The organism is Paracoccus sp. MKU1, from assembly GCF_001447385.1.
In the GTDB taxonomy this organism is placed as follows: Bacteria; Pseudomonadota; Alphaproteobacteria; order Rhodobacterales; family Rhodobacteraceae; genus Paracoccus.
This window is the reverse complement of the sequence record NZ_LLWQ01000193.1, coordinates 1-110,515: the sequence shown is the minus strand read 5'-3', so window position 1 is coordinate 110,515 and position 110,515 is coordinate 1. Positions and strand designations below refer to the sequence as shown.

Here is a 110,515-nt window from a genome sequence, read left to right as displayed (position 1 = left end):
TGCCGCATCGCCGCCGCCCTTCATCAGCAGCGTGGCGAAGGCGGGCTTGGCGGGGTCGCGATATTCGGGATTGGCGGCGAAGGAGATCACGTCGTTGGTGCGGAACTCCTTGACCACGAAGGGGCCGGTGCCGACGGGGTTGAAGTTCTGCTCGGTGCAGGTCGGCGCCGCCTCGCCCAGGCAGTTCTGGAACTGCGCCTTTTGCAGGATCGGCGATTGCGCGCCCACGAAGGCCGAGAAGGGATCGGGCCGGGGCGAGACGAAGGTGACCCGCACGGTCAGCTCATCGACCGCCTCGACCTTTTCGACGCCCTCGAACTTGGCAAGCTGGGCGCAGCCGCCTTGCGGGCTCATGCAATATTCCGCGGTAAAGGCCACGTCCCCGGCGGTGAAGGGCGTGCCGTCCGACCATTTGATGCCCGGCTGCAATTTCCAGGTGACCGTCCTCAGATCCTCGGAGATGCCGCCGTTTTCGACCGAGGGGATCTCGGCGGCCAGGCGCGGCACCACCTCGCCCTCGGGGGTGAAGCTGGCCAGCGGCTCCAGCGTGACGCTGCTGGCGATGATGTCCTTGGTGCCGGCCGACAGATAGGGGTTCATCGTCGAGGGCGCCTGCCACATGATGACATTGACCTGCCCGTCGCTGCCCCGCTCGGCGAATGCGGCCGGGGCCATGGCGGCGGCAAGGGCGGTCGCGGCCGCCGCGCCCAGCATCAGGGATTTCAGTTTCATCGCTCTCTCCTGTTGGTGGATCTGCGCGGGACTGCCGGGCTGCCGGTTCGGGTGGTGTTTTGTCTCTGCCTTGTCCCCGGCCTTGCTGTCCCTCGGATGCGGCGAGTTTCGGACAGGTCCCGGATAAAAAGCAAGAATCAAGTTCCGATCCGGGTTTGCGGTTGCAATGTGGCCTTGCCGTATTAGCCTGATTGCCGAAGCGATGGTCAGGGGGCACGGATGCTGGACGAAAAGCCGCTGGTCCGGGTCGAAGGGTTGCGGGTCGAGTTCCAGACCCATGACGGCCCGGTCACCGGTGTCGAGGACCTGTCCTTCGACATCCGGCCCGGCGAATGCCTCTGCGTGGTGGGCGAATCCGGCTCGGGCAAGTCGGTCAGTTCGCTGTCGCTGATGCGCCTGGTCGAATTCGGCGGCGGCACCATCGCCGGCGGCCGGCTGCTGTTCCAGCGCGAGCGGGGCGAAGTGGACCTCGCCAAGGCTCCGCCCGCCGCCATGCGCGACATCCGCGGCAACGAGATCGCGATGATCTTCCAGGAGCCGATGACGGCGCTGAACCCGGTCTTTACCGTGGGCGAACAGCTTGCCGAGGGGCTGGTCGTGCATCGCGGCCTGACGCGCGCCCAGGCCCGCGCCCGCGCGCTGGAGCTTCTGGCCGAGGTGCGCATCCCCGAGCCCGAGCGGCGGCTGCGGCAATATCCGCACGAGCTTTCGGGCGGGATGCGTCAGCGCGTCGTCATCGCCATGGCCATGGCCTGCCGCCCGCGCCTGCTGATCTGCGACGAGCCGACCACGGCGCTGGACGTGACCATCCAGGCCGAGATCTTGGCGCTGATCGACCGGCTGAAGCGCGAGACCGGCATGGCGGTGCTGTTCATCACCCATGACATGGCGGTGGTGGCGCAGATGGCCGACCGCGTCGTGGTCATGTTCCGCGGCAACAAGGTCGAGGAAGGCACGGTCCAGCAGATCTTCAAATCGCCGCGCGAGCCCTATACCCGGGCGCTGCTTGCCGCCGTGCCGCGGCTGGGCGAGATGACCGGGCGCGACGCGCCCGAGCCGATGCGGCTGATGCGCGAGGGGCAGGTGGCGCGGCCCGAGCCCGTGATCCCGCCTGCTCCCGAGCCGCTGCTGGTGGTCCGGAACCTTTGCACCCGCTTTGCGGTCAAGGGCGGCATCCTGCGCCGCACCGTGGCGCGGGTGCATGCGGTCGAAGACGTCTCCTTCACCGTCAATGCCGGCGAGACGCTGTCGCTGGTGGGCGAATCGGGCTGCGGCAAGTCCACCACCGGCCGCTCGATCCTGCGGCTGGTCGAGCCGACATCGGGGCAGGTCAGCCTTGCCGGGCGCGACATCCTGGCTCTGGGTCCATCTGATCTGCGCAAGGCGCGGCGCGACATGCAGATGATCTTCCAGGACCCTTTCGCCAGCCTCGATCCGCAGATGCGCCTGCTCGATCAGATCGAGGAGCCGATGCTGAACTACGGCATCGGCAACCGTGCCGAGCGCCGCGACCGCATCGCCCAGCTTTTCGACCGGGTGGAACTGCCGCGCGGCTTCATGCGCCGCTATCCGCATGAGCTGTCGGGCGGCCAGCGCCAGCGCATCGCCATCGCCCGGGCCCTGGCGTTGAACCCGAAGCTCATCATCGCCGACGAGGCGGTCTCGGCGCTGGACGTCTCGGTGCAGGCGCAGGTGCTGAACCTGCTGATGGAATTGCAGCGCGACCTGGGCATCTCGATGCTGTTCATCAGCCATGACATGGCGGTGGTCGAGCGCGTCAGCCATCATGTCGGCGTCATGTATCTGGGCCGCATCGTCGAAATCGGCACCCGCAGGCAGGTCTTCGAGAATCCCCAGCACGGCTATACCCGCCAGTTGATGGCCGCGGTGCCGGTCGCCGATCCGCGCCGCAGGAAGATCGGCGAGGAGCTGCGCTTCCGCCCCATCCCCTCGCCGATCCATCCCGTCGGCCATGCGCCTGCGCCCTCGGTCTATCGCGAGGTGGCGCCCGGCCATCTGGTGCTGGCCGAGCCGGCGACGCATGGATAAAGCGCGGGCCCCTGCGCCACGCAATGCCCTGCGCCCGGCTGCGCGGCCTTGCGGTGCGGTGCGAAAGGCGTAACCTGCCGGGCGAAGGAGATCGTCACATGCCCGTCAAGAACCGCTTTGCCGAATTGCTGCCCGAGATCACCGCCTGGCGCCGCGACTTCCACGAAAATCCCGAGCTTGACTATCAGGTCCACCGCACCGCCGGCCGGGTGGCCGAACTGCTGCGCGGCTTCGGCGTGGACGAGGTGACCGAGGGTGTCGGCCGCACCGGCGTGGTGGGCGTCATCAGGGGCCGCAGCAACAGCAGCGGCCGGGTGATCGGGCTGCGCGCCGACATGGACGCGCTGCCGATCCACGAGCGGACCGGGGCGGAATATGCCTCGAAGACGCCGGGGGTCATGCATGCCTGCGGCCATGACGGCCATACCGCCATGCTGCTGGGCGCGGCGAAATACCTGGCCGAGACGCGCAATTTCGACGGCACCGCCGTGGTGATCTTCCAGCCCGCCGAGGAGGGCGGCGCGGGCGGTCTCGCCATGGTCCGCGACGGGCTGGTCGAGCGCTGGGGCATCCAGGAATTCTATGGCATGCATAACATGCCCGGCTATCCGGTGGGCAGCTTCGCCATCCGCGAGGGCGCGATGATGGCCGCCGCCGACCAGTTCGACATCGTGGTGACCGGCAAGGGCGGCCATGCCGCCAAGCCGCATGAGGCGATCGACACCACGCTGGTCGCGGCGCAGATCATCGTGGCGCTGCAATCCATCGTCGCGCGCAATGTCGATCCGCTGAAAAGCGGCGTCGTCTCGGTCTGCGTGGTGCAGACCGATTCCACCGCGCATAACGTCATCCCGCAGGTGGTGAAGCTGAAGGGGACGGCCCGCAGCCTTGCCCCCGAGGTGCGCGACCAGCTGGAGGAGGGCATCAGGCGCGTCGCCACCCACACCGCCGCCGCCTTCGGCGCCGTGGCCGAGGTCACCTATGACCGCGGCTATCCGGTGACGATGAACCATTCCGAGGCTACGGGCTTCGCGGCGGAGGTCGCGCGGCAGGTGGCGGGCGATGTGGACATGGAGATGGAGCCGCTGATGGCGGGCGAGGATTTCAGTTATATGCTGAACGAACGTCCCGGCGCCTATATCTTCGTCGGCAATGGCGATACCGCCATGGTGCATCATCCGGCCTATGACTTCGACGACAATGCCATCCCGGCCGGCGCGAGCTGGTATGCCGGCATGGTCGAGGCGCGGATGCCGCTGCCGGCGTGACGGCCGGGCCGGGGGTTTCACACCCCCGGACCCCCGTGGGGTATTTGCGCAACAAAGAAGAGGGGCCGCGAGGCCCCTTTCGTCGTTCAGAAGTGGATGGCGCGGCCATAGGCCGAGAGCGTGGCCTCGTGCAGCATTTCCGACAGCGTCGGGTGCGGGAACACCGTCTCCATCAGCTCGGCCTCGGTGGTCTCCAGTGTGCGGCCGACGACATAGCCCTGGATCAGTTCGGTGACTTCCGCGCCGACCATGTGGGCGCCCAGGAGCTCGCCGGTCTTGGCGTCGAAGACGGTCTTGATCAGCCCCTCGGGCTCGCCGAGCGCGATGGCCTTGCCGTTGCCGATGAAGGGGAAGCGGCCGACCTTGACCTCGTAGCCGGCGGCCTTGGCCTTTTCCTCGGTCAGGCCGACCGAGGCGACCTGCGGATTGCAATAGGTGCAGCCGGGGATCGAGTTCGGCTTGATCGGATGCGGGTGCTGGCCGGCGATCAGTTCCGCGACCATGACGCCTTCGTGGCTGGCCTTGTGCGCCAGCCAGGGGGCGCCGGCCACGTCGCCGATGGCATAGAGCCCCTCGACGCCGGTGCGGCAATATTCGTCGGTGACGACATGGGTGCGGTCGATCTTGGCGCCCAGCTTTTCCAGGCCGAGGTTTTCCACGTTGCCGACGATGCCGACGGCCGAGATCACCGTGTCGAACTCATGCGTTTCGGTCTTGCCGCCGGTCTCGATATGGGCGGTGACCTTGCCTTTGGCGCGGTCGAGTTTCTTGACCGCCGCCTTTTCGAGGATCTTCATGCCTTGCTTGACGAATTGCTTCTTGGCCAGGGCCGAGATCTCGGCATCCTCGACCGGCAGGACGCGGTCCATGACCTCGACCACCGTGGTGTCGGCGCCCAGCGTGTTGAAGAAGCTGGCGAATTCGATGCCGATGGCGCCCGAGCCGATGACCAGCAGCTTTTTCGGCATGCGCGGCGGTTGCAGGGCGTGCTTGTAGTTCCAGACCAGATCGCCGTCCGGTTCCAGTCCCAGCAGTTCGCGGGCGCGGGCGCCGGTGGCGAGCACGATGGCCTTGCCCGTGACCTCCTCGCTGCCCTTGTCGGTCTTGACGCTGATCTTGCCGGGGGCGGTCAGGCTGGCCTCGCCCATGATGACGGTGACCTTGTTCTTTTTCAGCAGGTGGCCGACGCCGCCGGCGAGCTGCTTGGCCACGCCGCGCGAGCGTTGCACCACGGCGCCGAGGTCGTAGCCGATCTTGTCGGCCGAGAGGCCGAATTCCTTGGCGCGGTGCATGAGATGGAAGACCTCGGCCGAGCGCAGCAGCGCCTTGGTCGGGATGCAGCCCCAGTTCAGGCAGATGCCGCCCAGATGCTCGCGCTCGATGCAGGCCACCTTCAGCCCCAGCTGCGCGCCGCGGATGGCGCAGACATAGCCGCCAGGGCCGGAACCGATCACCACCATGTCAAAGCTCTGCGCCATGGATGTCCCCCTATCAGAAAAGATAGTTCAGCGTTAAACCAATTTTCAGACGTCAGCAAGCGACAGCTTGCCCGAGACCAGCGCACCATAGCCGCCGGCCTCCATGACGCGGATTTCCGCCGGCGTGGGCACGCGGTTCAGCGCCGCATTGCGCCAGGGGAAGCGGCCGAATTTGGCGATGGCGTCGCGGTGCAATTCGGCATGGCGCAGGTTCTCGCCGGGCATGAATTCGGCGAACAGGCTGACCGCGCGCTCCTGGTCGGCCAGGTCCTCGGAATGCTCGAAGGGCAGATAGACGAATTGCCGGGCGGGCGGTTCGATGCGCAGGTGAAGGCCGCTCTCGACGGCCTCGCGGGCGAGGCTGCGCGCCAGGGGGTCGGTGGCGAAGGCACGGGCATCCTCGCGGAACATGTTGCGGGGGAACTGGTCGGTGAGGATCAGCCCGGCCAGCATCCCCTCGGGCGTGGTGGCCCAGCCGGGCACCAGATCGGCGGCGCGCTCCCAACTGGGCTGGAAGCGCCGGCGGATGGTTTCGTCCACCGCATCCGAGCGGATATACCAGCCCTTCTCGCCGATCTCGTCGAGCCAGAAGCGGTTGATCTCCTCGGGTGTCGCGGCGTCGGTCATGGCTTTGTCCTCCGTTTTCCCGGATGGTTGCAGAGCCGGCCGCCAGCCGCAAGCCGTCAGGCGGGCTTGTCCTCGTCGTCGGAGCTGGCGGTCTCCAGCGCTGCCTCGACCGCGACCGGCGTGGCCGAGGGGGCGATGATGGCGAAGCTCTGGTCCAGAACCGGGGTCGGGCGGCGGGTGCGGCGCCAGCCGGCATAGAAGGCCAGCACCGCCAGCAGCAGGCCGATATAGACCCAGAACCCGTCCGGACCCAGCAGCGACATCAACCAGCCGGTGATGAGCGGCCCGGCCATGGCGCCGACGCCGTTGATGAACAAGAGCCCGGCCGAGGCGGCGGCCATGTCGCTGCTGTCCAGAAAGTCGTTGGTATAGGCCAAGAGCAGCGAATAGACCGGATTGGCCACGCCGCCGATCAGCGCCGCCGCCAGGATCAGGCCCCAGATGCCGGGTTGCAGCGTTACCGTGGCCAGGCTGACCACCGCGCCCAGCACCGACAACCCTAGCACGATGACGCGCCGGTCGCCATGGTCGGAAAGCCAGCCGATCGGATATTGCAGGAGCAGCCCGCCGGCATAGATCGCAGCGACGAAGGCCGAGATCTCGCGCACCGAGAGCCCCTTGGTCGAGCCCCAGACCGAGGCCATACCGAACAGCGCCGAGAATACCCCGCCCATCAGGAAGATGCCGATGCAGCCCAGCGGCGAGACGCGGAACAGGCTGCCGAAGCTCATGCGCTTCAGGGTGGAGAATTGCGGCGCGGGCTGGGTCGAGAGCAGGATCGGCAGGAAGGACAGGCTGACCAGGACCGAGGGAATCACGAACAGCAGGTAGCCGGCCGGGTCCGCCGTGTTGATCAGCAGCTGCGCCGAGATGATGCCCAGCATCTGCATGATCATATAGGCCGACATGGCCTGGCCGCGGGTCTCGTTGGTGGTGCCGGCGTTCAGCCAGCTTTCCGCGGTGATGTAGACGCCCGAGAAGCAGAAGCCGATCAGCAGCCGCATCAGTGACCAGGAGATCCAATGCGGCGCCGCCGCATAGAGGATCAGCACCGAGGAGATCAGCGATCCCAACGCGGCAAAGACCCGGACATGGCCGACCTTGCGGATCAGTTCCGGCACCACGCGCGAGCCCAGCAGGAAGCCGCCGAAATAGGCCGCCATCACCACCGACATCTGGCCGGTCGAAATATCCTCGATCTTGCCGCGGATGCCCAGAAGCGTGCCCTGCATGCCGTTCCCGACCATCAAGAGCAGAATGCCCAGAAGCAACGGCCAGGTGGTGCGCAGCACGGTCAGCATCACGGATCCTTCGGTATCAGCAGGGAGGCATCGCCATAGCTGAAGAAGCGATAGCCCGATTCCACCGCATGGCGATAGATGCTGCGGATGCGGTCCTGGCCCATCAGGGCGCTGACCAGCATCAGCAGAGTCGATTTCGGCAGGTGGAAATTGGTCATCAGGGCATCCGTCACGCGAAAGCGATAGCTCGGATAGATGAAGATCTCGGTAACGCCCTGGAAGGGATGCACGGTGCCGTCCTCGGCCGCCGCCGATTCGATCAGCCGCAGCGCCGTGGTGCCGACCGGGATCACCCGTCCGCCGGCGGCGCGGGTGGCGTTGATCGCTGCGGCGGCCTCGGGCGTGACCTCGCCCCATTCGCCGTGCATCTTGTGAGTGGTCACGTCCTGAACCTTGACCGGCAGGAAGGTGCCGGCGCCGACATGCAGGGTGACATGGGCGAAGCGCACGCCCCTGGCCGCCAGCCGCTCCAGCAGGGCGTCGTCGAAATGCAGGCTGGCGGTCGGGGCGGCGACGGCGCCCGAGCGCCGCGCCCAGACGGTCTGGTAGTCCTGGCGGTCGGCCTCGTCCGGGGCGCGCAGCGCGGCGATATAGGGCGGCAGCGGCATGGCGCCGACCTGCGCCAGCGCGGCGTCGAACGCCTCGCCCGTGGCGTCGAAGCGCAGGGTCAGCTCGCCCCCGGCGATCTCGGCCACCTCGGCGGACAGCGCCGTGCCGAAGCGGATCACCTCGCCCGGCTTCAGCTTGCGCAGCGGCTTGGCCAGCGCCTTCCAGCCATCGGCCACGGGCTCCAGCAGCGTAACCTCGACCTTCGCCACCGCCTCGCCCTGCGGGGTCTGGCGCGCGCGCGTGCCGTTCAGCCGCGCCGGGATGACCTTGGTGTCGTTCAGCACCAGCAGATCGCCCGACCCCAGCAGATCGGTCAGGTCGCGCACATGCAGGTCGCGAATCGAATCGCCCTGGGCCAGCAGCAGCCGCGCCGAGGAGCGCGGCCGTGCCGGGCGGGTCGCGATCAGCGTCTCGGGCAGGTGAAAGTCGAAATCGTCCAGCTTCATGGGCTTAGGTTGTGTCCGGGCTGCCGGGGGGCGTCAAGGCGGGCGGTCATCACAAAGTGAAAAACTCAGGCTTTACTTATCCGAGGAAATGGGTAAGTTTTGGCCAACCGAAGGTGAGTAAATGATCGTCTGCCACTGCACCCAGATCTCGGACTACGACATCAAGGCCGCCATTGACTGGATGCGTGCTGCGGACCCCGAGACGATCATCACCCCCGGCAAGATCTATCACGCACTCGGCAAACGCGCCGACTGCGGGGGCTGTATGCCTTTGTTTCTGGACACCATGCGCGGATGCGATAATCTGGCTGTGCCCCCCATCCTGCGGGGGCTGAAAGCCAACCGCACAGGGGTAAGCCATGAAGGGCGACGCAAAGGTCATCGAGTATCTCAACGCAGCGCTACGGTCTGAACTCACCGCGGTCAGCCAGTATTGGTTGCATTATCGCCTGCAAGAGGATTGGGGCTACGGCAAGATCGCCGACAAATCCCGCGGCGAATCCATTGAGGAAATGCATCACGCGGATCGGCTGATCCAGCGAATCATCTTCCTGGAGGGGCATCCGAACCTGCAAAAGCTGGATCCGCTGCGGATCGGCCAGAACCTCAAGGAAACGCTGGAATCCGACCTGGCGGCCGAATACGACGCCCGCACCCTTTACATCGAGGCGCGGGAATATTGCGACAAGGTCGGCGATTACGTCAGCAAGAACCTGTTCGATTCGCTGCTGACCGACGAGGAGGGGCATATCGACTTCCTCGAAACCCAGCTGGGCCTTTACGAAGAGATCGGGGCGCAGAATTACGGCCAGCTCAACGCCAAATCCGCCGACGAGGCCGAATAGGGCCGGACAAGCCTGTGGCAAACGCACGCATCAGGGGGCCCTTGGCGGCCCCCTTTAATTTTGGCCCAGCCGTTCAGGCCAGCCAGTCGGCGGCCAGTTCCGGCAGGTCGTCGAAATGCGCCAGCATCGCCTCGGGCGCAAGGCGGCGCAGCGCCTCGCCCTCGGGGCCGAAGGCTACCAGCGCGACCTTGACACCGGCCGCGGCGGCGGTCCTGCGGTCGGTCTCGGTATCGCCGACCAGGAAGGATTGCGCCACCTTGCCGCCCGCCGTTTCGACCGCGGCCTGATAGGGGCGGGGATCGGGCTTGCGCACCGGCAGCGTGTCGGCGCCGATCATGGCCGCGAACCGGTCGCGGATGCCCAGTTCGCGCAGCAGCGTCTCGGCCAGCGCGGCGGGCTTGTTGGTGCAGACCGCCAGCCGGTGGCCGGCCTCGGCCAGCCGGTCCAGCGCCGCCTGGGCCCCGGGATAGAGCCGGGTGTGGATGGCGATCGCCTCGCCGTAATGACCCAGCAGGCGCGGATAATCCTCGTCCTCGGCGCCGGGCGGCAGCAGCCTGTCGCCGGGCAGCCGCGCATAGCCCGCGCGCAGCATGGCGCGGCCGCCGTGAAAGGCGATCAGCGCGTCCTCGATGGGGTCCAGCAATGCGCCCAGGCCGCGGGCATGGAAGCAGGCATTGGCCGCCGCGATCAGGTCGCCGGATGTATCGGCCAGCGTGCCGTCCAGATCGAAGACCACCGTTCCCGCCATGCTGTAACCTTCCGTCAAGATGTTTGATCCGCCGGGGCCTTTCCCGACCGCCGCCCTCTAGGTAGAACGCCCGGCAAGGATAAGGAACAGGCAAGAGGGCAGAGATGACCGAGAAACCCGTCGCGCTGATCGTGCTGGCCGCCGGACAGGGCAGCCGCATGCAGTCGGACCTGCCCAAGGTGCTGCACCGGCTGGGCGGCGTGCCGCTGGTCGGGCACGCGCTGGCCACCGGCCGCCTGCTGGAACCCGAAGAGGTGATCGTGGTCGCCGGCCATGGCGCCGAGGCGGTAGCCAAGGCGGTGGCGAAGCTGGACCCCGAGGCGCGCCTCGCCCTGCAGGAAGAGCAGCTCGGCACCGCCCATGCCGTGCGCCAGGCCATGCCGCTGCTGAAAGGGTTCGAGGGTCGGGTGATCGTGCTTTACGGCGACACCCCCTTCATCGGCGAGGAGACGCTGGCCAATCTTGCCAGCCATGCCGCCGACGTGGTGGTGCTGGGCTTCGAGGCCGCCGATCCCGGCCGCTACGGCCGGCTGGTCACCGGCCCCGAGGGGCTGGAGCGCATCGTCGAATACAAGGACGCCGACGAGGCGACGCGCGCCATCCGCCTGGTCAATTCCGGCGTGCTGGCGGCGGATGCGGCGCTGTTGCGCGAATTTCTGCCCCGGATCGGCAACCGCAACGCGGCGGGCGAATACTACCTGACCGACATTCCCGAACTGGCCCGCGCCGCCGGCCACCGGGTCGAGGTGGTGACCTGCGACGAATCCGAGACGCTGGGCATCAACACCCGCGCCGAACTGGCGCAGGCCGAGGCCGCTTTCCAGGCCCGCGCCCGCGCCCGGGCGCTGGAGGACGGCGTGACGCTGAGCGATCCGGCGACGGTCTGGTTCGCGCTCGACACCTGCATCGGCCGCGACGCGGTGATCGGGCAGAACGTGGTCTTCGGCCCCGGCGTGACCGTCGAAAGCGGCGCCGAGATCCTGCCCTTCTGCCATCTGGAAGGTTGCCATGTCAGCGCCGGCGCCACGGTTGGCCCTTTCGCCCGGCTGCGTCCCGGCGCTGAGCTGGGCGGCGACGTGCATGTCGGCAATTTCGTCGAGATCAAGAACGCCGTGCTGGACGAGGGCGTCAAGGTCGGCCACCTGACCTATCTGGGCGACGCCCATATCGGCGAGGCCACGAATATCGGCGCCGGCACCATCACCTGCAATTACGACGGCGTCGGCAAGCACCGGACCGAGATCGGCGCCCATGCCTTCATCGGCTCGGACACCATGCTGGTCGCGCCGGTGCGGGTGGGGGCGCGGGCGATGACCGGCTCGGGCTCGGTCATCACCGAGGACGTGCCGGACGATGCGCTGGCGCTGGGACGCGCGCGCCAGGTCACCAAGCCCGGGCTTGCCACGCGGCTGATGCAGGCCCTGCGCCAGAAGAAGGGGAACTGACCCATGTGCGGCATCATCGGAATCCTCGGCAATCACGAGGTCTCGCCCCAGCTGGTCGAGGCGCTGAAGCGGCTGGAATATCGCGGCTATGACAGCGCCGGGGTGGCGACGGTGGATGCCTCGGGGCGTCTGGACCGCCGCCGCGCGGTGGGCAAGCTGGTGAACCTGTCCGACCGGCTGGTGCATGATCCGCTGACCGGCCATGCCGGCATCGGCCATACCCGCTGGGCCACCCACGGCGCGGCGACCGAGGCCAACGCGCATCCGCATCGCCGCGGGCCGGTTGCCGTCGTTCATAACGGCATCATCGAGAATTTTCGCGAATTGCGCGACGAGGTGGTGGCGCTGGGCTTGCAGCCGGAATCGCAGACCGATACCGAGACCGTGGCGCTGCTGGCCGCCTGGCACATGGGGCAGGGCATGGATCCGGTGACGGCGGCGCGGGCGGTGCTGGCGCGGCTGGACGGCGCCTTTGCGCTGGCCTTCCTGTTCGAGGGCGAGCCCGACCTGATGATCGCCGCCCGCAAGGGCAGCCCGCTGGCCGTGGGCCATGGCGAGGGCGAGATGTTCCTGGGTTCGGACGCCATCGCGCTGGCGCCCTTTACCGACCGGATCACCTATCTGGAGGATGGCGACCACGCCATCCTCCGCCGCGCGGGCGCCGAGATCTTCGACGCCGAGGGCCGCCCCGCCAATCGCGAGATCCAGCAAATCGACGTCGGCGCGACCCAGATCGACAAGGGCGGCTACCGGCATTTCATGGCCAAGGAAATCGCCGAGCAGCCGGTGGTGCTGGGCGATGCGCTGAACCATTACATCAAGGGCGACCGGATCGTGCTGCCCGAGGCGCTGGACTTCCGCGAGGTGGACCGGCTGACGCTGGTCGGCTGCGGCACCGCCTTTTATGCCGCGCATGTCGCGCGCTATTGGTTCGAATCGCTGGCGGGGCTGCCTTGCGACCTGGATGTGGCGTCCGAGTTCCGCTATCGCGAGCCGCCGCTCTCGCCGCAAAGCTGGGCGCTCTTCGTGAGCCAGTCGGGCGAGACGGCGGATACGCTGGCGGCGCTGCACTATGCCCGCAGCAAGGTGGCGCGCACGGTGGGGGTGGTGAACGTCGGCACCTCGGCCATCGCGCGCGACGCCGACATCGCCCTGCCGACGCTGGCCGGGATCGAGGTGGGCGTGGCCTCGTCCAAGGCCTTTACCTGCCAGCTTGCGGTGCTGGCGGTGCTGGCGCTGAAGGCGGCGCGGGATCGCGGCCGGCTGACGGATGCCGAACTGGCGGCGCATCTGGCCGATCTGCGCGCGCTGCCGGGGCTGCTGAACCAGGCGCTCGCGGTCAGCGACGAATGCCGCCGCCTGGCCGGCTGGCTTTCCGAGGCGCAGGACGTGCTGTATCTGGGCCGGGGTCCGCTTTATCCGGTGGCGCTGGAAGGCGCGCTGAAGCTCAAGGAACTCAGCTATATCCATGCCGAGGGCTATGCCTCGGGCGAGTTGAAGCACGGGCCCATCGCGCTAATCGACCGCAACGTGCCGGTGGTGGTGCTGGCGCCGCGCGACGCGCTGTTCGAAAAGACCGTCTCGAACATGCAGGAGGTCATGGCGCGGCATGGGCAGGTGCTGCTGATCTCGGATGCCGAGGGGCTGGAGGCCGGCGGCCACGGCATGCGCGCCGGGCTGGCCATGCCCTCGGGCGGCGGGCTGTTCCAGCCGATCCTTTACGCCGTGCCGATGCAGTATCTGGCCTATCACACGGCGGTCGCCAAGGGCACGGATGTGGACCAGCCGCGCAACCTGGCGAAATCGGTGACGGTGGAATAGGGCCTAGCCCTCGCGCCAGCAGGGTTGCAGGTCGCCCGGCCGCGGGCTTGCCGCATGGACGCCGCGCGCAATGGCGCGGGCCAGCGTGCAGGCCGCGGCATGGCCCAGTTGGAACGGTGTCAGCGCCGGATCGGGCAGGGGCTTCGCGCCGGTCGAGACGGCAAAGACCAGGTCGCCGTCGAAAGGCGTGTGGCTAGGCACGATGGCGCGGGCCATGCCGTCCTGCGCCGCCGTGGCCAGCCGGGTCAGCCCGGCCTTGTCCAGCGCCGCGTCGGTGGCGACGATGGCGATGGTCGTCGCTTCGCCCAGCCGCTTCATGGGACTCGGCTCATGCGCGGCGGGGTAGGGACCGGAGAGGCCCAGCCCGCCGAACTCGCCCCCAAGCTCCCACGGCGCGGCCCAGAACTGCCGGGTCTCGCCCGCCGTCACCGATCCCAGCGCATTCACCACCACCAGCGCGCCGACGGTGATGCCGCCCTCCAGCACCGCCGAGGCCGAGCCGAGTCCGCCCTTCCAGCGATGCGTCATCGCGCCGGTGCCCGCCCCTTCGCTGCCAAGTGCGAAATCGGCGCCGGCCGCCGCCAGCGCCGCCCGGCCGAGCGCGGGATAGGGGTTGGCGTCCCAATCCTTGTCACCGCCGTTCAGCAGGTCGAAGACGATGGCGCCGGGCACGATGGGCACGCGCACCGGGCCGATCTGGAAGCCCCGGCCCATGGCGCGCAGCCCGTCGGACACGCCGTCGCAGGCGGCAAGCCCGAAGGCCGAGCCGCCCGACAGCACCAGCGCATCGACTCCGCCGACCAGCTTGTCGGGGGCCAGCAGCTCGGTCTCGCGCGTGCCGGGCGCGCCGCCCATGACGTTGACGCCGCAGGCGAAGGGCGCCTCGCCCAGCAGCACCGTGCTGCCCGAGCGCAGCGCGTCGTCGCGGGCATTGCCGACCCGCAGGCCGGCGACATCGGTAATCAGGTTTCGCGGTCCGGGACGCATCGCGGCCTCCTGCAAGGGGGATCGGCCCGCAATCTGCACGACGCGCCCCGCCGGCTGCAACCCGCGCCCGCATTCCGGCGTTGCACGGTCGGGCCGCCGCGCCTACCTAATGCGGCAGGACATGCGAAAGGACGCGACCATGAGTGCCCCCATTCACAGGATTTTCGGCCGGCCGCTGGATGCCGAGATGCCGAAAGGCTACGATCAGGCGATCTTCGGCATGGGCTGTTACTGGGGCGTCGAGCGGCTGTTCTGGCAGCAGGAGGGCGTCTGGCTGACCGAGGTCGGCTTTGCCGGCGGTACGGTCGAGAATCCCAGCTACAAGCAGGTCTGCGCCGGCGGCACCGGCCATGCCGAGGTGGTGCGCGTGGTCTATGACAGTTCGCGCGTCAGCTATGAGCGGCTGTTGCAGATCTTCTGGGAAAACCACGACCCGACCCAGGGCAACCGGCAGGGCAATGATGTGGGCTCGCAATACCGCTCGCTCATCATGGTGTTCAACGACAGCCAGAAGGCGGCGGCGGAACTCAGCAAGGCCGACTACGGCAACCGGCTGGCGGTGCAGGGCTATCCCGACATCACCACGCAGATCATTCCCGCCGGGCCGTTCTGGCGGGCCGAGGACGACCACCAGCAATATCTCGACCGTTATCCCGATGGCTATTGCGGCTTGCGCGGCACGGGTGTCAAAGCCCCCCTGACCGATATAGCCGAGGGATATTGAATGCCGACCTGGACCGCACTGACCCATGCCAAAGGCCGCGAGGCGGCCGAGGCGCTTGCCGAGGCGGGCGAGGATCTGACCCCCGAGCCCGTCGGCAGCGGCGTTTTCGAGATCGAGGACGGCTCGGACCGCTGGGAGGTGGGGCTTTACTTCACCGAGGCCCCCGACGATGTGGGGCTGGCGCTGCTGGCCGCGGCCTGGGACGCACCGCCCTTCGCGGTCTCCGAACTGCCCGAGGTGGACTGGGTCGCCCATGTCCGGCGCGAGCTTTCGCCGGTCGAGGCCGGGCGCTTTTTCGTCCATGGCGGCCATGACGCCGACAAGGTGCCCGAGGGGGCCGAGGCGCTGCTGATCGAGGCGGCCATGGCCTTCGGCACCGGCCATCACGCCACGACCAAGGGCTGCCTGCTGGCGCTGGACCGCATGATCGCCGAGGGTGCCGAGCCGCAGCGCATCGTCGATATCGGCTGCGGCACGGCGGTTCTGGCCATGGCGGCGGCGCGGTCCTTCCCGGTGATCGTGCTGGCCGGCGATATCGACCCGCAGGCGGTGGACGTGGCCCGCGCCAATGTCATCGCCAACGGGCTGGACGGGCGCGTCGAATGCGTCGAGGCGGTGGGCTTCGACCATCCGCTGATCGAGAGCGCGGCGCCCTTCGACCTGGTTTTCGCCAATATCCTGAAGCAGCCGCTGATCGACCTGGTGCCGGACATGGCGCGCCAGCTTGCGCCGGGCGGCAGGGCGATCCTGTCGGGCATCCTCGTCACCCAGGCCGAGGAGGTGATCGCGGCCTATGCGGCGGGCGGGCTGGCGCTGGAGCGGCGCGACGATCTGGGCGAATGGTCCACCCTGGTCGTCAGGCGCGGCTGATCGCCGAAAATACTAAAGGCGGCCTTGCGAGGCCGCCTGTTCGTCTTGCCCATCCGGGCCGGAAAAGGTCTGTCGCGGTTTCCCTGCGCAGCCGTTTTCGCGTCTTCAACCGCTGCTTAGCGGGCGCGCGCAATCCGTTCGATATCGCCGCGGCACAGACCGATATCGTCCAGCTCGCGATCCGAAAGACGGCTCAGCGCGTTCTTCGTCACGCGCGCATCGTTCCAAGCGGACAGGGCCGCCCAGATTTTCGAGCCAATACCGAGAGAGCCCGCCCCGCTATGGATGCGGTTCGTGTCAATCGCCGACATAGTTTTCACCTTGAGATCATTGCCCGCTTATCGGGCGCTTCGTTGATGCATCAGCATATAGGCCGGGCAATTCACGAAAACCACGGACAAACCGGCATCTCTGCCATGCAGCGCGTGCATAAGGCGCCAGAATTCCTAACTTTTTGCGGAATGCGGCCGGAAATGATGCTGCATCGCAAAATTCTCTCGCCAAGGACCGGTTTTCTGCGGGAAGATTGCGCGATCCAGACCGAACCGTTCAGCGCCAGTCGCCCAGGCTGGCCTGCCACAGCGCCAGTGACGCCACGGCAGCCGTGTCGGCGCGCAGGATTCGCGGCCCGAGCGCGATGCGCGTGACGCAATCCATGGCCGAAAGCCGCTTGCGCTCCGATTCGGACCAGCCGCCCTCGGGGCCGATCAGAATCGCCCAGGGGCCGCGCGGCAGGCCGGAAAGCACCTGCGCCGGCCCGGCCAGCGCCTCGTCCGCCCAGAGGATGCGCCGGCCGGCATCCCAGCCGTCCAGCAGCCGCGGCAGCGGCACCAGCGCGCCGACCTCGGGGACGAAGGTGCCGCCGCATTGCTCGGCCGCTTCGACGGCATGGGCCTGCAAGCGGTCCTGGCGGATGCGCTCGGAATTGGTGTGGTCGGTCTGCACCGGCAGGATGCGGGCGGCGCCCATTTCGGCCGCCTTTTCCACGATGAAATCGGTGCGCGCCTTCTTGATCGGGGCAAAGACCAGCCACAGGTCGGGCGGGTTGAGTTGCGGTGCGGTCTGGCGCAGCGCCGCCAGCGCGCCGCCCCGCTTGGCGATGCGCTCGATCCGCGCCAGCCACTCGCCGTCGCGGCCGTTGAAGACCAGGATCTCGTCCCCGGCACCCTGCCGCATGACCGAGGAAAGGTAATGCGCCTGGTCGGGATTCAGCTCGATGCCTTGTCCCTCGGCCAGCGGGTGATCTATGAACAGTCTGATTTTCGCCATGATGGGGCGCAGCCTAATGCAGACCGACCGTCCGACGCCAGAGGGGCCGACGCCAGAGGGCCACAGCACCGTCGCCGATGCGCCGCCCGACAATTGGGTGGACCGCTACGCGCCATCCGACTGGAGGCCGTGGCTGCGCCTGTCCCGCGCCGACCGGCCGATCGGCACCTGGCTTCTGCTGCTGCCCTGCTGGTGGGGCATCGGGCTGGCGATGATCGCCGACCGGCCGGAATGGCGGGACCTGTGGATCGCGGTGGCCTGCGGCGTGGGTGCGGTGCTGATGCGCGGCGCCGGCTGCACCTGGAACGACATCACCGACCGCGACATCGACGACAAGGTGGCGCGCACCCGCTCGCGCCCCATCCCCTCGGGGCAGGTGACGGTCCGGGGGGCGCTGGTCTGGCTGGCGGCGCAGGCGCTGGCCGGTTTCGCCATCCTGCTGACGCTGGGCGGCGCGGCCATCGGGCTGGGCGTGGCCTCGCTGGCGCTGGTGGCGATCTATCCCTTTGCCAAGCGCTTCACCTGGTGGCCGCAGGTCTTCCTGGGCCTTGCCTTCAACTGGGGCGTGCTGCTGGCCTGGGCCGCGCATACCGGCAACCTGGCCCCGGCGCCGGTGCTGGCCTATCTCTCGGGCATCGCCTGGACGATCTTCTACGACACCATCTATGCCCACCAGGATGCCGAGGACGACGCGCTGATCGGCGTCAAGTCCACCGCCCGGCTGTTCGGCCGCGACACGCCGCGCTGGCTGGCGGGCTTCGGCACCACCTCGGTGCTGCTTCTGGGGCTGGCGGTGATGGCGGCGGCGCCGCAGGGGCTGGGCCTGACGCTGGGCCTGCTGGGCGTGGTGGGTTTCGCCGCGCACCTGGCCTGGCAATTGCGGCAATTCGACATGACGGACAGCGCCGGCTGCCTGCGGCTGTTTCGCAGCAACCGCGATGCCGGGCTGGTGGTTGCGCTGTTTCTTGCCTTGGCCGGGCTGGTCTGATTGCGAAAATCCGGCGCAGGCATTACATGCGGCGGGTCGGAAACAGCCCTAAGGTCCCCCTGATGGCCAATCCCCAGCGATCCGCACGCCGTGGTCCCGCCTTTGCCGCCAGCCTGATTGCCCTTGCGGCGGCGGCCGGCCTGTCCTTTCTGGGCGCGCGCGCGGCCGCGGATTTCATCGAGACCCGCTCGGCCCAGGATCTGCGCGCGGCGCTGGCCGATTACGATTGGGTGCAGGTCCGGACTGACGGCTTGCAGGTCCAGCTGGAGGGCATCGCCCCCGACGAGGTGCAGCGTTTCCGCGCCCGTGTCCGGGCCGAAACCGTGGTCGATTCGGGCCGGGTGATCGACAAGATGCAGGTCGCCGCCAGCGCCGAACTGGTCACCCCGGCCTTCGAGGTCGAGCTTTTGCGCAACGACCAGGGCATTTCGATCATCGGCCTGGTGCCCGCCGGCCTGGACCGCGCGGCGCTGGTCGAGCGGCTGAAGCGCCAGACCGGCGCCGCCCGGGTCTCGGACCTGATGGAGGGCGCCGATTACCCGGTTCCCGAAGGCTGGGAGGACGCCTTTGCCTTCGGCCTGAAGGCCGCGCAACTGGCCAGGCAGGCCAAGGTCTCGATCGCCGCGGGCGAGGTCTCGGTCCGCGCCATCGCCGGAAGCCCGCGCGAGAAACGCGATCTGGAAACCGCGCTGGAGCGCGCCAAACCGGCGGGGGTCACGCTGACGGCCGATATCACCGCGCCGCGGCCGGTGATCGCGCCCTTTACCCTGCGCTTCGTCAAGGATGCGACCGGCACCCGTTTCGATGCCTGCGCCGCCGATACCGAGAGCGCGCGCGACCGCATCCTGGAGGCCGGGCGCGCGGCCGGCGTGCCGGGCGAGCCGCAATGCACGCTGGGCCTCGGCGCGCCCTCGCCCCGCTGGGCCGATGCTGCCGTTCCGGCCATCCGCGCCGTCGAGGCGCTGGGGGCGGGGTCGGTGACGATCTCGGATACCGATGTGGCGCTGTTCGCGCCCGCCGATGTCGAGGCGGCGAGATTCGACGAGGCGGCGGGCCGGTTGGAAGCGGCACTGCCCCCGGCCTTCACGCTGGCCGCCCGGCATGAAAAGCCCGGCGAGGCCGAGGCGGGACCGGCCGAGTTCTCGGCCCTGGTCGATCCGGGCGGCGTCAGCCTGCGCGGCCGCATCACCGACGAGCGCATGCGCGACGCGGTGGAAAGCCTGGCGCGGGCGCGGTTCGGCCAGGTGGACAGCGCGCTGCGCAGCGATGCCTCGGTTCCCGAGGGCTGGACATTGCGCGCCATCGCCGCGCTGGAGGCGCTGGACGGGCTGGCGCGGGGCGAGGCCCGGGTGACGCGGGATCTGGTGCGGATCAGCGGCGTTTCGGGCAGCCAGACCGCCTCGGACGTGGCGGCGGCGCGGCTGGCGCAGCGGCTGGGCGCCGGGGCGCGCTATGAGCTGGCGATCCGCTACGACCGGCGCATGGACCCGCTTCTGGGCCTGCCCTCGGGCATCGAATGCGTGGACCGGCTGAACGCGGCGATGCAGGAATCCGAGATCGGCTTCGAGCCGAACAAATCCGTCATCGCCGGCGATCCGGGCCCGACGCTGGCCCGGCTGGCCGAGACGATGAAGCTGTGCGCGGATTTCCGCATCGAGATCGGCGGCCATACCGATTCGCAGGGCTCGGAAGGATTCAACGCCGAACTTTCGCGCGCCCGGGCGCAGGCGGTGCTGGCGGTGATGACGGCGGCCGGCATCGACACCGCCAATATGACCGCCAAGGGCTATGGCGAAAGCCGGCCCATCGCCGAGAACGATACCGATGCCGGGCGCGAGGCCAACCGCCGCATCGAGTTCCTGTTGCTGGCCGACGATCCGGTCGTGACCGAGGTGCCGGCCCCCGCCGAACTGGTCAAGGGCGTCACCGATAGCCCCGAAGCGGTGGCGGCACGGGTTGCCGCGGCGGCGCTGCATGCCGCGACCGCCGCCATTGGCCCGGCGCTCGGCGTGCCCACCGACCCAGAGGCGGCGCTGTCCGCCGCGACCGAGCCCGTCCGGCTGCTGCTGTCCGGGGTCGATCCCTCGCGCATGGCCAGCCGGCCGGCGCAAGAGGCGGCGTTGCCGGAACTGCCGGCGCTGTGGGCCGCGACCTTGCCGGCCGCGAGCCTGCTGCCGGAGGCCGCGGAAGTGGTCGAGCCCGCCGAGGCCGCCACCCGCCCGGTCCAGGAGGCGCTGGTCGGTGCCGCCATCGAGGCGGCGACCATCCCCGCCCGCGACGCGTTGCATGTGAACCGCCCGCTGCCGCGTCCCGAGCCGGCCTCGGCGCCGTGATCCGCAACCCCTTGCCCTGAAGCCCTTCGCATGAACCGCACCGAATTCATCATCGCCACCGCGATCATCCTGTTCGCCGCCTTCATGCTGGGCTGGTTCGCAAGCTGGCTGATCCACCGCCTGTCGCGCGTCACCCGCGCCGAGATGGGCGAGCTGGAAAGCATGGCCCAGCAGTTGCACGAGGCCGAGGAAGCCCGCGACCGTGCGGTGGACGAGCTGGAGACGCGCGAGGCCGATCTGGTCGCCCGGCTCTCGACCACCGAGGCCGAGCTGCGCGCCGCAGAGGGTCAGCTGCGCGAAAGCCTGACCGAGATCGAGGAATTGCGGGACTATATCGACCGCAAGCTGGGCCGGAAGGGCTGAGCGGGCGCCTGGCGGCGCTGCCGGACCGGGGCTCTGCCCCGGACCCCGGAGTATTTGGAAAACGGAGAAGGACGGGGCGTTCGGCGAGGGACCGGAAATGCGGAACCGCCGCGGCGGGGCGGCGGTTCCGGGTTCCGGGCGGTGGGGTCAGACCCCCGCCTCGATGATGGCGCGGGCCAGGATCGGGATGGTGTCCTGGTTCAGCCCGGCGATGTTGATGCGCGAATCGCCGACCATGTAGATGCCGAACTCGTCCTTGATGCGCTTGACCTGCTCGGGCGTGGCGCCGAGGCGCGAGAACATGCCGCGATGCTGGGCCACGAAGCCGAAGCGGTCCGAGCCGCTGAGGTCGCGGAGTTCTGCCGCCAGTTGCTCGCGCAGTTTGAGCATGCCGCCGCGCACCGCCTCCAGCTCGGCCATCCAGTCGGCGCGGAGGTCCGGCGTGGTCAGCACGGTCGAGACGATCCTGGCGCCGTGGAAGGGCGGGAAGGAATAGGTCTGGCGGTTCAGGAAGGCCATGGCGCCCTGTGCCAGTTCCCTGGTCGCGGCATCGGGGCAGAGCGCCAGCAGGATGCCGGTGCGCTCGCGGTAGATGCCGAAATTCTTGCTGCACGAGGCGGCGATCAGCACCTCGGGGATGCGCGCGGCGATCAGCCGGGTGCCGGCCGCATCCTCCTCCAGCCCGTCGCCGAAGCCCTGATAGGCCAGGTCGATCAGCGGCAGCGCGCCGGTCTTTTCCAGGATCGCGGCGACCTCGGCCCATTGCTCCAGCGTCAGGTTGGCGCCGGTCGGGTTGTGGCAGCAGCCATGCAGCAGCACCACGTCGCCTTTTTGCGCCGTGGCGATGTCGGCCTTCATGCCTTCGAAATCGACGCCGCGGGTCTCGGCGTCGAAATAGCGGTAGGTCTGCACCGGCAGGCCCATGAAATTCATGATCGAAACATGGTTCGGCCAGGTCGGGTCGGAGACGAAGACCCGCAGCTCCGGGTTCGCCATGCGCGCCAGTTCCAGCGCCTGGCGGATGGCGCCGGTGCCGCCGACCGTGGCCAGCGCCGCCGTGGTCTCGGGCTTGTGGGCGTCGCCCAGGATCAGCCCGGCCATGGCCTTGTGGAACTCGGGCTCGCCGGAGAGGCCGGCATAGGTCTTGGTGGTCTCGGTCTCGAGCATCCGCTGTTCGGCGGCGTGGACGGCGCGCATGATCGGGGTGTGGCCGGTGGCATCCTTGTAGACCCCGACGCCCAGGTCGATCTTGCCCTGGCGGGGATCGGCCTTGAATTCGCCCATCAGGGCCAGGATCTTGTCAGGGGCCTGCGGTTTCAGATTGCCCAGCATCACGCGTCTCCGGTTGCGATTTTAAGGTCGGGGAAGCTGCCCCATTCGGCCCAGCTTCCGTCATAAAGCGAATGGTCCCGGTGCCCGATCCGTTCGAGCGCCAGGAACAGCGAGGCCGCCGTCACCCCCGAGCCGCAGGTGGTGATGACGGGCTTCGACAGGTTTACCCCCGCCGCTTCGAACTCGGCGCGCAGCGCGTCGGGGGCCTTCAGCGTGCCGTCCGGGTGGTAGAGCTTGCCGAAGGGCAGGTTCTTCGAGCCGGGGATATGGCCCGAGCGCAGGCCGGGGCGCGGCTCGGCCGCCTCGCCGCGGAAGCGTTCGGCCGAGCGCGCATCGACGATCTCGTGATCGGCGAGCTTGCTGGCCGCCGCGACCTGGGTCACGTCGCGCACCAGCGCCGCCTGGCGCTGCACGGTGATGTGGCGGTCGCGCAGCATCGGCGGCATGTCCTCGGTCTCGCGACCCTCGGCCAGCCATTTGCCGAAACCGCCGTCCAGCACCGCCACGTCCTGCTTGCCCATCAGCCGGAAGGTCCACCAGACCCGCGCCGCCGAACGCACCGGCGAGTTGTCGTAGACCACGACCTGGTGGCCGTCGCCGATGCCCATGGCGCGCATGCGGCTGATGAACATCTCGGGCTGCGGTGCCATGTGCGGCAGCTCGCTGCGCTTGTCCGCGATCTCGTCGATGTCGAAGAAGCGGGCGCCGGGGATATGCGCGGCCATGTATTCGGCCCGTGCGTCGCGGCCGGGTTCCAGGAACCAGCTGGCGTCGATGATGCGCAGGTCGGGATCGTTCAGATGGGCCGCGAGCCAGCCGGTCGAGACCAGCACTTTCGGATCGTCGGAATCGGTGGACATCGGCCTTCCCCCCGCGCGCGCAGAAACGACACCGATGTAACCGCAGCCGCGCGGGGCGGCAAGGCTTAACCCTGCTTCAGCAAACGCTGTTTCTGCCGGTTCCAGTCGCGCTTGGCGGCGGTTTCGCGCTTGTCGGCGACCTTCTTGCCCTTGGCGACGCCGATCTTCAGCTTCACCATGCCGCGGTCGTTGAAATACATCACCAGTGGCACCAGCGTCATGCCCTCGCGCCCGACCGCCTGCCAGAGCCGGGACAGTTCCTTGCGCGAGACCAGCAGCTTGCGGCGCCGCCGTTCCTCGTGCCCGAAGACGCCGGCCTGCTTGTAGGCGGCGATGTAAGAGTTGATCAGCCACAGCTCGCCATCCTCGACCGAGGCATAGCTTTCGGCGATGTTGGACTGGCCGGTGCGCAGGCTTTTCACCTCGGAGCCGGTCAGCACGATGCCGACCTCGAGATCGCTTTCGATGAAATAGTCGAAGCGCGCCCGGCGGTTCTCGGCGATGATCTTGTAGTTCGGGTCGGATTTCGTGGCCATGATCGGGCAGAGATAGGGCGGGGCGCCGCGCCTGTAAAGGCCGGGCCTCAATCCTGCCGGACGATCAGCCGCAGCAGCGCCTGTGCCCCGGCGGTCACGTCGCGCCAGGTGGCGTCGAAACCCGCGGCCTCGCCGAAATAGGGATCGGCGACCGATTGCCCCGCGCGTCCCGGCACGTGGTCCAGCAGCAGCGACAGCCGTGCCCGCCCGTCCGGCGGCGCGATGCGGCGCAGATTGGCGAGGTTCTGCCGGTCCATGGCGACGATATGATCGAAGCGGCGGAAATCCTCGGCCGCGACCTGCCGGGCGCGCAGGTTCGATATGTCGATGCCGGCCAATGCCGCCACCGCCTGTGCCCGGTGATCGGGGGCATGGCCCAGATGCCAGTCGCCGGTCCCGGCCGAGTCGATCAGCAGCCGCGCGCCGGCGCGCTCGGCGGCGGCGCGCAGGGCGGCCTCGGCCAGCGGCGAACGGCAGATATTGCCCAGGCAGACGAAAAGGACCGATGGCAGCGGCATGATCGACCTCGATTGACCGGCACATCTTGCCAGTTCCGCGCAAGCTGGCCCAGACTGCCCGGAAAGAAAAGCAGGGAGGCGGCGGCGATGCGGCACGGTGGGCAAATTCTGGTCGATGCGTTGAAGGCGAACGGGGTCGGGCGGGTGTTCTCGGTTCCCGGCGAAAGCTTTCTGGCGGTGCTGGACGGGCTTTACGCCTCGGGCATCCAGAACGTCGTCTGCCGGCACGAGGGCGGCGCGGCGATGATGGCCGAGGCGCATGGCAAGCTGACCGGGCGGCCGGGCGTGGGCTTCGTCACCCGCGGCCCCGGCGCCACCAATGCCAGCGCCGGGGTGCATGTGGCTCGGCAGGATTGCACGCCGATGATCCTGTTCGTCGGCCAGATCGCCCGCGCCGACCGCGACCGCGAGGCGTTTCAGGAGGTCGATTACCGCGCCATGTTCGGCCCCTTGGCGAAATGGGTGGCCGAGATCGACCAGACCGAGCGCATCCCGGAATATGTCTCCCGCGCCTTCCATCTTGCCATGTCGGGCCGGCCCGGTCCCGTGGTGCTGGCGCTGCCCGAGGACATGCTTTCCGCCCGGGCCGAGGTGCCGGACCCGGCCCCTGCCGTGCCGCCGCTTTCCGCCGTCGCCGAGCAATCCGTCGCCGCCATCGCGCAGGCGCTGGCCGGGGCCGAGCGGCCGCTGGTCGTGCCGGGCGGCACGCTGTGGTCGCAGGCCGCCGCCGAGGATCTGGCGCGCTTCGCCGAAGGCTGGGGCCTGCCGGTCGCGGTGCCCTTCCGCCGCCAGGGCCATATGGACAACGCGCATCCGAACTATGTCGGCGATCTGAGCGTCAGCATGAACCCGGCGCTGGGGCAGGCGCTGTCGCAGGCGGATTGCCTGCTGTCACTCGGTTCGCGGCTGGGCGACACGCTGACGCGCGGCTATGAGTTGATGGACCCGGTGCGCCCGCATGCGCGGGTGATCCATGTCCACCCCTCGCCCGACGAGCTGGGGCATCTCTGGCGGCCCGATCCGGGACTGGTGGCGGACCCGCGCGCGGTGGTGGCGGCGCTGGCGGCGCTGCCCGCACCGAGGCGCTGGGACGGCTGGACCGCCGGGCTGCGCGCGGCATACGAGGCCTGGCAGCAGCCCCGGCCCACCCCCGGCGCGGTGCGGATGGAGGCGGTGGTGCGCTGGCTGTCCGACCACCTGCCGCCGGATGCGATCATCGCCAATGGCGCGGGGAACTATGCGGCCTTCATCCATCGCTATTACCGTTTCCGCCGCTTCGGCACGCAGCTGGCGCCGACCTCGGGCTCGATGGGCTACGGCCTGCCCGCCGCCATCGCCGCCAAGCTGGAGCATCCTGGCCGCACCGTGGTCTGCATGGCCGGCGACGGCTGCTTGCAGATGACGCTGAACGAGCTTTCCACCGCCGCCCAGCATGGCGCCTCGGTCATCGTCATCGTCGCCAATAACGGCCATTACGGCACCATCCGCATGCATCAGGAGCGCAGCTATCCCGGCCGCGTCTCGGGCACGGCGCTGGCCAATCCCGATTTCGCGGCGCTGGCCCGCGCCTATGGCGGCCATGGCGAGACGGTGACGCGGCAGGAGGACTTCGCCGATGCCTTCGCCCGCGCGCAGGAAGCGGGCAGGCTGGCGGTGCTGGAGCTGGTGCTGGATCCCGAGGCGCTGAGCACCGGCGCGACCCTTGCCGAAACCCGCGCGGCGGGCGAGGCGGGGCTGCGCCGGGCCTGACGGCGGCCGGTCCGGCTGCCACAGGGCCAAGGGTCCAAGGAATGTGGTGGGTCGCGTCGGCCCGTTTCGCATGGCGCCCGGGGATCGGCATCCCGGTCCTGATCTCGGTCGCGGCGGCCTTGCCGGTTCCCGGCGCCGGAACGGGCGGGCAGGCGTCCGGGTGCTGCTAGAACCCGCCGATCCAGACCAGCGCGGCGGCCAGACCGGCGGCGGCGGGCACCGTCACCAGCCAGGCGCCCAGGATCATCCGCATGTAGGAGCGGCGCACCAGATGCCGCCGCCGGCGCTCCTCGGCGGGCAGGGGGTCGTGCCCGGAGGCCAGCCGGCGGTCGCGCCATTCGCGATAGAAGCCGATCCCGAACACGCCGCCCACCGCGACATGGGTGGTCGAGACCGGCAGGCCCATCAGCGAGGCCCCCAGCACCGTCGTCGCCGTCGCCAGCGAGACGCAAAGCGCGCGCGACGAGTTCAGCCGGGTGATGCGGCTGCCGACCATATGCACCAGCCGCCGACCGAACAGCAGGATCCCCAGCGCGATGCCCAGGCCCCCCAGCAGCAGCACCAGCCGGGCGCGCAGGTCATCGTCGCCCCCCGCCGACAGGCTGTCGAGGATGATGGTCAGCGGCGCCGCCACGTTCGAGGTGTCGTTGGCGCCATGGGCAAAGCCCATGACCAGCGCCGCGGCGATCAGCGGCACCGCCAGAAGCTGCTTCATCGCCAGCCGCCCGCCGGCTTCGCCCCGCGACTGGCGGTCGATGCGCCGCCGGGTATAGACCCAGCCGAGCGCGCCGCAAACCAGCGCCAGAGCCGCGTTCACCGCCGGTCTCGAGCCGTGCCAGGCCAGTTCCGCCACCCCCGCCAGCATGGCCGAGGCCAGCCCGACCACCACCGGCATCCAGGTGCGGGCGGCGGCGATGCGGTCCTCGCGGTTCAGGACCAGGCCGCGCAGCAGCGCCATCAGCCCCGCCGCGATCAGGCCCGAGACCAGCGGCGAGACGATCCAGCCGAAGGCGATCATCGCCAGGGCCGGCCAGTTCACCGCCCCGAGGCCGTAGCTCGCCAGCCCGGCCCCGGCGATGGCGCCGACCACGGAATGCGTGGTGCTGACCGGCGCGTCGAGCCAGGTGGCAAGGCTGATCCAGCTGCCCGCCGCCAGCAGCGCCGCCAGCATCATCCGCGCCGTCGCCTCGCCCTCGCCCAGGGTGCTGCCGATCAGCCCTTCGGTCAGCGTGGCGGTGACGGCGCTGCCGGCGATGACCGCGCCCATGACCTCCATCACCGCGACCAGCACGAGGCCGGTGGTCATGCCGATGGCGCCGGCCCCCACTGCCGGCCCCAGCGCGTTCGCCACGTCGTTGCCGCCGATCGACAACGCCAGATAGGCCGCGACCGCCAGGCTGGCCGCCAGGATGCCGATCGCCGGCTGATCGGCCAGAAAGCCGGTGCCGACATAGCTGGCGGCGGCGATGAAGATCAGCGCCAGCCCCAGCCGCAACAGCGAGCGTCCCGAATGCAGCACCGCGCGCTCGGTATTGGTGACGCGGCGCAGATCCTTGTCGAGCGTGCGGTATTCGCGGGGTTCGCGCCTCATTCCGGGGGGGACCGGCGCTTGGCCGCGGGCAGGCCGCGCAGCAGCTGCTTCAACCCGGTCTCGGCCACCATGCGGGCGGCATCCTCGGGCGTGAACCAGCGGCGCTTGCGCTCATGCGCCTCGGGGAAGTCGCCTTCCAGCGCATCGACGTAAAGCGGAAAGACCCGCACCTCGACCGGGATGGCGAAGCCGCGGTCCTGGTCCTTGTCATAGTGATAGCGGCCGATCTCGGCCTGCCCGACCCGGCCCCTGACGCCGGCCTCCTCCCAGGCCTCCTGCCGGGCGGCATCGGCCAAGCTGCGGCCGGGCATGGGCCAGCCCTTGGGCACGATCCAGCGCCCGGTGCCGCGGCTGGTGACGAGCAGCACGTCGCCGGTCGCCTCGTTCAGGCACAGCGCCGCGACCTGCATGTCGGGCGGTCGCCGGCCGATCAGCCGCGCCAGCCTTTCGCGGAACTCGACGATCATGCCGGATCCTCCGCGTCGCGGATGCGGCCCCGCGCCGCCTTGACCTCGCCGCGCTGGGTCTTGGCGGCCAGCCGGCGGCGCTGGCTGCCCAGCGTCGGACGGGTCGGGATGCGCTTGCGCGGCGCGACCAGCGCCTGGCGGATCAGCTCGGCCAGCCGCTCGCGCGCCAGCTCGCGGTTGCGGGCCTGGCTGCGGGTTTCCTCGGCCCGGATCAGTACGGCGCCGTCCTGGGTCCAGCGCCGCCCGGCCAGCCGCTTCAGCCGTGCCTTGACCGGCGGGGCCAGATGCGGCGACCGCTCGGCCTCGAAGCGCAGCTCCACGGCGGTCTCGACCTTGTTCACGTTCTGCCCGCCCGGTCCCTGGGACCGGGTGAACTGTTCGGACAGCTCCCATTCCTGGATGGTGATCTGGTCGTTGATGCGCAGCATGGAGCGAATATGTCGCAAATCCCGGTTAAGAAAAGGTCAGGCGAATCACGAAACGCGCAAATTGCGTCAGTGCAACCGTATTGCCGCAGTCGCCGAGGCGCCATCCGCATCCACCACCGTCAACTCGGCAAAGCCCGGGCCGGGATTGGGCAGGCTGGCCATGGGTTGCGGCTGGGCGATGGCGGCGGGCGCGCCGTTCAGAAGAAAGGTCCAGGGCCCGCGCCCGCCGCGCGCCTTGGCGGTCAGCGGGCCCTGCGCGTCGATCTCGGCCCCGTCCGGCGGATAGGTCAGGCGCAGCGCATCGGGGCTGGCGGGGCGGGCCGCGATGGCGCTGGCCGCGCCCGCCGGGACAAAGCGGCGCAGGGGCAGGGGCAGGGCGCTGTTCGGCAGCGTCAGCGTCTGCGGCGGAGGCGGCGGCAGCGCGACGGGCGGGAGCGCGTCAAACAGGTCGAACAGCACCGGCGCCGCCAGCTCGCCGCCAAAGGCGCCGGGCACCGGCGTCCCGTCCGGCCGGCCCAGCCAGACCGCGCCGACCCGCGCGCCGTCGAACCCCACCGCCAGCGCGTCGCGATGCCCATAGGAGGTGCCGGTCTTGTAGGCCATCGGCCGCTGCCGCGCGCCATGCGGCGCGGGGTTCTGGCTCAGGATATGGCCGACCTGCCAGGCCGCGACCGGGCCGAACATCGCCGCCGCCCGTTCCCCGCCGCCGCCCGGCAACGGCGAGAGCGTGATCGACCGCCCGCCCCGCGCCAGCGCCGCATAACCCTCGGCCAGCCCCTCCAGCGTCACGCCCGCACCGCCCAACACGATCGCCAGCCCCGGCGCCTCGCCGGGCAGGCGCAGCTCGATTCCGCCCCGGCGCAGCGCCTGGGCGACGCGGTTCGGCCCCACCGCCTCGGCCAGCTTCACCACGGGGATGTTCAGCGACCAGATCAGCGCGTTTCGCAGGCTGACGGTGCCGCGGAAATGATGGTCGAAATTCTGCGGCTGCCAGCGGCCGAAGGCGGTGGGCCGGTCCTCGATCAGCGTCTCGGGATGCGCCAGCCCGTCGTCGAAGGCGAGGCCATAGACAAAGGGCTTCAGCGTTGATCCGGGGCTGCGCCAGGCACGCGCCATATCGACGAAGCCGCTCGATGCGCCATCCGTCCAGTCCGCGGCGCCGACCTCGGCCAGAATCTCGCCCGTCCGGTGATCGGCCAGCACCACCGCCGCCGACAGCCGCCGCCCGGCGCCGCGCACGGCGCGCGAGGCCAGTTCCTCGGCCCGGCGTTGCAGGCGCCGGTCGATGGTGGTCTCGATCCGCAGGGCCCCCGGATGCTCGCGCACCAGCCGCGCGGCCAGCAGCGGCGCCAGCGCCGGAAAGGCCCGCCGGACCCGCGGCACCGGCTCGGCCATCGCCGCCCGCGCATCGGCGCCGGAAATCAGCCCGGCCCGCGCTGCCCGGTCCAGCACCCGGTCGCGCGCGGCCCGGGCCCTCTCGGGGAAACGGTCCGGCCGCCGGGTCTCGGGCGATTGCGGCAGCGCGACCAGCAGCGCCGCCTGCGCCGGCGTCAGCCGCCGCGGCTCCTTGCCGAACCATTGCAGGCTGGCGGCGCGGATGCCCTCGACATTGGCGCCATAGGGGGCGAGGCGCAGGTAAAGCTCCAGGATCTCGCGCTTGCCCAACCGCCGTTCCAGGGCCAGGGCCAGCCGCATCTGCCGCGCCTTGCCGGCCCATTGCCCGGTCGGCCCGTCCTCGATCAGCCGGGCGACCTGCATGGTCAGGGTCGAGCCGCCCGAAACGACGCGGCCATGCCGCAGCGCCTGCCAGCCCGCGCGCAGCAGCGCCCTCGGATCGATGCCGGCATGGCGCGGAAACCGCCGGTCCTCCCACAGCATGAGCATGTCGAGAAACAGCGGATCGACCGGCCCCGCATCCAGCCGCCAGCGCCCGTCCGCGACCTGGAACGCCCGCAGAAGCGAGCCGTCCCGCGCGACGACCTCGACACCCACCGGCACCTCCAGCCGCGGCAGCACCGTCGCATCGACCCAAGCGTCAAGGCGATCCCGCGCCCCGGCCCCGATGCCCAGGACCAGAACGGCAGCCATCAGCGACAGGGCGAAGCGGCGCGATCTCATGCGCCATCAATACGCCAGACGCGGCCGGGAAAGAACCTCACCTTCTTTGTTCCCCAAATACTCATGCGACCGCGCCGCCACCCGGACGCCGCCTTTCACCGTTTCCCAAATACTCATGCGGCAGCGCAATCCGCGCCTACTTCGCCTCATCCTCGCCGAAGAGCCCCTTCAGCCCCCGCGCGATCAGGTTGCCGACCCGGGGCCGGGGCTGGTGGATGAAGGGCAGCGGCCGGCAGACCTCCATCGCCGCGATGCCGACCCGGGCGGTCAGCGCGCCGTTCACCACCCCCTCGCCGAAGCGTTTCGAGACCTTGGCAAGCAAGCCCCCGCCGGCGACGGTATGGATCAGGTCGTCGCCGGCCGCGACGGCGCCGGTGGCGATCAGATGCGTCATCACCGTGCGCGCCAGCCGCCAGCCGCCGACGGCGCCGGCGCGGCCGCCATAGATCTCGGCCATGCGGCGGATCATGCGCAGATTCGCGGCCAGCGCCGCGATCACATCGGCCAGCGCCAGCGGGATCAGCGCGGTGGCGGCGGCGACGGTGCGGGCGGCGGCCTCGATCTCGCGCCGGGCCTGCTGGTCCAGGGCCGCCAGCAATTCGGTCTCGGCCAGCGCGATCAGCGTTCCGGCATCATAGGCGTCGCCCTTGCGCTCGCGCAGCCGGGTCAGCCCCCATTCCAGCTCCGGCCGGGCGCGATACAGGCCCTCCAGCCGCCCGACCACATGCTGCGCCGCCTTCAGATCGCCCGAGGCCAGCGCCGCCCCGGCCTCGCGGTTGATGCCGTCGATGGCGGCAAAGCGTGACCAGGCGCGGTATTCGCGCCAGGCCATGCCCAGTGCCGCGATGCAGAACAGCGCCATCAACGCGATGCCGATCCAGCCGAGCAGCGGATAGCTGTTCAGCAGATCGGTCAGATAGCGCAGCGCCGCCACCGACAAAAGGAAGGTGAACAGCGCCACGCCGGTATTGATGAAGAACCGCGTCAGCCGCGACGGTCCGCGCCCGACCAGCCGCGCCACCAGCTGCATGGTGCGCGGCTGCGGCAGGGGCGTCAGCCCGTCGTCGATCATCGGCGCATCGGCGGGCGAGGGCGCCACCTCGCCCTCGCGCCACTCGGCCCGCGGCGCCTTGCGGTCGCGCTGGTCGGGGCGCGGCTCCGCCATGGGCTCGGCGCGCGGCGCATCCGGCTCCGCGCCCATCTCCATCAGCACCGGCCCGCGCCGTTTCGGAGGTTCAGCCATGGCGCTCTCCTATAGCCTGTCGCCGATCAGGAACTCGGCCGCGCGGTCCAGGCGGATATGCGGCGGCCCGTCGCCCGGCCGCAGCGTGCCGGGGGCGGGGGCGAAATCCATGATCGCATAATCGCCGTCCAGCCAGCGCGTCGCGCCCTGGCTTGCCGGCACCAGCAGCTCGGCCGGATTGGCCGGCAGCTCGCCCGGATAGAAGGCCGCCTGCCGCCCGTCCATCAGCGTGCCGCGCACGGCAGGGAGTTCCTCGCCGTCCTGCCGGATCATTTCCTCGGTGGTGGTGCGCAGCGAGGCGATGGACATGGCCTCGGTCCGCGCGCCCGAGAAATCGGCGCGGTCGCGGGCCTCGCGCAGCATGCCGGCGGTGATCGCGGTCAGGCGCGGATGCTGGATGTGGTGCAGGTGGTCGGCCTTGGTCGCGGCGAACAGGATCCGCCCCACCCGGCGCGAGCCCAGCAGCTGTGCCAGCCAGCCCGCGCGGCCGGGGCGGAAGGCGGTCAGGATGTCGGCCATGGCGCGGCGCATGTCCTCGACCGCCGGCGGGCCGGCATGGATGGCGCCCAGCACGTCCATCAGCACCACCTGCCGGTCGATGCGGGCGAAATGGTCGCGGAAGAACGGCTTCACCACCCGCGCCTTGTAGGCCCCGAAGCGGCGCGCGAATTCGCGCCCCAAGGGCGTCGCCCGCATCTCGTGCGGCAGGGGCGTGAAGGTCAGCGCCGGCGAGCCGTCCAGTTCGCCCGGCATCAGGAAACGGCCGGGGGTGCAGTCCGACCAGCCCGCCTCGCGCGCCAGATGCAGGTGCCGGGTATAGGCCGCGGCCAGCGCCTGCGCCGCGGTTTCGTCGAATTGCGCGGGATCGGTCGCGGCCAGCGCGGCACGGAAATCCCCGGCCCCCGGGCGGCCGGCCATGCGGTCCAGCACCTCCTGCGACCATTGGTCGAAATCCTTCTCCATCAGCCGCAAATCCAGAAGCCACTCGCCCGGATAGTCCACGATGTCCAGGTGCAGCACCTGCTGGCCGCGCCAGCCGGCGATCAGCCCGCGCGGCTGGATGCGCAGCGACAGGCGCAGCTGGCTGACATGGCGCGTGCCCTCGGGCCAATGCGGGTCGGGGCCGGTCATCGCGGCCAGATGCCGTTCATAGTCGAAGCGCGGCACGGTGTCGTCGGGCTGCGGCTGCAACCACGCCGCCTTCAGCGAACCGTCGGCCGCGGCCCGCAGCGCCGCCATGCGGCCGCGGTCCAGCAGATTCGCCACCAGCGAGGTGATGAACACGGTCTTGCCGGCCCGCGACAGCCCGGTCACCCCCAGCCGGATCACCGGGTCGGACATTCCCAGGCCCTGCATCAGATCGTCGGCGATACCCATTCCGTCCCTCGCTTTGGCCGGGTCAAGATAGGCAGGCCGGCGGCGGATGTGTAGGGGCCCCTCTTTTCGCCCCGACGGCGCTTTGCCATAAGGCGGCATGGACCTGCCCATCGACGCCGTATTGCCCGACCTGACCGCCGCGCTGGCCGCGCATGGCCGCGCCGTGCTGATGGCGCCGCCCGGGGCGGGCAAGACCACCCGCGTGCCCCTGGCGCTGCTGCCCGCCATCCCCGGCCGCATCACCATGCTGGAGCCGCGCCGCCTCGCCGCCCGCGCCGCGGCCGAGCGCATGGCCGAGACGCTGGGCGAGCCGCTGGGCCGCACCGTCGGCTATCGCATCCGCGGCGAGGCGGTGCCGGGCGCCCGCATCGAGGTGGTGACCGAGGGCATCCTGACCCGGATGATCCAGTCCGACCCCGAGCTTTCGGGTGTCGGCTGCGTGATCTTCGACGAATTCCACGAGCGCAGCCTGAACGCCGACCTTGGCCTGGCCCTGACATGGGAGGCGCGGCAGGCGCTGCGGCCCGACCTGGCGCTGCTGGTGATGTCGGCGACGCTGGATGCCGAGCCTGTCGCGGCGCTGATGGAGGGCGCGCCGGTCATCCGCTCGGAAGGCAGGGCCTTTCCGGTCGAGACGCGCTGGCTGGACCGCCCCTTGCCTGCGGGCACCCGGCTGGTGCCCGAGGCGGCGCGGCTGATTGCCCAGGCCGAGGCGGCGACGCGCGACACCGGCGGCACCATCCTGGCCTTCCTGCCCGGCGAGGGCGAGATCCGCCGCGTCCAGGCCATGCTGGACGTCGATGCCGAGGTGCTGCCGCTTTACGGCGCCATGGACTTCAAGGCGCAGCGCGCCGCCCTGCAACCCCCGTGCGGGCGGCGGCGGATCGTGCTGGCGACCGCGATCGCGGAAACCTCGCTGACCATTCCCGAGGTTCGGGTGGTGGTCGATGCCGGCCGGGCGCGGCGGGCGCGCTTCGATCCCGGCTCGGGCATGTCGCGGCTGGTGACCGAACGCGTCAGCCGCGCCGAGGCCGAGCAGCGCCGGGGCCGCGCCGGCCGCGTCGCGCCGGGCATCTGCTATCGCATGTGGGCGCGGGCCGAAGAAGGCGCGCTGCCCGGTTTCGCTCCGCCCGAGATCGCGGTGGCCGACCTGGCCGGGCTGGCGCTGGAACTGGCGATCTGGGGCTCGGACGGGCGCGGCCTCGCCTTCCTCACCCCGCCGCCACAGGCGGCGCTGGCCGAGGCGCGGGCGCTGCTTCGCGACCTCGGCGCGCTGGACGGGGACAACCGCATCACCCCGCATGGCCGGCGTCTGGCGCCGCTGCCGCTGCATCCGCGGCTGGCGCATATGCTGGTCAGGGCGGGGCGCGAGGCCGCCGACCTGGCGGCGCTGATGGCCGAGCGCGACCCGCTGACCGGCGCCCCCGCCGACCTGACCTTGCGGCTGGCGGCGATCCGCGACCTGCGCACCTATCAGGACCGGCACCCTTGGCCGGTCAATCCCGGCACCCTGCACCGCATCCGCGACGAGGCGAAACGCCTGCGCCGCATGGCGGGCGAGGGCGCCGGCCTCTCGCCCGGTGCGATGGCCGCGCTGGCCTATCCCGACCGCATCGGCTTGCGCCGCAAGGGGGACCAGCCGCGCTATGTGCTGTCGGGCGGCAAGGGCGCAATCCTGCCCGAAGGCGACGCGCTGGCCGCGCAGCGCCTGATCGTCGCGACCGACCTCGACGGCGATGCGCGAGAGGCCCGCATCCGCATGGCGGTGGCGGTGGATGAGGACGAGATCCGCGCCCTGTTCCCCGACCGCATCGAGACCGTCGAGGTGGTGGAATGGTCCCGCCGCGACAACCGCATCCTCGCCCGCCGGCAGGAGCGGTTCGGCGCGCTGGTGCTGGCCGACCGGGCACTGGACGATCCCGACCCGCAGGCGCTGGCCCGCGCCGCTGTCGAGGGGCTGCGGGCCAACGGGCTGAGCTGGACGCCCGGCGCCGCGCGGCTGCGGGTGCGGATCGCGCTGATTCCGGAGTTCGGCCCGGTCGATGACGAAAGCCTGCTGGCCGATCCCGACTGGCTGCGGCCTTATCTGGGCAAGGTGCGGACGCTCTCCGACCTGCGCGGGCTCGACCTGACCGAGGCGCTGAAGGCGCGCATCGGCTGGGACGGCCAGCACCGGCTGGACCAGGCGGCGCCGGCGCATTTCGTCACGCCGCTCGGCCGCAAGGTGCCCATCGACTACGACCACGAGACGCCCTCGGTCGAGCTGAAGCTGCAAGAGCTGTTCGGCCTGGCCCGGCATCCGGTCGCCGGCAACCGGCCGCTGCGCATCACCATGCTGTCGCCCGGCGGCAAGCCCATCGCGGTGACGACCGACCTGCCGGGTTTCTGGGCCGGCGGCTACGCCGAGGTCCGAAAGGACATGCGCGGCCGCTATCCGCGCCATCCCTGGCCGGAAAACCCGCTGGAGGCCGACCCGACCACCCGCGCCAAGCCGCGTGGCACCTGACCATTTCTTCGTTGCCCAAATACCCCTGCGGCCGGGCAACCTAGGTCGACTTCAGCCCCCTGAGCCGCAGGGCCAGCACGATCATCACCACGCCGATCAGCAGCGCGAACAGGCCGATCAGCCAGGCGATGCTGAGCAGACCCGCCGCCGGCACCAGCGCCAGCAGCACGCCCCAGGCCATCAGCAGAAGCCCGCTGAGCCCCAGCGCCCATTCGCCCTCGATCTCGTCCCGCAGCCGGATCGCGGCGATGATGCGGAAGACGCCGGCGACCACGCCCCAGGCGGCCATCCAGATGATGAAGGCCAGCGCCGTCGCCTCGGGCCAGAACAGCGCCATCAGGCCGATGAGGAGCGACAGCGCACCGTCCAGCGCCCAGGCCCACCAGCGGTCGTCCGAGGATTTGCGCCGGAAGGCCGTGACGATCGCCATCGCCCCGTCGAAGATCGCATAGGCGCCAAAGACCAGCAGCAGGGCATAGACGGTCAGCCCCGGCCAGATCAGCGCCAGCAGGCCGAACAGGATCGCCGCGATGCCGCGCAGCAGCGGCACCCACCAATGATCGGCCATCACACGGATCAGGTTTTCCATGATAGTCGTTTCCCTTTTCAGGATCGCCGGATCGAAAAGCCTCGAATCCGGTCTGACAGGGAAAGATTAACATGGGGTTGAACGGAACGGCCTGCGCGCCCGGCGACAACCGAAAGTTGTGGCGAATTTGCTACAATGCCGTCAATCGAGCCGGGCCATCACTCGATCCGCCCGGGCAGGGTCATGCCGCGCAGGATCTCGGCCGCGGGCATCGGGCGCTTGCCCTCGCGCTGCGCCTCCAGCACCTCGATGGCGCCCTCGCCGCAGGCGATGGTGAAGCCGGAGAGCACATGACCGGCCTGGCCCGAGCCGGCGGCGAGGCGCGAGCGCAAGAGCTTCACCCGTTCGTCCCCGATCAGGCACCAGGCGCCGGGAAAGGGCGAGAGGCCGCGGATCTGCCGGTCGATCTGCGCCGCCGGCCTGGTCCAGTCGATCCGCGCCTCGGCCTTGTCGATCTTTTGCGCATAGGTCACGCCCTCGGCCGGCTGCGCCCGGGCGGGCAGGGGCAGGCGGTGCAGCGTCTCGACGATCAGCGCCGCGCCCATTTCGGCCAGCCGGTCGTGCAGGTCGGCGGTGGTGTCCTCGGGGCCGATGAGGGTGCGCGCCTCGGCCAGCACCGGGCCGGTATCCAGCCCCGCCTCCATCTGCATGATGGCGACGCCGGTCTCGGCATCGCCGGCCATGATCGCCCGATGGATCGGCGCCGCCCCCCGCCAGCGCGGCAGCAGCGAGGCGTGGATGTTCAGGCAGCCCAGCCGCGGCGCCTCCAGCACCGGCGGCGGCAGGATCAGCCCGTAGGCCACCACCACCGCCACATCGGCGGCAAGCGCGGCGAAATCCGCCTGGTCCTGCGGCGCTTTCAGCCGCTCGGGCGTGCGGACCGGCAGGCCCAGTTCCTCGGCGGCGCGATGCACGGGCGAGGGGCGGGGCTTCTGTCCGCGCCCGGCGGCGCGGGGCGGCTGGGAATAGACCGCGACGACCTGATGCCGCGCGGCGATGGCCCGCAGCGCCGGGACCGAGAAATCGGGTGTGCCCATGAAGACGACGCGCATCTCTGCCCTCCTTGTGTCGGGACCTCATATCCCGGGCGCGGGCGCGGCAAAACCCTGCATGAAGGCGCGGATGTCGCGGGTGGCGCGCGCCCGCGCCCGCGCGTCGAATTCCAGCGGCGAGAGCGACGAGCGTTCGCGCTGGTCGAAGCCGTGATTGATGCCGGGATAGGTGATGACGGCCAGATGCGCGCCCTGGGCGACCAGATCCTCGCCCATCCTCTGGCAATCGGCTGAATCGATGATCGAATCCAGCTCGGCCAGCAGCATCAGCCCCCGCACATGGCCGGGCCAGGGGCCCTTTGCGGCGCCGTTCAAGAGGCCGCAATAGGGGTAAAGCAGCACCACCGGGCCAAGCTGTGCGGCCAGGCTGTCGCGCGGGATGGGCCATGCGGTCAGGCCGGGCGGCGGCTCGTCCTCGCCGAGAGCGCGCAGGAGTTCCATCGCCGTCCAGCCGCCATGCGAGGCGCCGAGCAGCGCCACGTCCGAGGCGTCGATGTCCGGCATCCGCCGCAGCGCCGCCAGCGCCACGGCCAAGTCTCCGGCGCGTTCGGCCCCCGGCAGCACCTGCCCGGCGCAGAGCGCGCGCCAGGCCTGCGCCTTGTCCAGCAGCCGCGGCGCATGGCTGTCGAGGATCAGCGCCGCCCGGCCCATCGCCACGAATTGCCGCGCCCAATAATCCATGTTGTCATGCACCCCGTCGCAGCCCGACAGCAGCACCGCGGCGGGGTGCGGGCCGGGACCCTCGGGCCGCAGGATGCGCCAATGCGGCTCAAGCCGGGCCAGCCGCTCGGCCGGGGTCTCGGTCGCGGGCTGCCAGCCGGCATAGTTGCGCGCCGTGTTCAGCCCCAGCGCCAGCGCCACCAGCCCCAGCATCGCCAGCGCGAGGATCAGCCGTTTGCGCATCCGAGCCTTCCGTCCCGGCCGCAGATCGCCTTGAGCCTTTCGGTATCGGCTGCCGTCCAGCCCTCGGGCGCGGTGACGGCGATCCAGCCGTCGATATAGTCGCGGGCGTGATAGGTATGGCCGAAGCCCGGCGGCGCCGAGGTCGAGACCAGCATGTCCACCGCCAGCTGCAGCTGCGTCACCACCGGGGTGAAGCGCAGCCGGGGCGAGATATCGGGCGCCGGCGCCTCGCGCATCCATTCCGGTGCCCGCCACAGCGAGGCCGGATCGTAGAACACGATCGGATCGCTGGCATATTGCAGGAACAGGATGCGCAGCCGCCCCCAGGGCCGGCCCGAACGGTCGGGCGGCGCGTATTGGCTGGCATAGCGGATGACCTCGCCCTCATCCAGTTCGGGCAGGACGAAGCGGCTGCCGGGCTGGCGCGCGCCGTTGGCCTGCCGCCACAGCGTCGAGGGGAAGGGCGGCCCGACCCAGAAGGCGCCGGCGACCGGCTCGTTCATCATCTGGAACGGGTTGAAGGCATACATGGACGACCAGGCGCCCAGCGATATGCCGTGCAGATACAGGCGCGGCCGGCGGTCCGCCGGCAGGTGGCGCCAATGTTCATAGACCGCGCGCATCAATGCCGTGGTCTGGTCGAGCCCGGCCTCGGTCTCGAAGATCAGGGCCAGCGGGCTTTGCAGATAGGAATATTGCACCGCCACCGTCGCCACGTCGCCGCCATGCATGTATTCCAGCGCGTCATAGCTGGCCGGGTCCATCCAGCCGGTGCCCGTGGGGCTGGCCAGCACCAGCACCTTGCGGTCGAAGGCGCCCACGCGCAGCATCTCGTCCAGCGCCGCCTTGGCGCGGGTGTCGGGGTCCTTGTCCTGCGCCAGCCCGACATAGATGCGCAGCGGCTCCCTGGCCGGCCGGCCGGTGAAGCCCGAGATGGCGCGGGCGCGCGGCCCGCCCAGCACGAAGTCGCGCCCCGGCTTGCCCATCAGCTCCCAGTCGATGCCGGAGGCGACCGAGCCGGCCTGCCACGGCTCGGCGGGCGGAGGGACATTCGGGTCGGTCAGGTGCTGGGCCGCGGCATAGGAGCTGTCGGCGATGCGCATCGCCCCGTTCACCACCCCGTCGCGGGTCAGCGTCACCACGATCAGCGCCGCCAGCAGCAGGCCCAGCACATTGGCGCTGCGCACCGGGATATAGCGCGCCAGCCGCAGCCGCAGCAGGTCAAACAGCGCCTGGATCGCCTTGCCGATCACGAACAGCGCCAGGAACACCGCCAGCGCCAGGGCCAGCATCTTGGCGGTGTTGTTGACCTCCAGGTCGGGCATGCCCATGCGGGCGCGGATGCTGTTCTGCCACTCGCCCGACAGGATCACCCCGCGGCCCAGCAGCACCAGCACCGGCACGGCCAGAACGGCATGGGCGATGCGCGCGGGCCGGCCCTTCATCACCGGCAGCTCCAGCGCGCGCCACAGCGCCAGCAGGAACTGGGTCATCACATAGCCCGCCGCCATCGAGACCCCGGCCAGCACCCCCTGCATCAGCCAGTCGCGCGGGATCAGCGAGGGCGTGAGCGAGGCCGCGAAGAACAGCAGGCCGGCAAGAAGGGGGAACACGGAAAACATCTCTGGCCTACCGTTCGGGCTATGCCCGCATGACAGGCGGACAGGTTTCAGCGGGAACGGGGCACCGGCCGCGGAATGCGGAGGGGCGGGGATTGCCGGAAGGCCCGTTCCCCTGCCGCCCGTTCGCGGCCGAGGTTAAGGGGGTGTCGCGGCAAAGAAAAGCGGTTCCCTTCGCGCTTCGCTGCGTCGCTCCCCCGTCTGGCCCCGGATATCGCCCGGCGCCGGCCATCTGCGGCCCGAACCCGGCCCCCGCCCGCAAGGCGCCTTCACCGTTTTCCAAATACTCATGCGGCCTTGCATCCGCCCCGGCGCTTGGAAAGGGGGCGCATGCCTTTGTGGCAGAGCCGGCCGCGGCCCGCGCGGAAGCGGCGGTGCCGCCCTGGCCCAGCCGGCGCCCGCACCCGCCCGGCGGGCGGGCGCCCGAAATCCCGGGTCAGCGGCGTGTCAGCTTGGCCGATTTCGCCACCAGCATCTTGCGGCGCAGGGGCGAGAGGTGATCGACATAGAGCCGGCCGTTCAGATGGTCGATCTGGTGCTGCACCGAGGTCGCCCAGAGCCCGACGAAATCCCGCTCCTCGATCTCGCCATCGGTGTTCAGGAAGCGCACGGTGACGGCGCGCGGCCGCTCGATCCGGGCCGAGACGCCGGGCAGGTTCGGGCTCGCCTCTTCATGGGCGCGCAGTTGCACGCTGGCATGCAGCACCTCGGGATTGGCCATGCGCACCGCCTGGCCGCGCTTTTCCGAGGCGTCCACCACCGCCAGCCGCTGCATGATGCCGATCTGCGGCGCGGCCAGGCCGACGCCCGGCATCGCCTCCATGGTGTCGATCATGTCGTCCCAGATCATCCGCACGGTCTCGGTGATCGCGGGGACCGGCTCGGCCGGCATATGCAGCCGGCGGTCGGCATAGGGCAGGAAGGGGCGGACGGTCATCGGGCGGCCTTGTCAGGAATGCCCGCCGGCTATCATGGCGGCGAATGAAGGTAAATCCGGCCCGGGCTGTCCGCCCGCCGCGAATCGCGCCGGATATGGATGCCGGTGCCCTGGCCATAGGCCAGCCAGGCGTCGCCGAAGCCCTCGCGCCGGCATTCGCGGACAGGCACCCGCCGACGGCCGAACCAGAGTCCGGCGAGAAAGCAGAGAATTTCAGGCAACAGGGCCAAGCGTCGACTCCGGCGGCAGCATCTCTGCCCCGGTCTAGCACCGAACCCCTAAGACTGGCTTAACGCGCGCCGGAATCGGCCGCGCCGTCCCGCGCATCGAGGATCAGCCGGCCGTCGAGATGGTCCGCCTCGTGCTGGGCGATGCGCGCCTCGATCCCGGCCAGGGTCAGGAGTTGCAGCGCCCCCGTCATGTCGAAGCAGCGCATCGAGACCGTGACCGGACGCGTCACCGCAACCGGCCGGCCGGGGATCGACAGGCAGGCTTCCTCCATGGTCTCGACCTCGCCGCCCAAGGGCGCGATCTCGGGGTCCATGACCACGCGGGGCAGGGGGGTGCCGTCCTTCCAGCCGTGATCCATGACGAAGATGCGCCAGCTTTCGCCGATCTGCGGCGCGGCAAGCCCGCGGCCGCCGGCATGATACATGGTCGCCAGCAGGTCGGCGGCCAATTGCGAGACCCGGTCCCAGCCCAGCCGCCCGACCGGTTCGCAGACCCGGCGCAGTGCCGGGTCGGGATGGATCAGGATCGGGCGGATGCGCCCCTGCGCGGCAAGCCCGGCGGGGTCGGGACCGCGCGGCGCCTGCGCGCCATCCTCGCCGGACAGCGGCTCAGGCACGGTTGCGCTCGCGCTTCAGCTTGACCATCTTGCGGGTGATCATCTGCCGCTTGATCGGGCCGAGATAGTCGATGAACAGCTTGCCGTCGAGGTGGTCGATCTCATGCTGGGCGCAGGTGGCCCAGAGCCCCTCGAACGCGCGCTCATGCGTCTTGCCGTCCAGGCCCAGCCAGCGCACCTTGACCTGGGCCGGCCGGGTCACGTCGGCATATTGGTCGGGGATCGACAGGCAACCCTCCTCATAGGTGTTCAGCGCCTCGGAGGTCCAGGTCACCTCGGGATTGACCATGACGACGGGGTTGCGCGGTGCCTCGGGATCCTTTTCGCAATCCATGACATAGAGCCGCGACAGCACGCCGACCTGCGGCGCGGCCAGGCCCACGCCCGGCGCGTCGTACATGGTGGCCAGCATGTCGGCGGCCAGGGTCTCGATCTCGGGGGTGATGCGGGCCACGGGCTCGCAAACCTTCTTCAGCCGCGGATCGGGATGGAGGATGATGCTGCGCAATGTCATGCCCGTGATCTAGGGCAAGCCTTGGCCTTGCGCAACAAGCCGCTATGCTGCGCCCGAACGGAAAACGAGGGGAAGCATGGCCCAGCCCGACTTCGACGAGATCATCGACCGCACCGGCACCGCCTGTTCCAAATGGGACGACATGCAGGCGATCTACGGCGTCTCGCCCCAGGACGGGATCGCGATGTGGGTCGCGGACATGGATTTCCGCCCGCCGGCCCCGGTGCAGCGCGCGGTCGAGCGGATCGCGGCGCATGGCGTCTATGGCTACCCTGGCGCCAACCCGGCCTATGTCGATTCGATCCGCTGGTGGATGGAAAACCGCCACGGCTGGCAGATCGAGCCGGACTGGATCCTGTCGGCGCATGGGCTGGTCAACGGCACGGCGATCTGCGTCGATGCCTTCACCCGGCCGGGCGACCGGGTGATCGTCATGACCCCGGTCTATCACGCCTTCGCCCGCGTTATCCGCGCGTCAGACCGCGAGGTGGCCGAGTTCCCGCTGGCCATCCGGGACGGGCAGTATCGCATGGACTGGGAGGGCTGGCAGAAGCTGCTGACCGGGCGCGAGCGGATGCTGATCCTGTGCTCGCCCCACAATCCCGGCGGAAGGGTCTGGAGCGCCGAGGAATTGCGGCAGGTCGCCGATTTCTGCGCTGCCCATGACCTGATCCTGGTCTCGGACGAGATCCACCACGACCTGGTCATGCCCGGCAGCCCGCGCCATTCCGTGCTGGCGACGGTGGCGCCCGAGGCCGCGCCGCGGCTGGTGACGCTGACCGCCGCCACCAAGACCTTCAACATCGCCGGCGCCCATATCGGTAACCTGATCGTGGCCGACGACGGGTTGCGCAAGCGCCTGCAAACCCGGCTGCTGGCCCTGGGCATCTCGCCCGGGCTGTTCGGGCCGGGCATGGTCGCCGCCGCCTATTCGCCCGAGGGCGCGGCCTGGGTCGATGCGCTGGTGGCCTATCTGGACGGCAACCGGCGGCTGTTCGACGAGGGCGTGAACGCGATTCCCGGGATCCGCTCGATGCCCCTGCAGGCGACCTACCTGGCCTGGGTCGATTTCTCGGGTACCGGGATGGAGCGGCAGGAGTTCACCGCGCGGGTCGAGCGCAGCGCCCGCATCGCCGCCAACCATGGCGGCACCTTCGGCAGCGGCGGCGAGGACTTCCTGCGCTTCAACATCGCCACGCCCCGCGCCCGGGTGGTTGAGGCCGTGGCGCGGCTGCAAGAGGCGTTCCGCGACCTGCAATGAAGCGGCTGGGCGGGATCTTCTCGGTGCTGTGCCTTGCGGCGGTGCTCTGGGGGCTGTGGCTGCTCTGGGCGCCGCAGCCCGCGCCCGTCCCGGTGCCGCAGCCGCCGGCGGCGGGCTGGCACTGGCCGCGCCTGCCCGAATTCCGGCTGCCGCGCATCACCCTGCCGCCGATCTTCCAGCGCCCGCCCATGCGTCCGCAAGCCCCCATCGCCTCGCCGGTCCAGCGCATCCTGGTCGAGAAATCCGCCCGCCGCATGACCGTCTGGCAGGAAAGCGGCCCGCCCCGGACCTTTCGCATCGCCCTGGGTTTCGCGCCCGAGGGCGACAAGAGCCGCGAGGGCGACGGCCGCACCCCCGAGGGCCTCTTCCGCATCGACCGGCTGAACCGGCAGAGCGCCTATCACCTGTCGCTGGGCATCGACTATCCGCAGCAGCGCCACCGCGAGGCGGCGCGCCGGCTGGGCCTCAGCCCCGGCGGCGACATCATGATCCACGGCCAGCCGAACCAGGTGCCCGACGGCTACCGGGTCAAGGGCGACTGGACCGCCGGCTGCATCGCCGTCGACAATGCCGAGATCGAGGAAATCTTCGCCCATGCCCGCATCGGCACCGAGGTCGAGATCCGGCCCTGAATCGCGGCCTTATCGCGGCCTTTCGGCCACACTTGCCGCGGCCTGTGCCCAAGGATAAGGCAGGGCCATGACGTTCAACCGCTATCCCCCCCATCTGCGCGCGACGCTCGCGCTCGGACTGCCGCTCGTGGGCAGCCATCTGGCGCGCATGGCCATCCATGTCGCGGATACCGTCATGGTCGGCTGGTATGGGGTCGAGGAACTGGCGGCGCTGGTCATCGCGGTGTCCTTTTTCAACATCCTGTTCTTTCTGGGCATGGGCTTCGGCATCGGCGTGATGGGGCTGATCGCCACCGCCATCGCCCGCGGCGACGAGGTCGAGGTGCGCCGCTCGGCCCGGATGGCGCTGTGGCTGTCGCTGGCCTTCGCCGTGGCGGTGATCCCGGCCATGTGGCATTCCGAGCCGATCCTGCTGGCCATCGGCCAGGAGCCGGTGGTGGCGCGGCTGGCGCAGGACTACCTGCGCATTGCCGGCTTCGGCCTGATCGCGATGCTGTGCCAGCTGACGCTCAACAGCTATCTGGCGGCGATGGAGCGGCCGCAGGTCGTGCTGTGGATCACCCTGGCCGGGCTGCCACTGGTGATCTTCCTGAACTGGATGCTGATCTTCGGCAATCTGGGCGCGCCGGCGCTGGGGGTGCGGGGCGCCGCCATCGCTGCCATCGCGGTGCAGTTCAGCCAGTTGCTGGCGATCGCCGGCTATGCGGCCTGGCTGCCCGCCGCGCGCAAATATCACCTGTTCCAGCGTTTCTGGCGCCCCGACTGGCCCGGGATGCGGGCGGTCTTCCTGCTGGGCCTGCCCATCGGCCTGACCATGGTGGCCGAGGGCGGGCTGTTCGTCGGCTCGAACGTGATGATGGGCTGGATCGGCACGCGCGAGCTGGCGGCGCATGGCATCGCGCTGCAACTCGCCTCGATCACCTTCATGCTGCATCTGGGCATGTCGAACGCCGCCACCGTGCGGGTCGGCCAGGCCAAGGGCCGGGGCGACGGCGCCTGGATGCGCGATGCCGGCGCGACGGTGACGGCGGTCTCGGTGGTCATCGCGGCGCTGGCCATGGCGGCTTTCGAGCTGTTCCCGCGCCAGCTGGTCGGGCTCTACCTGGATGCCGGGCATCCCGAGACCCCGGCCATCATCGGAATCGCGGCGGGGCTGCTGTTCTATGCCGGGCTGTTCCAGCTCATGGATGCGATGCAGGTGATCGGGCTGGGGCTGCTGCGCGGGGTGCAGGATACGCGCGTGCCGATGGTGATCGCGGCGGTCAGCTATTGGCTGGTCGGCATTCCGGTGGCCTACGGCCTGGCCTTCGTGGCCGGGATCGGCCCGGCCGGGCTGTGGCTGGGGCTGGTCGCGGGGCTGACCTGCGCCGCGGTGCTCTTGATGCGCCGCTTCTGGCGCGGGTTAGCGCGCGGGGACTGGACCCGCGAGGCGCCGGCGGTCTAGTTTGGCGGCGCAGAAGTCAGGAGGCCCGTCATGCGCCCGGTTTTCGTCCAGTTCCGTTGCTCGCCCGGCAAGACCTACGAGGTCGCCGACGCCATCTATGACCGCGAGATCGTCAGCGAGCTTTACTCGACCTCGGGCGATTACGACCTGCTGGCCAAGATCTATGTGCCCGAGGACCAGGATGTCGGGCATTACCTTTCCGAAAAGCTGTTCGACATCCCGCATATCGTGCGGACGCTGACGACGATCACCTTCAAGGCGTTCTAGGGGGCGCCGCGCCTGCGGCGCCCTGGGGCTTCGCCCCGCTCGTCGCTGAAAAAGGTCCACCGGACCTTTTTCCGGGCGCTCCTCACCCCCCAGGATATTTGTCCACGGAAGAAACCCTGGAAGCGGGCGCCCTTGCGCGCGCAGCGGCTTTGCGGTTTCTGTGGCGGCATGACTCGCTTTCGTTTCGCTCCCATCGTTGCCGCGCTGCCAGCGACGGTTCCCTTTACCGGCCCCGAGACGCTGGAGCGGCGGCGCGGCGCGCCGTTTCGCGCCCGGCTGGGCGCCAATGAGAACGGCTTCGGCCCCTCGCCCCGGGCGGTCGAGGCCATGGCGCGGGCGGCGACCGAGATCTGGAAATACGGCGATCCGGACAGCCACGACCTGCGCCATGCGCTGGCCGGGCATCATGGGGTGGCGCCGGAGAATGTCATTGTCGGCGAGGGGATCGACGGGCTGCTGGGCCTGCTGGTGCGGCTGATGCTGGCGCCGGGCGAGGTGGTGGTGACCTCGGACGGGGCCTATCCGACCTTCAACTATCATGTCGCGGGTTTCGGCGGCCGGCTGGTGAAGGTGCCCTATCGCGACGATGCCGAGGATCCGGAGGCGCTGGCCGCAGCCGCGCATCGCCATGGCGCGCGGCTGGTCTATCTGGCGAACCCGGACAACCCGATGGGCAGCTGGCATCCCGGCCGCCGCATCGAGGCCATGCTCGAGGATCTGCCGCAGGGCAGCCTGCTGGTCCTGGACGAAGCCTATGCCGAATTCGCCCCCGCCGAGGCGATCCCGGCGATCGATCCCGAGGATATGCGGGTGATCCGCTTCCGCACCTTCTCCAAGGCCCATGCCATGGCCGGCGCCCGGGTCGGCTATGCCATCGGCCCGGCCGAGCTGATCGCCGGTTTCGACCGCATCCGCAACCATTTCGGCATGAACCGCACGGCGCAGATCGGCGCGCTGGCCGCGCTCGAGGATGCGGACTGGCTGGCCCATATCCGCAGCGAGGTCGCCACTGCGCGCGACCGCATCAGTGCCATCGCCCGCTCCAACGGTCTGACCGCCCTGCCTTCGGCGACGAATTTCGTCGCCCTCGACACGCATCGCGACGGCGCCTTCGCCCATGCCCTGTTGCAGGCGCTGGCCGGGCAGGGCGTTTTCGTGCGCATGCCCGGTGTGGCGCCGCTGGATCGCTGCATCCGCGTCTCCTGCGCGCCCGAGCCGGAGCTCGCTGTCCTGGCCGAGGCGCTGCCCCGCGCACTCAAGGCGTTGGCCTGACCGCTTCTTCGTTGTCCAAATACCCATGCGGCAGCGCCGCGGGCGCAGGTCAGTCCAGCGGGAGCGCTGTGGTCGCCTTCAGCTCCTCCATCGACAGGAGCGCGGTGACGTTGTGGATCTTCACCTCCGAGATCAGCGCCTGATAGAAGCGGTCATAGGCCCGCGCGTTGCGCACCCGCACCTTGAGGATATAGTCGATGTCGCCGGCCAGCCGGTGCGCTTCGATCACCTCGGGCCGGGCGCGCACGGCGTTGAGGAACTTGCGCGCCCATTCCGGATCGTGCTCGCTGGTGCGGATCAGCACGAAGAAGCAGGCGTCGAGCCCCAGGGCATCGGGGTCCAGCAAGGCCACCTGGCCACGGATCACTCCCGCCTCGCGCAGCTTGCGAATCCGGTTCCAGACCGGGGTCTTGGAGGCGCCGACTCGGGCCGCGATGTCGTCCAGTGACAGGGTGGCGTCCTCTTGCAGCAGGGACAGGATTTTGCGGTCAGTGTCGTCCAGCCGGATGGGTGTTTGTCGGTCGTCGCTCATTCTGAAATCTCGTCCTGCTTGCTTACCCTGTTTGCAGGACATGTTTCTTATTTTTCCGCCCCACTCGTCAATATGGGGGATTTTTTTCTATAAAGGGGCCAGAGAAAACGAAAGGCAAGGCCATGTCCAAAGGCTTCACCCCATCCCCCGCGACCCCCGCCGTCATCACCGCGAATGACCTGCGCATGGGCCATTGCGTGTGGATGCGCGACGGCGGCTGGACGGCCGACCCGCGAGAGGCCGAGCTGTTCGAGGACGAGGCTATCGCCGAACTGGCCCTGCTCGACGCCATCGCCCAGGCCAATGTCGTCGTCGGTCCCTATCTGGCCGAGGCCCGCCGTGGCCCCGACGGCCGCCCGGAGCCCACGCATTTCCGCGAGGCGTTCCGCCGCCGCGGCCCCTCCAACTACTTCCATGGCAAGCAAGCCGAATTCGCCCAGTCCGAAGTCGAGGCCAGCAATGTTTGACGCGCGTCCCCAGCATAACGAATATCTCCGCCACCGCGCCCAGCAGTTCCGCCAGCAGGTCGAGCGCCGGCTGGACGGCAGCCTGACCGAGGACGAGTTCCGGCCGCTGCGGCTGATGAACGGCGTATACCTGCAATTGCATGCCTATATGCTGCGGGTGGCCATTCCCTATGGCACCATCAGCCCCGACCAGATGCGCACCCTGGCGCTTCTGGCCGAGAAATGGGACAAGGGCTATGGCCATTGGACCACGCGGCAGAACATCCAGTACAACTGGCCGAAGCTGGTCGATATCCCGGACATGCTGGACGCCCTGGCCGATGTCGGCCTGCACGCCATCCAGACCTCGGGCAACACGATCCGCAACGTGACCACCGACGCCTTCGCCGGCGCCGCCGCCGACGAGGTCGCCGATCCGCGCCCCTATGCCGAGCTGCTGCGGCAATGGTCCACCGACCATGCCGAGTTCCAGTTCCTGCCGCGCAAGTTCAAGATCGCCGTCTCGGGCGGCAAGAAGGACCGTGCCGTCATCGCCGCGCATGACATCGGCTTGCGGCTGGTCAGCAACGACAGGGGCGAGCTGGGCTATCAGGTCTGGATCGGTGGCGGCCTGGGCCGCACGCCGCTGCTGGGCAAGGTGGTGCGCGAGTATCTGCCCGAGGCCGATCTGCTGCCCTATATCGAGGCGATCATCGCCGCCTACAACCTCTCCGGCCGCCGCGACAACAAGTACAAGGCCCGCATCAAGATCACCGTGGCCGAGCGCGGCCTCGACGTGATGCGCGAGGAGATCGAGGCCGAGTTCCAGCGCCGCCGCCAGGCCTTCACCGGTGCCGACCAGGACCTGCTGGCGGCGCTGAAAAGCCTCTATGCCCCGCCGGCCTTCCGCAACGAGCCCGAAGGGGACTACGAAGAGCGCCGCGCCGCGAATCCCGCCTTCCGCAGCTGGACCGACACCAACCTGTCGGCCCACAAGCAGGAGGGCTATGCCAGCGTCACCGTGACCTTCAAGGCGCCGGGCCAGACGCCGGGCGATGCCTCGGCTGAACAGATGCGCCTGCTGGCGGACCTGGCCGAGCGTTTCGGCCATCACGACCTGCGCATCAGCCACGAGCAGAACGTGGTGCTGCCGCATGTCCACAAGTCCGACCTGTTCGCGGTCTATCAGGAGCTGAAGGCCGCCGGCCTCGCCACCGCCAATGCGGGCCTGATCAGCGATATCGTCGCTTGCCCGGGCATGGACTACTGCACGCTGGCCACCGCCCGCTCGATCCCGATCGCCCAGGACATCGCGGCGCATTTCCGCGCCCGCGGCCTCGAGGAAGAAATCGGCAAGTTCAACATCCGCATCTCGGGCTGCATCAACGCCTGCGGCCACCACCACCTGGGCCATATCGGCATCCTGGGCCTGGACCGCGCGGGGGTCGAGAACTACCAGATCACGCTGGGCGGCGACGGCTACGACATCCCGGCCATCGGCCAGCGCGCCGGCGCGGGTTTCCCGGCCGAAGAGGTGGTGCCGGCCATCGACCGGCTGATCGACGCCTATCTGGAACTGCGCGAGTCCCCCGAGGAGCGCTTCATCGACGCCTATCGCCGTCTGGGAGTGGCTCCGTTCAAGGCGGCGCTGTATCCGGCCGATGCTTGACCAGACGCTGGATGCCCGCGCGGCGCGGCTGAACGACCGCTATCGCCACCACGCCGCGACCGAGGTGCTGCGGCGCGCGTTGCGCGATCCCGACCTGGGCTCGACCACGCTGGTCTCGAGCTTCGGGGCGGAATCGGTGGTGCTTCTGCACATGGTTTCGGTGGTGGCTCCGGGGACGCCGGTGCTGTTCATCGACACGATGATGCTGTTCCAGGAGACGCTGGACTACCAGCTGGAAGTGACCCAGAAGCTGGGGCTGACCGACGTGCGGGTGATCCGCGCCACCGGACGCGAGGTGGCGCTGAACGACCCGGACGGCACGCTGCACCAGTTCAACACCGATGCCTGCTGCGATTTCCGCAAGACCATCCCCCTGGAGCGCGAGCTGTCGAAGTTCGACGCCTGGATCACCGGGCGCAAACGCTTCCAGGGCGGCGAGCGCCAGCAGCTGGAATTCTTCGAATCCGAGCCGCCTTCGCGGCTGCGCATCAATCCGCTGGCGCATTGGCGCCCCCAGGATGTCCAGGACTACATGGCCGAGAACAACCTGCCGCGCCATCCGCTGGTCGCCAAGGGCTATGCCTCGATCGGCTGCGCCCCCTGCACCTCGCCCATCAAGCCGGGCGAGGATCCGCGCGCCGGCCGCTGGCGGGGCAGCCAGAAGACCGAATGCGGCATCCATTTCATCGGCGGGCGCATGGTCCGCACAGGAGCGTAGGCATGAGCGATTTCTTCCTTGTCCGCGATGACGGTTTCCATCCCGATGACGGGGCCGAGCCGGTGACCTTGGCGCCGGATACCGATCCGGCGATCCTGGGCGACTATCTGGACCATGAGCTGATCGCCATCGAGTTCCCGGCGATGACGGACGGGCGCGGCTTTTCGCTGGCCCGCATCCTGCGCGAAAAGGGCTACAAGGGCCGGCTGCGCGCCGTGGGCGGGCTGATCTCGGACCAATATGCCATGGCCCGCCGCGTCGGCTTCGACGAGGTGCGCATCCCGGCCGCGCTGGCCGCCCGCCAGCCGCAGGAGCAATGGCTCTATCGCGCCGACTGGCAGGACTGGGACCATCGGTCGCGGCTTGCCGGCTGAAACCCGGGGTTTCGCCCCGCCTTCCCATGCATTAGATAAACCGGGACCCCGAATATGACACTGGATCTTTCCGTGGACCTTGCCGCCAAACCCGCCAAGACCTTGCCCGACGCCCAGACCGTGACCTCGGTCAGGCATTGGACGGATCGGCTGTTCTCGTTCCGCGTCACGCGCCCGGCCAGCCTGCGCTTCCGCTCGGGCGAGTTCGTGATGATCGGCCTGCCGGACGACAACGGCAAGCCGATCCTGCGCGCCTATTCCATCGCCTCGCCCAATTGGGACGAGGAGCTGGAATTCTATTCGATCAAGGTGCCGGACGGGCCGCTGACCTCGCGGTTGCAGAACATCCAGCCGGGCGACCAGATCATCCTGCGGCCCAAGCCGGTCGGCACGCTGGTGCTGGACGCGCTCCTGCCCGGCAAGCGCATGTGGTTCCTGGCCACTGGCACCGGCATCGCGCCCTTCGCTTCGCTCATGCGCGACCCCGAGACCTATGAGCGCTACGAGCAGGTCATCATGATGCATACCTGCCGCACCGCCGACGAGCTGGCCTATGGCCGCGAACTGGTCGAGAACCTGCGGCACGACCCGCTGCTGGGCGAGCTCTATGGCGAGGAATTCGCCAACCGGCTGCTGTATTATCCCACGACCACGCGGGAAGAGACGCAATACATGGGCCGCATCACCGACAACCTGACCTCGGGCAAGGTGTTCGCCGACCTGAACCTGCCGCCGATGGATGCGGCAAATGACCGCGCCATGATCTGCGGCAGCCTGGCCTTCAACACCGATGTGAAGGCGGTGCTGGAAGGGTTCGGCCTGCGCGAGGGTGCCAACAGCGATCCCAAGGAATTCGTGGTCGAGAAGGCCTTCGTCGGCGACGGCATTTGAACGTGGCGCGGGGGGCTCTGCCCCCCACGCCTTGCGCGCCCCTGGATGGGGCACGCAAGGCGTTCCCCCCGGGATATTTGGACACGAAAGAAGCCCGGCGTTGACAGTTCGCCGGGCGATGCCCATGTTCCGGCGCCGAATCAAGCGAAGGAATCTTCATGCCCGTCGTCGTCGTTGAATCACCGGCCAAGGCCAAAACGATCAACAAATACCTGGGCGACGACTATACGGTTCTGGCCTCGTTCGGGCATGTGCGCGACCTGCCGCCCAAGGACGGCAGCGTCGATCCCGAGGCGGATTTCGCCATGAAATGGGAAGTCGCCTCGGAATCGAAAAAGCACGTCAAGGCGATCAAGGACGCGTTGGCCTCGGACCCGAACCTGATCCTGGCCACCGACCCCGACCGCGAGGGCGAGGCGATTTCCTGGCACCTGCTGGAAACCCTGGCGCCGGCGCTGAAGAAGGGCGCCGAGGTCAGCCGCGTCACCTTCAACGCCATCACCAAGGCGGCGGTGACCGAGGCCATGGCCAATCCGCGCCAGATCGACCAGCCGCTGGTCGACGCCTATCTGGCGCGCCGGGCGCTGGACTATCTGGTCGGCTTCAACCTGTCGCCGGTCCTGTGGCGCAAGCTGCCCGGCGCCAAGTCCGCCGGCCGGGTGCAATCGGTCGCCCTGCGCGTCATCGTCGATCGCGAGATGGAGATCGAGGCCTTCAAGGCCCGCGAATACTGGTCGGTCCATGCCCGGCTGGCGACGCCGCGCGGCGACGAATACGACGCGACCATGACCGTCTTCGGCGGCAAGAAGCTGGAACGCTTCGACATCGCCGACGAGGAAGCTGCGAAGCTGGCCGTGGCGGCGATCGCCTCGCGCGAGTTGAAGGTCGCCAGCGTCGCTGCCAAGCCCGCCAGCCGCAATCCCTGGCCGCCCTTCATGACCTCGACCCTTCAGCAGGAGGCCAGCCGCAAGCTGGGCCTGGGCGCGCGGGCCTGCATGTCGGCGGCGCAGCGGCTCTACGAGGCGGGCCACATCACCTATATGCGCACCGACGGCATCGACATGGCGCCCGAGGCGGTGATGGCGGCGCGCGACGCGATCAAGGCGCGCTTCGGAGCGGAATACCTGCCGAAATCGCCGCGCATGTACAAGAACAAGGCCAAGAACGCGCAAGAGGCGCATGAATGCATCCGGCCGACCGACATGATGCTGTCGCCCGACCGGCTGCCGGTCTCGGACAAGGACCAGAAGGCGCTTTACGACCTGATCTGGAAGCGCACCATCGCCAGCCAGATGGAATCGGCGCGGATGGAGCGCACCACGGTCGAGATCGCCAGCCCCGACGGCCAGGTCGGCCTGCGCGCCAACGGGCAGGTGATGCTGTTCGACGGCTTCCTGCGGGTCTATGACCAGGGCCGCGACGACGAGGAGGACGAGGACAGCCGGCGCCTGCCGCTGATTCACGAGGGCGAGGCGGCCGAGAAGCGCGCCGTCACGCCCGAGCAGCATTTCACCCAGGCGCCGCCACGCTATACCGAGGCGACGCTGGTCAAGCGCATGGAAGAGCTGGGGATCGGCCGGCCCTCGACCTATGCCAGCATCGTGACCACCATTCAGGACCGCGACTATGTCCGCAAGGAGCAGAACCGCCTGATCCCAGAGGACAAGGGCCGGCTGGTCACGATCTTCCTGCTGAAATATTTCCCGCGTTATGTCAGCTACGACTTCACCGCCAACCTGGAGGGGGAACTTGACGACATCTCCTCGGGCGAGCGCGCCTATCGCGAGGTGCTGCGCCGTTTCTGGCGGGACTTCACCGCGGCGCTGGAGGGCACCTCCGAGCTGCGCATCGGCGAGGTGCTGGAGGCGATCGACGAGACCCTGGCGCCGCATCTCTACCCGCCGCGGCCCGACGGTTCGGATCCGCGCGAATGCCCGCTCTGCCACAAGGGCCGGCTGCATCTGAAGACGGCGCGTTCGGGCGGAGCCTTCATCGGCTGCTCGAACTACCCCGATTGCCGCTTTACCCGGCCGATTTCCTCGCCCGATGCCGAGGTGGTGGGCGATGCCGTGCTGGGCGTGGACAATGGCGATGAGATCAGCCTGAAGAACGGTCGCTTCGGCCCTTACGTGCAGCGCGGCGAGGCGACGGCGGAGAAACCGAAGCCGCCTCGCGCCTCGATCCCCAAGGGCTGGGACCTGGCCTCTGTGGACCTGGAGCGGGCGCTGGCCCTGCTGGCCCTGCCGCGCGAGATCGGCCCGCATCCCGAGGACGGCGTCCCGGTCGAGGCCGGCATCGGCCGCTATGGCCCCTATGTGAAGCATGGCGCGAAATACGCCAACCTGCCGGAGGTCGACGAGGTCTTCACCATCGGCATGAACCGCGCCGTCGAGGTGCTGGCCCAGAAGGTCACCCGCGGCAGGGCCGCCGCCGCGCCGCTGGCGGAACTGGGCGAGCATCCCGAGGGCGGGCCGGTGCAGGTGATGAGCGGCCGCTACGGGCCGTATGTCAAATGGGGCAAGGTCAATGCGACGCTGCCACGCGACCTGGAGCCGGACTCGGTCACGCTGGAGCGTGCGCTGGAACTGATCGCCGAGAAGGCCGCGAAATCGGGCAAGAAGCCGGCGAAGAAGGCGGCTGCGAAAAAGCCGGCCGAAAAGAAGGCCGCCGCAAAGAAGCCGGCGGCTGCCAAGGCGAAGAAGGCTGGGTAAAGCGCCCGGCTTCGCCGCCGGATTCTGAGTATTTGGAAAACGGTGAAACATGCGGTTGCGCTGAAAATCAGGTGCTGCATGTTTCACCGTTTCACAAATACTCATGACGCGGCCTGGACGCTGGCGCATCGTCGCGGGTTTCGCTTTTTGATCCGAGCCGTTCTGCTGCTAGGCTCGACCCGCAAGGGTTGAGCGGAGGATGCCATGAAGGATCGAATCGTCGGGATGGGCCGTGCGGCGGCCATGGTGGTGGCGGGCTGCATCGGGCTGCCGGCGGCGGCGCAGGACGCCGCGATCTTCGACGTGATGGACCGGATCCACCCGGTCTGGGCGGAAAACGGCATGGTTTCGGCGCAGGAGCGCCTGGCTGCCGAAATCGGCCGCGACATCATGGCCAAGGGCGGCAACGCGGTCGATGCCGGCGTGGCGGTGGCCTTTGCCCTGGCCGTTACCCTGCCGCGCGCCGGCAATATCGGCGGCGGCGGCTTCATGCTGGTGCATGATGCCGGGACTGGCCAGACCCATGCCATCGATTATCGCGAAATGGCGCCGCAGGCCGCCTCGCGCGACATGTTCCTGGACGCGGCGGGCGAGGCCAACAGCGAGAAGTCGCTTTACAGCGGTGCGGCCTCGGGCGTGCCGGGGACGGTGGCCGGGATGAAGCTGGCGCTGGACAGATACGGCAGCATAGGCTGGGCGGAGGTCATCGCCCCCGCGATCCGGCTGGCCGAGGAGGGGATCACCGTCACCCCGGAACTCGCCGACAGCATCGAGGCCGAGCGCGAGCATCTGGAGAAGTTTCCCGCCAGCGCGAAGATCTTCTTCAAGGAGGGTGGCGCGGCCTATCGGCCCGGCGACCGGCTGGTGCAGGCCGACCTGGCGGCGACGCTGAAGAAGATCGCCGCCGACGGGCCGGACGGCTTCTACAAGGGCGAGGTGGCCGAGGCCATCGCCCGCTCGGTGCAGGAGGCGGGCGGGCTGATCACCGTCGAGGACATGGCCGCCTACAAGCCCGTCGAACGCGAGCCGGTGCGCGGCAGCTATCGCGGCCACGAGGTCGTGTCGATGCCGCCACCCTCCTCGGGCGGGGTGCACCTGATCCAGATCCTGAACGCGCTGGAGGGCTATCCGGTCGGGGCGCTGGGGCAGAACTCCGGCGAGACGATCCACCTGATGGCCGAGGCGATGAAGCTGGCCTATGCCGACCGCTCGGAATATCTGGGCGACCCGGATTTCGTCGATGTGCCGGTCGCGGCGCTGACCGGCAAGGATTACGCGGCCGAGATGCGCCGCAGGATCAGCGCCGATTTCGCCACGCCCTCGGTGATGATCAAGCCGGCCGACCTCGCGCCTTACGAATCCGACCAGACCACGCATTTCTCGGTGGTGGACAAGGAGGGCAATGCGGTCTCGAACACCTATACCATCAACCTGAACTATGGCTCGGGCCTGGTGGCCGAGGGCACGGGTGTCTTGATGAACAACGAGATGGACGATTTCTCGGCCAAGCCCGGCGTGCCCAACGCCTTCGGCCTGGTCGGCGGCGACGCCAATGCGGTCGAGCCGGGCAAGCGGCCGCTCTCGTCGATGACCCCGACCATGGTGCTCAAGGACGGCAAGGTCTGGCTGGTCACCGGCTCGCCCGGCGGGGCGCGGATCATCACCACGGTCCTGCAGGTGGTGATGAACATGATCGACCACGGCATGAACGTGGCCGAGGCCTCGACCGCGCCGCGCATCCATCACCAATGGCTGCCCGACGAGCTGCGCGTGGAGGAGGGCATCAGCCTCGACACCATCCGCATTCTCCAGGCCAAGGGCCATACCGTCGCGGTCAAGGAGGCGATGGGCTCGACCCAGTCGATCATGCGCGATCCGGCGACGGGGACGCTCTACGGCGCCTCGGACCCGCGCCGGCCGGATGCGGCGACGCTGGGCTACTGAGCCAGGTAGTCGCGCAGGGCGACGGCATTGTTGTGCTCGGTGTCCCTGGCGCCATAGAGCAGCGTGACCGGGCCCTTGCGGATCAACGCGCGCAATTCGCGCAAGGCTTCGGGATTGGCGTCCAGTTCCGCCGCATAGCGCCGGCGGAACTCGGGCCATTTCTGGGGATCGTGGTCGAACCAGTGCCGCAATTCGTCCGAGGGCGCGATCTCTTTCAGCCAGAGATCCGCCCCCAACGTCTCGCGGCTGATTCCGCGCGGCCAGATGCGGTCCACCAGCACCTTGCAGCCCTCTTGCGGCAGGGGCGGATCATAGGCGCGTCGAAGGGAAATGTCGGTCATGACAAGCCTCTTTCACAGGGAAATTCCCGGGCGGGTCGTCGGGTTCCCTTCGCCTTGCCACGGATTTTCGAGACGGGCGAAACCGCGTCGGTTCACATGGGAAAGCGGAGAGCCCGATCCAGCGCGGATGCCGCCATCAGTGACCATCGCCAGCCATTGCGGCGCCGATGCGTTCGGCTTGGGCAGGGTTTCAAGCCTGCGGTGACCGAGCGGCCGCAAGGCGTCAGCGAGGACGAACGGCGGCCGCAACCGAAGCGGCCCTCATCGACTGAGAGGGAAATGCCGCAACGGCGATCCGGCCGAGGCTCCGCCCCAAGCCGCTTCCGATGCTGGAAGGGGGCAAGATCGCGCGGGATCTCGATGTGGCGGATATTGCGATCCTGCCCTCGACCGGCCCGAGGTCGTCCTTGCCAACGTGGCCGCGGACGCTGCCAGTCTGCCCTGACGACCCGCAGCAATCCGATGCAGGCGCTGAGCCTGCATCGCCCGTCCCCGGGGCGCTTTCCTCCGCCCCCGGCGCGGGCTATGGTCGCGCCATGACGCAGACCGCCCTGACCCCCGAAACCATCGCCGAGCTGTTCACCCGCGACGGGCGCTATCTTTGCGCGCGCTGGGGACGGCCGGTGGCACCGGTGATCTTCGGCCTGGCCGATGAAAGCATGCCGGTGTTTCGCGACGCCATCCGGGCGGTGCTGGCCGATGCCCGCCATCCGATCGCCGAGACCGATCCCGAGATGGGGGCGAACCTGATGACCTTTTTCCTGCGTGGCTGGCAGGAGTTGCAGGATCTGCCCGATCTCGACCGGCTGACCGGCCAGCCCGGCCTGGCGGCGCGGTTGCAGGGCAGCGATGCCGAGCAGTATCGGCTGTTGCGTTTCGACGCCGGCGGCGCCATCCGGGCCTGCATCGGGTTTGTGAACATGGGCGGGGCCCTGGCCGAGGCCCATCCCGCCCAGCTGGCCGAGACCGTGGCCATGCGCGCCATGCTGAGCTTTGCCCGCGATGTCACGCCGACGCGGGAACTGGCGGCGCTGATCCGCGCCGCCTATGACCCGGTGATGCCGGCCGTGGCGACCGATCCCTCGCATGCCTTGCGGCTCGCCGCGCGCCTGCGGCAATGACCGTTTGCATGTCTTCCGTGTCCAAATATCCTCCGGGGGAGTCGCCGCAGGCGACGGGGGTGGAAAACCCCCTTTCTTCCTTGCCGGCCGGGACCGCCATGCACCGTTTCGCGATCCGCATCTATTACGAGGACACCGATCTCGCCGGGATCGTCTATTATGCGAATTACCTGAAGTTCATCGAGCGCGCCCGCTCGGAATGGCTGCGCGAACTCGGCGTGGACCAGGCGGCCTTGCAGCGCGCCGGACTGGTCTTCGCCGTGCGCCGGGTCGAGGCCGACTACCTGTCGCCGGCCCGTTTCGAGGATCTCGTGGCGGTCGAATCGCGGCTCCACGCGCTCAGCCCGGCGCGGATCGTGCTGGACCAGGCCGTCATCCGCGACGGCCGGACGCTGTTCCAGGCCCGCGTCACCCTGGCCTGCCTGGCCGCATCCGGCCGGCCGGCACGCATCCCCGCCGAGGTGGCGGCGCGGCTCGGGGCCGGCGGTCTCGCGGGCAATTGACGCAGAATTGACGCGGCCCGGGGTTGCTCCGTTGGGCGGTTCTGCTAACTGGCCTTTCAGCAGAAGCCGCATCTTTAGCGGCCCAAAGGACAGGCCGAATTCCATGGAACAACTCGCCGGAGCCGGGCAGCCGGTCGATTTCTCGCTCATCGCGCTGTTCGCGCGCGCCTCGCTGACCGTCCAGATCGTCATGGTGATCCTGATCCTGGCCTCGTTCTGGGCCTGGGCGATCATCATCCAGAAGTTCATTGCCTTCAACGCCGCCCGGCGCGAGGCGGACCGCTTCGACCGCGCCTTCTGGTCGGGCCAGCCGCTGGACGATCTTTACGACCGCATCGGCGAGACGCCCTCGGGCCCGGCCGAGCGGATCTTTTCCTCGGGCATGGCCGAATGGCGGCGCAGCCATCGCGACGACGGCAACCTGATCGCCGGGGTGACCGCGCGCATCGACCGCGCCATGAACGTCACCATCAACCGCGAGAACGACCGCCTGACCCGCGGCCTGCCCTTCCTGGCCACGGTGGGCTCGACCGCGCCCTTCATCGGCCTGTTCGGCACCGTCTGGGGCATCAAGACCGCCTTCGAGGAGATCGCGATCTCGCAGAACACCTCGCTGGCCGTGGTGGCGCCGGGCATCGCCGAGGCGCTGGTGGCGACGGCGCTTGGCCTGCTGGCGGCGATTCCGGCGGTGATCTTCTACAACAAGCTCAGCTCGGACGCCGACCGCATCACCGGGGGATACGAGACCTTCGCCGACGAGTTCTCGACCATCCTCTCGCGCCAGCTGGACGACGAATAAGATGGGTGCCGGGGTCGTCAAACGCAGCCGCAACGGCAAGGGTCGCACCCGCAGCCAGCCGATGGCGGAAATCAACGTCACGCCTTTCGTGGACGTGATGCTGGTGCTGCTGATCATCTTCATGGTGGCGGCGCCGCTTCTGACCGGGGGCGTGCCGCTGGAACTGCCCAAGACCGCCGCCCAGGCCGTGCCCGCCGAGCCCGAGGAGCCGCTGAGCGTCTCGGTCACCCCCGAGGGGCCGATCCTGGTCATGACCAGCGAGGTGCCCGAGGATGAGCTGGTCACCCGGCTGCGCGCCGTCGCCGCCGAACGGCAGAGCGACAAGATCTACCTGCGCGCCGACGGCTCGATCCCCTATGCCCGGATCATGCAGGTCATGGGGGCGCTGAACGCGGCCGGCTTCAACAATATCGTCCTGGTGACCGAGGCCGGCGGGCCGCGGATGGACGCGGGCGCGGATGGCTGAAGCCATGGATCGGGCGGAACGCATCGGCTTCTGGATCTCGGGCATCGGTCACGCCGGGCTGCTGGGCGCGGCCCTGGTCGGCGGCGCGCTGTTCCGGCCGCAGCCGCTGGAGGCGGTGCGCATGGCCGAGGTCGCGACCATGTCCGAGGCCGAGTTCCAGTCGCTGGCCGCCGCCGCTGCCGGGCGCGGCCCGGTCTCCGATGCGGCCGCGACCACGCCGGCCCAACCGCGCCCGCCTGCCGACGAAAACCGGCTGGGCGAGGTCGAGGCGGTGAGCCCGCCCGCCCCCGATGCGCAGGCGGCGGAATTGACCACGCCCCCGTCCCGGCCCGAGGCGCGGCCGGACCTGTCGGATTTCCAGACCCCGAACCGGCCCGTCGCCGTGGCGACCGATGCGCCGCGTCCCGCCGAGCCCGAGAACACCGTCGAGTTGGCGGCGTTGCCGCAGAACTCCGACCGCCCCGATCCGGCGCGCAACCCCGCGCAGCCGCAGTCGCCGGCGCCGATCCCGCAGCGTTCGGCGCTGGCCCCGGTCGAATCGGCCCGTCCGCGCGGCCGCCCCGAAGGGCTGGCCGAGGCCGTGCAGGCCCGCCGCCAGGCGGCGGAGGCGGCACGCCAGCGCGAGCAATTGCTGGCCCGGCAAGAGGCCGAGGCCGCCGCCGAGCGTGCCGCCGCCGCCCAGGCCGAGGAAGCTGCCGCCCGCCGCGCCGCCGAGGAGCGCGCACGGGACGAGCGCCGCGAGGCCGAGCGCAGGCAGGCCGAGACCGAGGCGGCCCGCAAGGCCGAGGAGGTTGCCGAGCGCGCTCGCCGCCTTGCCGCTGCCGAAGCCGCCGAGAGGGCCGCCGCCGACGAAGCCGCCGCCGAGAAACGCGCTGCCGAGCGCAGGGCCGAGGCCGAGCGCCGCGCCGCTGCCGAAAAGGCGGCCGCCGAGAAGGCTGCGGCCGAGAAGGCCGAGGCCGAGAGGAAGGCCGCCGAGGCCCAGGCCCGCAAGGAAGCCGAGGAAAAGGCCGCCGCCGAACGCGCTGCCGCCGAGAAGAAGGCGGCCGAGAAGGCAGCCGCGGAGGCCAAGGCCCGCGAACAGGCCGAGGCAGAGCGCAAGGCCGCCGAGGCCGCCAAGCAGGCCGCGCTGGCCGAGGCGATGCAGGACCAGGGCTCGGGCGGTTCGGGTGGCGGCGGGGCCGCGGCGAACGGGCCGCCGCTGAGCCAGGGCGAAAAGGACGGCTTCCGCGTCGCGGTCGAGCAATGCTGGAACCGCGGCTCGCTGTCGACCGAGGCCAGCCGGACCACGGTTTCGGTGCAATTCGCGATGGCGCCGGACGGCACGGTGGAAAAGGGCTCGCTGCGCATGATCGGCCATGACGGCGGCTCGGACGCGGCGGCGAAGCAAGCCTACGAGGCGGCGCGCCGGGCGATCCTGATGTGCGAAAAGGGCGGCTACAAGCTGCCGCCGGAAAAATACAACCGCTGGAAGGACGTCATCATCGACTTCAACGCCAGCGGCGGCGCGCGGGTGAAGTGATATGGCATCCCACATGGCATCCCGCTGCGCGACACTCTATCCTGCAACCAAGACCTCCAGAGGGCGATTCATGTTGCGAAAATTCTTGCTGACTTCCGTCATGGCCCTTGCCGGCTTCGGTCTTGCCGCGCCGGTGTTGGCGCAGGACGGCCCCCTGCGGATCGAGATCACCGACGGGGTGATCGAGCCGATGCCCTTTGCCATCGCCCGCTTTCACGACGAGGGCGGGGCGGGCGAATACCTGGCGCAGGTGCAGAACCTGATCGCCGCCGACCTGACCGGCACCGGGCTGTTCCGCGAGATCCCGGCCAGCGCCCATATCGCGCGTCCCGAAAGCTTCGAGGCGCCGGTCTCCTACGAGGACTGGAAGGCGATCAACGCCCAGGCGCTGATCACCGGTTCGGTCAAGGTCGAGGGCGGCAAGGTCGTCGTCAAGTTCCGGCTGTTCGACGTCTTCGCCGGCCAGCCGCTGGGCGACGGCATGCAGTTCGACGCCGCGACCGGCAACTGGCGCCGGGCCGCGCACAAGGCCGCCGACCAGGTCTATTCGCGGCTGACCGGCGAGGGGCCCTATTTCGACAGCCGCGTCGCCTTCGTGCAGGAGACCGGCCCCAAGGACGCCCGCCGCAAGCGCATCGGCATCATGGATTACGACGGCGCCAACGTGAAATGGCTGACCGACGATGCGACGCTGGTGCTGAAGCCGCGCTTCTCGCCCGACGGCTCGCGCCTGCTTTACACCAGCTATGCCACGGGCTTCCCGCAAGCGATGATGATGGACGTGAACTCGCTGGCCACCCGCCAGCTTGGCGCGGGCCAGCAGGGCACGATGAGCTTTTCGCCCCGCTTTTCGCCGGACGGGCGCTGGATTCTCTATTCGCTGGAGAAGAACGGCAATACCGACATCTACCAGATGGATGCCGCGACCGGGGCGCAGCGGGCGCTGACCAACGCGCCCTCGATCGAGACCTCGCCCAGCTACAGCCCCGACGGCAAGCAGATCGTGTTCGAGAGCGACCGCTCGGGCACGCCGCAGCTTTACATCATGGGGGCGAATGGCGGCGAGCCCAGGCGGATCAGCTTTGGCGAGGGGCGCTATGGCACGCCGGTCTGGTCGCCGCGCGGCGACATGATCGCCTTTACCCGGCAGGTTGGCGGCAAGTTCCACATCGGCGTCATGCGCACCGATGGCTCGGAAGAGAAAATGCTGACGGAATCGTTCCTTGACGAGGGCCCGACTTGGGCCCCCAATGGCCGCGTCGTGATGTTCACGCGGGTGACCCCGGGCGGCGACGGCCAGCCGCGCCTGCATTCGGTGGATATCACGGGGCGCAACATGCGCCCGGTCAAGATCAACGGCGCGGCTTCGGACCCCGACTGGGGCCCGTTGCTGCCCTGAAGTGCGTGAAATGGACAGGATTATGAAAACTTTCATGAAAATTGCCGCGGTCGGCGCCATTCTCGCGCTGGCGGCCTGCGCCCGGCCGGCGCAGGACATGCAGATTCAGGACCCCTATGCCGGGGCGGGCGGCGCGTCGGGCGTCGGCTCGGCCGTGCTGCCGGGCAGCGCCGAATATTTCAAGGCCAGCGTCGGCGACACGGTCCTGTTCCCGCTGGACCAGTCCACGCTGACCCCCGAGGCGCGGGTGATCCTGGCCAACCAGGCTGGCTGGCTGAACCAGAATGCCGGTTTCGCCGCCGTGATCGAGGGCCATGCCGATGAGCAGGGCACCCGCGAATACAACCTCGCGCTGGGTGCGCGCCGTGCCAATTCGGTGCAGGAATACCTGATCTCGCAGGGCATCGCGCCGGGCCGGTTGCGCACCGTCAGCTATGGCAAGGAACGTCCGCTGGCGATCTGCTCGACCGAGGAATGCTTCACCAAGAACCGCCGTGCCGTGACGGTGGTCAGCCCAGGGGCGGGCATGTGATGGCCGGCCGGGGCTTCAGGGGGCTGCTTCTCGCGGCCGGGTTCGCGCTGGCGGCGCTGCCGGTGGCGGCGCAGGACGCGCAGACCCTGGCCGATATCCGCGCCGAGCTGAACCAGCTTTCAGCCGACCTGCAAAGCCTGCGCGCGCAGCTTGTCGCCTCGGGCCCGGCGGGCTTCGCGGCGGCGGGCGGCGACAGCGCCATCGACCGCATGAACGCCATGGAGGCGCGGCTGGCGCAGCTGACCGGCCAGACCGAGCAGTTGCAGAACCGCATCGACCGCATCGTCCGGGACGGCACCACCCGCATCGGCGATATCGAGTTCCGCCTTTGCGAGATGGAGGAGGGCTGCGACCTGGGCAGCCTGACCACGCCGACGCTGGGCGAGCAGGGCGGATCGGTGCCCCTGCCGCCCTCGGACCAGCAGGGCGCGCTGACGCAACCCAAGACCCCTTCGTCCGGGGCTGCCGCGACCGCGGCGGAAAAGGCGGATTTCGACCGGGCCCGGGAGGTGCTCGGTCAGGGTGACTTTCGTCGTGCTGCGGAGCTCTTCGCGGCCATCGCCGAAACCCATGTTGGCGGTCCGCTGACCGCCGAGGCGCTGTTCCTGCGCGGGACGGCGCTGGATTCCGCCGGCGATCTGGAAGGCGCGGGCGTGGCCTGGCTGGAAAGCTTTGCCGCCAACCCGAACGGGCCGCAGGCGGCGGATGCGCTGCTGGGCCTGTCGCGGGCCATGTCCGCCAAGGCCGGCCCGCAAGAGGGCTGCTTCTACCTTCAGGAAATCGTCGCCCGCTTCCCCGACGCGCCGCAGGCCGCCGAGGCCGAGCGGCGCATCGCCGATACCGGCTGCGATGCGCCCGTCGAGGGCTCGGCCGAGGATCTGGACCCCGAGGCGGCGGCGGATCTCGCGGATGAGGGCTGAGCCGGTCGAGGCGCGGGTCCATGCCGCGCTCGACCGTCTGGCCGCTGGCCGCCCCGCGCTCGGCATCGCCTTGTCGGGGGGCGGCGATTCCACCGCATTGCTGCATCTGGCCCATGGCTGGGGCCATGCGCGCCTGCTGGCGGCGACGGTCGATCACGGGCTGCGCCCCGGCTCGGCCGAGGAGGCGCGTCAGGCCGGGCTGACGGCGGGCGCCCTGGGCATCCCGCATGAAATCCTGCGCTGGACGCGGCGGGGTGGCGGCAACCTGATGGCCGCCGCGCGCGAGGCCCGGTTGCGCCTGCTGGCCGATTGGGCGCAGCGGCACGGGCTGTCCGCCGTGCTTCTGGGCCATACGCTGGACGATCAGGCCGAGACGCTGCTGATGCGCCTGAACCGGGGTGCGGGGGTGGACGGGCTGTCGGCCATGGCGCCGGCGCGCGAGGCTTTCGGGATGACCTGGCTGCGCCCTTTGCTGGAGGTGACCCGTGCCGATCTGCGGCGCTGGCTGGCAACGCGCGGGCTGGATTGGACCGACGATCCCTCGAACGAGAACCAGGATTTCGAGCGGGTGCGGGTGCGCAAGGCCATTGCCACGCTGGACCTGCCGATCGGGCAACTGGCGCAATCGGCTGCCAATCTTGCCATGGCGCGGGATGCGCTGCGCGAGTTCGCCGCGCGGCTGGCCGAAGGCGCGCAGAGCCGCGCCGGTTCACTGGCGCTGCCGCTGGCCGCCTTTCGCCAGGCGCCGCTGGAGATCCGGCGGCGTCTGCTCGTCGCCGGGCTGCGCTTTGTCGGCGGCGGCGATTACCCGCCCCGGCGTGCGCCGCTGCTGCATGCGCTGGCGGCGCTGGAAGGCGAGGCCAGGCTGACGCTGGACGGCGTGATCGTCGAGCCGCGCCAAGGCCTGCTGTGGCTGATCCGCGAACCCGTCGCCGCCCTGCGCAGCCCCGCTGCCGAGGGGGCCGAGGCGATCTGGGACCGGCGCTGGCGGGTCGAGGGCGTGCGGCCCGGCGAGCAGGTGCGGGCCGTGGGGCATGAGCCGCTGCCGGGGCTGGACTGGCGCGGAGCGGGGCTGATGCGGGACGAGGCCGCGGCCAGTCCCGGCATCTGGACGGGCGACCGGCTGATCGCCGCGCCGGTGCTGCGGCCGGCCCCGGGCTACGGCGCAAAGCCGCTGCGCGGGATGCAGGAATTCCGCGCCTTGCTGTATACGCATTGAACCTGACGCCGGAATCCCTATTTTCAAGCGAAAGCCTGTTTACCCGCGGAGGACATGCCTTTGGGCAACGCGCGCAATATCGCCTTTTGGGTGGTCCTGTTTCTGATGATCCTGGCGCTGTTCAACCTGTTCAGCGACGGATCGACCCAGATGAACAGCCGCCAGATCAGCTATTCCGATTTCATCCAGCGGGTGGAAAAGGATGAGATCACCGCCGTCACCATCGATGGCGAGAATGTCGGCATCACCGACAAGGACGGCAAGCAATTCGCCACCGTCCGGCCGCAGGGCGAGGAACTGGCAAACCGCCTGATCGACCGCGGCGTGGATGTCCGGGTCGAGCGTCAGCAGCAATCGGGCTTCATGTCGCTCCTGGGCGTCTGGCTACCCTTCATCCTGCTGATCGGCGTCTGGATCTTCTTCATGAACCGCATGCAGGGCGGCGGCAAGGGCGGGGCCATGGGCTTCGGCAAGTCGCGCGCCAAGCTGCTGACCGAAAAGCACGGCCGCGTGACCTTCGACGACGTGGCCGGCATCGACGAGGCCAAGGAGGAACTGGAGGAGATCGTCGAATTCCTGCGCAACCCGCAGAAATTCAGCCGCCTCGGCGGCAAGATCCCGAAAGGCGCGCTGCTGGTCGGCCCGCCCGGCACCGGCAAGACGCTGCTCGCCCGCGCCATCGCCGGCGAGGCGGGCGTGCCGTTCTTCACCATCTCGGGCTCTGATTTCGTCGAGATGTTCGTGGGCGTAGGCGCCTCGCGCGTGCGCGACATGTTCGAACAGGCCAAGAAATCCGCCCCCTGCATCGTCTTCATCGACGAGATCGACGCGGTGGGCCGTGCCCGCGGCGTCGGCATCGGCGGCGGCAATGACGAGCGCGAGCAGACCCTGAACCAGCTGCTGGTCGAGATGGACGGCTTCGACGCGAACGAAGGCGTCATCATCATCGCCGCCACCAACCGCAAGGACGTGCTGGACCCGGCGCTGCTGCGCCCCGGCCGCTTCGACCGCCAGATCTACGTGCCGAATCCCGACATCAAGGGGCGTGAAAAGATCCTTGGCGTGCATAGCCGCAAGGTGCCGGTCGGTCCCGACGTGGACCTGCGCATCATCGCCCGCGGCACGCCGGGCTTTTCCGGCGCCGACCTGATGAACCTGGTGAACGAGGCCGCGCTGATGGCCGCGCGCATCGGCCGCCGCTTCGTCACCATGGAGGACTTCGAGAACGCCAAGGACAAGGTGATGCTGGGCGTCGAGCGCCGCAGCATGGTCCTGACCCCCGAGCAGAAGGAAAAGACCGCCTATCACGAGGCCGGCCACGCCATCGTCGGCCTGAGCCTGCCGAAATGCGATCCGGTCTACAAGGCGACGATCATCCCGCGCGGCGGCGCGCTCGGCATGGTGGTGTCGCTGCCCGAGATGGACCGGCTGAACTATCACAAGGACGAGGCCAAGCAGAAGCTGGCGATGACCATGGCCGGCAAGGCGGCCGAGATCATCAAATACGGCGAGGAGGGCGTCTCGAACGGCCCGGCCGGCGACATCCAGCAGGCCAGCCAGCTGGCCCGTGCCATGGTGATGCGCTGGGGCATGTCCGACAAGGTCGGCAACATCGACTATGCCGAGGCGCATGAGGGCTATTCCGGCAATACCGGCGGTTTCTCGGTCTCGGCGGCGACCAAGGAACTGATCGAGAAAGAGGTCCATGACCTCATCGAAGAGGGTTATCGCGAAGCCTACCGCATCCTGACCGAGAAGGAGGAGGAATTCGAGCGTCTCGCCAAGGGGCTCCTCGAATACGAGACCCTCACCGGCGAGGATATCGGCCGGGTGATCCGGGGCGAGCCGCTGGGCGGCGACGACGATGCGCCCGGCTCTACGATCCCGTCGGTCAGCGCCATTCCGCGGGCAGGGGCGGCCAAGCCCGCGCCCGACGCGGCGCCGCAGCCGCAGGGCTGAGCCGACGAGCGAGACAGGAAAAACCCCCGGACTTCGTCCGGGGGTTTTGTCATTGGCGGAAGGGTCTGGCGCGGAGCGGATGGTGGCGGTCAGAGCAGCAGAAGCGCGACGGCGCCAAGCGCGAGACCCAGGCCGAAGCCCACATTGATGACAAAGCTGGCTGCCTTCATCTCATGACCTTTCAAGAACAAAGCAAGGAGCCATGCCCCTGTGTCAGTTGAGGTCAAAACGGCGATTCTCGCCATGTCGTTCCGGTTTCGGCGGAAATCCGCCGATCCACTGCGGCAATTCGGCCACAGCCGGGGCTTGCACCGGACGGCCGGGCAGGGCATGGGACGGGTATGAGCCGTCCTGAACCCGAATTGCCGCCGAATTCCGCCATGCCTGCATTGCGCGCCCGCATCGACGCGCTGGACGCGCGGCTGGTGGCGCTTCTGGCCGAGCGCTCGGCGCTGATCGACGAGGCGGCCCGGATCAAGGCCCGCGAGAACCTGCCGGCCCGGATCGACAGCCGCGTCGAGGAGGTTGCCGCCAATGCCCGGCGGCTGGCAAGCGCGCACGGGCTGGATCCCGATCTGGCCGAGCAGCTCTGGCGCGTGATGATGGAGCATTTCATCGCCCAGGAAGACCGGGTGCTTTCCGCCCCCAGGCAGGCTTAGCGGCAAGCGTGTCGGGGGCTTTGCCCCCGCGCGTTCCGCGCTCCCCCAGGATATTTTTCCACGGAAGAAAGTGGGACGAAACCGCGCTGATTTCTTTCGTGTCCAAATATCCTGCGGGGGTCCGGGGGCGCAATGCCCCCGGCCGCGACGCCGGTCAGGCTGGACAAGGGCGCAAGGTCAGACCGGGATCATCGTGCCCTGAAGCATGGCGACATGCTTGCGCGTCTCGCCCGTTTCGGCCCAGACATCGGCGGCGACCACCATGATGCGGCGGCCGGGGCGGATCACCCGGCCCTCGGCCACCAGCCGGTCGCCGGTCGCGGGGGACATCAGGTTGATCTTCATCTCGACCGTCATGACCTCGGCCGCCTCGGGCATCAGGGTCAGCGCGGCATAGCCCGCGGCCGAATCGCCGATGCTGAAGGTCAGGCCGGCATGGCCCGCGCCCTGCTGTTGCAGCGATGTCGGCAGGATCGGCGCGGTGATGGCGATGCGCCCGGGTTCGATCAGGGCAAGTCGCGCGCCCAGCGTGCGCATCATGCTCTGGCGGTCGAAACTGGTGCGGATGCGGCTTTCCAGGTCATTCATCGAACAGGCTTTCCTGATTGCGGGGGGCGTCGAGACCCAGGTGGCGCCAGCCCAGCCGCGCCAGCATGCGGCCGCGCGGGGTGCGGCTGACCAAGCCCTGCTGCATCAGATAGGGCTCGATCACTTCCTCGATGGAATCGCGGCTTTCCGACAGCGCGGCCGAAAGCGTCTCGACCCCGACCGGGCCGCCGCCGTAATGCTCGGCCATCAGCGCCAGATAGCGGCGGTCGGCCATGTCGAGCCCCAGATGATCCACGCCAAGCCGGGTCAGGGCCGAATCGGCGATCTTGCGGGTCAGCCGGCCGTCGCCCTCGACCAGCGCGAAGTCGATCACCCGGCGCAGCAGGCGGCCGGCGATGCGCGGCGTGCCGCGGGCGCGGCGGGCGATCTCGCGCGTGCCCTCGGGTTCCGAGGGGATGCCCATCAGCCGGGCGCCGCGGGTCACGATCAGGTCGAGTTCCTCGATGGTATAGAATTGCAGCCGGGTCGGGATGCCGAAGCGGTCGCGCAAGGGGGTGGTCAGCAGGCCGAGCCGGGTGGTGGCGCCGACCAGGGTAAAGGGTTGCAGCTCGATCCGCACGGTGCGGGCGGCGGGGCCCTCGCCGATCACCAGGTCCAGCTCGAAATCCTCCATCGCCGGATAGAGGATCTCCTCGACCGCCGGGTTCATGCGGTGGATCTCGTCGATAAACAGCACGTCGCGGGCTTCCAGATTGGTCAGGATCGCGGCCAGGTCACCCGCCCGCGCCAGCACCGGGCCGGAGGTCATCTTGAAGTTCACCCCCAGCTCGCGCGCCATGATCTGCGCCAGCGTGGTCTTGCCGAGGCCGGGGGGGCCGTGGAACAGCGTGTGGTCCATGGCCTTGCCGCGCATCCGCGCGCTTTCGATAAACACGCGCAGGTTCGCCCGCGCCTCGGCCTGGCCGACGAAATCCTCGAGCCGCTGCGGGCGCAGCGCGCGATCCTCGCCGTCGCTTTCCAGCGGTTCGGGGCGCAGCATGGGATCGGGCTGGCTCATCGGCCACCCCAGGGGCCGGTGCCCGCGCCCGAGGCCATGGCTTGCAGCCGGGCGATGCGCTCCTCGGTCGGCGGGTGGGTGGCGAACAGCCGGTCCATGCGCAGCGCGTGCAGCGGGTTCACGATGAACAGGCTGGCCGAGGCGGGGTTCTTTTCGGCCGGGATGTTCACAACCTGGCCCGCCGCGCGCGAGATCTTGGCCAGCGCACCGGCCAGCGCCATCGGCCGGCCGCAGATCTCGGCGCCCATGCGGTCGGCCTCGTATTCGCGGGTGCGCGAGATCGCCATCTGCACCAGCCCCGCCGCGAGCGGCGCGAAGACCATGGCGAGGATCGCCGCCAGCCCGCCGCCGCGATTGTCGTCGCGCCCGCCGAACATGGACGAAAACATCAGCATGTTGCCCAGCATGGCGATGGCGCCGGCCATGGTGGCGGTGACGGTCATGGTCAGCGTGTCGCGATGCTTGATATGCGCCAGTTCATGCGCGATCACCCCGGCCAGTTCGTCGCGGTTCAGCACCCGCATGATGCCCTGCGTCACCGCGACGGCGGCGTTTTCCGGGTTGCGGCCGGTGGCGAAGGCGTTGGGCTGTTCGGTTTCCAGCACATAGACCTTGGGCATCGGCAGGTTTGCCCGCTGCGCCAGCGCCGCCACCATATCGACCAGTTCCGGCGCCTGCTGGCGGGTGACCGGATGCGCGCCCTGCTGGCGCAGCACCATCTTGTCGCTGTTCCACCAGGCGAAGAGATTGCCCGCCCCGGCGATCACCAGCGCGATCACCGCGCCGCCCTGGCCGCCGATCAGCCCGCCCATGCCCATGACCAGCGCGGTCAAGGCGGCCATCAGGATGAAGGTGCGCAGGTTTCCGGTCATCGTCTTACTCCTTGGGCGCCAGCAGCCGCAGGGCCGCGCGGATCAACGCCGCGGTCGGTGCGGCGGGTTCCCGCGCCGCGGCCTCAGCCACGGCCGAGGCGGCCTCGGACGGAGCATAGCCCAGATTGCCCAAGGCCGAGAGCGCATCCGCCGTCGCCTGCGCCGAAGAAGGCGCCGCCTTGGCCGGAGCCGGCGCGGGGGCATTGGCCTCGACCGGCTTGACCTCGGACAGCGGACCGGGATCGACGGTCAGCGCTCCACCAAGCGCCATGATGGCCGGGGCCTTGTCCTTCAACTCCATCACCACGCGCTGTGCCAGTTTCGGACCGACGCCGGGGGCTTTGCGCAGCGCCGACCAGTCGCCGAGCGCCAGCGCGCGCGACAGCCCGTCCGGCCCCAGCGTGCCCAGAACCGCCAGCGCCACCTTGGCACCGACGCCCTGCACCGAGGTCAGAAGCCGGTGCCATTCCTTTTCCAGAAGCGTCGGAAAGCCGAAAAGCTGCAACAGGTCCTCGCGCACCAGCAATTCGGTATAAAGCGCCGTCGCCTGCCCGGCGGCGGGCAGGTTGGCGGCGGTGCGTTCGCTGACATGGACGATATAGCCCACGCCGCGCACGTCGATCAGCACATGGTCCTGCGCCCGATGCAGGATCACCCCGGCGATGCGTCCGATCATGGCCCGACCCTCATGCGCTTGCCTTGATGCGCAGGGCGCGACCCTGCAGGTGATGGGCGTGACAAATCGCCACGGCCAGCGCATCCGCCGCGTCCGGCCCGGCGAACTCGACCCCGGGCAGCATGAAGCGGACCATGTGCTGGATCTGCTCCTTGGCGGCATGGCCGACGCCGACCACGGTCTTCTTGACCGCGTTCGGGGCGTATTCGCCGATTTCCAGCCCCGCCTCGGCCGGGGCCAGCAGGGCGATGCCGCGCGCCTGCCCCAGCTTCAGCGTGCCGAGCGCGTCCTTGTTCACGAAGGTCTGCTCGACCGCGGCGGCATCGGGGGCGTGCCGGGCGATCACCGCGCAAAGCCCGCGATAAAGCGCGGCGAGGCGCGGTCCCAGATCGCCCGCCTCGGAATGGACGATGCCGTTGTCCAGATGCCGCAGGCGCGGCCCCTCGACCGCGATCACCCCCCAGCCCATGTTCCGCAGGCCGGGGTCTATGCCGATGATCTTCATGCCTGTTCCCTTGTTTTGCTCCAGCGTTAGCACGAAAGGCGAACATCGCCTAGTTGCTTTGTCATCTGCTTGACATCGCTGGCCTCCATCGCGAACAGAGGGGCGGCAAGAAGGACGAGGGACAATGTCGCCAGCACTGATCGCCGTGCTTCCGTTCATCGGGGCGCTGTTGCCCGGACTGCTGATCCGCTCGGGGCGCGATATCGCGGCGATCTCCAGCGCCACTGCGACCTTCGTCGCGCTTCTGGGGCTTTGCCTGCATATTCCGGCGATCATGGCGGGCGAGGTGGTGACGGCACGCTTCGACTGGCTGCCCTCGCTGGGGCTGAACGCGAATTTCCGCATCGACGGGCTGGGCCTGCTGTTCGGCATCCTGATCCTGGGCATCGGCCTGCTGATCATCGCCTATGCGCGCTATTACCTGTCGCGCGAGGATCCGGCGGGTGTGTTCTATACCTATTTGATGCTGTTCCAGGGTGCGATGCTGGGCATCGTGCTGTCGGACAACATCCTGCTGCTGTTGATCTTCTGGGAGCTGACCTCGCTGTCCTCCTTCCTGCTGATCGGCTATTGGAAGCACCTGCCCGAGGGGCGGCAGGGCGCCCGCATGGCGCTGACCGTGACCGGCATGGGCGGGCTTGCCATGATCGCGGGCATGCTGATCCTGGGCAATATCGCCGGCAGCTTCGACATTACCGACATCCTGGCGTCGCGCGAGGCGATCCAGACCAGCCCCTATTACCTGCCGGCGCTGCTGCTGATCCTGCTGGGCGCCTTTACCAAATCGGCGCAGTTCCCGTTCCATTTCTGGCTGCCGCATGCCATGGCGGCGCCCACCCCGGTCTCGGCCTATCTGCATTCGGCGACCATGGTGAAGGCCGGGCTGTTCCTGATGGCGCGGCTGTGGCCGGTGCTGTCGGGCACGCCGGAATGGTTCTACATCGTCGCGACGACCGGGCTCATCACCATGGTGCTGGCGGCCTGGATCGCCATCTTCCGCGACGATCTGAAATCGCTGCTGGCCTTTTCCACCGTGTCGCATCTGGGGCTGATCACCATGCTCTTGGGCTTCGGCACCGAGGCGGCGGCGGTGGCGGCCATGTTCCACATCGTCAACCATGCCACCTTCAAGGCGGCGCTGTTCATGACCGCGGGCATCATTGACCATGAGGCCGGCACCCGCTCGATCGCCCGGCTGGGCGGCTTGCGGCGGCTGATGCCGGTGACCTTCGTCATCGGCACCGTGGCCGCGCTCTCCATGGCCGGCATCCCGCCGCTGAACGGCTTTCTGTCCAAGGAAGCGATGCTGGAACAGGCGACCCATGCCGTCTGGCAGGGCAACCCGTGGCTGGTGGCTGCGATGGCGACGCTGGGGGCGCTGTTCTCGGTCTGCTATTCGCTGCGCTTCGTCTGGCAGGTGTTCTTCGGACCCGAGCGTAACGACTATCCGCACAAGCCGCATGATCCGGGCTTCGGCCTGTGGTCCGCTCCGGCGCTCTTGGCGGTGCTGGTGGTGCTGATCGGGCTGTTTCCGGGCAGCATGGCGGACTGGCTGGTCGAGGCCTCGGCCAGCGCCGTCACCGGCTCGGCCCAGCATCCGCATCTGGCGCTGTGGCATGGGCTGAACCTGCCGCTGGCGCTGTCGGCCGTTGCCCTGGCCGGCGGGGTGGGGCTGCTGGCGTTGAACCGCCCGCTGCTGGCGGCGCGCGCTGCCATCGCCTGGCCCGACGCCAAGGCCATCTTCGACGCCATCACCCGTGCCGCGACCTGTGCCGCGGGCTTCTTCACCGACCGGCTGACCAACGGCTCGATGTCGCGTGCCCTGGCCGCCTTTGCGCTGACCGTGGTGCTGTGCGGGCTCTGGGCCTTCTCGACCGGAGGCTATCAGGGCGCGACCCGGCCGATGCTGCCGGTCCAGCCGGTGCCGCTGGTCGGCTGGGCGGCGCTGATGGTGGCGACCTGCTGCATGGTCGCCTTTCACCGCCGCCGCATCCTGGCGCTGGTGCTGGTGGGGATCATCGGGCTGATGGTCTCGGTCAGCTTCATCTACCTGTCCGCCCCGGACCTGGCGCTGACGCAGATCTCGGTCGAGGTGGTCACGGTGGTTCTGCTGCTTCTGGCGCTGAACTTCCTGCCCAAGTTCACCGTGATCGAAAGCCGCGACCGCAAGCGCGGCGTGGACGCCTTCATCGCCACGCTGACCGGGCTGGGCTTCGGGGCGCTGGCCTATGCCATCATGCGCAGCGATTTCGCCTTTTCCCCGATCTCGGAATACATGCTGGCCAACAGCTACAAGCTGGGCGGCGGCGACAACGTGGTCAACGTGATCCTGGTGGATTTCCGCGGCTACGATACCTTCGGCGAGATCACCGTGCTGGGCATCGCCGCGCTGACCATCTTCGCCCTGACCGAGACGCTGCTGGCCGGCGCCAGCGGCCGGCGGCTGCGCAACTGGGTCCATGGCAGCCGCCGCGCCGGCGACCGGCATCCGCTGATGCTGGTGGTGGTGACGCGGCTGATCCTGCCGGTTTCGCTGGTGGTGGGGCTGTATATCTTCCTGCGCGGCCACAACATGCCGGGTGGCGGCTTCGTCGCCGGGCTGGTGGTCTCGGTGGCGCTGGTGTCGCAATACATGGCCTCGGGCTTTGCCTGGGCGCAGGAGCGGCAAAAGATCAACTATCACGCGCTGATCGGCGCCGGCGTCATCGCCGCCGGGCTGACCGGCATCGGCGCCTGGTTCGCCGGGCTGCCCTTCCTCAGCTCGACCTATGGCTATGTGAAGCTGCCGGGGCTCGAGGAGTTCGAGCTGGCCTCGGCCATGGGCTTCGACCTGGGCGTGTTCCTGTGCGTGATGGGGGCGGTGATGCTGGCGCTGAACTCGCTGTCGCGGATCGCGCGGCAGGCGGGCGAGACGGTGAACCTGGACCCGATGGACATCGACCCCAGCAGGGAGGCGCGGCGCTGATGGAACTTCTGCTGTCGAGCGCGATCGGGATGCTGACCGCGGCCGGGGTCTATCTGATCCTGCGGCGGCGCAGCTTTGCCGTGGTCCTGGGCATGACCATGCTCAGCTATGCCATCAACCTGTTCCTGTTCTCGACCGGGCGGCTGGTTGTGAACGCGCCGCCGATCCTTCGGGACGGGGCGACGGCCTATACCGACCCGCTGCCGCAGGCGCTGGTGCTGACCGCCATCGTCATCAGCTTCGGCATGACGGCGGTGGTGGTGATGATGGCGCTGGGGGCCTTCCTGGAAGGCGGCGACGACCGCGTGGACATGCCCCGCGCCGACCGCCTGCCCGCCGATTCCCTCTCAGGCAATCGCATGTCCGGGGACGGTGACGCATGAGCCACCTGATCATCGCCCCCGTGGTCCTGCCCGCCGTCATCGGGCCGCTCATCATCCTGTGGATGCGCAACGACCTGCTGTTGCAGCGGGTGTTCTCGATTGCCGGCACGGCGCTGCTGGCCGGGGTGGCGCTTTACCTGAACGTGCTGGCCGCGGGCGGAGAGGTGCAGGTCTATCGCCTGGGCAACTGGGCCGCGCCCTTCGGCATCGTGCTGATGCTGGACCGGCTGGCGGCGCTGATGCTGCTGCTGACCGCGGTGCTGGCGCTGGCGGTGCAGCTTTATGCGATGGGCTCGGGCTGGGACCGCAAGGGCCGGCATTTCCATGCGCTCTGGCAGTTCCAGCTGATGGGCATCTGCGGCGCTTTCCTGACCGGGGACGCCTTCAACCTGTTCGTGTTCTTCGAGATCCTGCTGATCGCCAGCTACGGCCTGATGATCCACGGCGGCGGCGAGATGCGGCTGCGCGCCGGGGTGCAGTATATCGCCTATAACCTCGCCGGCTCGACGCTGTTCCTGGCGGCGCTGGGGGTGCTCTATTCCGTCACCGGCACGCTGAACATGGCCGACATGGCGCTGCGCGTGGCGGCGATGCCGGCCGAGGACACGGCGCTCTTGCGCGTGGGTGCGGTGCTGCTGATGCTGGTCTTTGCCGTCAAGGCGGCGCTGGTGCCGCTGCATTTCTGGCTGCCCTCGACCTATGCCAATGCGCCGGGGCCGGTGGCGGCGCTGTTCGCCATCATGACCAAGGTCGGGGTCTATGGCATCATCCGCTTCTTCACGCTGGTCTTTCCGCAGGACACAGTGATCGAAAGCGTGGTGGCCGACCTGCTGCTGCCCGCCGCGCTGTTCACGCTGGCCATCGGCCAGATCGGCATTCTGGGCACTCGCCATCTGGGCCGGCTGGCCGGTTTCGCCGCCATCGGCTCGATCGGCACGCTGATGATTGCGGTGGCGCAGTTCACGCCGCAGGGCACCTCGGCCGCGGTCTATTACCTGATCCACTCGACGCTGGCGGCGGGAGCGCTGTTCCTGATCGTGGACATGATCGGCGCGCGCCGAGGCGATCTGTGGCTGCGGCTGGACCGGGCGATGCCGGGGCAGGGGCTGATCGCCGCGCTGTATTTCACCGCGGCCATCGCCGTGGTCGGCATGCCGCCGTTTTCCGGCTTCATCGGCAAGCTCTTGGTGATGCAGGCCACCGGCGCGGCCCCGGCGATGGTCTGGATCTGGGCGACGATCCTGATCACCTCGCTGATCGCGATCTATGCCCTGTCGCGCGCCGGCTCGATCATCTTCTGGAAAAGCTTCGAGGTCGAAGGGCAGGAACTGCCCTCCGCACTCGAGCTTGCGCCCGCGACGGTGCGGGGGCCGATCCCACCCAAGCTGGAGCCGGACGAGCCGATCCAGGACCTCGGCGATGCGCCGGCGAACTGGCTGGCGGTCGCCTCGGTGGCGCTGCTTCTGTCGGGCATCGTCGCGCTGACCGCCTTTGCCGGCCCGGCCATGCGGCTGGCCGAGGCGACGGCGGCGCAACTCCACAACCCCGATGCCTATGTCTCGGCGGTGCTGGAAGGGCAGGAGGGCACGAAATGATCCGCCGCCTGTTCCCGCATCCCTGGCTGTCGGTCACGCTGGTCCTGGTCTGGATGCTGCTGGTCAACCGCTGGGCGGTCGGCTCGCTGGTCTTTGCCACGATCATCGGCGTGGTGGTGCCGCTGATCACCGCGCCCTATTGGCCAGGCCCGCATGGCTACAGCAAGCCGCACAAGATCCCCGCCTATCTCGCCGTGGTGCTCTGGGACATTGCCAAGGCGAATTTCACCGTGGCGCGGATCGTGCTGTTCATGCCGCGCCGGGCGCTTCAGCCCGCCTGGATCGCGGTGCCGCTGGACCTGCGCCGCCCCGAGGCGATCACCGCCCTGGCCGCGACCATCACCCTGACCCCCGGCACCGTCAGCTGCGACCTGTCCGAGGACGGACGCGCCCTGCTGGTCCACGCCATGCACGCCCCCGAGCCGGAGGCGGTGCTGGACGAGATCAAGACCCGCTACGAGGCCCGGCTGAAGGAGATCTTCGAATGATCGCTTACGCGCTTCTCTTCGCCTATGGCTGCTTCGGGCTGGCGCTCTTGTTCTGCCTTTATCGCGTGGTCTTCGCGCCCGGCCTGTCGGATCGGGTGCTGGCGCTGGACACCATGGCGATCAACATGATCGCGCTCTTGACGCTGTTTGGCATCGACAAGGGCACGGGGATGTATTTCGAGGCCTCGCTGCTGTTCGCCATGGTCGGCTTCATCTCGACCGTGGCCTATGCGAAATTCGTCCTGCGCGGCGACATCATCGAGTAGGGGGCGGGCATGATCGCGGAAATCGTCGTCTCGGTTCTGCTGGTGCTGGGCGGGTTCTTCGGCCTCGTCGGCTCCTATGGGCTGGTCAAGCTGCCCGATCCGATGACGCGCCTGCACGCGCCGACGAAATCGGCGACGCTGGGCGTGGGGGCGGTGCTGATCGCCTCGCTGATCTGGTTCCCGGCTCGGCATGGGGTGCTGACTTGGCACGAACTGCTGATCACGCTGTTTCTGTTCCTGACCGCGCCGGTCACCGGTTATTTCATCGCCAAGGCGCATATGCATCTGGGCTGGAGCCGCGACGAACTGCCCCGCCCGGCGCCGGGCAAGGACTGGGCGACCTTCTGCGATCCGGACAAGGCCAGTCTGGTCGACCGACGGGCCGGTGATTAGCGAGGCGGCGCGGCTATTTGGGGGCTTCGCCCCCGCGCGTTCCGCGCTCCCCCAGGATATTTGGACACGCAAGAAGTTGGAGGCCGGGTGCAGGGGGGCTCCGCTTCTTTCGTGGATAAATATCCTGGGGGTCCGGGGGCAAAGCCCCCGGCTGCGGCTGTCCGGTCGAGCCCGGAGATGAAAAAAGGGGCGGAAAAACCCCCGCCCCTCTCGACCGGCCGGAGGCGCGGTTCAGATCAGCCCGGCATGGACCATGGCTGCGTCGATGCGGGCCTTGGTGGCCTCGGTCAACTCGACCAGCGGCAGGCGCACCCGGTCGCTGATGAGGCCCAGCCGCGACATGGCGTATTTCGCCCCGGCGACGCCCGGCTCGATGAAGATCGCCTCGTGCAGCGGCATCAGCTTGTCCTGGTAGTCCAGCGCCTTGGCGTAGTCGCCGGCCAGCGTCGCCTCCTGGAAGTCGGCGCAGAGCTTCGGCGCGACATTCGCCGTGACCGAGATGCAGCCCGTGCCGCCATGGGCGTTGAAGCCGAGCGCGGTCGCGTCCTCGCCCGAAAGCTGCACGAAATCCTTGCCGCAGGCGGCGCGCTGCATAGAGACGCGCTCCAACTTTCCGGTCGCGTCCTTGACGCCGATGATGCGCGGCAGCTTCGCCAACTGGCCCATGGTCTCGGGCAGCATGTCGATGACCGAGCGGCCGGGGATGTTGTAGATGATGATCGGCAGGTCGCTGGCATCGTGCAGCGCGGTGTAATGCGCGATCAGCCCGGCCTGGGTCGGCTTGTTGTAATAGGGCGTCACCACCAGCGCCGCATCGGCGCCGGCGGCCTGCGCGTGCTGGACCAGCCCGATCCCCTCATGCGTGGCGTTCGAGCCGGCGCCGGCGATGACGGGCACGCGGCCGGCGGCCATGCGCACCACTTCCTCGATGACCTTGCGGTGTTCCTCATGGCTCAGCGTCGGGCTTTCGCCGGTGGTGCCGACGGGCACCAGCCCATGGCTTCCCTGCTCGACATGCCACTCGACAAGCTTTTCCAGCGCGGGGAGATCCAGCTCCCCATCCGGGGTGAATGGCGTGACCAGCGCGGGCATCGAGCCTCTGAACATGTGGGTATCCTGAATTTGCCTCTGATCGCGGCTTACATCCGGGCGCGCGGATTGCCAAGGATGTGAGTTGCGCCGCCCGGCGGAACCTCGCAGAAAGGGGGGCATGATGTATCCTTTCCGTGACAGGATCCTGGGGCCGCTGCTGGCCCTTGCCGTAAGTCTTGCCCTGCCGGCCCGGGCCGAGGATGCCGGCCCCCTGTCGCGTGCCCTGGCGGCGGCGGCGATGCGCGACTGGACCACCGCCGCGGCCGAGGCCGAAGCCTCGGGTCCCATCGCCCGCGACCTGATCCAGTGGCAGCGGCTGCGGGCCGGGCAGGGCAGCTGGCCGGAATATCGCGACTTTGCCGCCCGCAACCGCGACTGGCCCGGCATGGCGCTGTTCTGGAAGCGCGGCGATGCGGTGCTGCGCGCCGGCCTGCCGCCGGCCGAGGTGATCCAGTGGTTCGGCACCCGCCGTCCCGATACGCTGAACGGTGCCATGGCGCTGATCGCCGCCTTGCAAGCGAGCGATCCGCCGGCCGCCAAGGCCGAGATCGCGCGCTTCTGGACCGAGCAGGCGCTGACCAAGGCCGAATCCGACGCCTTTCTCGCCGCGCATGGCGCCGAGGTCGCCGGACTGCACGATGCGCGGCTGATGCGGCTTCTGGACCTGGGCGAATGGCAGGCGGCGCAGGTGGTGCTGCCCATGGCCTCGGCCCCCGCGCAGGCCCTGGGCAAGGCGCGGCTGGCGCTGCAATCGGGGCAGGCGGGGGTGGATGCTCTGATCCTGGCCCTGCCCGACGCGCAGCGGGACGATGCGGGCCTTGCGCTCGACCGGTTCCGCTGGCGGGTCTGGGCCAAGATGCCGGAACTGGCGCGCGATCTGATGCTGGAGCGCTCGACCAGCGCAGAGGCGCTGCGGGACCCCGCCGCCTGGGCCGGCAAGCGCGCCGATTACGCGCGGCTGGCGTTGCGGCAGGGCGACTGGGCCCTGGCCGAGAGACTGGCGGCCGGGCATTTCCTGCCGCCGGGCAGCGATGCTTATTCGGATCTGGAATGGCTCGCCGGCTATGCGGCGCTGCGCGGCGGCGCACCCGACCGGGCGCTTGGGCATTTCCGGGCGCTGGAAAGGGCGGTGGCGAGCCCGATCTCGCTGTCCCGCGCGCATTACTGGCAGGGCCGGGCGCTGGAGGCCGGGGGCGACCAGGCCGGCGCCGATGCGGCCTATGCCGGTGCCGCGGAATACCAATCCGCCTGGTATGGCCAGCTCGCCGCGGAAAGGCTGGGCCTGCCGATGTTGCCCGAGCTGGCCGTCGCCGGGCGCAGCGAGGCCAGTCTGCCCGACTGGCGCGGCTCGGCCTTGCGCGACAATCCGGTCTGGCAGGCCGGCACCTGGCTGCTCGCGGCGGGTGAGCCGGATCAGGGCGCGCGCTTCTTCCTGCACCTGGCCGAGACTGCCGCGCCAGAAGATATCGGCCGCATGGCCCGGATGATGCTGGAGATGCGGCTGCCCTGGCACGCGCTGCGGCTGGCCAAGGCCGCCGCCGCCAAGGGCGCGGTCTATCCGGCCGCCTATTTCCCGCTGACCGGGCTGGAGAGCAGCCCGCTTGGCCTGCCGCCCGAGCTGGTCATGGCCATCGCCCGGCGGGAAAGCGAGTTCAACCATACCGTGTCCTCGCATGCCGGGGCGCTGGGGCTGATGCAGGTGATGCCCGATACCGCGCGATCCATGGCGCGCAAGGTGGGCGAGCCCTTCGACCAGGCGCGGCTGACCCGCGACGCCGCCTATAATGCCCGGTTGGGCGCGGCCTATCTGGCCGGGCTGCGCGAACGCTTCGGCCCCTCGATCGCGCTGGTCGCGGCGGGCTACAATGCCGGGCCGGGGCGCTCGGCCCGCTGGCTGGGCGAGTTCGGCGATCTGCGCGGCGAGGTCGATCCGGTCGATTGGGTCGAGATGATCCCCTTCGACGAGACCCGCAACTATGTCATGCGCGTGGCCGAGGCGCTGCCGATCTATCGCGCCCGCATCAAGGGCGCGCCGGTGCCGCTGGTGCCGAGCTGGGATCTGACCGGGGGCGGCGTGAAGCCCCCGCCGGCACCGCCGCCGATCCGGCTGGCACATTCCGCCCGGCCGCTGATGCCGATGCGCACGCTGGCCGGCTATGCCGCCGGCGGGGTTCTGGCCGAGGTGCTGGGCCCGGCCCCGGTCCAGGCCGCCAGCGCCGCGCCGCTCAACTCAGCCCGGCCCGCTCGCGCTGGCGAGCGCGCCACCAGGTGAACAGGCCGGCGCCGACGACGATGAGCCCGCCGATGGCGACGTTCGGCGCCAGCGTCTCGCCAAAGATCACCACGCCGAAGATGCTGACCCAGACCAGCTGCGTATAGGAGAACGGCTGCAAGGCCGAGGCTTCGGCCAGCTCATAGGCCTTGATCAGCATGAAATGCGCCACCACCGCCGTCAGGCACAGCAGCAGAAGCCAGGGAATGTCGCGCCCGGCGATGGGCTCCCAGTGCCAGACGCCGACCAGGGTGATGGCGACGGCCCCGGCGATGCCGGTCCAGAAAAAGCTGACCATGGCCGGATCGTCGCGCCCGACCAGCCGGGTCAGCAGGCCATAGACCGCGAACATGGCCGCGCCGACGAAGGGCAGCACCGCATCGGCGCTGAAGACGCCGCTGCCGGGCTTCAGCACGATCAGGATGCCGGTGAAGCCCACCGCGACCGCGGCCCAGCGGCGCCAGCCGACCTTTTCGCCCAGGAACGGCCCCGACAGCGCCGAGATCAGCAGCGGATAGCAGGAAAAGATCGCATGGGTGTTGATCAGGCCCAGCCGCACGAAGGCCTCGACCGTGACCACCACCTCGGCCACCAGAAGCACGCCGCGGAAGATCTGCGTCCAGGGACGTTTCGAGCGCACGGCGCGGGCCAGGCCGCCCGGCGCCCGGGCGCAAAGCAGGATGACGAAGGCCGCGAAGAACCAGAAGCGCAGCATGATCACGAAGATCGGCGAATAGGCGGCGCCCAGATAGCGCGAGATGCCGTCCTGCGCGGCAAAGATCAGCGCCGAGGCGCAGATCATCAGGACGGCCGTGCCCTGGCGGTCGCTGCGCGGCGCAGCAAGCGGCGGGGGAACGGCAGGCGGACGGGCTGCCGGGGCCATCAGCGGCCCCGTCTGGCGGTTGTTAGGCATGGCGCGAATCCCGGTCTTGAGACTCGCCCATGCCCTTGCCGGCGGCAAAGGTCAAGCCGGGCTCAGTCGCGCTGACGCACTATTCCTGCGAACTCGTCGAAAAGCTGCGGGTTGGCCGCGACGATCGAGCCCGATTCGACCGGGCTTTCCTCGGAACGGATCGATTCGACGAAGCCGCCGGCCTCTTTCACCAGCAGGATGCCGGCGGCCACGTCCCAGGACTTGATGCCGCGCTCCCAATAGCCCTCGTAGCGGCCGGCCGCGACATAGGCCAGGTCCAGCGAGGCCGCGCCCCAGCGCCGCACGCCGGCGGTCAGCGGCATCAGCCGGCCGAGGTCGCGCAGCGTGGCGGGCAGGGTGCCGCGCCCGGCAAAGGGCACGCCGGTCGCAAAGATCGATTCGATCATCTGGCGGCGGCCCGAGACGCGGATGCGGCGGTCGTTCAGGAAGGCGCCGTCGCCGCGCTCGGCCGTGAACAGCTCGTCCTTGGCGGCGTCGAAGACCACGGCGGCGACGATCTCGCCCTTGTGCTCCAGCGCGATGCTGACCGCCCAATGCGGCAGGCCGTGCAGAAAGTTGGTGGTGCCGTCCAGCGGATCGACGATCCAGCGCCGGGTCGGGTCTTCGCCAGCTTCCTCGCCGGTTTCCTCGCCGATCCAGCCATAGTTCGGCCGCGCGGTGCGCAGTTCCTCCTTGATGATGCGCTCGGCCTCACGGTCGGCGCGGCTGACGAAATCGCCGGCGCCCTTGACCGAGACCTGAAGGTTTTCGACCTCGCGGAAGTCCTTGACGAGGCTGCGGCCCGCCTTGCGCGCGGCCTTGATCATGATGTTGAGATTGGCGCTGGCCATGGCTTTTCCTTTTTGGGATTGGCCGCCGTCCTAGACGAAGGACCGCGCAAAGTGAAGCCGGCGCGGCGGTCAGTGCGTTGCGATCATGGTATAGCCGGGATGAAAGGCCACCCGGACCGAGGTGATGGCGCCCAGATCGTTGAAGGTGGTGCGTTGCAGGATCAGAAGCGCGCTGCCCTGCCGGGTCTCCAGCAGCCGGGCGTCGCGGGCGCTGGCGTTCTCGGCCGAGAACGCCATGTCGGCATGCAGCCAGGGAAAGTTCCTGACCAGCCATTCGTTGGCGGTGATGCGCTGGAAATCCACGGCCTCGGCGCCGGGCGCGGCGCCGGGATTGATCCAGCGGTCCTCGACCTGGAACGGCCTGTCGCCGCCGTAATGCACCGTGCGCAGGTGGATCAGCTCGCGCCCCTCGGGCAGCGCCATGCGGGCGGCGATCTCGGCCGGCAGCGGGCTGCGGCGCTGCGCGATGACCCGGTGGCTGTACTCCATCCCCGCCTGCTCGATCTGTTCGCGCACGATGGGGATGGTCAGCGTCGCCTTGCGCGCCGGGTTCACCGTCACATGGGTGCCGGCCCGGCGCTTGCGGTCCAGCAGCCCCTCCTCGGCCAGCAGTTGCAGCGCCTTGTTCACCGTGGCGCGGGCGACGCCGAACTCGACGGCCAGCTCGGCCTCGTCCGGGATGCGGTCGCCCTGCCGCCATTCGCGGTCCACGATGCGGCGGCGCACCTCGCTGACGATGGCCTGGGCCTTGGAGGAGCTTCTTTCGGTCACATGCGGTCCTGGAGTCGGGTGATGGTCGCCAGATAATCGGCGATGATGCGGTCGCGGTCCATATGCCTGCCTTCGGTCACGACATGGCGGCCCGCCGACCAGACGTCGCGGACCAGCCCGTCATGGCCGGCAAAGACCAGGCTGTCGAGCATCTGGTCGCCCTTGCGGCCGGCCATGACCGGATTGTCCAGGCCCACCGCGACCAGATCGGCCCAGAGGCCCGGCCGGATCGCCCCGGTCTCGCGCCCCGCCGCCGTGGCGCCGCCGTCGAGCCCCGCCTCGTAGATCACCCGCCCGGTCGAGCGCCCCGGCTCGGCCAGGATCGCCCGGCCGCGGTCGCGCAGGCGCTGGCTGTATTCCAGCGTCCGCAACTCCTCGACCAGCGAGATGCGGATGTTGCTGTCCGAGCCGAAGCCGATGCGGCCGCTTTCCTCGGCCCAGATCGTGCCGTTGAAGATGCCGTCGCCCAAGGACGATTCGGTGATCGGGCACAGCCCCGCCACGGCCCCGGTGGCGGCAAGGCGGCGGGTTTCGTCCTCGGTCATGTGGGTCAGGTGGATCAGGGTCCAGCGCCGGTCGGGCTGGTGGTTGTCCAGCAGCCATTCGACCGGGCGGCGGCCATAGGCGGCGCTGATTTCCTCGATCTCGGGCAGCTGCTCGGCCAGGTGCATGTGCAGCGGCCGGCCGGGGCGCAGTGCGACGCAGGCTTGCAGGCCCTCGGGGCTGACCGCGCGCAGCGAATGCGGGGCGACGCCGATGCCGGCGTCCGGGGGCAGGGCGCGCAGCGCGGCCTCGCAACCGTCCAGCAGGCGCTGGAACTCCTCGGGCGTGGTGCCGAAGCGGTTCTGGCCGGGGGCGAGCGGCCGGCGGTCCACGCCGCCGAACTGGTAATGCACGGGCAGCAGGGTCAGGCCGATGCCGGTGCGGCCGGCCGCGGCGGCGATGCGCTCGCCCATCTCGGCGATATTGTCGTAATGCCCAGCCCCGGGGCGGTGGTGCAGGTAGTGGAATTCGACATTGGTGGTATAGCCGGCCTCCAGCATCTCCATCTGCACCAGTGCGGCGATCGCCTCGACATCCTCGGGCGTCAGGTGGTCGAGGAAGCGATACATGATCTGCCGCCAGGTCCAGAAGGTATCGCGCGGCTCGGGGCCCTTGGCCTCGGACAGCCCGGCCATGGCGCGCTGGAAGGCGTGGCTGTGCAGGTTCGCCAGGGCCGGCAGAAGCAGGCCGGTACGATGGCCCTGCGGCGCCGCGTCCTTTTCCACCGCGGCGACTCGGCCCTGATCGACCGTCACGCGAACATTTTCTGCCCATCCATCGGGCAACAAGGCCCGTTCCGCCCAGATAACCGTCATCCCGTCGCCCTTCTTTGCGCCAAAATAAGTTTAGACATAGAGATGAATTAAGTTTAGACATAGAACAACCGAGAAATCAATCCGGGATGCGATCCGATGCAGCTTCTTCACAACGCCCAGCTTGTCACGATGGACGAAGAATCAGGTGGTTACGGCTTGATCGAGCAGGGGGCGCTGGTGATCGAGGCAGAGCGAATCAGCTGGATCGGCGCCGAATCGGACCTGCCTGCGCACTATGTCGATGCGACGCGCCGCGACCTGGGCGGACGGCTGGTGACGCCGGGGTTGATCGATTGCCACACCCATATCGTCTTTGGCGGCGACCGTGCCCGCGAGTTCGAGATGCGGCTGGAAGGCGCCTCCTACGAGGAGATCGCGCGGGCCGGCGGCGGCATCCTGTCCAGCGTCCGCGCCACGCGCGAGGCGGATGAGGATGCGCTGCTGGCCGCCGCCCTGCCGCGTGTCGATACGCTGCTGGCCGAGGGCGTGACGACGCTGGAGATCAAGTCGGGCTACGGGCTGGACATCGACAGCGAGCTGAAGATGTTGCGCGTCGCCCGCCGCATCGGGCAGCTGCGCAAGGTGACGGTGCGCACCACCTGGCTGGCCGCCCATGCCCTGCCGCCGGAATATAAGGACGACCGCGCCGGATACATCCGCGAGGTGGTGGTCGCCGGGATGCGGCGCGGCCAGGCCGAGGGGCTGATCGACGCGGTGGACGGGTTCTGCGAGGGCATCGCGTTTACGCGCGAGGAAATGGCCGGCATCTTCGACCATGCGGCCAAGCTGGGTCTGCCGGTCAAGCTGCATGCCGAGCAGCTTTCCGACCTGGGCGGCGCGGCCATGGCGGCGCAGCATGGCGCGCTGTCGGCGGACCATCTGGAATATCTGGGCCAGGACGGTATCGAGGCCATGGCGGCCCATGGCACCGTGGCGGTGCTGCTGCCCGGCGCCTTCTATACCCTGCGCGAGACGCAATATCCGCCGATGGGCGCCTTGCGCGATGCCGGCGTGCCGATCGCGCTGGCCACGGATTGCAACCCCGGCACCTCGCCGCTGACCTCGCTGCTCTTGACCATGAACATGGGCGCGACGCTGTTCCGCATGACCCCGGCCGAATGCCTGGCCGGCGTCACCCGCCACGCCGCCCGCGCGCTGGGTCTCAAGGATCGCGGCCGGCTGGCGCCCGGCATGCGCGCCGACCTGGCGGTCTGGGACATCCGGCATCCGGCCGAACTGACCTATCGCATCGGCTTCAACCCCCTTCATGCCCGCATCGTCGGAGGCGAACTTGTCTGAACTGATCCTTATCCCCGGTGAAACCACGCTCGCGCAGCTTGAGCGCGTCTGGCGCGAGGGGCTGGCCGTGCGCCTGGCCGACAGCGCCCGCCCCGGCATCGCCGAATCCGCCGCGCGCATCGAGGCTGCCGCGAACGGCGAGGCGCCGGTCTATGGCGTGAACACCGGCTTCGGCAAGCTCGCCTCGATCAAGATCGCGGCCAAGGACACGGCGACGCTGCAACGCAACCTGATCCTGTCGCATTGCTGCGGCGTGGGTGAGCCGGTCGAGCCGGAAACCGTGCGTCTCATCATGGTGCTGAAACTCTTGTCGCTGGGCCGCGGCGCCTCGGGCGTGCGTCCCGAGGTGATCCAGCTGATCGAGGACATGCTGGCGCGCGGCGTGCTGCCGGTGATCCCGTCGCAGGGCTCGGTCGGCGCCTCGGGCGATCTGGCGCCGCTGGCGCATATGGCCGCCGCCATGCTGGGCGAGGGCCGTGCGGTTTATCAGGGCCGCGAGATGCCGAGCGCCGAGGCGCTGGCCGCCGCCGGCCTCGCGCCCGTGGTGCTGGCCGCCAAGGAGGGGCTGGCGCTGATCAACGGTACGCAGGTCTCGACCGCTTTCGCGCTGGCGGGGCTGTTCGAGGCCTTTGCTTCGGCCCGCGCGGCGCTGGTCACGTCCTCGCTTTCGACCGATGCGATCATGGGCTCGACCGCGCCGTTCCTGGATGAGATCCACACCCTGCGCGGCCATCGCGGCCAGATCGTCGCGGCGCGGACCATCCGCGCGCTGATGGACGGCTCGGAGATCCGCGAAAGCCACCGCGAGGGCGATACCCGCGTGCAGGACCCCTATTGCATCCGCTGCCAGCCGCAGGTGACGGGCGCCTGCATCGATCTGCTCTGGCAGGCCGCCCGCACGCTGGAGATCGAATCGAACGCCGCGACCGACAACCCGCTGGTGCTGGTCGGCGCCGACCGCATCGTCTCGGGCGGCAACTTCCATGCCGAGCCGGTGGCCTTTGCCGCCGACCAGATCGCGCTGGCCATCGCCGAGATCGGCGCCATTTCCCAGCGCCGCATCGCGCTGATGGTCGATCCGGCGCTGAGCCATGACCTGCCGCCCTTCCTGACCCCCGATCCGGGCCTGAACTCCGGGCTGATGATCGCGGAAGTAACCTCGGCGGCGCTGATGAGCGAGAACAAGCACCTGGCGACGCCGTGCAGCACCGACTCGACGCCGACCTCGGCGAACCAGGAGGATCACGTGTCCATGGCCGCGCATGGCGCGCGTCGGCTGAAACGCATGAACGCGAACCTCGCACAGATCCTGGGCATCGAGGCGCTTTGCGCCAGCGCCGGCGTCGAGTTCCGCGCGCCGCTGGCGACCTCGGCGCCCTTGCAGGCGGTGATCGCCGCGCTGCGCCAGACGGTGCCGGCGCTGGAGCAGGACCGCTATCTTGCCCCCGACCTGGCCGAATCCGCCCGGCTGGTGCGCGAGGGCGTGCTGGTCGGCGCCGTCCCCGGCCACCTGCTGGACGAGGTGCGGCCGTGAATCCCGTCGAAGTGGTCCGCGGCGACAGCCCGGTCATCCTCGGCCTGCCGCATACCGGGACATGGCTGCCCGACGAGATCCGTGCCCGGCTGAACGTGCGCGGGCAGGTGCTGGCCGATACCGACTGGCATATCGAGCGGCTGTATGACGGGCTCCTGCCCGGCGCGACCACGGTGCGCGCAACCTTCCACCGCTATGTCATCGACGCCAATCGCGGGCCGGACGATGCGAGCCTCTATCCCGGCCAGAACACCACCGGCCTTGTGCCGCTGACCGATTTCGACGGCGAGCCGATCTGGACCGAGGAGCCGACGGCCGAGGAGATCGCGGACCGCAAGGCCCGTTTCCACGCCCCCTATCACGCGGCGCTGGCGGCCGAGATCGAGCGGGTGCGGGCGCGTCACGGCGTGGCGATCCTTTACGACTGTCACTCGATCCGCTCGGTGATCCCCTTCCTGTTCGAGGGCGTGCTGCCGGATTTCAACATCGGCACCAACAGCGGCGCCGCTTGCGACAAGCGCATCGAGACGGCTGTGTTCGAGGCTTGCGCCGCCACCGGCCGCAGCCATGTGCTGAACGGCCGCTTCAAGGGTGGCTGGACGACGCGGCATTACGGTCAGCCGGGGCAGGGCGTACATGCGATCCAGATGGAGCTGGCGCAGGCGACGCATCTGGCGACCGAGACCCCGCCCTTTGCCTATGACGAAGGGAAGGCCGAAACCCTGCGGGTGACGCTGAAGGCGATCCTTGAACGCCTGGCCGCGCTGGCGCCGGAGATCCGGACATGAAGCCGCTGCAAGGCATCAGGGTGCTGGACCTATCCCGCGTGCTGGCCGGGCCCTATTGCACCGCGCTTCTGGCCGATCTGGGTGCCGAGGTCATCAAGCTGGAGCCCCCGCAAGGCGACGACTATCGCCACATCGGCCCGTTCAAGGACGGCGAAAGCGCGCTCTTCACGCTGAACAACCGCGGCAAGCAGAGCCTTGTCCTGGACCTGAAAGATCCCGGGGATCTGGCGCTGGCCAAGGCCGTCGCCGCCCGCGTCGACGTGGTGGTGGAAAACTTCCGCCCCGGCGTCGCGGCCCGGCTGGGCCTTGGGGCCGAGGCGCTGCGGGCGGAAAACCCGCGGCTGGTCTATTGCTCGATCTCGGGCTTCGGCCAGCAGGGGCCGTTCCGCGACCTGCCGGCCTATGACCTGGTGGTGCAGGCCATGTCCGGGCTGATGGCCGGCACCGGTGAGGAAGGCGGCGCGCCGCTCAAGACCGGCGAAAGCGTCGCCGACCTGATCGCCGGCCTGTTCGGAAGCTGGGCGATCATGGCGGCGCTGGTCAATCGCAACGCCACCGGGCAGGGCGCCACGCTGGACGTTGCCATGTATGACGCGCTGTTTTCCATGCTGACCACCAGCCATGCGCTGCATTTCTATGCCGGCCAGTTGCCGCAGCGGGTGGGGAACCGCCATCCCCTCTCCACCCCCTTCGGCTGCTTTGCGACGCGGGACGGGCAGGTGGTGATCGCGGTGCTGAACGGCAAGCAATTCGCGGCGCTGGCCACGCTGATCGGTGCGCCCGAGGCCGCGGACGATCCGCGCTTTGCCAGCGACGAAAGCCGCACCGCGCATGAGCCCGAGCTCAAGCGCCTGATCGAAAGCTGGTCGTGCCACCGCACGACCGAGGAAGCCGTCGCCGCGCTGGCCGGTGTCGGCCTGCCCGCCGCGCCGATCTGGGACATCGCCCAGGCGGCAAGCAACGAGCACGCCCTGACGCGCGGGCTGGTCAGCCGCCTGCCGCATCCGGTGTTGGGGCTGGCGCCGACCATCGGCCAGCCGGTGCGCTTCGACGGAGAGAAACCCGTGGCCGAGACCTCGGCCCCGCGCCTTGGCGGCGACCGCGCCGCCATCCTGCGCGAATTCGGATTGGAGGAGACCGCATGAGCGACGACTGGCACATGCTGGCCGAGGAGGAACGGCTGTTCTGCGACGTGCTGGAGCGGATCTGCGCCGAGCGGATCGCGCCCAAGGCGGCGGAAACCGACGAAACCTCGGGTTTCGTCCATGACCAGCTTGCCGTGCTGGGCGAGGCGGGGATGATGGGCGCCAACCTGCCGGAGGAATACGGCGGCTCGGGCATCTCGGCGCCGGCGCTGCTGCGGGCGGTGGCGATCGTGGCGGGGGCCTGTGGGTCCACGGCCTCGGCGCTGACGGCGCATTACCTCGCCACCGACTCGATCCTGATCGGGGGGACCGAGGCGCAGAAGCAGGAATGGCTGCAAAAGGCCGCGACGGGCGAGGTGCTGGGCGCCTTTGCCCTGACCGAGCCGACCGCCGGCTCGGACCCCGCCGACATGAAGACCCGCGCCCGCCGGACCGAGAGCGGCTGGCACCTGAAGGGCACGAAATGCTTCATCTCGAACGGCGGCGTAGCGGATTTCATCGTCGTCTATGCCGTGACCGACCCGGACAAGGCGCATCGCGGCATTTCCGCCTTCATCCTGCCGAAAGGCACGCCGGGGCTGGAGCCGGGCGCACCGGAAAAGACCATGGGGCTGAAGGGCGGGCATGTGTTCACCCTGAACCTCGACTGCCAGCTGCCCGAGGACGCGCTTCTGGGCGAGGAGGGCCGGGGCTTCCGCACCGCCATGCAGGTCCTGGACAACGGCCGCATCGAGGTCGCGGCGCAATGCCTGGGGCTGGCGAAAGCGGCGATGGACGCCGCCATCGCCTATGCCAAGGACCGCGTGATCGGCGGCGAGCGGCTCACCGACCGGCAGGGCATCCGCTGGATGATCGCCGACATGGGCGTGGCCTATCGCCAGGCGCTGCTGCTGTCGCAGGACGCGGCGCGGCAGCGTCAGGCGGCGCACCATGGCGGCGGGCGCTTCTCGCTGGCCTCGAGCATGGCGAAACTGGCCGCCAGCGAGGCGGCGGGCAGGATCGCCGACACCGCGCTGCAACTGCATGGCGGCTATGGCTACACCCGCGACTTCCCCATCGAGAGGATCGCCCGCGACCTGCGCATCATGCGCATCTACGAGGGCTCCTCGGAAATCCAACGCATCATCATTTCCGGCAACATGCTGGCCTGAACGGAGAGCATAATGGACAATCCCCGTCACAATACCCGCGACATTTTCCCGCCCACCGGCACCGAGATCACCGCGAAAAGCTGGCTGACCGAGGCGCCGATGCGGATGCTGATGAACAACCTGCATCCCGACGTGGCCGAGAACCCGCATGAGCTGGTGGTCTATGGCGGCATCGGCCGCGCCGCCCGCACCTGGAAGGATTTCGACCTGATCGTCGACAGCCTGAAGAAGCTGGAAACCGACGAGACCCTGCTGGTGCAATCCGGCAAGCCGGTCGGTGTGTTCAAGACCCACAAGGACGCGCCCCGGGTGCTGATCGCCAACTCGAACCTGGTGCCGCATTGGGCGAACTGGGACCATTTCAACGAGCTGGATAAGAAGGGCCTGGCCATGTACGGCCAGATGACCGCCGGCTCGTGGATCTATATCGGCAGCCAGGGCATCGTCCAGGGCACCTACGAAACCTTTGTCGAGGCCGGGCGCCAGCATTACGGCGGCAACCTGAAGGGCAAGTGGATCCTGACCGCCGGGCTTGGCGGCATGGGTGGCGCCCAGCCTCTGGCCGCCGTCATGGCCGGGGCCTGCTGCCTTGCGGTGGAATGCGACGAGACCCGCGCCGACTTCCGCCTGCGCACCCGCTATGTCGATGAAAAGACCCACAGCCTCGACGAGGCGCTGGAGATGATCGATCGCTGGACCAAGGCCGGCGAGGCGAAGTCCGTGGCGCTGATCGGCAATGCCGCCGATGTGTTCCCGGAACTGGTCAAGCGCGGCGTGCGTCCCGACATCGTGACCGACCAGACCTCGGCCCACGACCCGGTGCATGGCTATCTGCCGCTGGGCTGGACCGTCGCCGAATGGCGTGCCCGGCAGGAGACCGATCCCAAGGCCGTCGAACGCGCCGCCCGCGCCAGCATGCGCACGCAGGTCGAGGCCATGGTGGCCTTCAGCGACCAGGGCATCCCGACCGTCGATTACGGCAACAACATCCGCCAGATGGCGCTGGAGGAGGGCTTCGAGCGCGCCTTCGCCTTCCCGGGCTTTGTGCCGGCCTATATCCGGCCGCTGTTCTGCAAGGGCATCGGGCCGTTCCGCTGGGCGGCGCTGTCGGGCGACCCCGAGGACATCTACAAGACCGACCAGAAGGTCAAGGAACTGGTCGACGACCCGCATCTGCACAACTGGCTGGACATGGCGCGCGAGCGCATCAGCTTCCAGGGCCTGCCGGCGCGGATCTGCTGGGTCGGCCTTGGCATCCGCCACAAGCTGGGCCTCGCCTTCAACGAGATGGTGCGCAACGGCGAGCTGAAGGCGCCCATCGTCATCGGCCGCGACCATCTCGATTCGGGCTCGGTCGCCTCGCCCAACCGGGAAACCGAAGCGATGCAGGACGGCTCGGACGCGGTGTCCGACTGGCCGCTGCTGAACGCGCTGCTGAATACCGCTTCGGGCGCGACCTGGGTGTCGCTGCACCATGGCGGCGGCGTCGGCATGGGCTTTTCGCAGCATTCCGGCATGGTGATCTGCTGCGACGGCAGCGAGGACGCCGATGCGCGGCTGGCCCGGGTGCTGTGGAACGACCCGGCCACCGGCGTCATGCGGCACGCCGACGCGGGCTATCAGATCGCGCTGGACTGCGCGCGGGAGCACGGGTTGAATCTGCCCGCCATTCTCTGATCCATAGGCGCGGCGCCGCAACGCACCGGGGCCGCGCCCCTTACCGTCCAACTAGGAGACAGACATGACCTTCCACACCAGCATCAAGGCTGCCCTGTTCGGCCTGACCGCGCTTGCGCTTGGCACCGCCGCGCAGGCCGACCAGCTTGCCGACATCAAGGCCGCCGGCAAGATCGTCACCGCCACCGACATGCACTATGCCCCCTTCGACATGCTGAACAACGGCCAGTATGAGGGCATGACCAAGGACCTGTTCGACGAGGTGTCGAAAGAGATCGGCGTCGAGCCGGTCTATCAGGACATCCCCTGGACCGCCGAGCTGCCGGGCCTCGAGGTCAAGAAGTTCGACATCGTCATCGCGCCCGTCACCATCACCCCCGAGCGGCTGGAGCGTTACACCTTCACCCTGCCGATCGCCGATGCCACCGTCTCGCTGGTCAAGGCCGCCTCGAACACCGAGCTGACCAAGCCCGAGGACATCAAGGGCAAAACCGTGGGCGTCCAGCAGGGCACCGCGCAGTTCCGCCAGCTTCAGGCCTATGGCGAAAGCCTGGGCGGCGTGAACGTCAAGGAATACGGCACCACGGACGAAGCCTATGCCGACCTTGCCGCCGGCCGCCTGGACGCGGTGGCGGGCTCGCTGCCGAACCTGACCTATCTGGTGAAGAACCGCCCCGAGACCTTTGCGCTGTTCGAGCCGGCCCAGTTCGGCCAGCCGAGCTATTTCGCCTGGGTGCTGCGCAAGGGCGATGACAGCGCCAGCTTTGCCCAGGCGATCAATGACGCGCTGCTGAAGATGACCGATGACGGCCGCGTCAAGGCGATCCAGGAGAAATGGCTGGGCAGCTATACCGAACTGCCCCGCGAGGTCCCGACCAACTAAATCGCTGGCGGGCGGGGCCGACCCCGCCCGTTCCCCAAGGGCCAAGGCGAGGCGCGCATGTTCTCCATCCCGGTCTTTCTTCAAAGTTTCGAACCGCTCATCTGGGCGGCGCGCTACACGCTGCTGATCTCGGGGCTCGGCATCGCGCTGGGGCTGGTGATCGGCACGCTGGTCTGCGCCGCGCGGCTGTCGCCCTATGCATCCCTGCGCGGCTTTGCCGCGATCTGGGTCAGCTTCCTGCGCGGCGTGCCGCTGCTGGTGCAGCTGCTGGTGTTCTATTACACGCTGCCGGTGATCGGCATCGACGTGCCCGCCATCTTCGCAGCCGTGGTGACCGTCGGCATCTGCGCCAGCGCCTATATCTCTGAAATCTGGCGCGGCGCCATCGCGGCGTTGCCCAAGGGCCAGGCCGAGGCCGCCGTGGCCATCGGCATGACGCCGCGTGACGTCTGGACCCGGGTGATCCTGCCGCAGGCCTTCACCATGTCGCTGCCGGCGCTGGTCAACGAATTGATCCTGCTGGTCAAGGCCAGCTCGCTGGTCTCGGTCGTGGGCATCCTCGAGCTGACCCGCGCCAGCCAGGCGCAGGCCGCGACCACCTTCCGCCCGCTGGAGGTCTATATCGCTGCCGCCTGCATCTACCTGGCGATCAACCTCTGCCTTGCCGCGCTGGGACGCTATCTCGAACACAGGACGGCCGTCTGATGGAATGGAGCATCCTTGAACAATACGGCCCCGCCCTGCTGAGGGGCTTTGGCGTCACCGTGCTGTGCTGGGTCCTCGGCACGATCTTCGGCATGGCGCTGGGGCTGGTGATCGCACTGCTGCAACGCTATGGGCCGCGCTGGCTGGGCTGGATCATCCAGGCCTATATCGAGGTGATCCGCGGCACGCCCTTCCTGGTGCAGCTTTTCGTGCTCTATTACGGCGGGCCGCTGGTCGGGCTGCGGCTCGATGCGCTGCCGGCGGGTCTGCTGGGCCTGACCATCTATGGCAGCCCCTATTTCGCCGAGATCTTCCGCTCGGGCTTCCGCGCCGTGCCGCATGGCCAGATCGAGGCCGCCCGCGCCATCGGCATGGCCGAGCCGACTATCGTGCGGCGCATCCTGCTGCCCTTGGGGCTGGTCTCGTCGCTGCCGGCGCTGGTCAATTTCTCGATCATCCTGACCAAGGAGACGGTGATCCTGTCGATCATCACCGTGCCCGAGCTGATGTATCAGGTCAGCCGCATGTCCACCGAGACCTTCCGCTACCTGGAGGCGAACCTGGTGCTGGCGCTGTTCTTCTGGGCGCTGGTCGAGACCATCTCGCGCGTCGGCCGCCGGTTCGAGGCGCGCATCACCAAACACCTGATCGAAAGGACCTGAGCCGATGCAGGCATCCGCCGTCGAGATCCGCAAGGTCAACAAATATTACGGGCCGTTCCACGCGCTGAAGGACGTGGACCTGTCCATCCCGCCGGGCAAGGTGACCTGCCTGATCGGGCCCTCGGGCTCGGGCAAGTCCACGCTGCTGCGCTGCATCAACTTCCTCGAGGAATACGATTCGGGCGAGATCCGCATCGACGGCCAGCTGATCGGCTACGAGTCGCCGGGCCGGAAGATGTCGGGGCGCAAGCTGCGCGAGATGCGCCGCTCCATCGGCATGGTGTTCCAGCAGTTCAACCTTTGGCCGCACATGACCGCCAAGGAGAACGTGGCCGAGGGGCTGATCCGCGTGCGCGGCCTGTCGAAAGCCGAGGCCGAGACCCGCGCCGCCGAGGCGCTGACCAAGGTCGGGCTGGCCGACAAGATGGGCAACCATCCCTCGCGCCTGTCGGGCGGCCAGCAGCAGCGCGTCGCCATCGCCCGGGCCATCGCCATGGAGCCGCGGCTGATGCTGTTCGACGAGCCGACCTCGGCGCTTGACCCCGAACTGGTGGGCGAGGTGCTGAACGTGATGAAGACGCTGGCCAGCGAGGGTATGACCATGGTGGTGGTCACGCATGAGATGGGCTTTGCCGCCCATGTCGCCGACCAGGTCGCCTTCATGGAAAAGGGCGAACTGGTCGGCGTGGACAGCCCCGACCGCATCCTGCATCACCCCGAGGATCCGCGCATCCAGGGCTTTCTGCGCACCTATCACGAGCGCAACAGCTTCTGAGCGGAAGGAAAGGGGGCTCTGCCCCCACGCCGGGATATTTGGACACGAAAGAAGCGCGCAGGCAGGGGTTGCGGGCGCGCTCGGGCGGTTTATCTGGAGCGGGTAACAGCCAGGACCCTGCCATGCGCCAACCGAAGCTTTTCGAGCCGATCGCCATTGGCGGTCAGACCCTTGCCAACCGGATCGTCATCGCGCCGATGTGCATGTATTCGGCCGAGGACGGGCGGATGACCGACTGGCACCTGATGCATCTGGGCGCGCTGTCGCATTCCGGCGCGGCGATCCTGACCATCGAGGCCACCGCCGTCCTGCCCGAGGGGCGCATCTCCTATGCCGATGTCGGGCTGTGGGACGACGCGACCGAGGCGGCCATGGCCCGGGTGCTGAAGGGCGTGCGGGCCTGGTCGGACATGCCCATCGCCATCCAGTTGGCCCATGCCGGGCGCAAGGGATCGACGGCGAAACCCTGGGAGAGCGAGGCGCAGATCGCCCCGGATGCGGCGCATGGCTGGCAGACGGTATCGGCATCGAGCCTGCCTTTCGCCGAGGGCGACAATCCCCCGCTGGCGCTGGACCGCGCCGGGCTGGCGCGGGTGCGCGACGGTTTTGCCGCGGCCGCGCGCCGTTCGGTGCGGCTGGGGATCGACGCGATCCAGATCCATGCCGCGCATGGTTATCTGCTGCACCAGTTCCTGTCGCCGCTGTCGAACCGGCGCGAGGACGAATATGGCGGCAGCCTGGAAAACCGCATGCGCTTTCCTCTGGAGGTCTTCGAGGCGGTGCGGGACGCGGTGCCGGCGGGCTATCCGGTCACCATGCGCATCTCGGGCACCGATTGGGTCGAGGGCGGCTGGGACATCGCGGGCAGCATCGCCCTGTCGCAGGCGCTGGAGGCGCGGGGCTGCGCCGCCATTCATGTCAGCAGCGGCGGGCTGGACCGGCGCCAGCAGATCCCGGTCGGTCCCGGCTATCAGGTGCCGCTGGCGCGGGCAGTCAAGCAGGCGGTCGGCATTCCGGTCATCGCCGTGGGCCTGATCACCGAGCCCGAGCAGGCCGAGGCCATCGTCGCCACCGGCGATGCCGACATGATCGCGCTGGCGAGGACGGTGCTTTACGATCCGCGCTGGCCCTGGCATGCGGGGGCAAAGCTGGGTGCCAGCGTTTCGGCGCCGCCGCAATTCCGGCGCAGCGCGCCCGCGCGCTTCCGGGGCCTGTTTCGCAAGTGACCGAGGCGCGGGAGCCGGCCTTGGGGGTCAGACCGCCTGCGCCTCTGGCCGGTGCGGGTCGTTCATGTCGAAGATCATCAGCCCGTCCTCGGGCACCTGCCGGTTGGTCCAGCGCGGATCGGCGAGCGAGCGTTCCGCGTCGTGCAGCCCGTCCTGCCAATGGTCCAGCATCGACAGGCGCGAGAATTCGTAATCCTTGGATGCGCTTTCATAATCGGCGTGACGATAGATCAGGTGCATCAGGCTGACCGGATGGGCGGGGCCGGCCTCGATCAGCATGGCCAGGTCCGGGTCGTCGCGGAATTCGGCCGGCAAACGGGCGTGCAGCCGGCGCGCGGCGCTGGCCAGCGCATGGCGGATGCGGAACTCGTCGGTGTTCAGCCGGGTGCGGCTGGAAAAGCGGATCTCGCGCTCGCGCTGTTCGACCTGGGCCATGGTGCGGGGCAGGATGTCGCGGGACGGGTAGAGATCGACCTGATAGATGCAGAGCGGCCGGTCGCAGGGCTTGGCCAGCACGAATTGCAGCGGCGAGTTCGAGACCAGCCCGCCGTCCCAATATTGCCGCCCGTCGATCTCGACTGCGGGAAAGCCCGGCGGCAGCGCGCCCGAGGCCATGATGTGATCGACGGTGATCCGCGTTTCGCGGCTGTCGAAACAGGTGAAATTGCCGGTTTCGACATCCACGGCGCCGACGGACAGCCGCGGGCCCTTGGCATTGAGATAGTCGAAGTCGATCAGCGCCAGCAGCGTATCGCGCAGCGGCGAGGTGTCATACCAGCTGGTCTGCCGCATCAGCCCGGGCAGGAACGAGAACAGGTCCGGGACGCGCGGGCGAAAGAAGCCCGGGGCGCCCAGGATGCTGGTCATGGTGGCGCGGCTTTCGTTGCAGACCGCGCGCATCTGTTCGTAAAGCGGCCCGCCTTCGAAGCAGGAGCCCAGCAGCCAGGGCGCGCCCGTCACGCCTTCCCAGAACTGGCGCAGCGCATCCAGCCGCTTGCCGGGGCGGTTACCGGCGATGAGCGCGCCGTTGATCGAGCCGATCGAGATGCCGGACAGCCATTCCGGTTCCTGCCCGGCGCGGCAAAGTGCCTCATAGGCGCCGGCCTGAAACGCCCCCAGGGCTCCGCCACCCTGAAGGACGAGCACGATCTTTTCGGGTGTTTCCCCGGTTCGGTCCTTCATCTGTTTCCCAAATCGCTTGGTGTGATTCTTGTCACGCTATGCGCAGGGAAGGAAAGTTTCCATAACGGCTAATCATACGAAAGAAAAAATCTTCGTTCATCCGGGACGGTGCGGCAAGTGACGTTGCGTCCGGGGCGTTTTCCGCCTCGGCGATTGCCACGGCGGCCCCAGCCGATATATTGGGGCATGACACAGCCGGAGCCAGCCGCCGACGAGCGCATGACCGACGACCTTTCCGACAGGCGCAGCCTGCTGCGCCAAGCTGTCTTCCGGTATCCCCCTGACCCGAGCGAGCCCCTTTGATGTGGATCGAAGTCCTTGTCGTCCTTGTCCTGACCCTGTTGAACGGGCTTCTGGCCATGTCGGAGCTGGCCATCGTCTCGGCCCGTCCGGCACGGCTGAAGGTGCTGGCCGAACGCGGCGACCGGGGCGCCGCCACCGCCTTGCAGCTGGGCGAGGAGCCGGGGCGGTTCCTGTCCTCGGTGCAGATCGGCATCACGCTGGTCGGCATCCTGTCGGGCGCCTTTTCCGGTGCGACGCTGGGCGCGCGGCTGGCGGCGGCGCTGCCGGGCTGGGGCGTGCCGGCCTCGTTGGCGCAACCGCTGGGCATGGGGGGCGTGGTCGTCGCCATCACCTATCTGTCGCTGATCGTGGGCGAGCTGGTGCCCAAGCAGCTGGCGCTGAAGGCGCCCGAGCGGGTCGCGGCCCGCGTGGCGCCGTTGATGCGGGCCATTTCGCGCGGGGCGGCGCCGCTGGTCTGGCTGCTCGACCGTTCGGGCAAGCTGGTGCTGGCCGCGCTGGGGCAGGCGGGCGAGGACCGGCAGACCATCAGCGACGAGGAGATCAAGCTGGTGATCTCGGAGGCCGAGACGGCCGGCGTCATGCACCGCGCCGAGACCGAGATGATCGCCGGCGTCATGCGCATCGCCGACCGCAGCGCGCGCGGGCTGATGACGCCGCGGCGCGAGATCGAAGCGGTCGATGTCGGCGACAGCTGGGAGGAGATGGCGCGCAAGTTCCGCGACAGCCGCCGCACCCGCCTGCCGGTCAGCGACGGCGATCCGAACAACCTGATCGGCGTGATCGCCAGCGTCGATCTGATGTCGCAGAGCCGGGCCGAGGCGGTGGATCTGCGCGAGGTCATGCAATCCGCGCCGATCATCCCCGAGACCATGGATGCGCCCGAGGTCATCAGCCGGCTGCGCGCCGCGCCGGGGCAGATGCTGCTGGTCTATGACGAATACGGCCATTTCGAGGGCGTGGTGACGCCGATGGACGTGCTCGAGGCGATCACCGGCGAGTTCGCCGGCTTCTCGGACGACGAGCCGAAGCTGGTCGAGCGCGAGGATGGCAGTCTGCTGGTCGCCGGCTGGATGCCGGTCGATGAGTTCGCCGACCGGCTGTCGGTGCCGGTGGACGAGGATCGCGACTATTCCACCGTCGCCGGGCTGGTGCTGGATCTGGCCGGCCGGCTGCCGCAGGCGGGCGACCGCGTGGACTGGCAGGGCTGGCGCATCGAGGTCGTGGACATGGACGACCGCCGCATCGACAAGCTGCTGGTGCAGCGCCTGCCGGCCTGACCAGCGGGTCGGCCCTGCGGCCAATACGCGCTAGGCAAGAATGGACGCTTGTGGTTTTTGCAGGACTCGATAACCTGCGGTTATGAATTTCACCCTGCGCCAGATCACCTACTTCCTGGCCGTGGCCCGGCTTGGCAATTTCGGCCGCGCCGCCGAGGCGGTGCATGTCTCGCAACCGGGCCTGTCCAGCCAGATCGCGCAGCTCGAAGCGCGGTTGGGCGGCGCGCTGTTCGAGCGCGGCGCCGGGGCTGCGCCGGTGCGGCTGACCGCACTGGGAGAGCGGCTGTTGCCGGTGGCGCAGGAGCTGATGGACACCGCCAAGCGCCTGGACGCGCTGGCTCGGGCCGGGCGCTCGCCGTTGTCGGGGCGGCTGCGGCTGGCCATCATTCCGACCGTGGCGCCCTATCTGATCCCGCATCTGGTGCCGACGCTGCGCGACCGCCATCCCGCGCTGGATCTGGAGCTGCACGAGGTCGTCACGGACGAACTGGTCTCGGGCGTGCTGAGCCACCGCTTCGATGCCGGGATCATGGCCCTGCCGGTGGGCGAGGCCGGGATCGAGGCCGAGCCGGTGCTGCGCGATGCCTTTCTGATCGCGCTGTCGGGCAATGACACCACCTTCCTCTCCGGCCCCGCCCGCCCCGAGAGCATCGAGGCCGAGCGGCTGCTGCTGCTGGCCGACGGCCATTGCCTGCGGGATCAGGCGCTGGAGGTCTGCGGCATGCGCAGCCCGCGCCGCAAGCTGAACCTGGAGGCGGCCTCGATGGCGACGCTGATGCGAATGGTGGCCAGCGGCATGGGCATGACGCTGATCCCGCGGCTGGCGCTGGCCGACGAGAACCGCGACGGGAGGCTGCGCATCGTGCCCTTTGCCGAGCGCGAGCCCTCGCGCGATCTGGCCGTGGTCTGGCGCCGCAACGCCGAGGCGGGGGCGGATGCGCGGGCCCTGGCCGAGGTGGTGCGCGACCTGGCCCCGGTGCTGGGGGTCGAGCCGCTGTCCCGCCCCGCGCCGGACGGGCCGACGGATGCGCCGGCCCGCAGAAGGATCAGCGCAGCACGATCTTGACCGGCAGCACCAGCGCGGTGGTCTTGCCCGTGGGTGGCGCCGGCAGGCGCGGCATGCGCGAGGCCTGGCGGTTCAAGGCCGAATCGATGTTGGCGTCTCCGGTCGAACTGGCCAGCGATGCCCCGGCCACGCGGCCGCTGGGATCGACGCTGAAGCGCACGGTGACGGTCATGGTGCCGCCGCGCCCGCTGAAGCGGGTGCGCTGCATGTGGCGGGCCACCGCGGCCTGCACCTTGGACTGCCAGCTGGCCACCTGCCGCGGGCTGGGCGTGCCGGCCTGGGCCTGCGGCGCTGCGGTGCGGGTGGATTGCGGCGCCTGGACCCGGGTGGTGGCCTGGCGGGCCGGCTGCTCCTCGGGGGCCTTTTCCTTTTTCTCGCGCTTTTTCGGCTCGGGCTGCTTTTCGACGACCTTGGGTTCGGGTTCCGGCTCGCGTTCGGGTCGTTCCGGGGGGCGCTCGGATTTTTGCAGCACCACCGCATCGGGTGGCGGCGGGAACAGCGAATTCATGTCGGCCAGCGGCTCCAGCTCCTGAAGCGGCGGCATGGCAAGCTCGGGTTCGGGCTCCGGTTCCGGTTCAGGCTCGGGTTCGGCCTCGGTCATTTCGGGGGTCTCGGCCTCGTCCGGCGGGGCTGCCGCCTCGGGCATCGGTGCCAGTTCGACATAGACCGGCTCGGGCAGGCCGGGAGGGGCGGCGGCTTCGGCGCGCTGCAAGATCCACAGCGCCCCACCCATATGCGCCGCCAGGGCCACCGCCGCGGCGGTGCCCCATAAGGCGCTTTCGCGCAGGGCCGGGGCAGGCTTCCAACTCATGGCGTGGGTGCTCCTCCGCGGGTCGGGGTCGAGGCGGTCTGGGCCGGCGCCGGGGCGGCGGGTGCGGTCGCGCCCGGCTCGGCATCGGCAAGCGCCGCGCCTGCGCCGGTGGTCTCGAGGCCGACCAGCGCGATCTTGAGATAGCCGGTCTCGCGCAGGGTGTTCATGACGCCCATCAGGTCGCCATAGGACACGTCCTTGTCGGCACGCAGGAAGATGCGCTCCTCGCGGTTGTTCTCGGTGGCGGTGGCCAGGGCCGTGGCCAGGCCGCCGGCGGGCACGTCCTCATTGCCGATGGCCAGGGTCAGGTCGGGCTTGACGGTGATATAGACCGGCTGGTCGGGGCGCTGCGCCGGGGTCGCGTTCGAGATCGGCAGGTCCACGTTCACATCCACCGTGGCCAGCGGTGCCGCCACCATGAAGATGATCAGCAGCACCAGCATCACGTCGATGAAGGGCGTGACGTTGATCTCGTGGTTCTCGACCAGATCGTCGCCTTGGGTCTCGCGGATGCCGCCGGCCATGGCTCAGGCCTCCGTGCGCGAGATGGGGCCGCGGAAGTCGAGATCGCGGCTGACGAGGCGCTTGATCCCGGCGGCGGCATTGGCGAGCCGCAGGCGGTAGCCGGTGATGGCGCGGGCGAAGACGTTGTAGATCACCACCGCCGGGATGGCGGCGACCAGGCCGATGGCGGTGGCCAGCAGCGCCTCGGCGATGCCGGGTGCCACGACGGCAAGGTTGGTGGTCTGCGCCTGGGAAATGCCGATGAAGCTGTTCATTATGCCCCAGACGGTGCCGAACAGGCCGACGAAGGGCGCGGTCGAGCCGATGGTGGCCAGCACGCCGGTGCCCCGGCTCATGCGGCGGCCGGCGATGGCCTCGATGCGGTCCAGATGCGAATCGACGCGCTCCTTGATGCCCGAGTCGCCGGCCTGGTCCAGCGCCGGGGCCGAGCGGTCGTATTCGGCGGCCGCGGCGCGGATCATGCGCGAGACCGGATCGCGGCGATTGCCGGCCGCGGCAAGGGCGGCGGGCAGGCTTGCCGCGTCCTCGATGCGGCGGATGCCGGATTGTGCGCGGTTCGTGGCGCCCATCAGCTCCAGCACCTTGGCGACCAGCACCGTCCAGGTCACGACCGAGGCGAAGGCCAGGCCGATCATCACCGCCTTGACCACCCAGTCGGCGGCCAGGAACATGCCCCAGGGGGACAGGTCATGCGGCAGGTTCGGGTCGCGTGCCGGCGGGTTCAGCATCGGGGCCAGCGCGTCCTGGACCGCCTGCGGCAGGATGCTTGAGCCGGCGGGCTCGGCCGCTTCCGGGGTCGCCGGGGCGAGCGTCTCGGGTGTCGTGGGGGTTGGGGCGGCCGGGGCTTCGGCGGGTGGCGCCGGAGCCGGGGTCGCTTCCGGTGCGGCCGCTGACGGGGCGGCCGTTTCGGGCGCTTGGGCCGGCGATGCGGTCGGGGTCGCCGGTGCCGCGGTTTCGGGCGTTGCCGCTTCGGGCGCGGCCGCTGGCGGCGTGCCGGTTTCCGCGCCCGGGCTTGCCGGCTGGACCTGGGTCTCGGGCGCCGGGCCGGGCTGGCTGCCGGTTGTGCTTTCCTGCGCCGAGAGCGGTGCGGCAAGCAGCAGACAGGTCAAGGCGACGGCGGTCCCCGCGCGGTAGCGCGGCAGCGACAGGTGGGTCATGGCGATCCTTGTAGTTCCGGCATTCGGTCCGTCCGCATCTTGCTGGGGTGCGGCACATGCCGGATGGCAGGCCGTCGACCCTTTGGCCGCGGTTTGAGGCCCATATCGATCACCAAGGTAAAATTGTCAACTATTCCGCGGTCAGCCTGCCGGGCTTTGTGCCGACCAATAGGCCGCCAGATGGCTGCGCGCCTTGTCATGGCGCAGCCCTTCCAGCGCCAGCGCGCGGATCGCGGCGATGTCGGATTTCTCGGTCGCCATCCACAGATAGCTGTCGGGCGGCGGTGGCTCGGCACGCAGCAGCGCGCAAAGCGCCGCCGCCCCGCCGGGCAGGTGGCGAAGGCGGAAGCCGGCTGGCCGGGGCAGCGGATAATCGGCCCGGGTGCCGAGCAGCATGACCTCGCCCTCTGCCGCGCCAGCACGCGATTCGAGGATGCGCGCGATGGCGGGATAGGCGGTCTCGTCCCCGGCAAGCGTCAGGCGCGCGGCCTGCGGGATGCCGCCGCCGCTGGGGCCGAGCAGGCCGATCCGCTGGCCCGGCGGGGCCATGCGCGCCCAGCGTGCCGCCTGCCCGCCGGCATGGTCGAAGATGTCCAGATCAAGCCAGCCCGCCGCGGCGTCGATCCGGCGCACGGTATAGACCGGGCGGTGCAGCGCCTTGTCGCCCCTGGGCCAGACGATCTGGCCATGCGCACCCAGATGCGGCCATTCCGGCGCCGCGTCGCCGGGCCGGGGCAGCACCAGCCGGAAATGGATCGAATCCTCGCTGGCGAGCCGGTGCAGGTCGGGCGCGGCCAGCCGCACGCGCAGGAAATCCGGGCAGAGCGGTTCGACGCCGACGACCTGGGCAAGGCTGAAATGCGCTGGCGGCTTGCCGGCATCCTCGGTCGAGGGCCAGCGCAGCGCCGCTGCCGCGGGCAGGTGCCGCGCGAGATGCTCGGAGATCGCCTGCTGCATGGCGGCCAGCCATTCGGCGCGGTGCGCGCGGGCAAAGACCAGCACGCCGTCGCCGCGCCGCTTGGCCCCGAACTCGCCCATCTCGACCTGGCACCAGATCGAGCGGCCATGGCCGGTGTGCAGGTCCAGCCCGTGCTCCCGGGCCTCGTCGCGGATCAGCCGCTCGATGGGCGCGAAATCCTGGCCGGGCAGCAGGGCCTCGGACTGGAACTCGGGCAGGGGGGTGATGCGCATCGGTCGCCTCTCGTGCCTTCGGGGCAAAGGTCGGGTGTCCGGCCCGGCGCTTCAAGGGCTCAGGCGAGCCGTGCGATCTCGGCCGCCGCCGCTTCCAGCGCGCCCCGGCCGTGCGGGATCGCCAGCGCCGTCATCCCGGCCTCGACCGCTGCCAGCACCCCCAGAAGCTGATGGGCGTTGGCGTGGCCCATATGGGCGATGCGCAGCGCGTTGTCGGGATCGGGCGCGCCAAGGCCGATGCCCAGCGTCACCCCGGCCTTGGTCGCGGTCCAGTCGCGCAGGGCGCCGGCCTGCGGCAGCCGGGCCGCGGTGACCGAGCGGGCGCGGCCGGCGGGATCGGCGATCAGCGGCCCGATGCCGGGATGGTCGGCGCCCCAGTACTCCAGCGCCGCCCAGGTGGCCCGCGCCAGCCCCTCGTGCCGCGCCCAGGCGACGGGCAGGGTTTCTTCGTCCAGCAGCATGCGCAGCGCCTCGTTCATGCCGAAGATGTGCTGGACCGGCGGCGTGCCGCCCCAAAACTGCCACAGCTCCTGCGCCTCGGCGCGCGGGGTCCAGTCCCAATAGGGCGTGGCAAGGCCGCTGCGTCCCCGCGCCTTGACCCGGTCCGAGAACCAGACGAAGGCCAGCCCCGGCGGCACCATCAGCCCCTTCTGGCTGGCCGCGACCAGCAGGTCGACGCCCCATTCGTCCATCCGCATCGGCTCGCAGCCCAGCGAGGCGATGGCATCGACGGCCAGGAAGGCGGGATGGCCGCCCATGGCGGCGCGCAGGGCGGGAATCTCGGCGCGGGCCGAGCTTGCGGTATCGACCTGGCAGACCAGCACCGCGCGGATCCGCCCCTCGCGGTCCTGCGCCAGCCGGTCGGCCAGGCGCTGCGGATCGGGGGCCGCGAGGCCGAAATCCAGCTCCTCGACCTCGATCCCCAGCGCGCGGGCCGAGGCGGCCCAGGAACGGCCGAAATGGCCCGAGACCAGCGCCAGGGCCCGCTCGCCCCGGTCGAGCAGGTTGACATTGGCCGCCTCCCAGCCGGCATGGCCGTTGCCGATATAGGGCACGACATGACCCGCGGTTCCGGCCAGCCGTTTCAGCCCGGCGATCATGGCCTGGTTCTCGGCCGCCAGGTCCGGGCCGTAGATGTCGGGCGAGGCGCGGTGCATGGCGCGCAGCACGCGGTCGGGAACGGGCGAGGGGCCGGGAATGGCAAGGACGGCGCGGCCCTGGGCGAAGCTCATGGGAAATGCCTTTCGACTGATGCGCCATCGGTAGGACGACCCATGCGCAAGGTCAACGGGCGCGGCGTGGCGGCAAACCGGCGGCCTGGCGCCGGTTGCACGGTTGGGCGGGAGTATTTGGGAAACGGTGAAGCGCAGGGCGGTCGCAGGCGGCCTGGGCGCCCGGGGGCGGCGCCGGGTGGGGGCGGCCGGCGGTGGCGGGTTGCCCCGGCGCGGCTTGCGGCTTATCCCTTGGGGCCGAACCGAATTCCGGGGATGCGATGGCGGACAGACTTCACAGGACGGCCAATCTGTTCGCCCGCATGTGGCGCGACTATCTGCGGCCCTATTGGGCGCGCATCCTGCTGGCGCTGCTGTTCCTGGTCATCGAGGGCTCGACCCTGGGCCTGCTCAGCTGGATGCTGAAGCCGCTGTTCGACCGGGTCTTCGTCGGCGGCGATACCGATGCGATCTGGTGGGTCGGGGGTGCGATCTTTGGCCTGTTCCTGATCCGTGCCACGACCTTCGTCATCAACCGCAGTCTGATGACCTCGGTCTCGCTGGCGGTCTCGACCACGATGCAGACCGACCTGCTGCGCCATATCATGGTGCTGGACGGCAGCTTCTTCCAGCAGAACCCCCCCGGCGCGCTGATCGAGCGGGTGCAGGGCGATACCATGGCCGTGCAGGGGGTCTGGACCACCTTCATCTCGGGCGCGGGGCGGGACATGGTCTCGCTGGTGTCGCTGTTCGCGGTGGCACTGGCGGTCGATCCCTGGTGGACCATGGCGGCGCTGGTGGGGGCGCCGCTTCTGATCCTGCCGACGCTGGTGGTGCAGCGCTATATCCGCCGCAAGATGCGGCAGAACCGCGTCAACGCCAGCCAGCGCGCCACCCGGCTGGACGAGGTGCTGCACGGCATCAACGCCGTCAAGCTGAACCGGATGGAGGATTACCAGACCGGCCGCTTTGCCCAGATCGTCGCCCGCATCCGCCAGGCCGAGGTCAAGATGTCGGGCATCGGCGCCACGGTGCCGGCGCTGGTCGATGTCGTCACCGGGCTGGGCTTCATCGGCGTTCTGGCGCTCGGCGGGGCCGAGGTGACGCGGGGCGAGCGCACGGTCGGCGATTTCATGTCCTTCTTTACCGCCATGGCGCTGGCCTTCCAGCCGCTGCGCCGGCTGGGGGCGCTGACCGGCACCTGGCAGATCGCCGCTGCGAGCCTGGAGCGCATCTATGCCGTGCTGGACATGCGGCCCACGATCACCTCGGGGCCGAGCCGCGAGCCGCCGCCAGACACCACCATCCGCTTTCAGGACGTGCACCTGTCCTATGACAACCATCGGGTGCTGAACGGGCTGAGCTTCACCGCCGAGGCGGGCAAGACCACGGCGCTGGTCGGGCCGTCGGGGGCGGGGAAATCCACGGTCTTCAACCTGCTCACGCGGCTCATCGATCCCGAATCGGGGCAGATCACCCTGGGCGGCGTGCCCTTGCGCGAGTTTGACCTGGGGGTGCTGCGCGACCAGTTCTCGACCGTCAGCCAGGATGCGGCGCTGTTCGACGAGACGTTGCGCGAGAACATCCTGCTGGGCCGCGAACAGGAGGACGAGGCGCTGCGCCGCGCCGTGGTCGCCGCCCATGTCGCGGATTTCACCGATGCGCTGCCCATGGGCCTGGACACGCCGGCCGGCCCGCGCGGCTCGGCCCTGTCGGGGGGGCAGCGCCAGCGCGTCGCCATCGCCCGCGCCGTGCTGCGCAATGCGCCGATCCTGCTTCTGGACGAGGCGACCAGCGCGCTGGACGCGCAAAGCGAGCGGGTGGTGCAGCAGGCGCTGGACGAATTGTCGGCCGGGCGCACCACGCTGGTCATCGCGCACAGGCTCTCGACCGTGCGGCAGGCCGACAAGATCGTGGTGGTGGAGGCCGGCCGGGTTGTCGAAGAGGGCAATCACGACCAACTCATGGCGCAGGGCGGTGCCTATGCCGCGCTGGTCAGATTGCAATTCGGAGAAGAGTGATGCGGCGGATTCTGGCGGTGTCGGGCGAAGATCGGGTCGAGTTCCTGCAAGGGCTGGTGACCAACAAGGTCGGCCCTGCGCCTTGCTGGGCGGCGCTCTTGACGCCGCAGGGCAAGTATCTGGCCGATTTCCTCGTCGTGCCCGATGGCGAGCGGCTGCTGATCGACGTGGATGCGCGGCTGGAGGGCGACCTGATGCGGCGGCTGTCCATGTATCGGCTGCGCTCGAAGGTCACGCTGGAGCCGACCGATCTGACCGTGGCGCGCGGCACTGGGCCGGCGCCCGAGGGCGCGATCAAGGACCCCCGGCACGAGGCGCTCGGCTGGCGGCTTTACGGCGGCGCGGGGGATGACGGCACCGATTGGGACGCGATCCGGGTCGCGCATTGCATCCCCGAAACCCTGGTCGAGCTGATCCCGAACGAGAGCTTCATCCTGGAAGCCGGGTTCGAGCGCCTGCATGGCGTCGATTTCCGCAAGGGCTGCTATGTCGGGCAAGAGGTCACGGCGCGGATGAAGCACAAGACCGAATTGCGCAAGGGGCTGGTGACGGTGGGGATCGAGGGCGCGGCCCCCGTCGGCACGCCGATCCTGATGGCCGACGGGCGCGAGGCGGGCACGCTTTTCACCCAGTCCGGGGACCGCGCCATCGCCCATATGCGCTTCGACCGCATGGGAGAGGGGCTTTCGGCGGGGGATGCCCGCATCCTGCCATGACCGCCGGTCCGGCCGAGCGCATAAGGCGAATCGTGCATGTGGACATGGACGCCTTCTATGCCTCGGTCGAGCAGCGCGACAATCCCGAGCTGCGCGGGCGTCCGGTCGCCGTGGGCGGCATCCAGCGCGGCGTGGTCGCCGCGGCCAGCTATGAGGCGCGGCGCTATGGCGTGCGCTCGGCCATGCCCTCGATGCGGGCGATGCGGCTTTGCCCCGACCTGATCTTCGTGAAGCCGCGCTTCGACGTCTATCGCGCCGTCAGCCAGCAGGTCCGCGCGATCTTTGCCGAATACACCCCTCTGGTCGAGCCGCTGTCGCTGGACGAGGCCTATCTGGACCTGACCGACCATCTCGACGGCCGCACCGCCACCCGCATCGCGCAAGAGATCCGGGCGCGCATCCGGCAGGCGACCGGGCTGACCGCCTCGGCCGGGGTCAGCTACAACAAGTTCCTGGCCAAGCTGGCCTCGGACCAGCGCAAGCCGGACGGGCTGTTCGTGATCCCGCCCGAGGCGGGGGCGGAGTTCGTGCAGGGCCTGCCCATCGGCCGCTTTCACGGCATCGGTCCAGCCACGGCGGCGCGGATGGAGGCGCATGGCATCCTGACCGGCGCCGACCTGGCCCGGCAGAGCCTGGAGTTCCTGACCGCCCGCTTTGGCAAGTCGGGCAGCTATTACTGGAACATCGCCCGCGGCATCGACACGCGCGAGGTCAAGCCCAACCGCATCCGCAAGAGCATCGGCGCCGAGAACACCTATTTCGAGGATCTGCGCGACCTGGCGGCGGCGCATGAGGCGCTGGCCGTGCTGGCCGACAAGGTCTGGCGCCACGCAGCTGCGGCTGCGCGCCGCGGGCGGACGGTGACGTTGAAGGTGAAATACGGCGATTTCCGCCAGATCACCCGCGCGCGGTCCCAGCCGCGCCCGGTCGAAAGCCGCGACGAGATGCTGGAGATGGCCTGCGAATTGCTGGCGCCGGTCTTTGCCGATCCGCATGGCGTGCGGCTGCTGGGCATCACGCTCTCGGGGCTGGAGGAGGCGCGGCAGGACGAGCCGCCGCGCCAGCTGGGCCTGTTCGATCAGGCGTAGAGGTTGATGACGCCGACCTTCTGGTGGATGCCGTTCACCGTTTCCTTGTCGAGCCCCAGGCCTTCGGCAAGCGTGTGCAGATATTCGGCCTCCTTGCGGTTGTCGAACTCGATCGCCATCAGCGACATCAGATAGACCTGCGGGCCGAAGCCCTGCGGCACCTCGCGCGCCAGCGCGGCGGCATCGACCGGGGCGGCCATCTGCTCGCGGATGAAGGCGCGCTCCTCGTCGTCCAGCTCGCCGAACTCGGCCATCAGCTTGGCCTTTTCGCTCTCGTCGATCTCGCCGTCGGATTTCGCGGCCTGGATCATCGCCTTCAGCATCAGCCCGGCCAGGGCATTCTGCTCCGGGGTGGGGGCGGTCGTGGGCTCGTCGCCGCTGGCCAGCGCCTCGTTGAACAATTCGCCGAAGCTGGCGTCGTTCTGCGGCTGGGCGCCCTTTTGCGCCAGGCCGCCGGTGCCTTGCTGCGGTTGTCCGGGTGCCTGCTGCGCCTGCGCGCCGCGCCCGCCCAGCAGATCGCCCAGCATGCCGCCGAGGCCGCCTGCCGCCGCGCCGCCCAGGACTCCGCCCAGCCCGCCGGACCCCGAACCGCCGCGCGAGCCGGTCAGCTGGTCGAGCAGCCCGCCCAGCCCGCCTTGCGCCGCGCCGGTATGGCGGGGCGAGTTCGGGCCACCATAGGCCGTGCCACCGCCCGAGCGGCCGCCCAGCACCTGGCCAAGCATGTCGCCCAGGCCGCCCGAGCCGGTCGAGCGATTGCCGGTGCCGCCGGTATTGTTGCCGAACAGCTCGTCCAGCAGCCCGCCTGATCCCCGTCCGCCGCTGGATTGTGGCCGGTTCTGGGCGTTCTTCATCATGGTTCCGATCCCCTTGGCCAGCATGACGCCGGCCGCGACGCGGGCGAGGGATTTCATCAGGCTCATCTCGTTCCTCCGAAAGCGTTGCGGGGCCGCCGGGCCGGGCAGCCTTCTTTGCACAATTCCAACGTATTCCTCCGGTTCCGGTTCCACCGCCACAGGCCCCGCGGCAAAGGCCCGCGTGCCCTTGATTTTTCCCCGGCACGATTATAAGTCGCGGCGGATGTTTCACGACGGGGGCTGTCGCGCGGGTGGCCCCCCCGATAGGAGGCCATGATGGCAAAGGCAAAGTTTGAACGGACGAAACCGCACGTCAACATCGGGACGATCGGTCACGTTGACCACGGCAAGACGACGCTGACGGCTGCGATCACGAAGTATTTCGGTGAATTCAAGGCCTATGACCAGATTGACGGCGCCCCCGAGGAGCGTGCGCGGGGCATCACCATCTCGACCGCGCATGTGGAATACGAGTCGGAGAACCGTCACTACGCGCACGTGGACTGCCCCGGCCACGCCGACTACGTGAAGAACATGATCACCGGCGCGGCGCAGATGGACGGGGCGATCCTGGT

General features: G+C 69.3%; 106 protein-coding genes (1 of these 106 cut by a window edge). 60 read left to right on the top strand and 46 right to left on the bottom strand.

Going from position 1 to position 110,515, the window contains the following annotated elements; all coding sequences use genetic code 11:
• Positions 1-732, bottom strand: the 5' end (the start) of a protein-coding gene (locus AQY21_RS16715; RefSeq protein WP_058098745.1) for a peptide ABC transporter substrate-binding protein. It extends 981 nt beyond the left edge of the window; 732 of the gene's 1,713 nt are visible here — the first part of the coding sequence; it begins with the start codon at positions 730-732; its stop codon lies off the left edge, out of view.
• A 219-nt stretch (positions 733-951) separates the two neighbouring features.
• Here AQY21_RS16715 and AQY21_RS16710 point away from each other — a divergent pair, with 219 nt between their 5' ends.
• Together AQY21_RS16710 and AQY21_RS16705 are read left to right on the top strand one after the other, a co-directional pair.
• Entirely contained in the window at positions 952-2,781 is a 1,830-nt protein-coding gene (locus tag AQY21_RS16710) for an ABC transporter ATP-binding protein (protein ID WP_058098744.1), read from the top strand.
• Between the two features lie 98 nt (positions 2,782-2,879).
• The gene (locus AQY21_RS16705) at positions 2,880-4,049 is read left to right on the top strand and encodes a M20 aminoacylase family protein (protein ID WP_058098743.1); all 1,170 of its coding nucleotides are present in this window, start codon (positions 2,880-2,882) and stop codon (positions 4,047-4,049) included.
• An 86-nt stretch (positions 4,050-4,135) separates the two neighbouring features.
• Here the strand turns inward: AQY21_RS16705 and lpdA are convergent, their stop codons facing one another.
• The 4 genes from lpdA to queA are packed head-to-tail and all read right to left on the bottom strand — an operon-like array spanning position 4,136 to position 8,510.
• On the bottom strand, positions 4,136-5,527 hold the full coding sequence (gene lpdA, locus AQY21_RS16700) for a dihydrolipoyl dehydrogenase (protein ID WP_058098742.1): 1,392 nt from the start codon (positions 5,525-5,527) through the stop codon (positions 4,136-4,138).
• A 45-nt stretch (positions 5,528-5,572) separates the two neighbouring features.
• Positions 5,573-6,154 carry a DUF924 family protein gene (locus AQY21_RS16695; RefSeq protein ID WP_058098741.1) on the bottom strand — a complete coding sequence of 194 codons (582 nt, stop codon included), beginning with the start codon at positions 6,152-6,154 and terminating at the stop codon, positions 5,573-5,575.
• 56 nt (positions 6,155-6,210) lie between these two features.
• Positions 6,211-7,455, bottom strand: coding sequence for an MFS transporter (locus tag AQY21_RS16690; RefSeq protein ID WP_058098740.1), 1,245 nt, complete (start codon positions 7,453-7,455; stop codon positions 6,211-6,213).
• Positions 7,455-8,510 (bottom strand): tRNA preQ1(34) S-adenosylmethionine ribosyltransferase-isomerase QueA, encoded by a 1,056-nt coding sequence (gene queA / locus AQY21_RS16685; protein ID WP_058098739.1) that lies wholly within the window; start codon positions 8,508-8,510, stop codon positions 7,455-7,457. Before queA ends, AQY21_RS16690 begins: the two co-directional genes overlap by 1 nt.
• A 121-nt stretch (positions 8,511-8,631) precedes the next feature.
• On the opposite strand from queA, the gene AQY21_RS27970 reads away from it, so the two are divergent.
• Positions 8,632-8,922 (top strand): bacterioferritin-associated ferredoxin, encoded by a 291-nt coding sequence (locus tag AQY21_RS27970; RefSeq protein ID WP_011746960.1) that lies wholly within the window; start codon positions 8,632-8,634, stop codon positions 8,920-8,922.
• On the top strand, positions 8,870-9,355 hold the full coding sequence (gene bfr / locus AQY21_RS16680; protein ID WP_036750146.1) for a bacterioferritin: 486 nt from the start codon (positions 8,870-8,872) through the stop codon (positions 9,353-9,355). Before AQY21_RS27970 ends, bfr begins: the two co-directional genes overlap by 53 nt.
• 73 nt (positions 9,356-9,428) lie before the next feature.
• Here bfr and AQY21_RS16675 read toward each other — a convergent pair whose 3' ends face one another.
• The gene (locus tag AQY21_RS16675) at positions 9,429-10,103 is read right to left on the bottom strand and encodes an HAD-IA family hydrolase (RefSeq protein ID WP_058098738.1); all 675 of its coding nucleotides are present in this window, start codon (positions 10,101-10,103) and stop codon (positions 9,429-9,431) included.
• 104 nt (positions 10,104-10,207) lie between these two features.
• Between AQY21_RS16675 and glmU the strand changes: the two genes are divergently transcribed.
• Both glmU and glmS read left to right on the top strand, forming a co-directional pair.
• Positions 10,208-11,548 carry a bifunctional UDP-N-acetylglucosamine diphosphorylase/glucosamine-1-phosphate N-acetyltransferase GlmU gene (gene glmU / locus AQY21_RS16670; protein WP_058098737.1) on the top strand — a complete coding sequence of 447 codons (1,341 nt, stop codon included), beginning with the start codon at positions 10,208-10,210 and terminating at the stop codon, positions 11,546-11,548.
• Positions 11,549-11,551: 3 nt separating this feature from the next.
• Positions 11,552-13,369, top strand: a complete 1,818-nt coding sequence (gene glmS / locus AQY21_RS16665; RefSeq protein ID WP_058098736.1) for a glutamine--fructose-6-phosphate transaminase (isomerizing) — start codon at positions 11,552-11,554, stop codon at positions 13,367-13,369.
• Positions 13,370-13,372: 3 nt separating this feature from the next.
• Here the strand turns inward: glmS and AQY21_RS16660 are convergent, their stop codons facing one another.
• Positions 13,373-14,356 carry a P1 family peptidase gene (locus tag AQY21_RS16660; RefSeq protein WP_058098735.1) on the bottom strand — a complete coding sequence of 328 codons (984 nt, stop codon included), beginning with the start codon at positions 14,354-14,356 and terminating at the stop codon, positions 13,373-13,375.
• Positions 14,357-14,495: 139 nt separating this feature from the next.
• On the opposite strand from AQY21_RS16660, the gene msrA reads away from it, so the two are divergent.
• Together msrA and AQY21_RS16650 are read left to right on the top strand one after the other, a co-directional pair.
• Positions 14,496-15,080, top strand: a complete 585-nt coding sequence (msrA, locus tag AQY21_RS16655) for a peptide-methionine (S)-S-oxide reductase MsrA (RefSeq protein WP_082658153.1) — start codon at positions 14,496-14,498, stop codon at positions 15,078-15,080.
• A complete protein-coding gene (locus AQY21_RS16650) occupies positions 15,081-15,950 on the top strand; it encodes a 50S ribosomal protein L11 methyltransferase (protein ID WP_058098733.1) in 870 nt (289 codons plus the stop codon).
• A gap of 116 nt (positions 15,951-16,066) precedes the next feature.
• Here AQY21_RS16650 and AQY21_RS16645 read toward each other — a convergent pair whose 3' ends face one another.
• Complete coding sequence (locus tag AQY21_RS16645) at positions 16,067-16,261, bottom strand: DUF1127 domain-containing protein (RefSeq protein WP_058098732.1); 195 nt, start codon at positions 16,259-16,261, stop codon at positions 16,067-16,069.
• Between the two features lie 238 nt (positions 16,262-16,499).
• Positions 16,500-17,219 (bottom strand): 16S rRNA (uracil(1498)-N(3))-methyltransferase, encoded by a 720-nt coding sequence (locus AQY21_RS16640; protein ID WP_058098731.1) that lies wholly within the window; start codon positions 17,217-17,219, stop codon positions 16,500-16,502.
• Positions 17,220-17,235: 16 nt separating this feature from the next.
• Between AQY21_RS16640 and ubiA the strand changes: the two genes are divergently transcribed.
• From ubiA to AQY21_RS16625, 3 genes are all read left to right on the top strand, one after another.
• Positions 17,236-18,207, top strand: a complete 972-nt coding sequence (ubiA, locus tag AQY21_RS16635; RefSeq protein WP_058098730.1) for a 4-hydroxybenzoate octaprenyltransferase — start codon at positions 17,236-17,238, stop codon at positions 18,205-18,207.
• 62 nt (positions 18,208-18,269) lie between these two features.
• Positions 18,270-20,540: an OmpA family protein gene (locus AQY21_RS16630; protein WP_238986812.1), complete on the top strand. Its 2,271-nt coding sequence runs from the start codon at positions 18,270-18,272 to the stop codon at positions 20,538-20,540.
• 30 nt (positions 20,541-20,570) lie between these two features.
• Positions 20,571-20,903, top strand: coding sequence for a hypothetical protein (locus AQY21_RS16625; protein ID WP_058098728.1), 333 nt, complete (start codon positions 20,571-20,573; stop codon positions 20,901-20,903).
• 147 nt (positions 20,904-21,050) lie between these two features.
• Here AQY21_RS16625 and AQY21_RS16620 read toward each other — a convergent pair whose 3' ends face one another.
• From AQY21_RS16620 to AQY21_RS16605, 4 genes are all read right to left on the bottom strand, one after another.
• Positions 21,051-22,235: an amino acid aminotransferase gene (locus AQY21_RS16620; protein ID WP_058098727.1), complete on the bottom strand. Its 1,185-nt coding sequence runs from the start codon at positions 22,233-22,235 to the stop codon at positions 21,051-21,053.
• Positions 22,235-23,095 carry a 3-mercaptopyruvate sulfurtransferase gene (gene sseA / locus AQY21_RS16615; RefSeq protein ID WP_058098726.1) on the bottom strand — a complete coding sequence of 287 codons (861 nt, stop codon included), beginning with the start codon at positions 23,093-23,095 and terminating at the stop codon, positions 22,235-22,237. The genes AQY21_RS16620 and sseA overlap by 1 nt, the downstream gene beginning before the upstream one ends.
• A gap of 65 nt (positions 23,096-23,160) precedes the next feature.
• A complete protein-coding gene (gene smpB, locus AQY21_RS16610; RefSeq protein ID WP_058098725.1) occupies positions 23,161-23,631 on the bottom strand; it encodes an SsrA-binding protein SmpB in 471 nt (156 codons plus the stop codon).
• 47 nt (positions 23,632-23,678) lie between these two features.
• The gene (locus AQY21_RS16605) at positions 23,679-24,149 is read right to left on the bottom strand and encodes a low molecular weight protein-tyrosine-phosphatase (RefSeq protein ID WP_058098724.1); all 471 of its coding nucleotides are present in this window, start codon (positions 24,147-24,149) and stop codon (positions 23,679-23,681) included.
• Positions 24,150-24,236: 87 nt separating this feature from the next.
• Between AQY21_RS16605 and AQY21_RS16600 the strand changes: the two genes are divergently transcribed.
• Complete coding sequence (locus AQY21_RS16600; RefSeq protein ID WP_058098723.1) at positions 24,237-25,898, top strand: thiamine pyrophosphate-binding protein; 1,662 nt, start codon at positions 24,237-24,239, stop codon at positions 25,896-25,898.
• A gap of 166 nt (positions 25,899-26,064) precedes the next feature.
• Here AQY21_RS16600 and AQY21_RS16595 read toward each other — a convergent pair whose 3' ends face one another.
• The 6 genes from AQY21_RS16595 to AQY21_RS16570 all read right to left on the bottom strand — a co-directional run bounded on the left by AQY21_RS16595 (position 26,065) and on the right by AQY21_RS16570 (position 33,122).
• Positions 26,065-27,489 (bottom strand): inorganic phosphate transporter, encoded by a 1,425-nt coding sequence (locus AQY21_RS16595; protein ID WP_058098722.1) that lies wholly within the window; start codon positions 27,487-27,489, stop codon positions 26,065-26,067.
• Positions 27,486-27,956 (bottom strand): NUDIX hydrolase, encoded by a 471-nt coding sequence (locus AQY21_RS16590; RefSeq protein WP_058098721.1) that lies wholly within the window; start codon positions 27,954-27,956, stop codon positions 27,486-27,488. Before AQY21_RS16590 ends, AQY21_RS16595 begins: the two co-directional genes overlap by 4 nt.
• On the bottom strand, positions 27,953-28,384 hold the full coding sequence (gene arfB / locus AQY21_RS16585) for an alternative ribosome rescue aminoacyl-tRNA hydrolase ArfB (RefSeq protein WP_028713399.1): 432 nt from the start codon (positions 28,382-28,384) through the stop codon (positions 27,953-27,955). Before arfB ends, AQY21_RS16590 begins: the two co-directional genes overlap by 4 nt.
• 66 nt (positions 28,385-28,450) lie before the next feature.
• A complete protein-coding gene (gene pbpC / locus AQY21_RS16580) occupies positions 28,451-30,502 on the bottom strand; it encodes a penicillin-binding protein 1C (protein ID WP_058098720.1) in 2,052 nt (683 codons plus the stop codon).
• A gap of 136 nt (positions 30,503-30,638) precedes the next feature.
• Positions 30,639-31,745 carry a YcjF family protein gene (locus AQY21_RS16575; protein ID WP_082658152.1) on the bottom strand — a complete coding sequence of 369 codons (1,107 nt, stop codon included), beginning with the start codon at positions 31,743-31,745 and terminating at the stop codon, positions 30,639-30,641.
• 9 nt (positions 31,746-31,754) lie between these two features.
• Complete coding sequence (locus AQY21_RS16570; protein ID WP_058098719.1) at positions 31,755-33,122, bottom strand: YcjX family protein; 1,368 nt, start codon at positions 33,120-33,122, stop codon at positions 31,755-31,757.
• Positions 33,123-33,219: 97 nt separating this feature from the next.
• On the opposite strand from AQY21_RS16570, the gene hrpB reads away from it, so the two are divergent.
• Positions 33,220-35,628 carry an ATP-dependent helicase HrpB gene (gene hrpB / locus AQY21_RS16565; RefSeq protein WP_058098718.1) on the top strand — a complete coding sequence of 803 codons (2,409 nt, stop codon included), beginning with the start codon at positions 33,220-33,222 and terminating at the stop codon, positions 35,626-35,628.
• A gap of 40 nt (positions 35,629-35,668) precedes the next feature.
• Here hrpB and AQY21_RS16560 read toward each other — a convergent pair whose 3' ends face one another.
• From AQY21_RS16560 to def (AQY21_RS16525), 7 genes are all read right to left on the bottom strand, one after another.
• Positions 35,669-36,217: an HdeD family acid-resistance protein gene (locus AQY21_RS16560; protein ID WP_058098717.1), complete on the bottom strand. Its 549-nt coding sequence runs from the start codon at positions 36,215-36,217 to the stop codon at positions 35,669-35,671.
• A gap of 158 nt (positions 36,218-36,375) precedes the next feature.
• A complete protein-coding gene (fmt, locus tag AQY21_RS16555; RefSeq protein ID WP_058098716.1) occupies positions 36,376-37,269 on the bottom strand; it encodes a methionyl-tRNA formyltransferase in 894 nt (297 codons plus the stop codon).
• Positions 37,270-37,293: 24 nt separating this feature from the next.
• Positions 37,294-38,172 (bottom strand): dienelactone hydrolase family protein, encoded by an 879-nt coding sequence (locus AQY21_RS16550; RefSeq protein ID WP_058098715.1) that lies wholly within the window; start codon positions 38,170-38,172, stop codon positions 37,294-37,296.
• A complete protein-coding gene (locus AQY21_RS16545; protein WP_058098714.1) occupies positions 38,157-39,794 on the bottom strand; it encodes an alpha/beta-hydrolase family protein in 1,638 nt (545 codons plus the stop codon). Before AQY21_RS16545 ends, AQY21_RS16550 begins: the two co-directional genes overlap by 16 nt.
• A gap of 433 nt (positions 39,795-40,227) precedes the next feature.
• Positions 40,228-40,728, bottom strand: a complete 501-nt coding sequence (gene def / locus AQY21_RS16540) for a peptide deformylase (RefSeq protein WP_058098713.1) — start codon at positions 40,726-40,728, stop codon at positions 40,228-40,230.
• Positions 40,729-41,017: 289 nt separating this feature from the next.
• Positions 41,018-41,575: a peptide deformylase gene (locus AQY21_RS16530; protein ID WP_058098711.1), complete on the bottom strand. Its 558-nt coding sequence runs from the start codon at positions 41,573-41,575 to the stop codon at positions 41,018-41,020.
• Positions 41,568-42,089: a peptide deformylase gene (def, locus tag AQY21_RS16525; RefSeq protein WP_058098710.1), complete on the bottom strand. Its 522-nt coding sequence runs from the start codon at positions 42,087-42,089 to the stop codon at positions 41,568-41,570. Before def (AQY21_RS16525) ends, AQY21_RS16530 begins: the two co-directional genes overlap by 8 nt.
• Before the next feature lie 76 nt (positions 42,090-42,165).
• Between def (AQY21_RS16525) and AQY21_RS16520 the strand changes: the two genes are divergently transcribed.
• The 5 genes from AQY21_RS16520 to AQY21_RS16500 all read left to right on the top strand — a co-directional run bounded on the left by AQY21_RS16520 (position 42,166) and on the right by AQY21_RS16500 (position 46,965).
• Entirely contained in the window at positions 42,166-43,350 is a 1,185-nt protein-coding gene (locus tag AQY21_RS16520; protein ID WP_058098709.1) for a MalY/PatB family protein, read from the top strand.
• A complete protein-coding gene (locus tag AQY21_RS16515; RefSeq protein ID WP_058098708.1) occupies positions 43,347-43,982 on the top strand; it encodes a murein L,D-transpeptidase family protein in 636 nt (211 codons plus the stop codon). The genes AQY21_RS16520 and AQY21_RS16515 overlap by 4 nt, the downstream gene beginning before the upstream one ends.
• Before the next feature lie 67 nt (positions 43,983-44,049).
• Positions 44,050-45,426 carry an MATE family efflux transporter gene (locus tag AQY21_RS16510; RefSeq protein WP_058098707.1) on the top strand — a complete coding sequence of 459 codons (1,377 nt, stop codon included), beginning with the start codon at positions 44,050-44,052 and terminating at the stop codon, positions 45,424-45,426.
• A 30-nt stretch (positions 45,427-45,456) separates the two neighbouring features.
• Entirely contained in the window at positions 45,457-45,693 is a 237-nt protein-coding gene (locus AQY21_RS16505; protein WP_028713408.1) for an Lrp/AsnC ligand binding domain-containing protein, read from the top strand.
• Positions 45,694-45,861: 168 nt separating this feature from the next.
• Positions 45,862-46,965 (top strand): pyridoxal phosphate-dependent aminotransferase, encoded by a 1,104-nt coding sequence (locus AQY21_RS16500; protein ID WP_058098952.1) that lies wholly within the window; start codon positions 45,862-45,864, stop codon positions 46,963-46,965.
• Between the two features lie 49 nt (positions 46,966-47,014).
• On the opposite strand, the gene AQY21_RS16495 is transcribed toward AQY21_RS16500, so the two are convergent.
• A complete protein-coding gene (locus tag AQY21_RS16495) occupies positions 47,015-47,497 on the bottom strand; it encodes an Lrp/AsnC family transcriptional regulator (RefSeq protein ID WP_058098706.1) in 483 nt (160 codons plus the stop codon).
• A gap of 122 nt (positions 47,498-47,619) precedes the next feature.
• Here AQY21_RS16495 and AQY21_RS16490 point away from each other — a divergent pair, with 122 nt between their 5' ends.
• The 7 genes from AQY21_RS16490 (at position 47,620) to ggt (ending at position 56,250) form a co-directional block, all read left to right on the top strand.
• On the top strand, positions 47,620-47,964 hold the full coding sequence (locus AQY21_RS16490; protein WP_058098705.1) for a DUF2849 domain-containing protein: 345 nt from the start codon (positions 47,620-47,622) through the stop codon (positions 47,962-47,964).
• Entirely contained in the window at positions 47,957-49,612 is a 1,656-nt protein-coding gene (locus tag AQY21_RS16485) for a nitrite/sulfite reductase (RefSeq protein WP_058098704.1), read from the top strand. The genes AQY21_RS16490 and AQY21_RS16485 overlap by 8 nt, the downstream gene beginning before the upstream one ends.
• Positions 49,605-50,330 (top strand): phosphoadenylyl-sulfate reductase, encoded by a 726-nt coding sequence (locus AQY21_RS16480; protein ID WP_058098703.1) that lies wholly within the window; start codon positions 49,605-49,607, stop codon positions 50,328-50,330. Before AQY21_RS16485 ends, AQY21_RS16480 begins: the two co-directional genes overlap by 8 nt.
• A gap of 2 nt (positions 50,331-50,332) precedes the next feature.
• The gene (locus AQY21_RS16475; RefSeq protein ID WP_058098702.1) at positions 50,333-50,704 is read left to right on the top strand and encodes a DUF934 domain-containing protein; all 372 of its coding nucleotides are present in this window, start codon (positions 50,333-50,335) and stop codon (positions 50,702-50,704) included.
• A gap of 54 nt (positions 50,705-50,758) precedes the next feature.
• Positions 50,759-51,595, top strand: coding sequence for a ferredoxin--NADP reductase (locus tag AQY21_RS16470; RefSeq protein ID WP_058098701.1), 837 nt, complete (start codon positions 50,759-50,761; stop codon positions 51,593-51,595).
• Positions 51,596-51,753: 158 nt separating this feature from the next.
• Positions 51,754-54,306 (top strand): type I DNA topoisomerase, encoded by a 2,553-nt coding sequence (gene topA / locus AQY21_RS16465; RefSeq protein WP_058098700.1) that lies wholly within the window; start codon positions 51,754-51,756, stop codon positions 54,304-54,306.
• 204 nt (positions 54,307-54,510) lie between these two features.
• A complete protein-coding gene (gene ggt, locus AQY21_RS16460; protein ID WP_203416545.1) occupies positions 54,511-56,250 on the top strand; it encodes a gamma-glutamyltransferase in 1,740 nt (579 codons plus the stop codon).
• Here the strand turns inward: ggt and AQY21_RS16455 are convergent.
• Positions 56,244-56,591: a DUF488 domain-containing protein gene (locus tag AQY21_RS16455; protein ID WP_058098698.1), complete on the bottom strand. Its 348-nt coding sequence runs from the start codon at positions 56,589-56,591 to the stop codon at positions 56,244-56,246. The two genes, ggt and AQY21_RS16455, sit on opposite strands and share 7 nt — an antisense overlap.
• Before the next feature lie 536 nt (positions 56,592-57,127).
• Here AQY21_RS16455 and AQY21_RS16450 point away from each other — a divergent pair.
• The 10 genes from AQY21_RS16450 to ftsH all read left to right on the top strand — a co-directional run bounded on the left by AQY21_RS16450 (position 57,128) and on the right by ftsH (position 67,028).
• A complete protein-coding gene (locus AQY21_RS16450; RefSeq protein ID WP_058098697.1) occupies positions 57,128-57,712 on the top strand; it encodes a hypothetical protein in 585 nt (194 codons plus the stop codon).
• A 98-nt stretch (positions 57,713-57,810) separates the two neighbouring features.
• On the top strand, positions 57,811-58,215 hold the full coding sequence (gene ybgC / locus AQY21_RS16445) for a tol-pal system-associated acyl-CoA thioesterase (RefSeq protein WP_058098951.1): 405 nt from the start codon (positions 57,811-57,813) through the stop codon (positions 58,213-58,215).
• A 103-nt stretch (positions 58,216-58,318) separates the two neighbouring features.
• Positions 58,319-59,014, top strand: coding sequence for a protein TolQ (gene tolQ, locus AQY21_RS16440; protein WP_058098696.1), 696 nt, complete (start codon positions 58,319-58,321; stop codon positions 59,012-59,014).
• A gap of 1 nt (position 59,015) precedes the next feature.
• Positions 59,016-59,480 (top strand): ExbD/TolR family protein, encoded by a 465-nt coding sequence (locus AQY21_RS16435; RefSeq protein WP_058098695.1) that lies wholly within the window; start codon positions 59,016-59,018, stop codon positions 59,478-59,480.
• On the top strand, positions 59,473-60,999 hold the full coding sequence (gene tolA, locus AQY21_RS16430; RefSeq protein WP_238986811.1) for a cell envelope integrity protein TolA: 1,527 nt from the start codon (positions 59,473-59,475) through the stop codon (positions 60,997-60,999). The genes AQY21_RS16435 and tolA overlap by 8 nt, the downstream gene beginning before the upstream one ends.
• Before the next feature lie 70 nt (positions 61,000-61,069).
• On the top strand, positions 61,070-62,398 hold the full coding sequence (gene tolB / locus AQY21_RS16425) for a Tol-Pal system beta propeller repeat protein TolB (RefSeq protein WP_058098693.1): 1,329 nt from the start codon (positions 61,070-61,072) through the stop codon (positions 62,396-62,398).
• A gap of 22 nt (positions 62,399-62,420) precedes the next feature.
• Positions 62,421-62,930, top strand: a complete 510-nt coding sequence (pal, locus tag AQY21_RS16420; protein WP_058098692.1) for a peptidoglycan-associated lipoprotein Pal — start codon at positions 62,421-62,423, stop codon at positions 62,928-62,930.
• On the top strand, positions 62,930-63,850 hold the full coding sequence (locus AQY21_RS16415; RefSeq protein WP_058098691.1) for a tetratricopeptide repeat protein: 921 nt from the start codon (positions 62,930-62,932) through the stop codon (positions 63,848-63,850). Before pal ends, AQY21_RS16415 begins: the two co-directional genes overlap by 1 nt.
• A complete protein-coding gene (tilS, locus tag AQY21_RS16410) occupies positions 63,840-65,069 on the top strand; it encodes a tRNA lysidine(34) synthetase TilS (RefSeq protein ID WP_058098690.1) in 1,230 nt (409 codons plus the stop codon). Before AQY21_RS16415 ends, tilS begins: the two co-directional genes overlap by 11 nt.
• Before the next feature lie 60 nt (positions 65,070-65,129).
• Positions 65,130-67,028 (top strand): ATP-dependent zinc metalloprotease FtsH, encoded by a 1,899-nt coding sequence (gene ftsH / locus AQY21_RS16405; protein WP_058098689.1) that lies wholly within the window; start codon positions 65,130-65,132, stop codon positions 67,026-67,028.
• Positions 67,029-67,117: 89 nt separating this feature from the next.
• On the opposite strand, the gene AQY21_RS29055 is transcribed toward ftsH, so the two are convergent.
• Positions 67,118-67,273 (bottom strand): hypothetical protein, encoded by a 156-nt coding sequence (locus AQY21_RS29055; protein WP_161906044.1) that lies wholly within the window; start codon positions 67,271-67,273, stop codon positions 67,118-67,120.
• Between the two features lie 96 nt (positions 67,274-67,369).
• On the opposite strand from AQY21_RS29055, the gene AQY21_RS16400 reads away from it, so the two are divergent.
• Positions 67,370-67,687 (top strand): chorismate mutase, encoded by a 318-nt coding sequence (locus AQY21_RS16400; RefSeq protein WP_058098688.1) that lies wholly within the window; start codon positions 67,370-67,372, stop codon positions 67,685-67,687.
• A 177-nt stretch (positions 67,688-67,864) separates the two neighbouring features.
• Here AQY21_RS16400 and AQY21_RS16395 read toward each other — a convergent pair whose 3' ends face one another.
• From AQY21_RS16395 to ruvC, 5 genes are read right to left on the bottom strand one after another with little or no spacing between them, the layout of a single operon-like run.
• Positions 67,865-68,275, bottom strand: a complete 411-nt coding sequence (locus AQY21_RS16395) for a PaaI family thioesterase (protein ID WP_058098687.1) — start codon at positions 68,273-68,275, stop codon at positions 67,865-67,867.
• A complete protein-coding gene (gene ruvB / locus AQY21_RS16390; RefSeq protein ID WP_058098686.1) occupies positions 68,268-69,293 on the bottom strand; it encodes a Holliday junction branch migration DNA helicase RuvB in 1,026 nt (341 codons plus the stop codon). Before ruvB ends, AQY21_RS16395 begins: the two co-directional genes overlap by 8 nt.
• Positions 69,290-70,165, bottom strand: a complete 876-nt coding sequence (gene htpX / locus AQY21_RS16385; protein WP_058098685.1) for a zinc metalloprotease HtpX — start codon at positions 70,163-70,165, stop codon at positions 69,290-69,292. Before htpX ends, ruvB begins: the two co-directional genes overlap by 4 nt.
• A 4-nt stretch (positions 70,166-70,169) precedes the next feature.
• Positions 70,170-70,841, bottom strand: coding sequence for a Holliday junction branch migration protein RuvA (gene ruvA, locus AQY21_RS16380; protein WP_058098684.1), 672 nt, complete (start codon positions 70,839-70,841; stop codon positions 70,170-70,172).
• Between the two features lie 10 nt (positions 70,842-70,851).
• Entirely contained in the window at positions 70,852-71,346 is a 495-nt protein-coding gene (gene ruvC, locus AQY21_RS16375; RefSeq protein ID WP_036752241.1) for a crossover junction endodeoxyribonuclease RuvC, read from the bottom strand.
• 124 nt (positions 71,347-71,470) lie between these two features.
• Between ruvC and AQY21_RS16370 the strand changes: the two genes are divergently transcribed.
• The 6 genes from AQY21_RS16370 to AQY21_RS16345 are packed head-to-tail and all read left to right on the top strand — an operon-like array spanning position 71,471 to position 77,436.
• On the top strand, positions 71,471-74,311 hold the full coding sequence (locus AQY21_RS16370) for a monovalent cation/H+ antiporter subunit A (protein WP_058098683.1): 2,841 nt from the start codon (positions 71,471-71,473) through the stop codon (positions 74,309-74,311).
• The gene (locus tag AQY21_RS16365) at positions 74,311-74,694 is read left to right on the top strand and encodes a Na+/H+ antiporter subunit C (RefSeq protein ID WP_058098682.1); all 384 of its coding nucleotides are present in this window, start codon (positions 74,311-74,313) and stop codon (positions 74,692-74,694) included. The genes AQY21_RS16370 and AQY21_RS16365 overlap by 1 nt, the downstream gene beginning before the upstream one ends.
• Complete coding sequence (locus tag AQY21_RS16360; protein WP_058098681.1) at positions 74,691-76,289, top strand: monovalent cation/H+ antiporter subunit D; 1,599 nt, start codon at positions 74,691-74,693, stop codon at positions 76,287-76,289. Before AQY21_RS16365 ends, AQY21_RS16360 begins: the two co-directional genes overlap by 4 nt.
• On the top strand, positions 76,286-76,777 hold the full coding sequence (locus AQY21_RS16355; RefSeq protein ID WP_058098680.1) for a Na+/H+ antiporter subunit E: 492 nt from the start codon (positions 76,286-76,288) through the stop codon (positions 76,775-76,777). Before AQY21_RS16360 ends, AQY21_RS16355 begins: the two co-directional genes overlap by 4 nt.
• Positions 76,774-77,043, top strand: coding sequence for a K+/H+ antiporter subunit F (locus AQY21_RS16350; RefSeq protein ID WP_024846086.1), 270 nt, complete (start codon positions 76,774-76,776; stop codon positions 77,041-77,043). Before AQY21_RS16355 ends, AQY21_RS16350 begins: the two co-directional genes overlap by 4 nt.
• Positions 77,044-77,052: 9 nt before the next feature.
• Positions 77,053-77,436: a Na+/H+ antiporter subunit G gene (locus tag AQY21_RS16345; protein ID WP_058098679.1), complete on the top strand. Its 384-nt coding sequence runs from the start codon at positions 77,053-77,055 to the stop codon at positions 77,434-77,436.
• A gap of 231 nt (positions 77,437-77,667) precedes the next feature.
• Here the strand turns inward: AQY21_RS16345 and dapA are convergent, their stop codons facing one another.
• Positions 77,668-78,543 carry a 4-hydroxy-tetrahydrodipicolinate synthase gene (gene dapA / locus AQY21_RS16340; protein WP_058098678.1) on the bottom strand — a complete coding sequence of 292 codons (876 nt, stop codon included), beginning with the start codon at positions 78,541-78,543 and terminating at the stop codon, positions 77,668-77,670.
• A 106-nt stretch (positions 78,544-78,649) separates the two neighbouring features.
• Between dapA and AQY21_RS16335 the strand changes: the two genes are divergently transcribed.
• Positions 78,650-80,800 carry a lytic transglycosylase domain-containing protein gene (locus AQY21_RS16335; protein WP_058098950.1) on the top strand — a complete coding sequence of 717 codons (2,151 nt, stop codon included), beginning with the start codon at positions 78,650-78,652 and terminating at the stop codon, positions 80,798-80,800.
• Here AQY21_RS16335 and AQY21_RS16330 read toward each other — a convergent pair.
• From AQY21_RS16330 to AQY21_RS16315, 4 genes are all read right to left on the bottom strand, one after another.
• Positions 80,754-81,713, bottom strand: coding sequence for a DMT family transporter (locus tag AQY21_RS16330; protein ID WP_082658150.1), 960 nt, complete (start codon positions 81,711-81,713; stop codon positions 80,754-80,756). The two genes, AQY21_RS16335 and AQY21_RS16330, sit on opposite strands and share 47 nt — an antisense overlap.
• 62 nt (positions 81,714-81,775) lie before the next feature.
• On the bottom strand, positions 81,776-82,564 hold the full coding sequence (locus AQY21_RS16325; RefSeq protein ID WP_058098677.1) for an inositol monophosphatase family protein: 789 nt from the start codon (positions 82,562-82,564) through the stop codon (positions 81,776-81,778).
• Positions 82,565-82,633: 69 nt separating this feature from the next.
• Positions 82,634-83,335 (bottom strand): GntR family transcriptional regulator, encoded by a 702-nt coding sequence (locus AQY21_RS16320; protein ID WP_058098676.1) that lies wholly within the window; start codon positions 83,333-83,335, stop codon positions 82,634-82,636.
• On the bottom strand, positions 83,332-84,693 hold the full coding sequence (locus tag AQY21_RS16315; protein ID WP_058098675.1) for a formimidoylglutamate deiminase: 1,362 nt from the start codon (positions 84,691-84,693) through the stop codon (positions 83,332-83,334). The genes AQY21_RS16320 and AQY21_RS16315 overlap by 4 nt, the downstream gene beginning before the upstream one ends.
• Positions 84,694-84,789: 96 nt before the next feature.
• On the opposite strand from AQY21_RS16315, the gene hutI reads away from it, so the two are divergent.
• The 11 genes from hutI (at position 84,790) to AQY21_RS16260 (ending at position 96,538) form a co-directional block, all read left to right on the top strand.
• Positions 84,790-85,992: an imidazolonepropionase gene (hutI, locus tag AQY21_RS16310; RefSeq protein WP_058098674.1), complete on the top strand. Its 1,203-nt coding sequence runs from the start codon at positions 84,790-84,792 to the stop codon at positions 85,990-85,992.
• A complete protein-coding gene (gene hutH, locus AQY21_RS16305; protein ID WP_058098948.1) occupies positions 85,985-87,526 on the top strand; it encodes a histidine ammonia-lyase in 1,542 nt (513 codons plus the stop codon). The genes hutI and hutH overlap by 8 nt, the downstream gene beginning before the upstream one ends.
• On the top strand, positions 87,523-88,314 hold the full coding sequence (gene hutG, locus AQY21_RS16300; protein ID WP_058098673.1) for an N-formylglutamate deformylase: 792 nt from the start codon (positions 87,523-87,525) through the stop codon (positions 88,312-88,314). Before hutH ends, hutG begins: the two co-directional genes overlap by 4 nt.
• On the top strand, positions 88,311-89,459 hold the full coding sequence (locus tag AQY21_RS16295; RefSeq protein ID WP_058098672.1) for a CaiB/BaiF CoA-transferase family protein: 1,149 nt from the start codon (positions 88,311-88,313) through the stop codon (positions 89,457-89,459). Before hutG ends, AQY21_RS16295 begins: the two co-directional genes overlap by 4 nt.
• Positions 89,456-90,610 carry an acyl-CoA dehydrogenase family protein gene (locus tag AQY21_RS16290; protein ID WP_058098671.1) on the top strand — a complete coding sequence of 385 codons (1,155 nt, stop codon included), beginning with the start codon at positions 89,456-89,458 and terminating at the stop codon, positions 90,608-90,610. The genes AQY21_RS16295 and AQY21_RS16290 overlap by 4 nt, the downstream gene beginning before the upstream one ends.
• A gap of 12 nt (positions 90,611-90,622) precedes the next feature.
• Positions 90,623-92,287 (top strand): urocanate hydratase, encoded by a 1,665-nt coding sequence (gene hutU, locus AQY21_RS16285; RefSeq protein ID WP_058098670.1) that lies wholly within the window; start codon positions 90,623-90,625, stop codon positions 92,285-92,287.
• Between the two features lie 64 nt (positions 92,288-92,351).
• On the top strand, positions 92,352-93,170 hold the full coding sequence (locus AQY21_RS16280; protein WP_058098669.1) for a transporter substrate-binding domain-containing protein: 819 nt from the start codon (positions 92,352-92,354) through the stop codon (positions 93,168-93,170).
• A gap of 57 nt (positions 93,171-93,227) precedes the next feature.
• A complete protein-coding gene (locus AQY21_RS16275) occupies positions 93,228-93,875 on the top strand; it encodes an amino acid ABC transporter permease (protein WP_058098668.1) in 648 nt (215 codons plus the stop codon).
• A complete protein-coding gene (locus tag AQY21_RS16270) occupies positions 93,875-94,537 on the top strand; it encodes an amino acid ABC transporter permease (protein ID WP_058098667.1) in 663 nt (220 codons plus the stop codon). Before AQY21_RS16275 ends, AQY21_RS16270 begins: the two co-directional genes overlap by 1 nt.
• A gap of 4 nt (positions 94,538-94,541) precedes the next feature.
• Entirely contained in the window at positions 94,542-95,312 is a 771-nt protein-coding gene (locus AQY21_RS16265) for an amino acid ABC transporter ATP-binding protein (RefSeq protein ID WP_058098666.1), read from the top strand.
• A 122-nt stretch (positions 95,313-95,434) separates the two neighbouring features.
• Positions 95,435-96,538 (top strand): NADH:flavin oxidoreductase/NADH oxidase, encoded by a 1,104-nt coding sequence (locus AQY21_RS16260; RefSeq protein WP_058098665.1) that lies wholly within the window; start codon positions 95,435-95,437, stop codon positions 96,536-96,538.
• A gap of 27 nt (positions 96,539-96,565) precedes the next feature.
• On the opposite strand, the gene AQY21_RS16255 is transcribed toward AQY21_RS16260, so the two are convergent.
• On the bottom strand, positions 96,566-97,720 hold the full coding sequence (locus tag AQY21_RS16255) for a patatin-like phospholipase family protein (protein WP_058098664.1): 1,155 nt from the start codon (positions 97,718-97,720) through the stop codon (positions 96,566-96,568).
• A gap of 302 nt (positions 97,721-98,022) precedes the next feature.
• Here AQY21_RS16255 and AQY21_RS16250 point away from each other — a divergent pair, with 302 nt between their 5' ends.
• Both AQY21_RS16250 and AQY21_RS16245 read left to right on the top strand, forming a co-directional pair.
• Entirely contained in the window at positions 98,023-99,300 is a 1,278-nt protein-coding gene (locus AQY21_RS16250) for a hemolysin family protein (protein WP_058098663.1), read from the top strand.
• 82 nt (positions 99,301-99,382) lie between these two features.
• Complete coding sequence (locus AQY21_RS16245) at positions 99,383-100,366, top strand: hydrogen peroxide-inducible genes activator (protein ID WP_058098662.1); 984 nt, start codon at positions 99,383-99,385, stop codon at positions 100,364-100,366.
• Here AQY21_RS16245 and AQY21_RS16240 read toward each other — a convergent pair.
• The 5 genes from AQY21_RS16240 to AQY21_RS16220 all read right to left on the bottom strand — a co-directional run bounded on the left by AQY21_RS16240 (position 100,347) and on the right by AQY21_RS16220 (position 105,282).
• The gene (locus AQY21_RS16240; RefSeq protein WP_058098661.1) at positions 100,347-101,177 is read right to left on the bottom strand and encodes an energy transducer TonB; all 831 of its coding nucleotides are present in this window, start codon (positions 101,175-101,177) and stop codon (positions 100,347-100,349) included. The two genes, AQY21_RS16245 and AQY21_RS16240, sit on opposite strands and share 20 nt — an antisense overlap.
• Positions 101,174-101,701 (bottom strand): TonB system transport protein ExbD, encoded by a 528-nt coding sequence (gene exbD, locus AQY21_RS16235; protein WP_058098660.1) that lies wholly within the window; start codon positions 101,699-101,701, stop codon positions 101,174-101,176. Before exbD ends, AQY21_RS16240 begins: the two co-directional genes overlap by 4 nt.
• Positions 101,702-101,704: 3 nt before the next feature.
• The gene (gene exbB, locus AQY21_RS16230; RefSeq protein ID WP_058098659.1) at positions 101,705-102,859 is read right to left on the bottom strand and encodes a tonB-system energizer ExbB; all 1,155 of its coding nucleotides are present in this window, start codon (positions 102,857-102,859) and stop codon (positions 101,705-101,707) included.
• A 141-nt stretch (positions 102,860-103,000) separates the two neighbouring features.
• Positions 103,001-104,050, bottom strand: coding sequence for a siderophore-interacting protein (locus tag AQY21_RS16225; protein WP_058098658.1), 1,050 nt, complete (start codon positions 104,048-104,050; stop codon positions 103,001-103,003).
• Between the two features lie 59 nt (positions 104,051-104,109).
• Positions 104,110-105,282, bottom strand: a complete 1,173-nt coding sequence (locus AQY21_RS16220) for an alanine--glyoxylate aminotransferase family protein (protein WP_058098657.1) — start codon at positions 105,280-105,282, stop codon at positions 104,110-104,112.
• A gap of 260 nt (positions 105,283-105,542) precedes the next feature.
• Between AQY21_RS16220 and AQY21_RS16215 the strand changes: the two genes are divergently transcribed.
• From AQY21_RS16215 to dinB, 3 genes are read left to right on the top strand one after another with little or no spacing between them, the layout of a single operon-like run.
• Positions 105,543-107,282, top strand: coding sequence for an ABC transporter ATP-binding protein (locus AQY21_RS16215; RefSeq protein WP_058098656.1), 1,740 nt, complete (start codon positions 105,543-105,545; stop codon positions 107,280-107,282).
• Positions 107,282-107,998, top strand: coding sequence for a folate-binding protein YgfZ (locus AQY21_RS16210; RefSeq protein WP_058098655.1), 717 nt, complete (start codon positions 107,282-107,284; stop codon positions 107,996-107,998). Before AQY21_RS16215 ends, AQY21_RS16210 begins: the two co-directional genes overlap by 1 nt.
• Complete coding sequence (gene dinB, locus AQY21_RS16205) at positions 107,995-109,086, top strand: DNA polymerase IV (protein WP_058098654.1); 1,092 nt, start codon at positions 107,995-107,997, stop codon at positions 109,084-109,086. The genes AQY21_RS16210 and dinB overlap by 4 nt, the downstream gene beginning before the upstream one ends.
• Here the strand turns inward: dinB and AQY21_RS16200 are convergent.
• Positions 109,077-110,006, bottom strand: coding sequence for a DUF533 domain-containing protein (locus AQY21_RS16200; protein WP_058098653.1), 930 nt, complete (start codon positions 110,004-110,006; stop codon positions 109,077-109,079). The genes dinB and AQY21_RS16200 overlap by 10 nt on opposite strands.
• 210 nt (positions 110,007-110,216) lie before the next feature.
• Between AQY21_RS16200 and AQY21_RS16195 the strand changes: the two genes are divergently transcribed.
• Positions 110,217-110,515: GTP-binding protein (locus AQY21_RS16195; RefSeq protein ID WP_238986808.1), on the top strand; the 299-nt coding region annotated here is incomplete at its 3' end.

Bases quoted from the DNA above. Each gene is read 5' to 3' on its own strand.
- AQY21_RS16595 (WP_058098722.1), bottom strand. From the start codon at position 27,489: ATGAGGCGCGAACCCCGCGAATACCGCACGCTCGACAAGGATCTGCGC.
- AQY21_RS16470 (WP_058098701.1), top strand. From the start codon at position 50,759: ATGACACTGGATCTTTCCGTGGACCTTGCCGCCAAACCCGCCAAGACC.
- AQY21_RS16605 (WP_058098724.1), bottom strand. From the start codon at position 24,149: ATGCCGCTGCCATCGGTCCTTTTCGTCTGCCTGGGCAATATCTGCCGT.
- AQY21_RS16650 (WP_058098733.1), top strand. From the start codon at position 15,081: ATGCCGACCTGGACCGCACTGACCCATGCCAAAGGCCGCGAGGCGGCC.
- smpB (WP_058098725.1), bottom strand. From the start codon at position 23,631: ATGGCCACGAAATCCGACCCGAACTACAAGATCATCGCCGAGAACCGC.
- AQY21_RS16355 (WP_058098680.1), top strand. From the start codon at position 76,286: ATGATCCGCCGCCTGTTCCCGCATCCCTGGCTGTCGGTCACGCTGGTC.
- AQY21_RS27970 (WP_011746960.1), top strand. From the start codon at position 8,632: ATGATCGTCTGCCACTGCACCCAGATCTCGGACTACGACATCAAGGCC.
- AQY21_RS16625 (WP_058098728.1), top strand. From the start codon at position 20,571: ATGAACCGCACCGAATTCATCATCGCCACCGCGATCATCCTGTTCGCC.
- AQY21_RS16545 (WP_058098714.1), bottom strand. From the start codon at position 39,794: ATGTTTTCCGTGTTCCCCCTTCTTGCCGGCCTGCTGTTCTTCGCGGCC.
- AQY21_RS16510 (WP_058098707.1), top strand. From the start codon at position 44,050: ATGACGTTCAACCGCTATCCCCCCCATCTGCGCGCGACGCTCGCGCTC.
- AQY21_RS16415 (WP_058098691.1), top strand. From the start codon at position 62,930: ATGGCCGGCCGGGGCTTCAGGGGGCTGCTTCTCGCGGCCGGGTTCGCG.
- arfB (WP_028713399.1), bottom strand. From the start codon at position 28,384: ATGCTGCGCATCAACGACCAGATCACCATCCAGGAATGGGAGCTGTCC.
- AQY21_RS16260 (WP_058098665.1), top strand. From the start codon at position 95,435: ATGCGCCAACCGAAGCTTTTCGAGCCGATCGCCATTGGCGGTCAGACC.
- queA (WP_058098739.1), bottom strand. From the start codon at position 8,510: ATGAAGCTGGACGATTTCGACTTTCACCTGCCCGAGACGCTGATCGCG.
- AQY21_RS16500 (WP_058098952.1), top strand. From the start codon at position 45,862: ATGACTCGCTTTCGTTTCGCTCCCATCGTTGCCGCGCTGCCAGCGACG.
- AQY21_RS16220 (WP_058098657.1), bottom strand. From the start codon at position 105,282: ATGAGCTTCGCCCAGGGCCGCGCCGTCCTTGCCATTCCCGGCCCCTCG.
- fmt (WP_058098716.1), bottom strand. From the start codon at position 37,269: ATGCGCGTCGTCTTCATGGGCACACCCGATTTCTCGGTCCCGGCGCTG.
- AQY21_RS16480 (WP_058098703.1), top strand. From the start codon at position 49,605: ATGCTTGACCAGACGCTGGATGCCCGCGCGGCGCGGCTGAACGACCGC.
- AQY21_RS16520 (WP_058098709.1), top strand. From the start codon at position 42,166: ATGGCCCAGCCCGACTTCGACGAGATCATCGACCGCACCGGCACCGCC.
- AQY21_RS16590 (WP_058098721.1), bottom strand. From the start codon at position 27,956: ATGATCGTCGAGTTCCGCGAAAGGCTGGCGCGGCTGATCGGCCGGCGA.
- AQY21_RS16640 (WP_058098731.1), bottom strand. From the start codon at position 17,219: ATGGCGAAAATCAGACTGTTCATAGATCACCCGCTGGCCGAGGGACAA.
- AQY21_RS16645 (WP_058098732.1), bottom strand. From the start codon at position 16,261: ATGTCGGCGATTGACACGAACCGCATCCATAGCGGGGCGGGCTCTCTC.
- AQY21_RS16280 (WP_058098669.1), top strand. From the start codon at position 92,352: ATGACCTTCCACACCAGCATCAAGGCTGCCCTGTTCGGCCTGACCGCG.
- AQY21_RS16345 (WP_058098679.1), top strand. From the start codon at position 77,053: ATGATCGCGGAAATCGTCGTCTCGGTTCTGCTGGTGCTGGGCGGGTTC.
- dapA (WP_058098678.1), bottom strand. From the start codon at position 78,543: ATGTTCAGAGGCTCGATGCCCGCGCTGGTCACGCCATTCACCCCGGAT.
- glmU (WP_058098737.1), top strand. From the start codon at position 10,208: ATGACCGAGAAACCCGTCGCGCTGATCGTGCTGGCCGCCGGACAGGGC.
- AQY21_RS16395 (WP_058098687.1), bottom strand. From the start codon at position 68,275: ATGAATGACCTGGAAAGCCGCATCCGCACCAGTTTCGACCGCCAGAGC.
- sseA (WP_058098726.1), bottom strand. From the start codon at position 23,095: ATGTCCACCGATTCCGACGATCCGAAAGTGCTGGTCTCGACCGGCTGG.
- AQY21_RS16620 (WP_058098727.1), bottom strand. From the start codon at position 22,235: ATGCTGGGCAATCTGAAACCGCAGGCCCCTGACAAGATCCTGGCCCTG.
- AQY21_RS16315 (WP_058098675.1), bottom strand. From the start codon at position 84,693: ATGACGGTTATCTGGGCGGAACGGGCCTTGTTGCCCGATGGATGGGCA.
- AQY21_RS16485 (WP_058098704.1), top strand. From the start codon at position 47,957: ATGTTTGACGCGCGTCCCCAGCATAACGAATATCTCCGCCACCGCGCC.
- AQY21_RS16705 (WP_058098743.1), top strand. From the start codon at position 2,880: ATGCCCGTCAAGAACCGCTTTGCCGAATTGCTGCCCGAGATCACCGCC.
- AQY21_RS16710 (WP_058098744.1), top strand. From the start codon at position 952: ATGCTGGACGAAAAGCCGCTGGTCCGGGTCGAAGGGTTGCGGGTCGAG.
- dinB (WP_058098654.1), top strand. From the start codon at position 107,995: ATGACCGCCGGTCCGGCCGAGCGCATAAGGCGAATCGTGCATGTGGAC.
- AQY21_RS16560 (WP_058098717.1), bottom strand. From the start codon at position 36,217: ATGGAAAACCTGATCCGTGTGATGGCCGATCATTGGTGGGTGCCGCTG.
- AQY21_RS16695 (WP_058098741.1), bottom strand. From the start codon at position 6,154: ATGACCGACGCCGCGACACCCGAGGAGATCAACCGCTTCTGGCTCGAC.
- AQY21_RS16690 (WP_058098740.1), bottom strand. From the start codon at position 7,455: ATGCTGACCGTGCTGCGCACCACCTGGCCGTTGCTTCTGGGCATTCTG.
- AQY21_RS16475 (WP_058098702.1), top strand. From the start codon at position 50,333: ATGAGCGATTTCTTCCTTGTCCGCGATGACGGTTTCCATCCCGATGAC.
- AQY21_RS16270 (WP_058098667.1), top strand. From the start codon at position 93,875: ATGGAATGGAGCATCCTTGAACAATACGGCCCCGCCCTGCTGAGGGGC.
- hutU (WP_058098670.1), top strand. From the start codon at position 90,623: ATGGACAATCCCCGTCACAATACCCGCGACATTTTCCCGCCCACCGGC.
- exbB (WP_058098659.1), bottom strand. From the start codon at position 102,859: ATGACCCACCTGTCGCTGCCGCGCTACCGCGCGGGGACCGCCGTCGCC.
- tolQ (WP_058098696.1), top strand. From the start codon at position 58,319: ATGGAACAACTCGCCGGAGCCGGGCAGCCGGTCGATTTCTCGCTCATC.
- AQY21_RS16250 (WP_058098663.1), top strand. From the start codon at position 98,023: ATGTGGATCGAAGTCCTTGTCGTCCTTGTCCTGACCCTGTTGAACGGG.
- pbpC (WP_058098720.1), bottom strand. From the start codon at position 30,502: ATGAGATCGCGCCGCTTCGCCCTGTCGCTGATGGCTGCCGTTCTGGTC.
- AQY21_RS16275 (WP_058098668.1), top strand. From the start codon at position 93,228: ATGTTCTCCATCCCGGTCTTTCTTCAAAGTTTCGAACCGCTCATCTGG.
- bfr (WP_036750146.1), top strand. From the start codon at position 8,870: ATGAAGGGCGACGCAAAGGTCATCGAGTATCTCAACGCAGCGCTACGG.
- AQY21_RS16550 (WP_058098715.1), bottom strand. From the start codon at position 38,172: ATGCGCAAACGGCTGATCCTCGCGCTGGCGATGCTGGGGCTGGTGGCG.
- AQY21_RS16365 (WP_058098682.1), top strand. From the start codon at position 74,311: ATGGAACTTCTGCTGTCGAGCGCGATCGGGATGCTGACCGCGGCCGGG.
- AQY21_RS16450 (WP_058098697.1), top strand. From the start codon at position 57,128: ATGACGCAGACCGCCCTGACCCCCGAAACCATCGCCGAGCTGTTCACC.
- AQY21_RS16600 (WP_058098723.1), top strand. From the start codon at position 24,237: ATGCGGCACGGTGGGCAAATTCTGGTCGATGCGTTGAAGGCGAACGGG.
- AQY21_RS16505 (WP_028713408.1), top strand. From the start codon at position 45,457: ATGCGCCCGGTTTTCGTCCAGTTCCGTTGCTCGCCCGGCAAGACCTAC.
- exbD (WP_058098660.1), bottom strand. From the start codon at position 101,701: ATGGCCGGCGGCATCCGCGAGACCCAAGGCGACGATCTGGTCGAGAAC.
- AQY21_RS16455 (WP_058098698.1), bottom strand. From the start codon at position 56,591: ATGACCGACATTTCCCTTCGACGCGCCTATGATCCGCCCCTGCCGCAA.
- AQY21_RS16290 (WP_058098671.1), top strand. From the start codon at position 89,456: ATGAGCGACGACTGGCACATGCTGGCCGAGGAGGAACGGCTGTTCTGC.
- AQY21_RS16335 (WP_058098950.1), top strand. From the start codon at position 78,650: ATGTATCCTTTCCGTGACAGGATCCTGGGGCCGCTGCTGGCCCTTGCC.
- ggt (WP_203416545.1), top strand. From the start codon at position 54,511: ATGAAGGATCGAATCGTCGGGATGGGCCGTGCGGCGGCCATGGTGGTG.
- AQY21_RS16255 (WP_058098664.1), bottom strand. From the start codon at position 97,720: ATGAAGGACCGAACCGGGGAAACACCCGAAAAGATCGTGCTCGTCCTT.
- htpX (WP_058098685.1), bottom strand. From the start codon at position 70,165: ATGACCGGAAACCTGCGCACCTTCATCCTGATGGCCGCCTTGACCGCG.
- AQY21_RS16370 (WP_058098683.1), top strand. From the start codon at position 71,471: ATGTCGCCAGCACTGATCGCCGTGCTTCCGTTCATCGGGGCGCTGTTG.
- AQY21_RS16490 (WP_058098705.1), top strand. From the start codon at position 47,620: ATGTCCAAAGGCTTCACCCCATCCCCCGCGACCCCCGCCGTCATCACC.
- AQY21_RS16265 (WP_058098666.1), top strand. From the start codon at position 94,542: ATGCAGGCATCCGCCGTCGAGATCCGCAAGGTCAACAAATATTACGGG.
- topA (WP_058098700.1), top strand. From the start codon at position 51,754: ATGCCCGTCGTCGTCGTTGAATCACCGGCCAAGGCCAAAACGATCAAC.
- msrA (WP_082658153.1), top strand. From the start codon at position 14,496: ATGAGTGCCCCCATTCACAGGATTTTCGGCCGGCCGCTGGATGCCGAG.
- def (WP_058098710.1), bottom strand. From the start codon at position 42,089: ATGACATTGCGCAGCATCATCCTCCATCCCGATCCGCGGCTGAAGAAG.
- AQY21_RS16215 (WP_058098656.1), top strand. From the start codon at position 105,543: ATGGCGGACAGACTTCACAGGACGGCCAATCTGTTCGCCCGCATGTGG.
- AQY21_RS16575 (WP_082658152.1), bottom strand. From the start codon at position 31,745: ATGGCTGAACCTCCGAAACGGCGCGGGCCGGTGCTGATGGAGATGGGC.
- tilS (WP_058098690.1), top strand. From the start codon at position 63,840: ATGAGGGCTGAGCCGGTCGAGGCGCGGGTCCATGCCGCGCTCGACCGT.
- pal (WP_058098692.1), top strand. From the start codon at position 62,421: ATGAAAACTTTCATGAAAATTGCCGCGGTCGGCGCCATTCTCGCGCTG.
- AQY21_RS29055 (WP_161906044.1), bottom strand. From the start codon at position 67,273: ATGGCGAGAATCGCCGTTTTGACCTCAACTGACACAGGGGCATGGCTC.
- tolA (WP_238986811.1), top strand. From the start codon at position 59,473: ATGGCTGAAGCCATGGATCGGGCGGAACGCATCGGCTTCTGGATCTCG.
- AQY21_RS16570 (WP_058098719.1), bottom strand. From the start codon at position 33,122: ATGGGTATCGCCGACGATCTGATGCAGGGCCTGGGAATGTCCGACCCG.
- AQY21_RS16435 (WP_058098695.1), top strand. From the start codon at position 59,016: ATGGGTGCCGGGGTCGTCAAACGCAGCCGCAACGGCAAGGGTCGCACC.
- hutI (WP_058098674.1), top strand. From the start codon at position 84,790: ATGCAGCTTCTTCACAACGCCCAGCTTGTCACGATGGACGAAGAATCA.
- ruvC (WP_036752241.1), bottom strand. From the start codon at position 71,346: ATGAAGATCATCGGCATAGACCCCGGCCTGCGGAACATGGGCTGGGGG.
- AQY21_RS16360 (WP_058098681.1), top strand. From the start codon at position 74,691: ATGAGCCACCTGATCATCGCCCCCGTGGTCCTGCCCGCCGTCATCGGG.
- AQY21_RS16325 (WP_058098677.1), bottom strand. From the start codon at position 82,564: ATGGCCAGCGCCAATCTCAACATCATGATCAAGGCCGCGCGCAAGGCG.
- AQY21_RS16350 (WP_024846086.1), top strand. From the start codon at position 76,774: ATGATCGCTTACGCGCTTCTCTTCGCCTATGGCTGCTTCGGGCTGGCG.
- AQY21_RS16225 (WP_058098658.1), bottom strand. From the start codon at position 104,050: ATGCGCATCACCCCCCTGCCCGAGTTCCAGTCCGAGGCCCTGCTGCCC.
- AQY21_RS16210 (WP_058098655.1), top strand. From the start codon at position 107,282: ATGCGGCGGATTCTGGCGGTGTCGGGCGAAGATCGGGTCGAGTTCCTG.
- tolB (WP_058098693.1), top strand. From the start codon at position 61,070: ATGTTGCGAAAATTCTTGCTGACTTCCGTCATGGCCCTTGCCGGCTTC.
- AQY21_RS16200 (WP_058098653.1), bottom strand. From the start codon at position 110,006: ATGAGCCTGATGAAATCCCTCGCCCGCGTCGCGGCCGGCGTCATGCTG.
- ruvA (WP_058098684.1), bottom strand. From the start codon at position 70,841: ATGATCGGACGCATCGCCGGGGTGATCCTGCATCGGGCGCAGGACCAT.
- AQY21_RS16295 (WP_058098672.1), top strand. From the start codon at position 88,311: ATGAAGCCGCTGCAAGGCATCAGGGTGCTGGACCTATCCCGCGTGCTG.
- glmS (WP_058098736.1), top strand. From the start codon at position 11,552: ATGTGCGGCATCATCGGAATCCTCGGCAATCACGAGGTCTCGCCCCAG.
- AQY21_RS16400 (WP_058098688.1), top strand. From the start codon at position 67,370: ATGAGCCGTCCTGAACCCGAATTGCCGCCGAATTCCGCCATGCCTGCA.
- AQY21_RS16245 (WP_058098662.1), top strand. From the start codon at position 99,383: ATGAATTTCACCCTGCGCCAGATCACCTACTTCCTGGCCGTGGCCCGG.
- hrpB (WP_058098718.1), top strand. From the start codon at position 33,220: ATGGACCTGCCCATCGACGCCGTATTGCCCGACCTGACCGCCGCGCTG.
- ybgC (WP_058098951.1), top strand. From the start codon at position 57,811: ATGCACCGTTTCGCGATCCGCATCTATTACGAGGACACCGATCTCGCC.
- AQY21_RS16495 (WP_058098706.1), bottom strand. From the start codon at position 47,497: ATGAGCGACGACCGACAAACACCCATCCGGCTGGACGACACTGACCGC.
- def (WP_058098713.1), bottom strand. From the start codon at position 40,728: ATGACCGTCCGCCCCTTCCTGCCCTATGCCGACCGCCGGCTGCATATG.
- ubiA (WP_058098730.1), top strand. From the start codon at position 17,236: ATGCAGACCGACCGTCCGACGCCAGAGGGGCCGACGCCAGAGGGCCAC.
- AQY21_RS16675 (WP_058098738.1), bottom strand. From the start codon at position 10,103: ATGGCGGGAACGGTGGTCTTCGATCTGGACGGCACGCTGGCCGATACA.
- AQY21_RS16240 (WP_058098661.1), bottom strand. From the start codon at position 101,177: ATGAGTTGGAAGCCTGCCCCGGCCCTGCGCGAAAGCGCCTTATGGGGC.
- ruvB (WP_058098686.1), bottom strand. From the start codon at position 69,293: ATGAGCCAGCCCGATCCCATGCTGCGCCCCGAACCGCTGGAAAGCGAC.
- AQY21_RS16660 (WP_058098735.1), bottom strand. From the start codon at position 14,356: ATGCGTCCCGGACCGCGAAACCTGATTACCGATGTCGCCGGCCTGCGG.
- lpdA (WP_058098742.1), bottom strand. From the start codon at position 5,527: ATGGCGCAGAGCTTTGACATGGTGGTGATCGGTTCCGGCCCTGGCGGC.
- AQY21_RS16515 (WP_058098708.1), top strand. From the start codon at position 43,347: ATGAAGCGGCTGGGCGGGATCTTCTCGGTGCTGTGCCTTGCGGCGGTG.
- AQY21_RS16330 (WP_082658150.1), bottom strand. From the start codon at position 81,713: ATGCCTAACAACCGCCAGACGGGGCCGCTGATGGCCCCGGCAGCCCGT.
- AQY21_RS16630 (WP_238986812.1), top strand. From the start codon at position 18,270: ATGGCCAATCCCCAGCGATCCGCACGCCGTGGTCCCGCCTTTGCCGCC.